At 70.0% G+C, this 114016-nt stretch carries 102 protein-coding genes, 3 tRNA genes, 2 pseudogenes and 1 riboswitch (2 of these 108 cut by a window edge); of the genes and pseudogenes, 49 read left to right on the top strand and 58 right to left on the bottom strand.

All coding sequences use genetic code 11. From position 1 onward, the window contains the following. From paaC to QIY60_RS13325, 4 genes are all read left to right on the top strand, one after another. Positions 1-452 carry the 3' portion of a 1,2-phenylacetyl-CoA epoxidase subunit PaaC gene (gene paaC / locus QIY60_RS13340; RefSeq protein WP_283142603.1) on the top strand. The gene continues 304 nt to the left of window position 1, outside the view, so only the last 452 of its 756 coding nucleotides appear in the window; its start codon lies beyond the left edge, outside the window; it ends in the stop codon at positions 450-452. Then, positions 446-964: a 1,2-phenylacetyl-CoA epoxidase subunit PaaD gene (gene paaD, locus QIY60_RS13335; RefSeq protein ID WP_283142602.1), complete on the top strand. Its 519-nt coding sequence runs from the start codon at positions 446-448 to the stop codon at positions 962-964. Before paaC ends, paaD begins: the two co-directional genes overlap by 7 nt. Continuing rightward, positions 965-2020 carry a 2Fe-2S iron-sulfur cluster-binding protein gene (locus tag QIY60_RS13330; RefSeq protein WP_283142601.1) on the top strand — a complete coding sequence of 352 codons (1056 nt, stop codon included), beginning with the start codon at positions 965-967 and terminating at the stop codon, positions 2018-2020. A gap of 139 nt (positions 2021-2159) precedes the next feature. Then, a complete protein-coding gene (locus QIY60_RS13325; protein ID WP_283142600.1) occupies positions 2160-3302 on the top strand; it encodes an acyl-CoA dehydrogenase family protein in 1143 nt (380 codons plus the stop codon). A 53-nt stretch (positions 3303-3355) separates the two neighbouring features. Here the strand turns inward: QIY60_RS13325 and QIY60_RS13320 are convergent, their stop codons facing one another. The 7 genes from QIY60_RS13320 to QIY60_RS13290 all read right to left on the bottom strand — a co-directional run bounded on the left by QIY60_RS13320 (position 3356) and on the right by QIY60_RS13290 (position 10603). After that, positions 3356-3700, bottom strand: a complete 345-nt coding sequence (locus tag QIY60_RS13320; RefSeq protein ID WP_283142599.1) for a rhodanese-like domain-containing protein — start codon at positions 3698-3700, stop codon at positions 3356-3358. Between the two features lie 153 nt (positions 3701-3853). Further along, complete coding sequence (locus QIY60_RS13315; RefSeq protein WP_283142598.1) at positions 3854-4684, bottom strand: hypothetical protein; 831 nt, start codon at positions 4682-4684, stop codon at positions 3854-3856. A gap of 134 nt (positions 4685-4818) precedes the next feature. After that, positions 4819-6276: a DUF2252 domain-containing protein gene (locus QIY60_RS13310; protein WP_283142597.1), complete on the bottom strand. Its 1458-nt coding sequence runs from the start codon at positions 6274-6276 to the stop codon at positions 4819-4821. A 182-nt stretch (positions 6277-6458) separates the two neighbouring features. Continuing rightward, complete coding sequence (locus QIY60_RS13305) at positions 6459-7574, bottom strand: hypothetical protein (RefSeq protein ID WP_283142596.1); 1116 nt, start codon at positions 7572-7574, stop codon at positions 6459-6461. Between the two features lie 234 nt (positions 7575-7808). Beyond that, a complete protein-coding gene (locus tag QIY60_RS13300; RefSeq protein ID WP_268248428.1) occupies positions 7809-8459 on the bottom strand; it encodes a response regulator transcription factor in 651 nt (216 codons plus the stop codon). Between the two features lie 140 nt (positions 8460-8599). Further along, positions 8600-10336 carry a histidine kinase gene (locus tag QIY60_RS13295; RefSeq protein WP_283145916.1) on the bottom strand — a complete coding sequence of 579 codons (1737 nt, stop codon included), beginning with the start codon at positions 10334-10336 and terminating at the stop codon, positions 8600-8602. A gap of 184 nt (positions 10337-10520) precedes the next feature. Beyond that, positions 10521-10603 (bottom strand) — tRNA-Leu (locus QIY60_RS13290). A 379-nt stretch (positions 10604-10982) separates the two neighbouring features. Between QIY60_RS13290 and QIY60_RS13285 the strand changes: the two genes are divergently transcribed. The 6 genes from QIY60_RS13285 (at position 10983) to pknB (ending at position 19105) form a co-directional block, all read left to right on the top strand. Further along, complete coding sequence (locus tag QIY60_RS13285) at positions 10983-11873, top strand: DUF3662 and FHA domain-containing protein (RefSeq protein ID WP_283142595.1); 891 nt, start codon at positions 10983-10985, stop codon at positions 11871-11873. 10 nt (positions 11874-11883) lie between these two features. Then, entirely contained in the window at positions 11884-12417 is a 534-nt protein-coding gene (locus QIY60_RS13280) for an FHA domain-containing protein (protein ID WP_283142594.1), read from the top strand. A gap of 132 nt (positions 12418-12549) precedes the next feature. After that, positions 12550-14013 (top strand): Stp1/IreP family PP2C-type Ser/Thr phosphatase, encoded by a 1464-nt coding sequence (locus QIY60_RS13275; RefSeq protein WP_283145915.1) that lies wholly within the window; start codon positions 12550-12552, stop codon positions 14011-14013. Positions 14014-14039: 26 nt separating this feature from the next. Then, positions 14040-15461, top strand: a complete 1422-nt coding sequence (locus tag QIY60_RS13270) for an FtsW/RodA/SpoVE family cell cycle protein (RefSeq protein WP_283142593.1) — start codon at positions 14040-14042, stop codon at positions 15459-15461. After that, the gene (locus QIY60_RS13265; protein ID WP_283142592.1) at positions 15458-16912 is read left to right on the top strand and encodes a penicillin-binding transpeptidase domain-containing protein; all 1455 of its coding nucleotides are present in this window, start codon (positions 15458-15460) and stop codon (positions 16910-16912) included. Before QIY60_RS13270 ends, QIY60_RS13265 begins: the two co-directional genes overlap by 4 nt. A 189-nt stretch (positions 16913-17101) precedes the next feature. Beyond that, positions 17102-19105, top strand: coding sequence for a Stk1 family PASTA domain-containing Ser/Thr kinase (gene pknB, locus QIY60_RS13260; RefSeq protein WP_283142591.1), 2004 nt, complete (start codon positions 17102-17104; stop codon positions 19103-19105). Between the two features lie 92 nt (positions 19106-19197). On the opposite strand, the gene QIY60_RS13255 is transcribed toward pknB, so the two are convergent. From QIY60_RS13255 to QIY60_RS13230, 6 genes are all read right to left on the bottom strand, one after another. Further along, entirely contained in the window at positions 19198-19932 is a 735-nt protein-coding gene (locus tag QIY60_RS13255) for a class E sortase (RefSeq protein ID WP_283142590.1), read from the bottom strand. Positions 19933-19952: 20 nt separating this feature from the next. Continuing rightward, the gene (locus tag QIY60_RS13250; RefSeq protein ID WP_283142589.1) at positions 19953-21134 is read right to left on the bottom strand and encodes a class E sortase; all 1182 of its coding nucleotides are present in this window, start codon (positions 21132-21134) and stop codon (positions 19953-19955) included. Next, on the bottom strand, positions 21131-21769 hold the full coding sequence (locus QIY60_RS13245) for an aminodeoxychorismate/anthranilate synthase component II (RefSeq protein WP_190092068.1): 639 nt from the start codon (positions 21767-21769) through the stop codon (positions 21131-21133). Before QIY60_RS13245 ends, QIY60_RS13250 begins: the two co-directional genes overlap by 4 nt. After that, positions 21766-21942, bottom strand: coding sequence for a hypothetical protein (locus QIY60_RS13240; protein WP_283142588.1), 177 nt, complete (start codon positions 21940-21942; stop codon positions 21766-21768). Before QIY60_RS13240 ends, QIY60_RS13245 begins: the two co-directional genes overlap by 4 nt. Positions 21943-22009: 67 nt before the next feature. Further along, entirely contained in the window at positions 22010-22687 is a 678-nt protein-coding gene (locus tag QIY60_RS13235) for a class E sortase (protein WP_283145914.1), read from the bottom strand. A 34-nt stretch (positions 22688-22721) separates the two neighbouring features. Further along, positions 22722-23510, bottom strand: a complete 789-nt coding sequence (locus tag QIY60_RS13230) for a DUF881 domain-containing protein (RefSeq protein ID WP_283142587.1) — start codon at positions 23508-23510, stop codon at positions 22722-22724. A gap of 141 nt (positions 23511-23651) precedes the next feature. Here QIY60_RS13230 and crgA point away from each other — a divergent pair, with 141 nt between their 5' ends. Next, positions 23652-23909 (top strand): cell division protein CrgA, encoded by a 258-nt coding sequence (gene crgA, locus QIY60_RS13225; RefSeq protein WP_101389137.1) that lies wholly within the window; start codon positions 23652-23654, stop codon positions 23907-23909. Between the two features lie 289 nt (positions 23910-24198). Here crgA and QIY60_RS13220 read toward each other — a convergent pair whose 3' ends face one another. Both QIY60_RS13220 and QIY60_RS13215 read right to left on the bottom strand, forming a co-directional pair. Continuing rightward, positions 24199-25068, bottom strand: coding sequence for a rhomboid family intramembrane serine protease (locus tag QIY60_RS13220; protein WP_283142586.1), 870 nt, complete (start codon positions 25066-25068; stop codon positions 24199-24201). Positions 25069-25222: 154 nt separating this feature from the next. After that, positions 25223-25756: a peptidylprolyl isomerase gene (locus QIY60_RS13215; protein WP_283142585.1), complete on the bottom strand. Its 534-nt coding sequence runs from the start codon at positions 25754-25756 to the stop codon at positions 25223-25225. Between the two features lie 337 nt (positions 25757-26093). Between QIY60_RS13215 and QIY60_RS13210 the strand changes: the two genes are divergently transcribed. Beyond that, a complete protein-coding gene (locus tag QIY60_RS13210; protein WP_283142584.1) occupies positions 26094-26783 on the top strand; it encodes a DUF5324 family protein in 690 nt (229 codons plus the stop codon). A 79-nt stretch (positions 26784-26862) separates the two neighbouring features. Here QIY60_RS13210 and QIY60_RS13205 read toward each other — a convergent pair. Beyond that, positions 26863-26935: transfer RNA gene (locus QIY60_RS13205), tRNA-Ala, on the bottom strand. A 151-nt stretch (positions 26936-27086) separates the two neighbouring features. On the opposite strand from QIY60_RS13205, the gene QIY60_RS13200 reads away from it, so the two are divergent. After that, positions 27087-27635 (top strand): DNA-binding protein, encoded by a 549-nt coding sequence (locus QIY60_RS13200; RefSeq protein WP_101389140.1) that lies wholly within the window; start codon positions 27087-27089, stop codon positions 27633-27635. 24 nt (positions 27636-27659) lie between these two features. After that, positions 27660-29024 carry a serine/threonine-protein kinase gene (locus QIY60_RS13195; RefSeq protein WP_283142583.1) on the top strand — a complete coding sequence of 455 codons (1365 nt, stop codon included), beginning with the start codon at positions 27660-27662 and terminating at the stop codon, positions 29022-29024. A 57-nt stretch (positions 29025-29081) separates the two neighbouring features. Here the strand turns inward: QIY60_RS13195 and QIY60_RS13190 are convergent, their stop codons facing one another. Further along, the gene (locus tag QIY60_RS13190; RefSeq protein ID WP_283142582.1) at positions 29082-30395 is read right to left on the bottom strand and encodes a hypothetical protein; all 1314 of its coding nucleotides are present in this window, start codon (positions 30393-30395) and stop codon (positions 29082-29084) included. A 144-nt stretch (positions 30396-30539) separates the two neighbouring features. Next, positions 30540-30674, bottom strand: a complete 135-nt coding sequence (locus QIY60_RS13185) for a DLW-39 family protein (RefSeq protein WP_003958712.1) — start codon at positions 30672-30674, stop codon at positions 30540-30542. 210 nt (positions 30675-30884) lie between these two features. Between QIY60_RS13185 and QIY60_RS13180 the strand changes: the two genes are divergently transcribed. Continuing rightward, positions 30885-31250 carry a DUF6344 domain-containing protein gene (locus QIY60_RS13180; protein WP_283142581.1) on the top strand — a complete coding sequence of 122 codons (366 nt, stop codon included), beginning with the start codon at positions 30885-30887 and terminating at the stop codon, positions 31248-31250. 180 nt (positions 31251-31430) lie between these two features. Here QIY60_RS13180 and QIY60_RS13175 read toward each other — a convergent pair. The 9 genes from QIY60_RS13175 to dnaA all read right to left on the bottom strand — a co-directional run bounded on the left by QIY60_RS13175 (position 31431) and on the right by dnaA (position 43974). After that, positions 31431-31504 (bottom strand) — tRNA-Ile (locus QIY60_RS13175). Positions 31505-31614: 110 nt separating this feature from the next. Further along, entirely contained in the window at positions 31615-32211 is a 597-nt protein-coding gene (locus tag QIY60_RS13170) for a DUF3566 domain-containing protein (RefSeq protein ID WP_283142580.1), read from the bottom strand. An 87-nt stretch (positions 32212-32298) separates the two neighbouring features. Then, positions 32299-34911, bottom strand: a complete 2613-nt coding sequence (gyrA, locus tag QIY60_RS13165) for a DNA gyrase subunit A (RefSeq protein WP_283142579.1) — start codon at positions 34909-34911, stop codon at positions 32299-32301. Between the two features lie 44 nt (positions 34912-34955). Next, positions 34956-37019 (bottom strand): DNA topoisomerase (ATP-hydrolyzing) subunit B, encoded by a 2064-nt coding sequence (gene gyrB / locus QIY60_RS13160; protein WP_283142578.1) that lies wholly within the window; start codon positions 37017-37019, stop codon positions 34956-34958. Between the two features lie 414 nt (positions 37020-37433). Then, a complete protein-coding gene (locus tag QIY60_RS13155) occupies positions 37434-37985 on the bottom strand; it encodes a DciA family protein (protein ID WP_283142577.1) in 552 nt (183 codons plus the stop codon). Then, positions 37982-39103: a DNA replication/repair protein RecF gene (gene recF / locus QIY60_RS13150; protein WP_283142576.1), complete on the bottom strand. Its 1122-nt coding sequence runs from the start codon at positions 39101-39103 to the stop codon at positions 37982-37984. The genes QIY60_RS13155 and recF overlap by 4 nt, the downstream gene beginning before the upstream one ends. Before the next feature lie 43 nt (positions 39104-39146). Further along, a complete protein-coding gene (gene gnd, locus QIY60_RS13145; RefSeq protein WP_283142575.1) occupies positions 39147-40025 on the bottom strand; it encodes a phosphogluconate dehydrogenase (NAD(+)-dependent, decarboxylating) in 879 nt (292 codons plus the stop codon). 120 nt (positions 40026-40145) lie between these two features. Continuing rightward, entirely contained in the window at positions 40146-41276 is a 1131-nt protein-coding gene (dnaN, locus tag QIY60_RS13140; protein ID WP_101389151.1) for a DNA polymerase III subunit beta, read from the bottom strand. Between the two features lie 928 nt (positions 41277-42204). After that, complete coding sequence (gene dnaA, locus QIY60_RS13135) at positions 42205-43974, bottom strand: chromosomal replication initiator protein DnaA (RefSeq protein ID WP_283142574.1); 1770 nt, start codon at positions 43972-43974, stop codon at positions 42205-42207. 385 nt (positions 43975-44359) lie between these two features. On the opposite strand from dnaA, the gene rpmH reads away from it, so the two are divergent. From rpmH to QIY60_RS13090, 9 genes are all read left to right on the top strand, one after another. Beyond that, entirely contained in the window at positions 44360-44497 is a 138-nt protein-coding gene (gene rpmH / locus QIY60_RS13130; protein WP_006381191.1) for a 50S ribosomal protein L34, read from the top strand. Positions 44498-44515: 18 nt separating this feature from the next. Beyond that, on the top strand, positions 44516-44887 hold the full coding sequence (gene rnpA / locus QIY60_RS13125; RefSeq protein ID WP_101389153.1) for a ribonuclease P protein component: 372 nt from the start codon (positions 44516-44518) through the stop codon (positions 44885-44887). After that, positions 44884-45219 carry a membrane protein insertion efficiency factor YidD gene (gene yidD / locus QIY60_RS13120; protein WP_101389154.1) on the top strand — a complete coding sequence of 112 codons (336 nt, stop codon included), beginning with the start codon at positions 44884-44886 and terminating at the stop codon, positions 45217-45219. The genes rnpA and yidD overlap by 4 nt, the downstream gene beginning before the upstream one ends. Before the next feature lie 3 nt (positions 45220-45222). Then, positions 45223-46509: a membrane protein insertase YidC gene (yidC, locus tag QIY60_RS13115; RefSeq protein WP_283142573.1), complete on the top strand. Its 1287-nt coding sequence runs from the start codon at positions 45223-45225 to the stop codon at positions 46507-46509. A 14-nt stretch (positions 46510-46523) separates the two neighbouring features. Next, positions 46524-47033 (top strand): R3H domain-containing nucleic acid-binding protein, encoded by a 510-nt coding sequence (locus QIY60_RS13110; protein ID WP_266981646.1) that lies wholly within the window; start codon positions 46524-46526, stop codon positions 47031-47033. Positions 47034-47142: 109 nt separating this feature from the next. Next, positions 47143-47862 (top strand): 16S rRNA (guanine(527)-N(7))-methyltransferase RsmG, encoded by a 720-nt coding sequence (gene rsmG, locus QIY60_RS13105; protein ID WP_283142572.1) that lies wholly within the window; start codon positions 47143-47145, stop codon positions 47860-47862. A gap of 279 nt (positions 47863-48141) precedes the next feature. Beyond that, complete coding sequence (locus tag QIY60_RS13100; protein WP_283142571.1) at positions 48142-49218, top strand: ParA family protein; 1077 nt, start codon at positions 48142-48144, stop codon at positions 49216-49218. Then, complete coding sequence (locus tag QIY60_RS13095; protein ID WP_283142570.1) at positions 49215-50318, top strand: ParB/RepB/Spo0J family partition protein; 1104 nt, start codon at positions 49215-49217, stop codon at positions 50316-50318. Before QIY60_RS13100 ends, QIY60_RS13095 begins: the two co-directional genes overlap by 4 nt. A gap of 331 nt (positions 50319-50649) precedes the next feature. Further along, entirely contained in the window at positions 50650-51267 is a 618-nt protein-coding gene (locus tag QIY60_RS13090) for a GNAT family N-acetyltransferase (protein WP_283142569.1), read from the top strand. Positions 51268-51367: 100 nt separating this feature from the next. On the opposite strand, the gene trxA is transcribed toward QIY60_RS13090, so the two are convergent. The 7 genes from trxA to QIY60_RS13055 form a co-directional block, all read right to left on the bottom strand. Continuing rightward, positions 51368-51700 carry a thioredoxin gene (gene trxA / locus QIY60_RS13085; protein WP_190092046.1) on the bottom strand — a complete coding sequence of 111 codons (333 nt, stop codon included), beginning with the start codon at positions 51698-51700 and terminating at the stop codon, positions 51368-51370. Positions 51701-51753: 53 nt separating this feature from the next. Then, entirely contained in the window at positions 51754-52716 is a 963-nt protein-coding gene (gene trxB / locus QIY60_RS13080) for a thioredoxin-disulfide reductase (protein WP_283142568.1), read from the bottom strand. A 105-nt stretch (positions 52717-52821) separates the two neighbouring features. After that, entirely contained in the window at positions 52822-53793 is a 972-nt protein-coding gene (locus QIY60_RS13075) for a hypothetical protein (protein ID WP_283142567.1), read from the bottom strand. Next, positions 53790-54503, bottom strand: coding sequence for an RNA polymerase sigma factor SigM (gene sigM / locus QIY60_RS13070; RefSeq protein WP_283142566.1), 714 nt, complete (start codon positions 54501-54503; stop codon positions 53790-53792). The genes QIY60_RS13075 and sigM overlap by 4 nt, the downstream gene beginning before the upstream one ends. A 50-nt stretch (positions 54504-54553) precedes the next feature. Then, complete coding sequence (locus QIY60_RS13065) at positions 54554-56281, bottom strand: protein kinase family protein (protein WP_283142565.1); 1728 nt, start codon at positions 56279-56281, stop codon at positions 54554-54556. A 129-nt stretch (positions 56282-56410) separates the two neighbouring features. Then, on the bottom strand, positions 56411-58582 hold the full coding sequence (murJ, locus tag QIY60_RS13060; RefSeq protein ID WP_283142564.1) for a murein biosynthesis integral membrane protein MurJ: 2172 nt from the start codon (positions 58580-58582) through the stop codon (positions 56411-56413). A 54-nt stretch (positions 58583-58636) separates the two neighbouring features. Next, positions 58637-60982 carry a DUF6049 family protein gene (locus tag QIY60_RS13055; protein WP_283142563.1) on the bottom strand — a complete coding sequence of 782 codons (2346 nt, stop codon included), beginning with the start codon at positions 60980-60982 and terminating at the stop codon, positions 58637-58639. 240 nt (positions 60983-61222) lie between these two features. Here QIY60_RS13055 and QIY60_RS13050 point away from each other — a divergent pair, with 240 nt between their 5' ends. Next, complete coding sequence (locus QIY60_RS13050; RefSeq protein ID WP_283142562.1) at positions 61223-62665, top strand: CCA tRNA nucleotidyltransferase; 1443 nt, start codon at positions 61223-61225, stop codon at positions 62663-62665. 134 nt (positions 62666-62799) lie between these two features. Here QIY60_RS13050 and QIY60_RS13045 read toward each other — a convergent pair whose 3' ends face one another. The 4 genes from QIY60_RS13045 to QIY60_RS13030 all read right to left on the bottom strand — a co-directional run bounded on the left by QIY60_RS13045 (position 62800) and on the right by QIY60_RS13030 (position 66577). Then, positions 62800-63318, bottom strand: coding sequence for a hypothetical protein (locus tag QIY60_RS13045; protein WP_283142561.1), 519 nt, complete (start codon positions 63316-63318; stop codon positions 62800-62802). A gap of 108 nt (positions 63319-63426) precedes the next feature. Continuing rightward, positions 63427-64680, bottom strand: a complete 1254-nt coding sequence (locus QIY60_RS13040; RefSeq protein WP_283142560.1) for an MFS transporter — start codon at positions 64678-64680, stop codon at positions 63427-63429. Between the two features lie 80 nt (positions 64681-64760). Beyond that, positions 64761-65843 carry an inositol-3-phosphate synthase gene (locus tag QIY60_RS13035; protein WP_283142559.1) on the bottom strand — a complete coding sequence of 361 codons (1083 nt, stop codon included), beginning with the start codon at positions 65841-65843 and terminating at the stop codon, positions 64761-64763. A gap of 50 nt (positions 65844-65893) precedes the next feature. Continuing rightward, positions 65894-66577 carry a PadR family transcriptional regulator gene (locus QIY60_RS13030; RefSeq protein WP_188276669.1) on the bottom strand — a complete coding sequence of 228 codons (684 nt, stop codon included), beginning with the start codon at positions 66575-66577 and terminating at the stop codon, positions 65894-65896. 375 nt (positions 66578-66952) lie between these two features. Between QIY60_RS13030 and QIY60_RS13025 the strand changes: the two genes are divergently transcribed. After that, positions 66953-69640 (top strand): transglycosylase domain-containing protein, encoded by a 2688-nt coding sequence (locus tag QIY60_RS13025; protein WP_283142558.1) that lies wholly within the window; start codon positions 66953-66955, stop codon positions 69638-69640. A gap of 119 nt (positions 69641-69759) precedes the next feature. Next, the gene (locus QIY60_RS13020; protein WP_283142557.1) at positions 69760-71268 is read left to right on the top strand and encodes a glycosyltransferase 87 family protein; all 1509 of its coding nucleotides are present in this window, start codon (positions 69760-69762) and stop codon (positions 71266-71268) included. 84 nt (positions 71269-71352) lie between these two features. Here the strand turns inward: QIY60_RS13020 and QIY60_RS13015 are convergent, their stop codons facing one another. The 3 genes from QIY60_RS13015 to QIY60_RS13005 form a co-directional block, all read right to left on the bottom strand. After that, complete coding sequence (locus QIY60_RS13015; RefSeq protein WP_283142556.1) at positions 71353-72384, bottom strand: alanine racemase; 1032 nt, start codon at positions 72382-72384, stop codon at positions 71353-71355. A 68-nt stretch (positions 72385-72452) separates the two neighbouring features. Further along, positions 72453-73571 (bottom strand): peptidoglycan bridge formation glycyltransferase FemA/FemB family protein, encoded by a 1119-nt coding sequence (locus tag QIY60_RS13010; protein WP_283142555.1) that lies wholly within the window; start codon positions 73569-73571, stop codon positions 72453-72455. A 124-nt stretch (positions 73572-73695) separates the two neighbouring features. Further along, a complete protein-coding gene (locus tag QIY60_RS13005) occupies positions 73696-74016 on the bottom strand; it encodes a hypothetical protein (protein ID WP_283142554.1) in 321 nt (106 codons plus the stop codon). Positions 74017-74288: 272 nt separating this feature from the next. Between QIY60_RS13005 and rpsF the strand changes: the two genes are divergently transcribed. The 4 genes from rpsF (at position 74289) to rplI (ending at position 75990) form a co-directional block, all read left to right on the top strand. After that, positions 74289-74579, top strand: a complete 291-nt coding sequence (gene rpsF, locus QIY60_RS13000; RefSeq protein ID WP_067162183.1) for a 30S ribosomal protein S6 — start codon at positions 74289-74291, stop codon at positions 74577-74579. Between the two features lie 75 nt (positions 74580-74654). Then, positions 74655-75245 (top strand): single-stranded DNA-binding protein, encoded by a 591-nt coding sequence (locus QIY60_RS12995; protein WP_283142553.1) that lies wholly within the window; start codon positions 74655-74657, stop codon positions 75243-75245. 43 nt (positions 75246-75288) lie between these two features. After that, a complete protein-coding gene (gene rpsR, locus QIY60_RS12990) occupies positions 75289-75525 on the top strand; it encodes a 30S ribosomal protein S18 (RefSeq protein ID WP_005315025.1) in 237 nt (78 codons plus the stop codon). Positions 75526-75543: 18 nt separating this feature from the next. Next, positions 75544-75990, top strand: coding sequence for a 50S ribosomal protein L9 (gene rplI, locus QIY60_RS12985; RefSeq protein ID WP_067162187.1), 447 nt, complete (start codon positions 75544-75546; stop codon positions 75988-75990). Positions 75991-76175: 185 nt separating this feature from the next. Here rplI and QIY60_RS12980 read toward each other — a convergent pair whose 3' ends face one another. Further along, complete coding sequence (locus QIY60_RS12980) at positions 76176-77513, bottom strand: MATE family efflux transporter (protein ID WP_283142552.1); 1338 nt, start codon at positions 77511-77513, stop codon at positions 76176-76178. A 423-nt stretch (positions 77514-77936) separates the two neighbouring features. Between QIY60_RS12980 and dnaB the strand changes: the two genes are divergently transcribed. Beyond that, positions 77937-79424: a replicative DNA helicase gene (gene dnaB / locus QIY60_RS12975; RefSeq protein ID WP_190092030.1), complete on the top strand. Its 1488-nt coding sequence runs from the start codon at positions 77937-77939 to the stop codon at positions 79422-79424. A gap of 118 nt (positions 79425-79542) precedes the next feature. Further along, complete coding sequence (locus QIY60_RS12970; protein WP_283142551.1) at positions 79543-80955, top strand: serine hydrolase domain-containing protein; 1413 nt, start codon at positions 79543-79545, stop codon at positions 80953-80955. A 79-nt stretch (positions 80956-81034) separates the two neighbouring features. Here the strand turns inward: QIY60_RS12970 and QIY60_RS12965 are convergent, their stop codons facing one another. Next, the gene (locus QIY60_RS12965) at positions 81035-81487 is read right to left on the bottom strand and encodes a GNAT family N-acetyltransferase (protein ID WP_283142550.1); all 453 of its coding nucleotides are present in this window, start codon (positions 81485-81487) and stop codon (positions 81035-81037) included. 10 nt (positions 81488-81497) lie between these two features. After that, positions 81498-81956, bottom strand: coding sequence for a MarR family transcriptional regulator (locus QIY60_RS12960; protein WP_266981696.1), 459 nt, complete (start codon positions 81954-81956; stop codon positions 81498-81500). 141 nt (positions 81957-82097) lie between these two features. On the opposite strand from QIY60_RS12960, the gene QIY60_RS12955 reads away from it, so the two are divergent. Next, positions 82098-83309, top strand: coding sequence for an MFS transporter (locus tag QIY60_RS12955; RefSeq protein ID WP_283142549.1), 1212 nt, complete (start codon positions 82098-82100; stop codon positions 83307-83309). 62 nt (positions 83310-83371) lie between these two features. After that, the gene (locus QIY60_RS12950; protein WP_283142548.1) at positions 83372-83794 is read left to right on the top strand and encodes a heme-binding protein; all 423 of its coding nucleotides are present in this window, start codon (positions 83372-83374) and stop codon (positions 83792-83794) included. A 66-nt stretch (positions 83795-83860) separates the two neighbouring features. On the opposite strand, the gene QIY60_RS12945 is transcribed toward QIY60_RS12950, so the two are convergent. Continuing rightward, entirely contained in the window at positions 83861-84712 is an 852-nt protein-coding gene (locus tag QIY60_RS12945; protein WP_283142547.1) for a GNAT family N-acetyltransferase, read from the bottom strand. A 240-nt stretch (positions 84713-84952) separates the two neighbouring features. On the opposite strand from QIY60_RS12945, the gene QIY60_RS12940 reads away from it, so the two are divergent. Then, on the top strand, positions 84953-85588 hold the full coding sequence (locus tag QIY60_RS12940) for an HAD-IB family phosphatase (RefSeq protein ID WP_283142546.1): 636 nt from the start codon (positions 84953-84955) through the stop codon (positions 85586-85588). 165 nt (positions 85589-85753) lie between these two features. Beyond that, a pseudogene (locus QIY60_RS12935) lies at positions 85754-86872 on the top strand (globin domain-containing protein); the annotation flags it as partial. Between the two features lie 37 nt (positions 86873-86909). Here QIY60_RS12935 and QIY60_RS12930 read toward each other — a convergent pair. The 4 genes from QIY60_RS12930 to QIY60_RS12915 all read right to left on the bottom strand — a co-directional run bounded on the left by QIY60_RS12930 (position 86910) and on the right by QIY60_RS12915 (position 90053). Next, on the bottom strand, positions 86910-87392 hold the full coding sequence (locus tag QIY60_RS12930) for an NUDIX hydrolase (protein WP_283142545.1): 483 nt from the start codon (positions 87390-87392) through the stop codon (positions 86910-86912). A 39-nt stretch (positions 87393-87431) separates the two neighbouring features. Further along, positions 87432-88328 carry a LysR family transcriptional regulator gene (locus tag QIY60_RS12925; RefSeq protein ID WP_283142544.1) on the bottom strand — a complete coding sequence of 299 codons (897 nt, stop codon included), beginning with the start codon at positions 88326-88328 and terminating at the stop codon, positions 87432-87434. 187 nt (positions 88329-88515) lie between these two features. After that, a complete protein-coding gene (locus QIY60_RS12920) occupies positions 88516-89661 on the bottom strand; it encodes a cystathionine gamma-lyase (protein WP_283142543.1) in 1146 nt (381 codons plus the stop codon). 11 nt (positions 89662-89672) lie between these two features. Further along, entirely contained in the window at positions 89673-90053 is a 381-nt protein-coding gene (locus tag QIY60_RS12915) for a phage holin family protein (protein ID WP_283142542.1), read from the bottom strand. Positions 90054-90103: 50 nt separating this feature from the next. Here QIY60_RS12915 and QIY60_RS12910 point away from each other — a divergent pair, with 50 nt between their 5' ends. From QIY60_RS12910 to QIY60_RS12895, 4 genes are all read left to right on the top strand, one after another. Further along, positions 90104-90421 carry a cupin domain-containing protein gene (locus QIY60_RS12910; protein WP_266981715.1) on the top strand — a complete coding sequence of 106 codons (318 nt, stop codon included), beginning with the start codon at positions 90104-90106 and terminating at the stop codon, positions 90419-90421. A 152-nt stretch (positions 90422-90573) separates the two neighbouring features. Next, entirely contained in the window at positions 90574-90792 is a 219-nt protein-coding gene (locus QIY60_RS12905) for a DUF5326 family protein (RefSeq protein ID WP_266981717.1), read from the top strand. A 187-nt stretch (positions 90793-90979) separates the two neighbouring features. Further along, a complete protein-coding gene (locus QIY60_RS12900; RefSeq protein ID WP_283142541.1) occupies positions 90980-91750 on the top strand; it encodes a helix-turn-helix domain-containing protein in 771 nt (256 codons plus the stop codon). A gap of 97 nt (positions 91751-91847) precedes the next feature. Then, entirely contained in the window at positions 91848-92282 is a 435-nt protein-coding gene (locus QIY60_RS12895) for an SsgA family sporulation/cell division regulator (protein ID WP_283145913.1), read from the top strand. 7 nt (positions 92283-92289) lie between these two features. Here the strand turns inward: QIY60_RS12895 and QIY60_RS12890 are convergent, their stop codons facing one another. After that, positions 92290-93624, bottom strand: coding sequence for a YibE/F family protein (locus tag QIY60_RS12890; protein WP_283142540.1), 1335 nt, complete (start codon positions 93622-93624; stop codon positions 92290-92292). 71 nt (positions 93625-93695) lie between these two features. After that, positions 93696-93830: riboswitch (TPP riboswitch) on the top strand. On the opposite strand from QIY60_RS12890, the gene thiC reads away from it, so the two are divergent. Further along, complete coding sequence (gene thiC, locus QIY60_RS12885; protein ID WP_101389192.1) at positions 93823-95601, top strand: phosphomethylpyrimidine synthase ThiC; 1779 nt, start codon at positions 93823-93825, stop codon at positions 95599-95601. Its footprint overlaps the riboswitch before it by 8 nt. A 133-nt stretch (positions 95602-95734) precedes the next feature. On the opposite strand, the gene QIY60_RS12880 is transcribed toward thiC, so the two are convergent. The 3 genes and pseudogenes from QIY60_RS12880 to QIY60_RS12870 form a co-directional block, all read right to left on the bottom strand. Further along, positions 95735-96580 carry a hypothetical protein gene (locus QIY60_RS12880; protein WP_283142539.1) on the bottom strand — a complete coding sequence of 282 codons (846 nt, stop codon included), beginning with the start codon at positions 96578-96580 and terminating at the stop codon, positions 95735-95737. Between the two features lie 172 nt (positions 96581-96752). Further along, on the bottom strand, positions 96753-97904 hold the full coding sequence (locus tag QIY60_RS12875; RefSeq protein ID WP_283142538.1) for a metallophosphoesterase: 1152 nt from the start codon (positions 97902-97904) through the stop codon (positions 96753-96755). Between the two features lie 247 nt (positions 97905-98151). Further along, positions 98152-99258 (bottom strand): annotated as a pseudogene (locus tag QIY60_RS12870) (LacI family DNA-binding transcriptional regulator); the annotation flags it as partial. Positions 99259-99662: 404 nt separating this feature from the next. Between QIY60_RS12870 and hisC the strand changes: the two are divergent. Next, entirely contained in the window at positions 99663-100742 is a 1080-nt protein-coding gene (gene hisC, locus QIY60_RS12865) for a histidinol-phosphate transaminase (RefSeq protein WP_283142537.1), read from the top strand. A gap of 33 nt (positions 100743-100775) precedes the next feature. Here hisC and QIY60_RS12860 read toward each other — a convergent pair whose 3' ends face one another. Next, positions 100776-101156 carry a cyclophilin-like fold protein gene (locus QIY60_RS12860; RefSeq protein WP_283142536.1) on the bottom strand — a complete coding sequence of 127 codons (381 nt, stop codon included), beginning with the start codon at positions 101154-101156 and terminating at the stop codon, positions 100776-100778. Between the two features lie 243 nt (positions 101157-101399). Between QIY60_RS12860 and QIY60_RS12855 the strand changes: the two genes are divergently transcribed. From QIY60_RS12855 to QIY60_RS12835, 5 genes are all read left to right on the top strand, one after another. Further along, entirely contained in the window at positions 101400-102908 is a 1509-nt protein-coding gene (locus tag QIY60_RS12855) for a cytochrome ubiquinol oxidase subunit I (RefSeq protein ID WP_283142535.1), read from the top strand. Between the two features lie 18 nt (positions 102909-102926). Then, positions 102927-103928: a cytochrome d ubiquinol oxidase subunit II gene (gene cydB / locus QIY60_RS12850; RefSeq protein ID WP_283142534.1), complete on the top strand. Its 1002-nt coding sequence runs from the start codon at positions 102927-102929 to the stop codon at positions 103926-103928. A gap of 79 nt (positions 103929-104007) precedes the next feature. After that, entirely contained in the window at positions 104008-107565 is a 3558-nt protein-coding gene (gene cydD / locus QIY60_RS12845) for a thiol reductant ABC exporter subunit CydD (RefSeq protein ID WP_283142533.1), read from the top strand. Positions 107566-107648: 83 nt separating this feature from the next. Next, positions 107649-109379, top strand: a complete 1731-nt coding sequence (locus tag QIY60_RS12840) for a GAF domain-containing protein (protein WP_283142532.1) — start codon at positions 107649-107651, stop codon at positions 109377-109379. A 148-nt stretch (positions 109380-109527) separates the two neighbouring features. Then, positions 109528-110607 carry a M23 family metallopeptidase gene (locus QIY60_RS12835; RefSeq protein WP_283142531.1) on the top strand — a complete coding sequence of 360 codons (1080 nt, stop codon included), beginning with the start codon at positions 109528-109530 and terminating at the stop codon, positions 110605-110607. A gap of 53 nt (positions 110608-110660) precedes the next feature. Here the strand turns inward: QIY60_RS12835 and QIY60_RS12830 are convergent, their stop codons facing one another. Further along, the gene (locus QIY60_RS12830) at positions 110661-111539 is read right to left on the bottom strand and encodes a Cof-type HAD-IIB family hydrolase (protein ID WP_283142530.1); all 879 of its coding nucleotides are present in this window, start codon (positions 111537-111539) and stop codon (positions 110661-110663) included. Between the two features lie 176 nt (positions 111540-111715). Between QIY60_RS12830 and QIY60_RS12825 the strand changes: the two genes are divergently transcribed. Next, on the top strand, positions 111716-112612 hold the full coding sequence (locus QIY60_RS12825) for an LLM class flavin-dependent oxidoreductase (RefSeq protein ID WP_266981743.1): 897 nt from the start codon (positions 111716-111718) through the stop codon (positions 112610-112612). 58 nt (positions 112613-112670) lie between these two features. On the opposite strand, the gene QIY60_RS12820 is transcribed toward QIY60_RS12825, so the two are convergent. The 3 genes from QIY60_RS12820 to QIY60_RS12810 all read right to left on the bottom strand — a co-directional run. Beyond that, on the bottom strand, positions 112671-113132 hold the full coding sequence (locus tag QIY60_RS12820; protein ID WP_283142529.1) for a hypothetical protein: 462 nt from the start codon (positions 113130-113132) through the stop codon (positions 112671-112673). 87 nt (positions 113133-113219) lie between these two features. After that, a complete protein-coding gene (locus QIY60_RS12815) occupies positions 113220-113774 on the bottom strand; it encodes an RNA 2'-phosphotransferase (protein WP_283142528.1) in 555 nt (184 codons plus the stop codon). 88 nt (positions 113775-113862) lie between these two features. Beyond that, on the bottom strand, positions 113863-114016 hold the end of the coding sequence (locus QIY60_RS12810) for a PadR family transcriptional regulator (RefSeq protein WP_283142527.1). 368 nt of this gene lie beyond the right edge of the window; 154 of the gene's 522 nt are visible here — the last part of the coding sequence; its start codon lies beyond the right edge, outside the window — the gene reads right to left on this strand; the stop codon is at positions 113863-113865.

Raw genomic sequence — 114016 nt, 5'->3', positions numbered from 1 at the left:
TCGCCCGCCAGCTCTACTTCTCGACCTACCAGAAGCTGCTCTACGGACAGCTCGCGACAGGCGACAGCGAACTCGCCGGGCTCGCCGCCAAGGCGGTCAAGGAAGTCGCCTACCACCAGGACCACGCCGAACAGTGGACCCTGCGCCTGGGCGACGGCACCGAAGAGAGCCACCGGCGGATGCAGCGCGCGTGCGAGGCACTGTGGCGGTTCACCGGAGAGATGTTCCAGCCCGTCGACGGCGTCGACATCGACTGGCAGGAGACCGAGCAGACCTGGCTGACCTCCGTCACCTCGGTACTGCGACAGGCCACCCTCACCGCCCCCGAAGGCCCCAGGACCGGCGCCTGGGCCGCCGGAGCCGGCCGCCAGGGCCTGCACACCGAACCGTTCGGGCGGATGCTCGCCGAAATGCAGCACCTGCACCGCAGCCACCCGGGGGCGACATGGTGACCGGCACGGCCGCGGCCACGGCCGCCATGACGCCGATGGAACAGGAACTGGCCCGGCTCGCCGGATCGGTCCCCGACCCCGAGCTGCCCGTGCTCACCCTGGAGGAACTCGGCGTCCTGCGCGGAGTCCACCTGGAGAACCCTGGCAAGGTCACCGTCCAGCTGACCCCCACATACACCGGTTGCCCCGCCATAGAAGCGATGACCGCCGACATCGAACAGGTACTGCACGAGAACGGAATCCCGGACGTCTCGGTCGTCCGCGTGCTCTCCCCCGCCTGGTCGACCGACGACATCAGCGCCGAAGGCCGCCGCAAACTGGCGGAGTTCGGGATAGCGCCGCCCCGGCCCCACACCGCCGAGGGACCCGTCGCCCTCACCCTCTCCGTGCGCTGCCCCCACTGCGGCTCCACCGACACCGAGCTGCTGAGCCGGTTCTCCTCCACAGCGTGCAAAGCGCTGCGCCGCTGCGTGGCCTGCCGCGAACCGTTCGACCACTTCAAGGAGTTGTAGATGTTCCATCCACTCCGGGTGAGCGAAGTCGAACGGCTCACGGACGACTCGGTGACCGTCACCTTCGACGTGCCGCCGGACCTGCGCGAGGCCTACCGGCACCGCCCCGGCCAGCACCTCGCGCTGCGCCGCATCGTGCAGGGCCAGGAGATCCGCCGTACGTACTCGATCTGCGCGCCCGCCGTCGAACAGCCCGGCACCCCGGTCCTGCGCGTCGGCATCCGCCTCGTCGAGGGCGGCGAGTTCTCCACGTACGCCTTCAAGGAACTCACCGTCGGCGACGTCGTCGACGTCATGGAGCCGATGGGCCGCTTCATCCTGGAGCCCCGCGCCGGATACTTCGTGGCCGTCGTCGGCGGCAGCGGCATCACCCCGGTGCTGTCCATCGCCACGACCCTGCTGGAACGGGAGCCCGAAGCCCGCTTCTGCCTCATACGCAGCGACCGCACGGTGTCGTCCACCATGTTCCTGGAGGAGACGGCGGACCTGAAGGACCGCTTCCCCGACCGGTTCCAGCTGGTCACCGCGCTCTCCCGGGAAGAACAGCAGTCCGGACTGCCCTCCGGGCGGCTCGACCAGGAACGGCTGACGGCCCTGCTGCCCGCGCTGCTCCCCGTGGAGGAGGTCGACGGCTGGTATCTGTGCGGACCGTTCGGCCTGGTCCAGGGCGCCGAGCGGGCGCTGCGCGAACTGGGCGTCGCACGCGGCCGCATCCACGAGGAGATCTTCCACGTCGACGAAGCCCCCGTGCAGAGCACCGCGGCGGCCTCGGCCCCGGCGCACGCCACACTGACCGCGACGCTCCACGGCCGCTCCGGCACCTGGCCGGTCCAGGACGGCGAGAAGCTCCTGGACACGGTGCTGCGGGCGCGCTCCGACGCCCCGTACGCCTGCAAGGGCGGGGTGTGCGGCACCTGCCGTGCCTTCCTGGTCTCGGGCGAGGTGCGGATGGACCGCAACTTCGCCCTGGAGGAAGACGAAACGGAGGCGGGCTACGTACTGGCTTGCCAGTCCCACCCGGCGACGAAGGAAGTGGAGCTGGACTTCGATCGGTGAGGTGAGGTGGGTTGGGGGGAGGGGGAGGAGGGAAGCCCCCCAGGTTCTGCCCATCGGGCGGCACCGGCCATTCCAATCCGCTAGAACCTGTTCTATCTTGACTGTCCGTCAGATCCGGTGTGCGCGGGAGGACAGGGCTGTGGACTTCACCTTCACCGAGGAGCAGCAGGCGGCCGTCGAGGCGGCGAAGGCGGTCTTCTCGGGGGTCGCGCCCGACGCGGTACCGAGCCCCGCACTGACTCAGGGAGCGGTGGCCCAGGAGTTCGACCGCCCGCTGTGGGCCAAGCTCGCCGAGTCGGACCTGCTGAGCCTGGTGATCGACCCCCAGTACGGCGGGGCGGGCCTCGACCCGATCGCCCTCTGTCTGGTGCTGCGCGAGTCCGCGAAGGTGCTGGCCCGGGTGCCGCTGCTGGAGAGCAGCGCGGTGGCGATGGCCGTACAGCGGTACGGGGACGCCGAGTTGGCCCGTGAGCTGCTTCCCGCCGCAGGACGGGGCGAGCTGGTGTTCACCGTCGGGGCCAACGGCCGCACCGGCCACGATCCCGCCGAACTCGCGGTCACGGCACGGCCGGAGAGCGCCGACAGCGGCGGTTGGGTCCTCGACGGAGTGCAGACCGGAGTGCCCTGGGCACAGAACGCGGACCATATAGCCGTGCCCGCGCACACCGGGGAGGGCCGCGCCGTACTCGCGCTGGTCCCTCGCCTCCACGACGGGATCACGTTCGCCGAGCAGATCTCCACCACTGGCGAGCGCTTCGCCGAGGTCCACCTCGACTCCGTACGTATCGAAGCGCACGCGGTCATCACGGCCGAGGGAGCCTGGGAGTGGCTGCGCGAGCTGCTGGCCACCGGCACCTGCGCGCTCGCGCTGGGCCTCGGCGAAGGCGTACTCGCGATGACCAGCGAATACACCGGGAAACGCGAACAGTTCGGGTTCCCCATCGCCACCTTCCAGGCGGTCGCCGTCCAGGCGGCCGACCGCTACATCGACCTGCGCGCGATGGAGGCCACCCTGTGGCAGGCCGCGGGGCGCATCAGCACCGGCGCCGGGGGAGCGCTGCCCGTCTCCGGTGACGTGGCGGTGGCGAAGATCTGGGCGTCCGACGGCGTACGCAGAGTCGTACAGACCGCCCAGCATCTCCACGGCGGTTTCGGCGCCGACACCGACTATCCCCTGCACCGCTACCACGCCTGGGCCAAGCAACTGGAACTGTCACTCGGCCCGGCCGCGGCCCACGAGGAAGCCCTCGGCGACCTGCTGGCGGCGCATCCGCTCGGGTAGCGGGGCGTACGCCGCTCGCATCGCCGCGCGAGCGGCTCAGTCGGTGGGGCCCGTCAGAGGACGAAGGCCGGGCTGTCGTTGTCGGTGACCATCGGGCGCCCGGCGGCGTCCCACGCCTGCATACCGCCGTCGACGTTCACGGCGTCGATGCCCTGCTGCACCAGATACTGCGTGACCTGCGCGGACCGGCCGCCGACCCGGCACATCACATACGCCCGGCGGCCGTCCTCGACAGCCTGCGTCACATCGCCGAAGCGCGCCACGAAGTCGCTCATCGGCACGTGCAGCGCACCCTCGACATGCCCGGCCGCCCACTCGTCGTCCTCACGGACGTCCAGCACCAGGGCGTCGGCCGGCACGCCAGCGACATCCACGGACGGCAGCTGGGCGAAATTCATGGGTCATGCCTTCTCTCGTACGCATCGGCCGCAGCGGTCGCAGGGCCGTAGCGACCGTATCGGCCGCATCGGTTGTGCCGGCTGCATCGGTTGTAGCGGGCGCTGTATCGGCCGCTCAGCGGTGTCAGCCGTATGGGCAGGTCATTGGGAACGCTACTGCACCAGCTCGGCCAGGACCGCCTCGCGCCCGGCCACCTCGGCCAGCAGCTGCTCGGCGATCTCCTCGAGGAGCCGGTCGGGGTCGTCGGGCGCCATCCGCAGCATCGAGCCGATCGCGCTCTCCTCCAGCTCACGGGCCAGCACGGCCAGCAGCTCCTTGCGCTGGGCCAGCCACTCGAGGCGGGCATAAAGCTCCTCGCTCTCGCTGGGCCGCGCCTCCTCCGGCACCGGCCCCGCCGCCCACTCCTCGGCGAGCTCCCGCAGCAGCTCCTCGTCGCCGCGGCCGTAAGCGGCGTTGACCCGGGTGATGAATTCCTCCCGCCGGGCCCGTTCCTGCTCCTCCTGCGCGAGGTCGGGGTGCGCCTTGCGCGCCAGCTCGCGGTAGAGCCTGCGCGCCTCCTCGCTGGGGCGAACCCTCTTGGGCGGCCGTACGGGCTGGTCGGTGAGCATCGAGGCGGCCTCGGCGGAGATCCCGTCCGAGTCCACCCAGTCGTGGAAGAGCTCGTCGACCCCGGGCATCGGCTGCACCACGGCCCGCGCCTCGCGTGCCTTGCGCAGGTCCTCCGGGTCGCCGGTGAGCGAGGCCCTGGCCTCGGCGATCTGGGCGTCGAGCTCGTCGAGCCGGGCGTACATCGGGCCGAGCTTCTGGTGGTGGAGGCGGGAGAAGTTCTCCACCTCCACGCGGAAGGTCTCCACGGCGATCTCGAACTCGATCAACGCCTGCTCGGCCGCCCGCACAGCCCTGTCCAGCCGGGCTTCGGGCCGTTCCGCGTTCTCAGGGTCCTGGGGCCGGGCGGTCGTCTCTTCGGCAGGTTCGTCCGTCACTGGTCCAGCGTACGGGCGCGGGGGGTGGGGGCCCCTCCCTCCCCCTCCCCCCGCCCCCACCCCTCTCCCCGGCCAAAAGCCCCCCACCACCACAAGGCCCACCCCCAGCCCGCCTCGCGCCCCGCCGACCCGCCTCACACCCCCAGCTCTGCCGCCACCCGCCCGTCCCTGATCGCGGCGAGCAGCGTCGCGTGGTCGGACTCCGTGCGGTCGGCGTAGAGGACCGCGAAGCCGGCCACGGCCTCGTCGAGCTCTTCGTTCTTGCCGCAGTACCCGGCTATCAGGCGCGGGTCGGCGCTGTGGGCATGCGCGCGCGCCAGCAGTGCGCCCGTCATGCGGCCGTAGTCGTCCAGCTGGTCGGCGGCCAGGGCCGCCGGGTCGACGCTGCCCTTGCGGTTGCGGAACTGCCGTACCTGGTAGGGCCGGTCGTCGACGGTGGTCCAGCCGAGCAGGATGTCGCTGACGACCTGCATCCGCTTCTGCCCGAGGACCACACGGCGGCCCTCGTGGCCCGCGTCCGGGGCGTAGAAGCCGGCCTTGGCCAGGTGCGGCAGCAGGGCGGAGGCGCGGGCCTCCTTGACCTGGAGCACCAGCGGCTCGCCGCGGTGGTCCAGGAGCAGCACCACGTACGACCGTGTTCCGACGCTGCCGGTGCCGACGACACGGAAGGCCACGTCATGTATCGCGTACCGCGCGAGCAGCGGCAGGCGGTCTTCCGAGATGGTTTCCAGGTAGTGGCCGAGCGAGGCGGCCACCGCGGCCGCTTCGGCGTCGGGCACCCGGCGCAGCACCGGTGCCGCGTCGACGAAGCGGCGGTGCCCGTCGGCGATCTGCTCGGTGGCCTTGGCGGCGAAGCGGGCGCTGGTGTTGTTGCGGGCCTTGGCCGACACACGTTCCAGGGTGCCGAGCAGGTCCCGCGCGTCGGTGTGGGAGACGAGCTCCTCGTCGGCTATCGCGTTCCAGGCGTCGAGCACCGGCAGTTTCGCGAGGAGCCGCATCGTCCGCCGGTAGGCGCCCACCGCGTCGTAGGCCGCGGCCCGGCAGGTGTCCTCGTCGGCGCCCGCTGCCCGGCCGGCCAGGACCAGGGAGGCGGCGAGACGCTTGAGGTCCCATTCCCAGGGACCCATCACGGTCTCGTCGAAGTCGTTCAGGTCGATGACGAGTCCGCCGCGCGCGTCGCCGTAGAGGCCGAAGTTCGCCGCGTGGGCGTCGCCGCAGATCTGGGCGGTGATTCCGGTGACGGGGGTGCCGACGAGGTCGTGGGCCATCAGTCCGGCGGCGCCGCGCAGGAAGGAGAAGGGGGAGGCTGCCATGCGGCCCACCCGGATCGGCGTGAGCTCCGGCACGCGGCCCTGGTTCGACTCCTCCACCGACCGGACCGCGTCGGGCCGGTCGGTGGAGAGGATCAGCGAGTCGTGCGAGGAGCGGGGCACTCGGTCGCGCAGTGCCTTGCCGTCACTCTTCGGCGAACCGGCTGTACGGCTAGGCCCCCGGCCGTTGTGGTGTCGGAAGCCCGGCACCTCGGGAATCCGGATCTGCCCGTCGTCGGGCACCGCTCGCAGGACCGGAATCACCGCCTCGACATCGCTCATCGCGTGCCGCCTCCCCCGTGCTCGTTCAACATCAACAGCTCGAATGCCATGAAGGTACCGTCGGCGGCCGACAGCCGTCTCCCCCTGTGGATAACTCCCGGCGGTGGCCGTTGGGCAGGCCACTGCCGGGAGTTATCCACAGCCGAACAATCGAGGTCAGGCGGGCAAGCAGGCAGTCGAGGTCAGACGCCGACCGCTTCTTCCAATTCCTCTTCCAGCTCCTCCTCGAGCTCCCCTTCTCCCTCCCGGCCCCCGCCCCCGGCACTCGCACCAGCCACGGCCGCCACACCAGCACCAACACCCACTCCGGCCCCCGCACCCGATGCCACCGCCTCCCGCCCCCGCTCGGCCACCGCCGCGATGCCCATCAGCACCACGCCCGCCAGGAGCCAGAGCACCAGGACCAGCACGTGGCCGCCGAGGCCGTTGCCGGCGAAGTACACGTGGCTGCGGGCGCCCTCGACGAACCCGGCGCCGTTCCAGAAGGCGTGCAGGGCGCCAAAGAAGCCGGGCTGGAGTTCGGGCCGGAAGATGCCGCCCGAGCTGGTGAAGTTGAGCATCACGAAGAGGACCATCACGCCGAGCGTCGTCCACCTCTTGAGGAAGGTGTGCAGCCCGACGCCGATCAGCAGGATCCCGGCCGAGTACAGCCACGCCATGCCCCAGACGCCGCCGAGTCCGGTGTCGACGAGGTGGAACATCGGGCCCGCGAAGACCGCGCCGATGCCGCTGACCAGGAGCGACATGCCGAGCGCCAGCAACGCCCTGATCCGCAGCGGCAGCACCGCGCCGGCGCCGCCGATCACCGCGACGGACGCGTACGAGCCGATGCTCAGCGCGACCAGCAGGAAGAAGATGCCCTGCCCGGTCGGGTCGCCCTTGGCGAGGTCCGTCACGTCGGTCACCTTGAGGGGCGCGTCCTGCGCCGCCGCCACCTTGGTGAACACCTTCTCGACGGCCGTGGCGCTGGTGTCGGAGGAGGCGGAGGCGACGAGCAGTTCGGGCTTGGCGCCGGGGATGTAGGCGCCGTACACGTGCTGCTGCTCAAGGCTGTCGACGGCGGTCGCGCGGTCGGGGACGGTACGGACGTCGAGCGCGCCCGCGCCCTTGTCCTGGAGGGTCTGGGCGAGCACCTGCGCACTGGGTCCCGAGCCGACGATGTCGACCCGCAGGTCGTGCGGCTGCGGGTTGTGGAAGGCCCCCAGATACGCGAGGCCCATCCCGACGCACATCAGCAGCGGGGTGAGGAGGTGGCTGAGCACATGGCGCAGAGGGCTGGGAGCGGTACCGGCGGACACCACAACTCCAATGGTTGGCTTATACAACTCACTCGATATGTTGTACTCTACAACCACTTCATTGAAATGGCGAACACCCAGATCAGAGGACCACCCAGATCAGCGAACCCAGATCACGGACTCAGCTAACAGGACCCGGACCAGGCCGCTAAGCCCAGAGCTCTCAGCCCAGAGCCCCCGGAACCCGAAGCAGTGCGCCGCCCGTGTGTTTCACGTGAAACACACCCTCAGGCACTACAGCCCCGCATCGCGCGCCAACAGCGCCGCCTGCACCCTGTTCTCGCACTCCAGCTTCGCCAGGATGCGGCTCACGTACGTCTTCACCGTGGCCTCGCTCATATGGAGCCGCTTCCCGGCGTCCGCGTTGGACAGGCCCTCCCCGAGCAGCGCCAGTACGTCCCGCTCCCGCGCCGACAGCACCTCCACCCGGCGCCGCGCCTCCTCACCCCGGGCCGCCGCGCGCCCCGTGGCCAGCTGGTCCACGACGTGCCGGGTGGCACCGGGCGACAGATAGGCGTCCCCGGCCGCCGCCGCCCGTACCGCGGCGATCAGCTCGGCCGGGGCGGTGTCCTTCAGGAGGAATCCGGCGCCCCCGTGCTCCAGCGCGCGCAGCACGTTCTCCCGCTCGCCGAACGTCGTGAGGATGATCACTCGGGCCGCCGGGGTGCTCCTGCGCAGCTCGGCCAGCGCGGTCAGACCGTCCATCACCGGCATCTGGATGTCGAGCAGCACCACGTCGGCGCCGTGCGCCCGCGCCGCCTCGATGGCCTCCCTGCCGTTCGCGGCCTCGGCCGCGACCTCGATGGCCGGGTCCGACGTGAGGATCATCCTGATCCCCGCCCTGATCAGCGGCTCGTCGTCCGCGATCACCACCTTGATCCGCACACCGTGTGCGTTCCCCGGACCGAGTGGACCGCCTGGACCCGTCACGCCTGCTCCTGTCCTCGCGCCGCGCCGACGTGCTCCCGCCGCGCCGCCGCACCACCGCTCGACCCGTACCCCGTAGCCGTACCCCGTACGACGGGCTAGCGCTCGACCTCGTACGACTGCTTCTCGATCAGCTTGCCGTCCTTGAAGCAGAACCGGAAAACGGGCTCGGTCTTGATGCTGTCGCCGAGCTCGGACGACATCAGTACCAGGCAGCTCGAACCGGCGGGCTCGGCGGGGCCCTTGCCGGGCAGTCCCTTCGTCAGGAAGGTGTCGCCGTCGGGCAGCCGGTCGCGTACTTGCTGCTCGGGGCTGCCGACCTTGATGTCCTTGTACTCGGCGGGGTCGATCGTCGCCTTGTCCGCGGACCCGGCGAGGAAGAACAGCCCGACGCCCGCGGCCACCGCGAGCAGCACCACCACCGCGAAGGCGATCCCGCACCCCAGGGCGACGCCACCGGCCCTGCTCCTGCTGCTCATGGCCAACTCCCTCTCCGCGACGTTCAGGTCGACGTTCCAGCCGACGTGCCCGCCGGCCCGCTGCCGGCCGGTCCCCGTCGCGCCGGCCACGCCACCGTCGCCGAACGGGAGGGCCCCCGACTGCTGTCGGAAGTCGTCCGCCGTATCGACGAAGGTCGTCGCCTCCGCCGCCCCGTACGGGAGCACCCCGGCCACCCGGAAGCCCCCGTCGCCGGTACGTCCCGTGTGGACCATGCCGCCGACCAGCCGGGCCCGTTCGTGCAGCCCGGTCAGGCCCTGGCCGCCGCTGACCACTTCGTCCGGCGGGGGCCCGGCCACCGGGCCGTTGACGACCTCGACGACGAGCGAGTCGGGCTCGTAGCGCAGTTCCACGCCGATGGGGGCGCCGGGCGCGTGCTTGTACGCGTTGGTCAGCGCCTCCTGGACGATGCGGTACGCCGCGTGGTCGGAGGCCGGGGCCAGCCGGCGGGGCTCCCCCGTCTCGCGCAGCTCCACCGTGGTGCCCGCCGCCCGGGCTGCCGCCACCAGGGGCTCGACGCCCGCCGTGCCGCGGGCGGCGCGCTGCGCCTCGTCCGTGTGGTGGTCCGGTGCCTCGACGCCGTCGCGCAGGATGCCGACGACGGCGCGCAGTTCGTGCATGGCGGCGACCGAGGCCTCCCTCAGTACGCCGACGGCCTCGCGCTGGCGGCCCGTCAGCGCCGGGTCGACCTCAAGGGCCCCGGTGTGCACGGAGATCAGCGCCAGTTGGTGGCCGAGGCTGTCGTGCATGTCCTGGGCGATGCGCTGGCGCTCGCGCAGCCGGGCCTGTCCGGCGACCATCGCGCGCTCGCGCAGCAGCTGCGCGTTGCGCTCCTGCATGGTCTGCAGCAGGGTGCGGCGCTGGTACCAGTAGCGGCTGGCGAGGCCCGGCACGACGGCGATCACCATGAAGAAGAGCGCCGCGAACAGGGCGATGACGAACAGCGGCCCCTCGCCGGACTCGGTGAGGGCGATGCCGGCCAGATATCCGGCGAACGCTGCGCAGAACGCGACCAGTGCCCGTCCCGCCCCGACGATGCGCCGGCCCGCCGAGCAGGCCACCACGAGCAGCAGCAAGGTGGCGCCCGCACCGGCCCCGCTGAGCGCGGCCGTGGCGATGAGCACGCTCGCGGGGAACCTGCGGCGCAGCGGCGTCAGGACGAGGACGGCGACGGCCACCAGGGCGGGCACCACCAGGCCGCCGTCGGCCAGTCGGCTGACACCGGCGGCAACCAGGGCCAGCAGGAGGGCGAGGGCCGACTCGCCGACGGTCCTGCGGCGGGACCAGGGCTCCGGTCCCGCCAGCCGTCGGCGGGCGTCCTGGATCTTCGATGACACATCCACGTCCGCACCCTAGGCAGCGGCGCGGGCGCCGGGCGGCTCTCTTTCGTCGCGCCCCGCCGAGACGAAAGTCTCCGTGGCGGCCGACTCGGCGAACCGTTCGCCCGGCCGCCGAATTGTTCCGCGCATCCGGGAACGCGGAAGCCCCGCCGGTCGTTTGACCTGCGGGGCTTCCGTTCTGTGGGCGAGGGGGGATTTGAACCCCCACGTCCCGAAGGACACTGGCACCTGAAGCCAGCGCGTCTGCCGTTCCGCCACTCGCCCGAGTGGTGTCCGAGGCCTTCGCACCTTTTCGGTGCGCTTGCCTGGCGACGTCGAGAAGATTAGCACGCTGCGCAGGGTGGATTCACATCCGTTGTTTCCGCTGCCCCTGGAGGGCAGGAGAGGGGGAGGAAGGGCGACGTACAGCGACGGTCCGAGGACCCACAGAAACCTCACAGGGGCCCGATGGGAACGAGGAGGGGCTCCACCCACTCCTCCACGGTGCACCCCGGGTGCGGGACACTGTCAGGAGGCCACCTCTACGATCCGTGTGAGAGGTGACACTCGTCCACCGGTCACAGAAGGGGAACCAGCCGATTTCCCGACGCGTGGATACGATCAGTAAGCAGTACCAGGACGACATCGACGGAGGAGGTGCCCCATGGGAGTCCTGAAGCGTTTCGAGCAGCGTCTCGAAGGCCTGGTCAACGGCACCTTCGCGAAGGTCTTCAAGTCCGAGGTCCAGCCCGTCGAGATCGCCGGCGCCCTCCAGCGCGAGTGCGACAACAACGCGACGATCTGGAACCGCGAGCGGACCGTCGTCCCCAACGACTTCATCGTCGAGCTCAGCGCGCCCGACTTCGAGCGCCTGAGCCCGTACTCGGGCCAGCTGGGCGACGAACTGTCCGGCCTGGTCCGCGACTACGCCAAGCAGCAGCGGTACACGTTCATGGGGCCGATCAAGGTCCACCTGGAGAAGGCCGACGACCTCGACACCGGCCTGTACCGGGTGCGCAGCCGTACGCTCGCGTCCAGCACCGACCAGCAGGACCAGCACAACCAGCAGGAGCAGTACGGCAGGCCCGCGGGTCCGGCCCGTCCCGCTCCCGCCGCCGCACCGCCGCAGTCCCCCCAGGGCCGCGGCGGCTACGGCTATCCGCCCGCCGCCGCTCCGCCGATGCCGGCCGCCCCGCCCCCCGGCGGGAACGGCGGCCCCGGCCGCCCCGGCGCGGACCGCCGCCCGACGGCTCCCGGCCCCATGCCGGGCTCCCAGGTGCGGCGCTGGATCGAGATCAACGGCACCCGCCACCAGATCTCCCGCCCGACGCTGGTGCTGGGTCGCAGCACCGACGCCGATGTGCGGATCGACGACCCCGGCGTCTCGCGCCGGCACTGTGAGATCCGGACCGGAACGCCCTCGACGATCCAGGATCTCGGGTCCACCAACGGCATCGTGGTGGACGGGCAGCACACCACCCGCGCTACGCTCCGCGACGGCTCGCGGATCGTCGTGGGCAGCACCACCATCGTTTACCGGCAAGCCGAAGGGTGAAGCGGGGGCAATGTCAGAGCTGACCCTCACGGTCATGCGGTTGGGTTTCCTCGCCGTACTGTGGCTGTTCGTCATCGTGGCCGTCCAGGTCATCCGCAGCGACCTGTTCGGCACCCGGGTCACCCAGCGCGGTTCGCGCCGGGGTGGCGACACGGGCCGCCAGCAGACCGGCCGGCAGGCCGCCGCGCCTGCCGCGCCGCCGCAGCAGCGCGGCCAGCAGGCCCCGTCCGGCGGCCGCCAGCGCCGGGGCGCGCCCACCAAGCTGGTGGTGTCCGAGGGCACCCTCACCGGCACGACGGTCGCACTGCAGGGCCAGACCATCACGCTGGGCCGGGCGCACGACTCGACGATCGTCCTCGACGACGACTACGCGTCGAGCCGGCATGCCAGGATCTACCCGGACCGCGACGGCAACTGGATCGTCGAGGACCTCGGTTCCACCAACGGCACCTACCTGGACCGGACGCGGCTCACCACCCCGACTCCGATTCCGCTGGGCGCGCCGATCCGCATCGGCAAGACCGTCATCGAGCTGCGGAAGTAGTACGACAATGAGCGAGCGGAGCGAGCGAGCCGCGGCGGTCCGGACGACGGACCGGGACGGGCTCCCGACCGGAGGGTGGGCAGTGTGGCTCGACATGACCGGCTGTACCCCGAGCCGACGGGCGAGGTGGGTATGAGTCTCTCCCTGCGCTTCGCCGCCGGATCCCACAAGGGCATGATCCGCGAGGGCAACGAGGACTCCGGTTATGCGGGTCCGCGTCTCCTCGCCATCGCCGACGGCATGGGCGGCCAGGCCGCCGGTGAGGTCGCCTCCTCCGAGGTGATCTCCACCCTGGTCACGCTCGACGACGACGTGCCCGGCTCGGACATCCTCACTTCGCTCGGTACGGCGGTGCAGCGCGCCAACGACCAGCTGCGCATGATGGTCGAGGAGGACCCCCAGCTGGAGGGGATGGGCACCACGCTCACCGCTCTGCTGTGGACGGGCCAGCGCCTGGGCCTGGTGCACGTGGGCGACTCGCGCGCGTACCTGCTGCGCGACGGCGTGCTCACCCAGATCACGCAGGACCACACCTGGGTGCAGCGGCTCGTGGACGAGGGCCGCATCACCGAGGAGGAGGCGACGACGCATCCGCAGCGCTCGCTGCTGATGCGCGCGCTGGGCAGCGGCGACCACGTCGAGCCGGACCTGTCGATCCGCGAGGTGCGGGCGGGCGACCGCTATCTGATCTGCTCCGACGGCCTGTCGGGGGTGGTGTCCCACCAGACGATGGAGGACACCCTCGCCAGCTACCAGGGCCCGCAGGAGACGGTGCAGGAGCTGATCCAGCTCGCGCTGCGCGGCGGCGGCCCGGACAACATCACGGTGATCGTGGCGGACGTCCTGGACGTCGACTCCGGCGACACGCTCGCCGGACAGCTCAGCGACATCCCGGTGATCGTCGGCGCGGTCGCCGAGAACCAGCTCCAGCTCAACGACGACGGGGCGATGCAGACCCCGGCGGGCCGCGCCTCCGGGCTCGGCCGTCCCACCCCGCCGCAGGGGGGCTTCGGCCCGCCCGGCAGCGGCGAGGACAGCGGCTACGGCGCCCCGCCCGAGGGCGCCTTCGGCGCCTACACGGACGAGGACTTCGTCAAGCCGCGGCGCGGCAAGTGGCTGAAGAGATCCGCCTACATCGTGCTCGCCCTGGCCGTGGTCGGCGGCGGGCTCTACGGCGGTTACCGCTGGACGCAGACCCAGTACTTCGTCGGCACCAAGGACGAGCACGTCGCGCTCTACCAGGGCATCAGCCAGGACCTGGCCTGGGTGAAGCTGTCGAAGGTGGAGACCGACCACCCCGAGATCGAACTCAAGTACCTGCCGCCGTACCAGCGCAAGCAGGTCGAGGCGACGATCGCGGAGAGCAGCCTCTCCAAGGCTCAGGCCAAGATCACCGAACTGTCCGCGCAGGCGTCGGCGTGCAAGAAGGACGAGCAGCGGCGCGCCGCCGAGAGCCAGAACCCGCCGAAGACCGGTACGACGGCCTCCCCGTCGCCCGGCAAGACCGGTTCCACCAAGACCACCGCCACTCCCACGCCCGGCCCCAGCCTCTCGGAGGAAGAGCAGAAGCTGGTCCCGCAGTGCGGTAAGCAGTAGGCAGCCGTAGGGGGCCTTTCCACACCATGAGCGTTGTCACCAACACGACCACCATCGGCGCGATCGACGCACCGAGCCGTCGCAACACCGAGCTCGCGCTGCTCGTCTTCGCCGTCGCCATCCCGGTGTTCGCGTACGCCAACGTGGGCCTGGCCATGACCGGCAAACTGCCGTCCGGCATGCTCGGTTACGGGCTTGGCCTCGGGCTGCTCGCGGGCGTGGGGCACCTCGTGGTGCGCAAGTTCGCCCGCTACGCGGACCCGCTGCTGCTGCCGCTGGCAACGCTGCTCAACGGCCTGGGCCTGGTGCTGATCTGGCGCCTGGACCAGTCACCGCGCCTGATCCAGCGATCCAAGAGCGCGTTCGGCGCCTTCCACCCGGACGCGCCCAAGCAGCTGCTGTACACGGCGGTCGGCGTCGCGCTGTTCATCGCGGTGCTGATGCTGCTGAAGGACCACCGGATCCTGCAGCGCTACACGTACATCTCGATGGCGGGCGCGCTGTTCCTGCTGGTACTGCCGATGTTCTTCCCGGCGGTCAACGGCGCCAAGATCTGGATCTCCATCCCCGGTCTGGGCACCATCCAGCCGGGCGAGTTCGCGAAGATCATCATCGCGGTGTTCTTCTCCGGCTACCTGATGGTCAAGCGGGACGCGCTGGCACTCGCCAGCCGCCGTTTCATGGGCCTGTATCTGCCGCGCGGCCGCGACCTCGGTCCGATCCTCGTGGTGTGGGGCGTCTCGATCCTGATCCTCGTCTTCGAGACCGACCTGGGTACCTCGCTGCTCTTCTTCGGACTGTTCGTCATCATGCTGTACGTGGCGACCGAGCGCACCAGCTGGATCGTGTTCGGTCTGCTGATGTCGGCGGCCGGCGCAGTCGCGGTGGCGTCTTTCGAGCCGCACGTGAAGCTGCGTGTGAACGCCTGGCTCGACCCGTTCGCCTGCTATACGACCGACAAGAGCGGCGCCTGTGAGCAGATCGGCCAGGCGATCATGTCGTTCGGCTCCGGCGGCACCCTCGGTACGGGCCTGGGCCAGGGCAACTCCGACCTGATCGGCTTCGCCGCCAACGCCGACTTCATCCTCTCCACCGTCGGCGAGGAGCTGGGCCTGGCCGGGATGATGGCGATCCTGCTGATCTACGGCCTGATCGTGGAGCGGGGCGTGCGCACCGCGCTCGCCGCCCGCGACCCGTTCGGCAAGCTGCTGGCCATCGGCCTCTCGGGCGCGTTCGCGCTCCAGGTCTTCGTGGTCGCCGGCGGTGTCATGGGGCTCATCCCGCTGACCGGTATGACCATGCCGTTCCTCGCGCAGGGCGGCTCCTCGGTCATCGCCAACTGGGCGCTGATCGGCATCCTCATCCGGATCAGCGACACCGCGCGCCGCCCGGCGCCCGCCCCTGCCCCGTCCCCCGACGCCGAGATGACCCAGGTGGTCCGACCGTGAACAAGCCCCTGCGACGGATCGCGATCTTCTGCGGGCTGCTGATCATGGCCCTGATGATCCGCGACAACTGGCTCCAGTACGTGCGCGCCGACGAGCTGAACGCGCACAAGTACAACCGCCGGGTCCAGATCGAGCGGTTCGCCCACGAGCGCGGCAACATCATCACGGCCGACGGCCAGCCGATGACCGCCTCCAAGGAGACCTCGGGCAGCGACTACAAGTTCAAGCGGACCTGGAACAACGGCACCCTCTGGTCGCCGGTGACCGGCTACAACTCGCAGGCCTTCGACTCCTCGCAGCTGGAGAACATCGAGGACAAGATCCTCTCCGGCAACGACGACCGGCTCTTCTTCGACCGCACCCTGTCGATGTTCACGGGTGAGAAGAAGCAGGGCGGCAACGTCGTCACCACCCTCAACAGCGCCGCCCAGAAGGCCGCCTTCGAGGGGCTCGGCGACAAGAAGGGCGCGGTCGCCGCGATCGACCCGCGCACCGGCGCGATCCTGGCGCTGGCCTCGACGCCCTCGTACGACCCGTCGGTCTTCGCGGGCAACACCAAGGCCGACTCCGACGCCCGCCAGAAGCTGCTCAACGACAAAGACAAGCCCATGCTGAACCGGGCGCTGCGCGAGACCTACCCGCCCGGCTCCACGTTCAAGGTGGTCACCGCCTCCGCGGCGCTGGAGAACGGGCTGTACACCAGCATCGACGAGCCGACCCGCTCACCGGTGCCGTACCAGCTGCCGCAGTCGACGACCCCGCTGAAGAACGAGGGGAACATCCCCTGCGAGAACGCCACCCTCAAGGTGGCGCTCCAGTGGTCCTGCAACACCGTCTTCGGCAAGATCAGCGATGACCTCGGCAACGAGAAGATGATCAAGGAAGCCAACAAGTTCGGCTTCAACGACGAGGTCTTCACCCCGGTCCGCGCGGACGCCAGCGTCTACCCCAAGGACAACCGGCCGCAGAACGCGATGGCCGGCATCGGCCAGGCCTCCAACCGCGCTACCCCGCTCCAGATGGCCATGGTCGCCGCCGCCGTCGCCAACGACGGCAAGCTGATGAAGCCGTACATGGTCGACCAGCTCCAGGCGCCCAACCTCGACGTCCTCTCCAAGACCCAGCCGGAGAAGATGAGCCAGCCGCTGTCGGCGGCCAACGCCCAGAAGGTCCAGGCGCTGATGGAGAACGTCGTCACGGAGGGCACGGGCAAGAAGGGCGCCATCGACGGCGTCGTCGTCGGCGGCAAGACCGGTACCGCCCAGCACGGCCTCAACAACAGCGAGAAGCCGTACGCCTGGTTCATCTCCTACGCCAAGACCGACCAGGGCTCCCCGGTCGCGGTCGCCGTGGTCGTCGAGGACGGCGACGCCAACCGCGACGACATCACCGGTGGCGGTCTGGCCGCGCCCATCGCCAAGGCTGTGATGAAGGCGGTGCTCAAGAAGTGACCCCGGGACGTTTCACGTGAAACAGTCCTCGTTTCACGTGAAACGTCTCTCGCGCCCTGTACCGGTCCGGTATCAGCTGACGGTCACGGACGGATCCACTACCGGTGCCCGGTAGCGTATGCGCGAACAGCACACCGCCGGACCACACACACGGGTGCGGTCGGGACTGACGGAGAGGGCTGGAACGTTATGGAAGAGCCGCGTCGCCTCGGCGGCCGGTACGAGCTGGGCCAGGTGCTCGGCCGTGGTGGCATGGCGGAGGTCTACCTCGCGCACGACACCCGGCTCGGCCGCACTGTCGCCGTGAAGACGCTGCGGGCCGACCTCGCCCGCGACCCGTCCTTCCAGGCCCGGTTCCGCCGTGAGGCCCAGTCCGCCGCCTCGCTCAACCACCCGGCGATCGTCGCGGTCTACGACACCGGCGAGGACTATGTCGACAACATCTCCATCCCGTACATCGTGATGGAGTACGTCGACGGCTCGACCCTGCGTGAGCTGCTCCACTCCGGGCGCAAGCTGCTGCCCGAGCGCACGCTGGAGATGACGGTCGGCATCCTCCAGGCGCTGGAGTACTCCCACCGCGCCGGCATCGTCCACCGCGACATCAAGCCGGCCAACGTCATGCTGACGCGCACCGGCCAGGTCAAGGTCATGGACTTCGGCATCGCGCGGGCCATGGGCGACTCCGGCATGACGATGACGCAGACCGCGGCCGTCATCGGCACCGCCCAGTACCTCTCCCCGGAGCAGGCCAAGGGCGAGCAGGTCGACGCCCGCTCCGACCTGTATTCGACGGGCTGCCTCCTCTACGAGCTGCTGACCGTCCGGCCGCCGTTCGTCGGCGACTCGCCGGTCGCGGTCGCCTACCAGCACGTACGGGAAGAGCCGCAGCCGCCGAGCAACTTCGACCCCGAGATCACGCCCGAGATGGACGCCATCGTCCTGAAGGCGCTGGTCAAGGACCCGGACTACCGCTACCAGTCGGCCGACGAGATGCGCGCCGACATCGAGGCCTGCCTCGACGGCCAGCCGGTCGCCGCGACCGCCGCCATGGGCGCGGTCGGCTACGGCGGCTACGACGCCTACACCTCGGGCCCCCAGGACCAGCCGACGACCGCGCTGCGCCCCACGGACGCGGCGGGCCAGACGTCCATGCTGCCCCCGGTCAACCCGGACGACGGCTACGGCTACGACGACCGCCCCGACCGCCGCCGCCAGAAGAAGTCGCACACCTCGACGATCCTGCTGGTGCTCGCCGGTGTGCTGGTGCTCGTCGGCGCCATCCTGATCGGCAAGTCGGTCTTCGGCGGGGGCGGCGACAGCGGCCAGGTGCCGGTGCCGCAGCTGGTCGGCGAGACCCAGAAGTCCGCCGAGACCCTGACGGCGAACGTCGGCCTCAAGCTGACCGTGTCCAAGACGGAGCCCTGCGCCGACCAGCCCAAGGGCAACGTCTGCAGCCAGAGCCCGACCAGCGGCAAGCTGAACAAGGGCGAGGCCGTCTCGGTCGTCGTCTCGGCCGGCGCGCCCAAGGTCGAGGTCCCGGACGTCACGGAGAAGAAGAAGGACAACGCGACCCAGCTCCTCCAGGACAAGGGCTTCACCGTGAAGACGACCACGGTCGAGTCCGAGCAGGAAGAGGGCACGGTCGTCAGCCAGAACCCGGACGGCGGCAAGCAGGTCGAGAAGGGCTCCGAGGTCACGCTCACCATCGCCAAGAAGAAGACGTCCAAGCTCCCCGACGTCACGGGCACCGACTACAACGCGGCAGTGGCGCAGCTCAGCACGCTCGGATACACCAATGTGTCCCGCCAGGACGTCGACTCGGAGAAGCCCGCGGGCCAGGTCGTCGACCAGACGCCCAAGGGCAACACCAACCAGACCAAGGACGTCCAGATCGTCCTGAAGGTCTCCAAGGGCCCGCAGACGCCCACGCAGGTCCCCGTGCCCAGCGTCTTCGGGATGACCGTGAAGCAGGCCACCGAGAAGCTCAACGCGGCCGGATTCAGCAACATCCAGTTCGCGCCGGGCAGCTCCAGCGACGAGAAGGCCCGGGTCACCTCGCAGACCCCGCCGGCCACCACCCTGTCCGACCCGGCCACCACGGCGATCGTCCTGACGACGCTCGGCGGCGGCGGGCAGGGCGACCAGGACGGCGGCGGGAACTTCCCGTTCGGCGGCCCGTCCGGCGGCTGACCCCCGGCACAGCGCGAAGCCCCGGTCCCCTTCACGGGGGGCCGGGGCTTTTCCGTACGTACGCCGTGTACGCCGAGGCCGTACAGGGGGCGCTAGCGCAGCTCCACGGGCTTGGTGCGCTGCTCGTCGACCTTCTGGGTGCGGACCAGCTCGCCCCACACGACGTAGCGGTAGTCGGAGGTGTAGACGGGCGTGCACGTCGTCAGCGTGATGTAGTGGCCCGGCTTCTCGGCGCCCGACTCCTTCGGCACCGGCTGGAGGACGTCGACGTTGTACTTCGACGTCTCCTTGAGCTCCGCGAACGTCTTGTAGACGTACCAGGTGTCCTTCGTCTCGAAGACGATCGGATCGCCGGTCTTTATCCTGTGGATGTTGTGGAACTTCGCGCCGTGGCCGTCGCGGTGCGCGGCCAGCGTGAAGTTGCCCTTGGTGCCGCTCTCGGGCAGGACCGCCTTCAGCGGGTCGGTGTAGTAGCCCGCGACACCGCCGTTGAGCACCTTGGTGTCGGTGCCCCGCTTGACCAGCACCTCGCCGTTCCTCATCGCGGGTACGTGCAGGAAGCCGATGCCGCCCTTGGTGTCGAGGGCGCCGGGGCCGCTGTTCGCCCAGTCGCGGCGTACGTCCTTGCCCTCCTTGGCCGCCTCGCGGTCCGCTATGACGTTGGTCCACCACAGCGAGTAGACGACGAAGAGGCCGAGCACCAGCCCGGCCGTGATCAGCAGCTCACCGATGACGCTGACGACCCCGGCGACCACACCGCGGCGGCGCGGTCGCGGCGGGACGGGGGCCTCGGTCTGCTGCTCGTCGTGCTCGGTCCTCACTGCCACCGCACCTGTCTGTCGTTCCGTCAGCCGGCGAGCGCGTCGGGCATGCCCTTGCTGCGCGGTCGTTCGTCGACCATCTTGCCCCACACGATCATTCGGTACGTACTCGTGAATTCGGGGGTGCAGGTCGTCAGCGTCAAGTAGCGGCCCGGCCGGGTGAACCCCGAGCCGACCGGGATCGGCTTGAGCACGGAGACGTTCTTGGGGCTGGTCGACGGGAGCGTGCTGGTGATCGCGTACGTGTAGTACGCCTGCTGGGTCTCCACGATCACCAGATCGCCCGGCTTGAGCCGGTTGATGTAACGGAAGGGCTCGCCGTGCGTGTTGCGATGTCCGGCGACCGCGAAGTTGCCGCTCTTGTCGCCCGGCATCGCGGTCTTCAGGCTGCCCTGGCCGTAGTGGCCGACCATGCCCTTGTCGAGGACCTTGTGCTTGCTGGTGCCCTCGGCGACGGGGACGACCACGTCCAGCTTGGGGATGTGCATGATGGCGAAGCCCTTGCCGGGCGCGAAGACGCCGGGTGCCTGCTTGCCGCTGGCCCAGTCGTGCGTGATCTTCTTCGCCTCGCTGCCCGCCTGCTGATGGGCGCGGATGTTGGTCCACCACAGCTGGTACGTGACGAACAGGAGCATCACCACGCCGAGCGTGATGAACAGTTCGCCGATGATCCGGCTGGCCACCACGGCCGGGCTGTCCTTGCGCGCCTTGGCGGCGCGGCGTGCCTCGGCGCGGGTCGGCGGACGGCCGCTCACCACGGGCTCGGCGGGCGCGGAAGCGGATGCGGAGGCTGCGGAGGGGGCCCGGTGTCCGCGCGCCTTGGCGGCCCGGCGGCGCTCGGCCCGGCCACCGGTGGGGGGCGCGGGCGGCTCGGCTATTCGCTTGAGCGCCATGGTCGCGTCGTCGTGGGGGACGAAGCCGGGATCGGGCTCGGCCAGAGGCACCGGGGCGGGCTCGGGGAGCGGCGGGCCGGGGTCGGCGGCGGGTTCCGCGTACCACTCCTGCACGGGCGCGGCCGCGGGCGCCGCCTCTTCCGCCACGCGCGCGTAGGCGTCGCCCGGCACTTGAGCCTGGGGCTGGACCTGGTACCGAGCCTGGTCCTGATCCTGCGCGATGTTGTCCGCCCTGAACCACGGCGACCCGTGACCACCCGCCGGAAGGGGGTCCGTCAGCGGGTCGAACTCGTGCTCGGGCCGGACGGCCGTCACGCCGCGGCCTTGCCCACCACCGGTGCCAGGCCTGCCGACCGCTCGACGGCTCCCTTGTCCCCGCACCGCACCAGCCAGTTGGCGAGCATCAGATGGCCGTGTTCGGTCAGGACGGACTCGGGGTGGAACTGGACGCCCTCCACGGGAAGTTCCCGGTGGCGCAGCCCCATCACGATCCCGTCGGCCGTCCAGGCGGTGACCTCCAGCTCCGCGGGGAGCGTGGCGGGCTCGGCGGCCAGCGAGTGGTAGCGGGTCGCGGTGAACGGCGAGGGCAGCCCCTGGAAGACCCCGGCGCCCTCGTGCAGGACCGGCGAGGTCTTGCCGTGCAGCAGCTCGGGCGCCCGGTCGACCACACCCCCGTACGCCACCATCATCGACTGCATGCCGAGGCAGACGCCGAAGACCGGCACGCCGGTCGCCGCGCAGTGGCGCACCATGTCGATGCAGACGCCGGCCTGCTCGGGCGCGCCCGGGCCGGGCGAGAGCAGCACACCGTCGAAGCCGTCCTGAGCGTGCTCCAGGGACACCTCGTCGTTGCGTACCACCTCGCACTCGGCGCCCAGCTGGTACAGGTACTGGACCAGGTTGAAGACAAAGCTGTCGTAGTTGTCCACGACGAGAACGCGTGCGCTCATCGGGTCGCTCCCATGCCCTGGTCGACGGTGACATCGTTGAACGGCAGCAGCGGCTCCGCCCACGGGAAGACGTACTGGAAGAGCACATAGACAATCGCCAGTACCAGTACGAGCGAAGTGAACGCCCGTACCCACGCGTTGCCCGGCAGATGCCGCCAGATCCAGCCGTACATGCTGTCCGCTGTCCCTTCCGACGATCGTTACCGCACCAGACTAAGGGTCGGCGCTGCGGACAGGGGCTCAGCCGGTCAAAGCTCGGGGCTTGCCCTGGGCCACGGGCCGGGTGGAGTCGAGGTGACCCCAGGCGATCAGCCGGTGGCTGCTGCCCCATTCCGGATCGCAGGTGGTGAGGGTCAGATAGCGGCCGGGCGAGCGGAACGGCGACTTGGCGGGGACCGGATCGATGACTCCGATGTCGCTGGGCACGGTCCGGTAGGGCTTGTTGTCGAGGCGGTAGGTGAACCAGGTCGTGCCGTCGGTGAGCACCACCGCGTCGCCGGGCCGCAGCTCGGGGAAGTCCTTGAACGGGTCGCCGTAGGTGCGCCGGTGCCCGGCGACCGAGAAGTTGCCCGGCTGCCCCAGGCGCGCGGTGGTGGCGTAGTGCCCGAGGCCCTTCTGGAGGTCCTTGACCCCGGTCCCCTCCAGCACGGGCTTGTGCCAGTCCTTGCCCAGCCTGGGGATGTACATGACCGCGAAGGACTTTCCCTCGGAGTACGGGGCGGGGGCGGGCGGTGCGCTCCGCTGCGGCGCGCTCGCGGCGGGGGCGCGCTCCCACTGGTGGTGCAGGGCGGATATCTGGCTGTCGGCGGCGCTGTCCGCCTTCACCCCGGTCCAGTACAGGACGTACACGACGAAGAGGACGATCAGGGCGCCGACCGTGATGCACAGCTCGCTGAACGTCCTGACGACCAGCCGCACCGAGACACCAGGCACCGGGCCGCCCCCTCCCGCGCTATCCCACCGGCTTCGCGTAGTGGAGATCCACTGTGCCCGAGTAGCCGGGCAGAGTCATCGCCTTGTGCTCGTCGACTTTCCAGCCGAGCCCGTACGCCTTCACATACAGCTGGTAGTTCTGGATCGCCCGGGAGTCGGTGAGCGCCTGGCGCAGCTTCCCGGGATCACCCACCGCGCTGATCTTGTACGGGGGCGAGTAGACGCGGCCCTGGAGGATCAGGGTGTTGCCGACGCAGCGCACGGCGCTGGTGGAGATGAGCCGCTGGTCCATGACCTGGATGCCCTGGGCGCCGCCCTGCCACAGCGCGTTGACCACGGCCTGGAGGTCCTGCTGGTGGATGACCAGGTCGTTGGGCTGGGGGGCGGGGTAGCCGGGGGCGGCCGTGGCGTTGGGCGGGGCGTCGTTGAGGGTGACGCTGAGCGCCTTGCCGGCGACCTTCTCGGTGCCGGCCGCGTCCTTGAGGGCGGCGAGCTGCTGGTCCTGCGCCTTGGTGGAGCCGTTGTCGCGCTGGGCGAGGGCGTCGACGTCGCCCCGGACGGTGGCGGTGGACTGGTCGAGCTCGGCGTTCTTGCGGCTGCGCTGCTGGATCAGGTCGGAGAGTTTCAGCAGCGAGGCGTCGGTGCGGATGTTGGTGCCCTTGGCAGTGTTGAAGCTGGTGACGAAGATGAGTCCGGCCAGGGCGAAGACGGCGGCGGAGAGCAGCCGGACGGGGCCTGCGCGGAAGCGTCGGCGCGGTTCGGCGGGCTCACCAGGGAGCCCTTGTGGGGAGTCGGCGGAATTGCTCAACGTACCCTTACTCCTTCGGCGCCACGGAAGCACTACGCTAACGGACGCCTGGGGGCAGCAGTGATCCCCCGTTGCCCCTCCGCCGCCGCCCAGCCATAGTTCCCTGCGCGGTCACGCAGCGCATCGACAGGAGTGTTCCTCGTGCCGAAGTCACGTATCCGCAAGAAGGCCGACTTCACGCCGCCGCCGGCGGCGAAGCAGGCCACCGCCATCAAGTTGGGCAGCCGGGGCTGGGTGGCCCCGGTGATGCTGGCGTTCTTCCTGATCGGGCTCGCCTGGATCGTCCTCTTCTATGTGACCGAGGGCGATCTGCCGCTGAAGTCCTTCGGGAACTGGAACATCGTGGTCGGCTTCGGCTTCATCGCCGGCGGCTTCGGTGTCTCCACGCAGTGGAAGTAGCCCCTCCACAGCCTCCTCGTCAAGCCTTGCCCACGGGTTATCCACAACGCTATCCACACTGGGGAAAAGGTCAGACGATCTGTGGATAACCTCCACCGTGTTGACGCCGGTGTGACTGCACCCTTCCACACCGGCCCACGGCCCGCCCCTTGTCCTTGCTGGGAAAACCCAGGTCAGCGACAAGGGGCACAGCTGTTCCCCACTGGATGCACAAGATCCGGCACGCACTGTGGACAACCTTGGGGGAAAGCCCGACTCCGCGTGCCCGCCCAGGTGGGGGTCCGCCGCTTCAGGTGAGCGCGGCGGTGCGGGCTATCACGATGACCAGGACGGCCAGCAGGACCACCCCGCACGTCCCCCACTGGATCAGCGACCGGCGCTCGCGCGGTGCGTGGACCATGGCGTACGCGATCACCGTGCCGCCGACCAGACCGCCGATGTGGGCCTGCCAGGCGATTCCGCCCCAGGGGTTGAAGGTGATCACCAGGTTGATCACCAGGAGCGCGATCAGCGGCCGCATGTCGTAGTTCAGCTTGCGCATCAGCACGGCGGTGGCGCCGAACAGCCCGAAGATCGCCCCGGAGGCGCCTAGCGAAGGCTGGTTCGGGGCCGCGAGCCAGTACGTCAGCGCGCTTCCGGCGAGCCCGGAGACGAAGTAGAGCGCCAGATAGCGCGCCCGGCCGAGCGCCGCCTCCAGCGGCCCGCCGATCCACCACAGGCTGAGCATGTTGAACGCGATGTGCATGACACCGCCGTGCAGGAACATCGACGTCGCCAGGCGGTACCACTGCCCCTCGGCGACGCCCTGGAGCGAGTCGAACCCGGGCACGAAGGCCCGCCCCAGCATTTCGTACCCGTACTCGAACTTGTCGCCGAGCGCCTGCTGGAGCAGATAGCCGACGAGGTTGAGCCCGATGAGGATCTTGGTGAGCAGATGGGGGTCGCCGGGCGCGATCGCGGCGCCCGCCATCGTGCGCGGCTGGTTGGCCGTCGGCGCGTGGCCGGTGCCGGAGCCGCCGCGGACGCACTCCGGGCACTGGAATCCGACCGAGGCGCTGACCATGCACTCCGGGCAGATCGGGCGCTCGCAGCGGGTGCAGGTGATGCCCGTCTGCACGCCCGGGTGCCGGTAGCAGCTCGGCAGGCTCGCCTGGTCCATCGGGCTCCTTGTACTCGGTGCGGGTGCGGCAACCGCGCCGCCCCGCTCGTCACGTCATACGGACGAGCGGGGCGGTTTGGTTCCCCTCGAACGGGTGCCTTCGGTTCTTCGGGCGGCTCGCGGTGGCCCCGCCCGGGACCGGGGCGCGCGGAGCTCAGCCCTCGCGGGACTCGATGACGACCGACTCGATGACCACGTCCTGGACGGGGCGGTCGGTGCGCGGGTTGGTCTGGGCGCTCGCGATGGCGTCCACGACCTTCTTGCCGGCCTCGCTGGCGACCTCGCCGAAGATCGTGTGCTTACGGGTCAGCCACGCGGTGGGGGACACCGTGATGAAGAACTGGGAGCCGTTGGTGCCCGGCCCGGCGTTCGCCATGGCCAGCAGGTACGGCTTGTCGAAGCCCAGCTCCGGGTGGAACTCGTCGGCGAACTCGTATCCCGGACCGCCGGTGCCGTTGCCCAGCGGGTCGCCGCCCTGGATCATGAAGCCGCTGATCACTCGGTGGAAGACCGTGCCGTCGTAGAGCGGGTCCGTGGACTGCTTGCCGGTCGCCGGGTGCGTCCACTCGCGCTCGCCCTTGGCCAGCTCGACGAAGTTCCTGACCGTCTTCGGGGCGTGGTTCGGCAGGAGCCGGATCTCGATGTCCCCTTGGTTGGTCTTCAGGGTGGCGTAAAGCTGCTCGGCCACGGTCTGCCTTCCTTTGGTCTGCACTGACGTCCCACGATCCTCGCACGGAGGGCCTTACGGCAAGGAAATGCCGCCGAGTGCCGCCGATCCCCGCCGAACAGGCGCGCCCCGGGGCGAACCGTGGCATCGTCGGACGCGAGCTCCTCTCGCACCGCCCTCGCGCCCTCGTGCCGCGCAACACCCGAAGCCGCCCCGCATGACCCGGATGCCTTTCCGCGCATGCCGGGTACCCGTCCGACAGGCATGATTTCGAGATGGGTGGAAAGGCGACACTGTGCTCATTCCGGCGACAACCCACCGGACCGCCCTGAACCCCGCCACCAAGGAGGAGGATCACGTGACCCGCATGGACAGCGTGCGCGCCGCGACCGGCTCGGCGAAGGAGAGCGTGCTGCACGCCGCGGAAGTGGTGGCGCCCTACGCCGACTCGGCCAAGAGCCATGCCGCGCGCTATGCGCACGAAACGAGCGCACGGCTCGCGCCCAAGGTGGCCAAGGCCGCCCAGCAGGCCCGCAGCCAGGCCCATCTCCAGTACGACGCGTATCTCGCGCCGCACGTGCCGCCGAAGGTCGACGAGGTGGCCCGGGAGGCCGCCGCCCGCTCCCGCCGCGCCGCCCGCCAGGCCGCCGACTACACGGCGCCCCGCGTCAGCCAGGCGGTCGCCGCCGCCCAGCCGGTGCGCGAGGAGGCGATGGCCCGCTCCGCGGCCGCCCTCGCGGCGCTGCGCGGCCAGATCTCCCCGCGCCAGATCGAGAAGCTGGCGAAGAAGCAGCGGCGCCGGGCCCGGGCCGGGCGCGCCGCCAAGTACCTCGCGGTCGTCGGCGTCCTGGCGGGCGGCGCCGTAGCCGCCTGGAAGTGGTGGGACAAGCAGGCCAACCCGGACTGGCTGGTCGAGCCCCCGGCCCCCACCGAGGTCGCCGAGCGGACCCCGCTGAGCGCGGTCGACGGCAGCGACGCCCTCGACCCGGAGGTCCAGGCCAAGGAGGCCGAGGAGGCCGAATACGGCGAGGAGCGCGGCGGCCACTGACCCCGGGCCACCGGCCGTACGCAACGAAGCGGCGGGTGCCGTGGACCACTGGTCCACGGCACCCGCCGTCGTCGTGCTGTGGAGCCTAGGGGAGTCGAACCCCTGACATCTGCCATGCAAAGACAGCGCTCTACCAACTGAGCTAAGGCCCCGGAAAGGTGATGCGCAGACCAGAGTACCGGGTGGAACCGGGTATCCCGCAAAAGGATTGGGACTCCCGATAGGCGACCACTCTCCGTAAGATGCTCGTCGGGGTTCGCGACAGCGAAGCGCCTCAATGGGGAAGCGATGGGGAGACGCGCAATGGACGCAACGCAGCAAGAAGCGACCGCAAGAGCGAGGGAGCTTCAGCGGAGCTGGTACGGAGAGCCGCTGGGGGCGCTCTTCCGCCGGCTGATAGACGATCTCGGCCTGAACCAGGCCAGGCTCGCCGCCGTCCTCGGCCTGTCGGCCCCCATGCTGTCCCAGCTGATGAGCGGTCAGCGCGCCAAGATCGGCAACCCGGCCGTGGTCCAGCGCGTCCAGGCCCTGCAGGACCTGGCGGGCCAGGTCGCCGACGGCAGCGTCAGCGCCGCCGAGGCCACCGACCGGATGGACGAGATCAAGAAGTCCCAGGGCGGCTCCGTCCTGACCAACACCGGCCAGACCACGACGAGTTCGGGCGCTCCGACCGTGCGCCGGGTGGTGCGCGAGATCCAGTCGCTGCTCCGCTCGGTCGCCGCCGCCGGGGACATCATCGACGCCGCCGACACCCTCGCCCCGGCCCACCCCGAGCTGGCAGAGTTCCTCCGGGTGTACGGCGCCGGACGCACCGCGGAGGCGGTCGCCCACTACGAGGCGCACCAGAGCTGACGGCCATGGGGGCGGGGAGGTCAGGTGGGTGAGGTCTTCGCCGGTCGGTACGAGCTCATCGACCCGATCGGCCGTGGTGGTGTCGGTGCCGTCTGGCGTGCCTGGGACCACCGCCGCCGCCGCTGTGTGGCGGCGAAGGTCCTCCAGCAGAGCGACGCGCACACCCTGCTGCGCTTCGTCCGCGAGCAGGCGCTGAGGATCGACCACCCTCATGTGCTGGCCCCGGCGAGCTGGGCCGCCGACGACGACAAGGTCCTGTTCACCATGGACCTGGTGACCGGCGGCTCGCTGGCCCATCTGATCGGGGACTACGGGCCGCTGCCGCCCCGGTTCGTGTGCGCCCTGCTCGACCAGCTGCTCGCCGGGCTCGCCGCGGTGCACGCCGAGGGGGTCGTCCACCGCGACATCAAACCGGCCAACATCCTCCTCGAAGCCACCGGCACCGGGCGGCCGCATCTGCGGCTGTCCGACTTCGGCATCGCGATGCGCAAGGGCGAGCCGCGGCTCACCGAGACGAACTACGTGATGGGGACGCCGGGGTACTTCGCGCCCGAGCAGATCATGGGCGCGGACCCGGACTTCCCGTCCGACCTGTTCGCGGTCGGCCTGGTCGCGCTCTATCTGCTGGAGGGTCAGAAACCGGACGCCCGGGCCCTGGTGGAGTACTTCAGCGCCCACGGCACCCCGGGGGCGCCACAGGGCGTCCCTGAGCCGCTGTGGCAGGTCCTGGCGGGCCTGCTGCAGCCGGACCCGCACGTCCGCTTCCGGACGGCCACGGGCGCGCGCAAGGCGCTGGCCTCGGCCGTCGAGCTGCTGCCGGACCCCGGGCCCGACGAGGAACCGGTCGAGGTCTTCGACCAGGTCGGCCCGCTTCCCGAGGGATTCGTACCGCGCGAGCTCCCGCCGGTCCTGCGGCACCCGCAGACATCGGGGACATCCGGGACGTCCGGGACGCCACAGCGATCGACTCACCTCGCGCAGGAACCGGACCGGAGCCAAGGCCAGAGCCGGGGCGAGAGCCAGAGCCAGAGCCAGGGCCAGGGTCAGGGCCAGCTGCAAGATCAGGCCCAGGCACGCCAACAGCCTCCCCCCGCCCACCAGTTGCCCACCCCGCCCACGGCCGACGGATTCCATCCGATCCCGCCCCCCTATCCGCCCTCGTACACACCCACCCCTGTCACTAAGAGGTACACCGGCCAAAGCGCGCAGGTTCCCACTCCCGCGCCACCGGTTTCCGGGCCTGTCCACACCCCGGTCCACAGCCCCGCGCCTCCGCCGCCCGCCGCCCGGCACAAGCGACCGGGACCGCCCCCGAAGGTGACGGTCCCGGTGCTGCTCCTGGCCCTGCTCTGCTTCGCCGTCGGCTTCTGGGCGCTCAGCCAGGTCTGAACGGTCTGAACGGAGAGATTCCGGGCCCAGCCGACCGGAAACACCGCTCCTGGCCGCTCAGCCCGGCCTGATCGGCTGCGCCCGCCGTCGGGCGACCAGCGTCCGCACCCCGAGCCACAGCACCAGCAGCGTGCCCGTCCCGATCCCGCCCGCCGCGAGCAGCCGCATCTTCGTCGAGCCGCCGTGGTGCCGCGCCGGGGCCGCGGCCGGGACAGGAGTGGTGGCCCGGCCGTTGGCCGCGAAGTCGGGCGCGCCCCCCTCGTACGCGGGCGCCGGTTTCGCCTCGCCCCGCACGCCCACCCGCAGCGTGACGGGGTACGCCCCCGGGCCGAGCGTCCGGGCGACCTGGGGACTGAGGCTGACCGCCAGGTAGTGGTCGCCCCCGAAGCGCAGCGCCCCGACCGGGCCCGAGGTGGAATAGCGGTTCTCGTACGCCACCGACGCCAGCGGCTGGAAGGAGACTGACGCGGGCTTCCCGTCGTACCCCGTGTACACGTCCGCGACCGGGCCGAGCGCCGGGTTGTAGAGCTGGAGGTCGATGGCATAGGCCACGTATCCGCTCCCGCCGGCACGGCCCAGTTCGGCGGTGGCGAACACCTGCTGGCCCCAGCCGACCGGGACGCGGTAGAAGAGCGTGGCGCCCGGCTTCAGCGAGTCGCGCCACGCGCCGCCGCTCAGCCGGGGCGCGTAGGCGAAGCCCGTACCGCCGTGGACCGCGCGTGCCGCCGAGGAGGGCAGGGGCGGCGAGGCGGTCGCCCAGTGCGTGGGTGCGGTCGTCGGGGCGTCGGCCGTGAGCCTCGGCTCCCTGGTGTGCCGCAGCTCCAGGCCCCACTCGCCGGGCGCGGAGGCGGCGTCCCCGACCCGTTGGACCAACACGTAGTACGGGCCCGCCGCCTGACAGGGCGTCTGATTGCGGGTCAGGCCCCGTGAGACGTACGCGGCGATCGGCCTCGGGTACTCCGGCGAGCCGAAGACCGCGCGGCCGGTGTCGCAGGTGTTGCCGTCGCGGTCCTGGAGCGTGAGCTCGATGCCGTCGCCGAAGACGACCTTGGTGTCGGGCTTCGGTACGGCCACGGCCGACACATAGGCGTCTCCGGTGCCGCCCAGGTCGACCTGGAAGTACGCCTTGGCGCCGGGCCCGACGGCCGACCGGTACACGGCTCCCGCCGTAAGGCGCGGCGCGCCCTGGCCGGTCGCGGCTCCGGTGACCGGCCGGGCGCGCGGGTCGTAGCGGTAGGGGCTGTCAGCGCGGTACGGGCGGTGCGGCTGCTGCCCGTTCGCGACTTGCGCCCCCTGGCCCTGGAGGGCCGCCAGCGCGCACAGCGCGGCCACGGCGGCCGCGGCCCGGCCCTTCCCACACTGGTTCGTCATGCCGCCGCGCCCCCTTCAATTTTGCTTTCGCAAGCCATTGATTTGCGCAGGTGAACCCGTGGGGACGACTGCCCCGGGCACATGACAGCACAGAGCCCCGGCCGCGTCGGCGGCCGGGGCTCTGCAACTTGGACTCTGTGGGGCTCACACACCCGAACCTGCGGGCACGGAGTCGGTCGCCTCCGTCCACAGGTCCTGCTCGGCGCGATCCGCCTGGATCTGGCGGTACACGAGGAGCCCGCCGATGGCGGCCAGTGCGACCAGGAGGAGCTTCTTCACCGCGCGACCTCGTCTTTCCTTGACGTAAGGGACCTCTGTCGCCCGACTATACACACCGATCGATACCAATCGGTGATGGTCCATCCGAGTGCAGTTGATCGGAACATCCACACATAACGGTGCGTCGCCCCCTCGCTCTCCGCCGCTCTTGCACATCATGAGATACAACGCAAATCGGGCAACCCCAAACGGCACAGAAGCGAGGACGTCATGGCAACCAGCAAGCTCACGACGTGGTGGACCGCACTCATCGGCGCGCTCGTCGCCCTCCTCGCCTCCCTCGGCCTGGCAGGCCAGGCCACCGCCGCCGCTTCTGTACCGCAGCAGGACGCCGCGCGCCACTGCGGGGAAAACCTGGCCCCCGAGACGCCGAACGTGCGATGGGCCCTGCCCAGCGCCTCGGCGCTGCCGCCCACGATGAAACAGCGCATCCGCGCCGAGGCCCACGGTTCCTCGCCGTCGCCCCGGCACCTGCCCGGTTCCCACGACGAGAGCGAGGGCAGCGACAGAGCGAGTGGCGCGACCGTCGCCGACACGCCCGCCCTGGGCGACAGCGCCCTGGTGACGACGCCCTGACCGCTCTCCCAGCTCCTGCCCGAGCTTGCGAGCCACGAGCCCGGCGACTCCCCCGAGTTGCCGGGCTTCTTCGTGTACGTACTACGTACGTACACGAGAGGACCCCACGCCCCCCGCACGAGGACCGCACGGCACAACGAAAAGGTCCCCGGACTCATCGTCCGGGGACCTTCTGCACTGTGGGGCTAACAGGATTTGAACCTGTGGCCTCATCCTTATCAGGGATGCGCTCTAACCAACTGAGCTATAGCCCCGCCGCGCTCTGCGAGGTATCCCCCGCGCGCTGACCTCTGAAGATTAGCGCACGTGGGGGCCAGTCCCAAAATCGATGGCCGCCCCCGGTTTGAACTGCGGCGACCCGCGCTTACTCGTCCTCGGCCAGCGTGAGCTCGATGCCGCCCACGAAACCGGCCGAGAGGTTGTAGATGAACGCGCCGAGCGTCGCCAGCGCGGTGGCGAGCACCACATCGATGACCGCGATCACCGAGGTGAAGATCAGCACGCGCGGCAGCGACAGGAAGGACTGCAGGTCGAACCCGTTGGACTCATTGGAGCCGGTGGCCTCGCTGATGGTCCCGCCCACCGACGAGAAGACGCCCATGGCGTCCATGACCATCCACAGCACCGCCGACGCCACCACCGTGCACACGCCCAGCGCGATGGAGAGCAGGAAGCTGACCTTCATCACCGACCACGGGTCGGCCTTGGCCACCCGCAGCCGCGCCTTGCGCGTACGCGGTGTCGTACGCGCCCCTGTGCGGGGCCGGCGGACGGCGGCGGACGACGAGCCGCCGCCGCGCTGCCGGCCGCCCTGTGTCCCGTTCTGGGACGTCGGGTAGGCCTGCGGCGGGTGGTACGGCTGCGCGGGGCCCGATGCGGGCTTCTCGCGCTCGCCGGGCAGTGCCCCGGCGGCGTACCCCTCGTGGTCGGACCGGGCCTTGGGCCCGCGGGTGTCGGTCACCGTTACCCCCTGGGAGTCCGCGGCAGGGCCACGGGCACCGTTCGCTCCGGAATCGGCCGATCCGGCGCCCGTGGCTCCACTCACGCTTTACTCCTCGTGCTCACCGGCCGAAGGCTCCGTGCCCTCGACTGCGGCCTCGGCAGACTCGCCCTCGGCAGCGTCGATCTCGGTCCCTTCGGGACCGTCGACCTCTTCAGCCTCGCGACCGGCCTCGGCGTTACGAGCGATGCCGACGACGGCATCGCGCTTGCCCAGGTTGATCAGTTGGACGCCCATGGTGTCACGGCCCGTCTCCCTGACCTCGTTGACTCGCGTACGAATCACACCACCGCCGAGCGTGATGGCGAGGATTTCGTCGGTCTCCTCGACCACCAGCGCGCCGACCAGCGAGCCCCGGTCCTCGACGATCTTGGCGGCCTTGATGCCGAGGCCACCGCGACCCTGGACGCGGTACTCGTCGACGGGGGTCCGCTTCGCGTACCCGCCGTCGGTGGCGGTGAACACGAAAGTACCGGGCCGGACGACATTCATCGAGAGCAGCTCGTCGCCCTCGCGGAAACTCATCCCCTTGACGCCCGAGGTGGCGCGGCCCATCGGGCGCAGGGCGTCGTCCGTCGCCGTGAAGCGGATGGACTGAGCCTTCTTACTGACGAGCAGCAGATCGTCCTCGGCCGACACCAGCTCCGCGCCGATCAGTTCGTCGTCGCTGCCGTCCGCGGTCTCGCGCAGATTGATGGCGATGACACCACCCGAACGGGGCGAGTCGTAGTCCTTGAGCGAGGTCTTCTTCACCAGGCCGCCCTTGGTGGCCAGGATCAGATAGGGCGCCGCCTCGTAGTCGCGGATGGCGAGGATCTGGGCGATCTTCTCGTCCGGCTGGAAGGCCAGCAGGTTCGCCACGTGCTGGCCGCGCGCGTCCCGGCCGGCGTCCGGCAGCTCGTACGCCTTGGCCCGGTAGACGCGGCCCTTGTTGGTGAAGAACAGCAGCCAGTGGTGGGTGGTGGAGACGAAGAAGTGGTCGACGATGTCGTCCTGCTTCAGCTTGGTGCCCCGCACGCCCTTGCCGCCGCGCTTCTGCGAGCGGTAGTCCTCGGTCTTGGTGCGCTTGACGTAGCCGCCGTTGGTGATGGTGACGACGATGTCCTCTTCGGCGATCAGGTCCTCGATGGACATGTCACCGTCGAAGGGCACCAGCTTGGAGCGCCGGTCGTCGCCGAACTTCTCGACGATCGCGGCCAGCTCCTCGCTGATGATCTGGCGCTGGCGCTCGGGCGAGGCGAGGATCGCGTTGTACTCGTTGATCTTCGCCTGGAGCTCGTCGTGCTCGGCGACGATCTTCTGCCGCTCCAGGGCGGCGAGCCGGCGGAGCTGCATCTCCAGGATCGCGTTGGCCTGGATCTCGTCGATGGAGAGCAGGCCCATCAGGCCCTCGCGCGCGACCTCGACGGTGTCGCTGCGCCGGATCAGCGCGATGACCTCGTCGATCGCGTCGAGCGCCTTGAGCAGACCGCGCAGGATGTGGGCCCGCTCCTCGGCCTTGCGCAGACGGAACCTGGTGCGCCGGACGATGACCTCGATCTGGTGCGTCACCCAGTGGCGGATGAACGCGTCCAGCGAGAGCGTGCGCGGCACGCCGTCGACGAGCGCCAGCATGTTGGCGCCGAAGTTCGTCTGGAGGTCGGTGTGCTTGTACAGGTTGTTGAGGACGACCTTGGCGACCGCGTCCCGCTTGAGCACGATGACCAGGCGCTGGCCGGTACGGGAGCTGGTCTCGTCGCGGACGTCGGCGATGCCGCCGACCTTGCCGTCCTTCACCAGGTCCGCGATCTTCTGCGCCAGGTTGTCGGGGTTGACCTGGTACGGAAGCTCGGTGACGACCAGGCACTGGCGGTTCTGGATCTCCTCGACCGCGACCACCGCGCGCATCGTGATGGAGCCGCGGCCCGTGCGGTACGCCTCCTCGATGCCCTTGCGGCCGACCACGAGGGCGCCGGTCGGGAAGTCGGGGCCCTTGATGCGCTCGATCAGCGCGTCCAGGAGCTCCTCGTGCGAGGCCTCGGGGTGCGACAGGAACCACTGGGCGCCGTCCGCGACCTCGCGCAGGTTGTGCGGCGGGATGTTGGTGGCCATACCGACGGCGATACCGGCGGAGCCGTTGACCAGCAGGTTCGGGAAGCGCGCCGGCAGGACCGTCGGCTCCTGGTTGCGGCCGTCGTAGTTGTCCTGGAAGTCGACGGTCTCCTCGTCGATGTCGCGGACCATCTCCATGGACAGCGGCATCATCTTGCACTCGGTGTACCGCATGGCGGCGGCCGGGTCGTTGCCCGGGGAACCGAAGTTGCCGTTGGAGTCGACCAGCGGCATCCGCATCGACCAGGGCTGGGCGAGGCGGACGAGCGCGTCGTAGATCGAGGAGTCGCCGTGCGGGTGGTAGGTGCCCATGACGTCGCCGACGACGCGGGCGCACTTGTAGAAGCCCTTCTCGGGCCGGTAACCGCCGTCGTACATCGCGTACAGGACGCGGCGGTGGACGGGCTTCAGGCCGTCCCGTACGTCCGGCAGCGCGCGCGAGACGATGACGGACATCGCGTAGTCGAGGTAGGAGCGCTGCATCTCCGTCTCGAGCCCGACGGGCTCGATGCGCAGTACAGGGTCTTCCTCGGTGGGTTCAGTGGTCGCGGGAGTGTTCTCGTCGGCCATTGCTGGTTCTCAAGTCCTTTCGAAGCGGTCAGCGACAGACCGACTCAGATGTCGAGGAAGCGGACGTCCTTGGCGTTGCGCTGGATGAACGAGCGCCGTGCCTCGACGTCCTCGCCCATCAGCACCGAGAACAGGTCGTCGGCCTGGGCCGCGTCGTCCAGGGTGACCTGGCCCAGGACGCGGTGCTCGACGTCCATCGTGGTGACGCGCAGCTCCTCGGCGTTCATCTCGCCGAGGCCCTTGAAGCGCTGGATCGAGTCCTCGCGGATCCGCTTGCCCGACTGCTTGCCGAGCTCCACGAGCGCGTCGCGCTCACGGTCGGAGTACGCGTACTCGAAGTCGTCCCGGCCCCACTTGATCTTGTAGAGCGGCGGGCGCGACAGGTACACGTGCCCGGCCTCGACCAGCGGCCGCATGAAGCGGAAGAGGAAGGTCAGCAGCAGGGTGTTGATGTGCTGGCCGTCGACGTCGGCGTCCGCCATCAGGATGATCTTGTGATAGCGGAGCTTCTCGATGTCGAAGTCCTCGTGGACTCCGGTGCCGAAGGCCGAGATCAGCGCCTGGACCTCGGTGTTCTGCAGGATCTTGTCGATGCGGGCCTTCTCGACGTTCAGGATCTTGCCCCGGATGGGCAGGATGGCCTGGTACATCGGGTTGCGGCCGGACTTCGCCGAACCACCGGCGGAGTCACCCTCGACGATGAAGATCTCGCACTTCGTCGGGTCGTTGGACTGGCAGTCGGAGAGCTTGCCGGGGAGAGAGGCACTTTCCAGCAGACCCTTGCGGCGGGTCAGGTCGCGCGCCTTGCGGGCGGCGACACGTGCCGTCTGCGCCTGGATGGCCTTGCGGATGATGTCCGCGGCCTCGTTGGGGTTCCGGTCGAACCAGTCGGTCAGGTGCTCGTGCACCACCTTCTGGACGAACGTCTTCGCCTCGGTGTTGCCCAGCTTGGTCTTGGTCTGGCCCTCGAACTGCGGCTCGCCCAGCTTGACGGAGATGATCGCCGTCAGACCCTCGCGGATATCCTCGCCGGAGAGGTTGTCGTCCTTCTCGCGCAGCAGCTTCTTGTCACGGGCGTACCGGTTGACCAGGCCCGTGAGCGCGGCGCGGAATCCCTCCTCATGCGTACCCCCCTCGTGCGTGTGGATGGTGTTCGCAAAGGAGTAAACGCCCTCGCTGTACTGAGAGTTCCACTGCATCGCGATCTCGGCCGAGAGCATGCGCTCCTTGTCCTCGGCCTCCACGTCGATCACGGTCGGGTGGATCAGCTCGCCCTTGCGCGAGTTGAGGTACTTCACGAAGTCGACGATGCCGCCCTCGTAGTGGTACGAGACCGTGAGGGCCTGCTGGTCCTCCGACTCATCCGCCGAGTCCGCCCCGGAGACGGCCTTCGCCGACTCCCGCTCGTCCGTCAGCTTGATCGTCAGGCCCTTGTTGAGGAAGGCCATCTCCTGGAAGCGCCGCGCGAGCGTCTCGAAGGAGTACTCGGTGGTCTCGAAGACGTCCGGGTCGGCCCAGAACGTCACCGTGGTGCCGCTGTCCTCGACCTGCTCGTGCTTGGCCAGGGGCGCGGTGGGGACACCGAGCTTGTAGTCCTGCGTCCAGCGGTAGCCGTCGCGCTTGATGTCGACGGCGAGCTTGGTCGAGAGGGCGTTGACGACGGAGACGCCGACACCGTGCAAACCACCGGAGACGGCGTAGCCACCGCCGCCGAACTTGCCGCCCGCGTGCAGCACGGTCAGCACGACCTCGACGGCCGGCTTCTTCTCCACGGGGTGCATGTCCACGGGGATGCCGCGGCCGTTGTCGACCACGCGCACGCCGCCGTCGGCGAGGATCGTGACGTCGATCGTGTCCGCGTGACCGGCGAGGGCCTCGTCGACGGAGTTGTCGACGACCTCTTGCACCAGGTGGTGCAGGCCGCGCTCACCGGTCGAGCCGATGTACATGCCGGGTCGCTTGCGGACCGCGTCCAGACCTTCGAGGACGGTGATGGCGCTGGCGTCGTACGAGGCGGTGACCTCGCCGTTCTCACCGGCGGCAGCGGACGGGGTGTTCTCGTTGGGGTTGCCGGAATCGGCCACGAAGCGCCCTTTCTGGCACAGCACAGCCTTCCTGGGCAGACAGGAGCGGCTGCGTCGTTCAGCGATGGTCAGCGTCCGGCGGCGCCCTGGAGGGGCAGCGCGTCCGACCGCGTCATTCGGTGGGTCCCGCGAGGAGGGCGGGATTATTGACCAGTCTACCGGTAGCGCCGACATGAATGGGGGTTTGCCGGTACCTGAGTCCGCATGTGCCGCCCTGAGCGGGCGGCGACCGACTCCCCATATCCGGGCAGGGGCTCCAAGAGCCTCACACCGGCATTCAGCGCTTCGGCCTGTCAACCTCCGGCTACCGTGAGGGACGCCTCACCCGTACCGCCCGGTTTCCTGGCGCGCGAGGTCCGCCAACAGGGGGAAAGTGGCGGGTTCTTCGAGGTACGGGACGGGTGCGTCGAGCAGCGGGGCGTACGGGTGCGCCCTGCCTCACCCGTACGTGTCGCCCGGGCCCGTGCTCCCCGGGGCCCGCAGGCGCCCGTACCGGGTGGGCGGGCCTCCCGGCCCCAGGACCTTGATCATCCGGACCGTGCCGTGGCCCAGGTCCGCGTTCAGCCGGGCCACCAGCTGGGGCGCGAGCAGGCGCAGCTGCGTCGCCCACGCCGTGGAGTCGCACTGGACCGTGAGCACGCGCTCGTCGGGGTCCTCGTCGTAGCGCAGCGGGACGCAGTGCTTGGCCAGGTCGTCGCCGACGATCTGCGGCCAGCGGCCCATCACGCCGCCCACCGCGGCCGGGGTCTCCCAGCCGCGCTCGGTGATCAGCCGGTTGATCGCAGCGCCCAGCGGCTGCGGGTCGCGCCCGTCCGCGCGAGCGCCCGAGCGCAGGCCGCCGCCCCTTCTGGCCTGCTTCTTCTGCTGCGCGGCGGCGCCCCGCGCCTTGGCCTGCTCCTTGGCGGCGCGCAGCGCCACGCGCGCGAGGTCGACGCCGGAGGACTCGGGAACCTTGGGCGCGGGCGTCTCGTTACCGGAGTGCTCGCTCATACCCGCGCCACCTCCCCCGCGGCGACCTCGTACCGCGCCCCCGCGAGGACGCCCGGCACGTCGTCGTCCACGGCCGCCGTCACCAGCACCTGCTCGCCCGGAGCCACCAGCTCCGCCAGCCGTTCGCGGCGCCGGGCGTCCAGCTCCGCGAAGACGTCGTCCAGGACAAGCACCGGCTCGTTGCCCTCGGCCCGCAGCAGGTCGTACGAGGCGAGCCGCAGCGCCAGCGCGTACGACCAGGACTCGCCGTGGCTCGCGTACCCCTTGGCCGGGAGCTGGCCCAGCTTGAGCAGCAGGTCGTCGCGGTGCGGCCCGACAAGGGTGACGCCCCGCTCGATCTCCTGCTTGCGCACATCGGCGAGCGCGGCCATGAGCTGGCCGTACAGGTCCTCACGGGTGACGGCCTCGCCCTGCGCCGAGGGGCGGTACTCCAGCGCCACCGGACCGCCGCCGGGCGCCAGCTGCTCGTACGCCTTGTCGGCGAGCGGCTGGAGCGTCGCGATCAGGTCGAGGCGCTGGGCGAGCAGCTCCGCGCCCGTCCGCGCCAGATGCTGGTCCCACACGTCGAGCGTCGACAGGTCCATGCCACGGCCACCGTGGCGGCGGGCCATCGCGGCCGACTTCAGCAGGGTGTTGCGCTGTTTGAGGACGCGGTCGTAGTCGGAGCGGACGGCCGCCATGCGCGGGGAGCGCGCGGTGACCAGCTCGTCCAGGAACCGCCGCCGCTCGCCGGGGTCGCCCTTGACCAGCGCCAGATCCTCCGGCGCGAAGAGCACGGTCCGCACTATCCCCAGCACGTCACGCGGTCTGACCTGCGAGGACCGGTTGATACGGGCCCGGTTGGCCCGGCCCGGGTTCAGCTCGAGCTCGATCAGCTGGGAGCGCTCGCCCTGGGTCACGGCCGCGCGGATGATCGCCCGGTCGGCGCCCATGCGCACCAGCGGCGCGTCCGAGGAGACCCGGTGGCTGCCGAGGGTCGCCAGATAGCCGACCGCTTCGACGAGATTGGTCTTGCCCTGGCCGTTGGCGCCCACGAAAGCGGTGACGCCCGGGTCGAGCGGAACCTCGACCCGGGCGTACGAGCGGAAGTCGGCCAGTGAGAGATGCGTGACGTGCATGGTGGTGCGCCGACCTCCCCCGGCCCTGCCAACAGCCTGTGGATTACTTCTTGGACTCGACCGCGTGGCCGCCGAACTGGTTGCGCAGCGCCGCGATCATCTTCATCTGCGGGGAGTCGTCCTGCCGGGACGCGAACCGCGCGAACAGCGACGCGGTGATCGCGGGCAGCGGCACGGCGTTGTCGATGGCCGCCTCCACGGTCCACCGGCCCTCGCCGGAGTCCGCGGCGAAGCCGCGCAGCCGGTCGAGGTGCTCGTCCTCGTCGAGGGCGTTGACCGCCAGGTCCAGCAGCCAGGAACGGATGACCGTGCCCTCCTGCCAGCTGCGGAAGACCTCGCGGACGTCGGTGACGGAGTCGACCTTCTCCAGGAGCTCCCAGCCCTCGGCGTACGCCTGCATCATCGCGTACTCGATGCCGTTGTGGACCATCTTGGCGAAGTGGCCGGCGCCGACCTTGCCCGCGTGGACCGAGCCGAACTCGCCCTCGGGCTTCAGCGCGTCGAAGACCGGCTGGACCTTGGCCACGTTCTCGGCGTCGCCGCCGTACATCAGCGCGTAGCCGTTCTCCAGGCCCCAGACGCCGCCGGAGACACCGCAGTCGACGAAGCCGATGCCCTTGAGGCCCAGCTCGACGGCGTGCTTCTCGTCGTCGGTCCAGCGGGAGTTGCCGCCGTCGACGACCACGTCGCCGGGGGAGAGCAGCTCGGCCAGCTCGTCGATGGTCGACTGGGTCGCGGCACCGGCCGGAACCATCACCCAGACCACGCGCGGACCCTTGAGCTTGCCCACAAGCTCTTCGAGGCTGTGGACATCGGCGACGTCCGGGTTGCGGTCGTAACCGATGACGGTGTGGCCTGCGCGGCGAATCCGCTCGCGCATGTTGCCGCCCATCTTGCCGAGGCCGACGAGACCGAGCTCCATCACATGATCCTTTGACGTTGTGGCGTTCGTACCCGTGTCCGAGACTACGCCGGGACACGGGCACACACCTGTGGGGTCGGCCGCTCAGACGAACGCGGCCCCGCAGGTCAGCCGGGTGGATCAGCCGGAGAGACGCACCGGCATGATCAGGTACTTGTACGCGTCGTCCGCCTCGGCATCGAGCGCGGGCTTGCCGCTCAGCAGCGCCGGCTTGGTCGAGGTGGTGAAGGAGAGCTGGGCGACCGGGGAGTCGATGGCGCTCAGGCCGTCGAGCAGGAAGGTCGGGTTGAAGGCGATCGAGATGTCGTCGCCCTCCAGGTTGGCGTCGACCCTTTCCACAGCCTGTGCGTCGTCGCTGGAACCGGCCTCCAGGATGAGCACGCCCTGCTCGAAGCTGAGGCGGACCGGCGTGTTGCGCTCGGCGACCAGGGAGACGCGCTTGACGGCCTCGACGAAGGGCGCGGTCTCGATCACCGCGACCGAGTTGAACTCGGTGGGGAACAGCGTCCGGTACTTCGGCAGGTCGCCTTCGAGCAGGCGAGTGGTGGTGCGGCGGCCGGCGCCCTCGAAGCCGATCAGGCCCTCACCGGCACCCGAGCCCGACAGGGCGAGCGTGACCGTGTCACCGCTGGTCAGGGCCTTGGCGGTGTCCAGAAGCGTCTTGGCGGGCACCAGGGCGACCGCGGAGGCGTCCGGGTTCTCCGGCTTCCACAGGAACTCGCGGACCGCGAAGCGGTAGCGGTCGGTCGAGGCCAGGGTGACCGTGTCGCCCTCGATCTCGATCCGGACGCCGGTCAGCACGGGCAGGGTGTCGTCGCGCCCGGCGGCGATGGCGACCTGGGCGGCGGCGGAGGCGAAGACCTCACCGGGAACGGTGCCGGTGGCGGTCGGCATCTGCGGCAGCGCCGGGTACTCCTCCACAGGCAGGGTGTGGAGGGTGAAGCGGGAGGAGCCGCAGACCACCGTCGCCCGTACACCGTCTGTAGAAATCTCCACCGGGCGGTTGGGCAGGGCGCGGCAGATGTCGGCGAGCAGGCGGCCGGAGACGAGCACCGTGCCGTCCTCGTCGACCTCGGCCTCGACCGAGACCCGCGCCGAGACCTCGTAGTCGAAGCTGGAGAAGCTGAGGGCGCCGTCCTCCGCCTTCAGAAGAAGGCCCGCGAGCACCGGCGCGGGCGGACGGGCCGGGAGGCTGCGGGCCACCCACGCCACCGCCTCCGCGAGAACATCGCGCTCCACCCGGATCTTCACCGGAACCGCCTCCTGCTGTTGCTGGCTCGCCCTGCTGGCTTTCGTCGTCGGCTGTATCGCCGGGGACCAGTCTGACGTACGCCGCTGACACTCGGTGCGAGTCGGGGTCAAGTCGTGGCGAGAGGTCCGGGAGCCGCCGGGCTCCAGTTGTGCACAGGCCCCACTTCGAAGCGAAATCCGAGCTAACTCTAAGTGGGAGTAGTAGTAGGGCCTGTGGAAACCGTGGATAACCCCGTTTTCGCAGGTCAGGCCCACTTTTTTGTCCACCGAGCCTGTGGGTGGAGGCGGTGGACAACTCACCGGTTCTGTGGACACCCGAAAGTTCTGCACACCCGATGCACAGGCAGGGCCCACTTCTCCCCAGAGCTGTCCCCAGCTTTACCCACGTTCCCCACAGCCCAACCGGCCTCGTTGGTGTGACGCCTTTCACTCGACACGGTGATGGGGGGTGTTGCGTTGCCGAACAGTGGACAGCGCTGTGGAGAAGCTGTGGGCAACGGGCCCCAGCCTGTGGGCCGCCGGTGGACAACTTTGACCACAGGCTGTGGACAGAAAATTCATCCACAGCCTGTGGAGCACGCTCACGCACAAATCCACAAGCATCTGACCTGGGGTGATGGAGTATCAGGGCGTCGGCCTGTGGAAGCAATCTGGACAACTGAACAGTCCCCAGGGTGTGGACAGGAAAAAGTACCCGGATCTGTGGAGAACCCCCTCTGACCGGCGCGTATTCGAACACCGGGAGCCGGAGCGAGCCGTACGGACCGGCCGCGACGGGCCGTACACAGGGGCGGGAACAGCGCTGCGGCGAGGCTTTGAGCAACGCGGGAGGATGCCGCAGAGAGGCTCCACGCGCGCGTAGCGCGACGGAAAAGGGCGCCCGGGACAGGTGTCCCGGGCGCCCTGAGAGGCTCTGCCAGCGGTCTGCTCAGCCGTTCTTGATGCGGTTGGTGAGCTCGGTGACCTGGTTGTAGATGGAGCGTCGCTCGGCCATCAGCGCGCGGATCTTGCGGTCGGCGTGCATCACCGTCGTGTGGTCGCGGCCGCCGAACTGCGCCCCGATCTTCGGCAGCGAGAGGTCGGTGAGCTCGCGGCACAGGTACATGGCGATCTGGCGGGCCGTCACCAGGACCCGGCTGCGCGAGGATCCGCACAGGTCCTCGACGGTGAGACCGAAGTAGTCGGCCGTCGCCGCCATGATCGCGCCGGCCGTGATCTCCGGCGCCGAGTCCTCGCCGCCGGGGATCAGGTCCTTCAGCACGATCTCGGTGAGCCCCAGGTCCACCGGCTGCCGGTTGAGCGACGCGAACGCCGTCACCCGGATCAGCGCGCCCTCCAGCTCGCGGATGTTCCGCGAGATCCGGGACGCGATGAACTCCAGCACCTCCGGCGGGGCGTTGAGCTGCTCCTGCACCGCCTTCTTACGGAGGATCGCGATACGCGTCTCCAGCTCCGGCGGCTGCACGTCGGTGGTCAGACCCCACTCGAAACGGTTCCTCAGCCGGTCCTCCAGCGTCATCAGCTGCTTGGGCGGCCGGTCGGAGGAGAGCACGATCTGCTTGTTGGCGTTGTGGAGCGTGTTGAACGTGTGGAAGAACTCCTCCTGCGTCGACTCCTTGCTCGCCAGGAACTGGATGTCGTCGACCAGAAGGATGTCCACGTCCCGGTACCGCTTGCGGAAGGTGTCGCCCTTGCCGTCGCGGATCGAGTTGATGAACTCGTTGGTGAACTCCTCGGAGCTCACGTAGCGCACGCGCGTGCCGGGGTAGAGGCTGCGGGCGTAGTGCCCGATGGCGTGCAGCAGATGCGTTTTGCCAAGGCCCGACTCCCCGTAGATGAAGAGCGGGTTGTACGCCTTGGCCGGCGCCTCGGCGACGGCTACGGCCGCCGCGTGCGCGAACCGGTTCGAGGAACCGATGACGAACGTGTCGAAGAGGTACTTGGGGTTGAGGCGCGCGTGCGGCTCGCCGGGGCCGCCCGGCTGGGACGCCGAGGACGACGAGGGGCCACCCATCGGACGCGGGGCGCCGCCGCCCGGCTGCGGGCCGCCGTGGTGCTGCGGGGCCTGCGGCTCGGGGCGCTCGTGCCGGTCCGGGCGCTGCTGCTCGTACGGCTGCGACTGCTGCTCGTACGGCGGGCGCTCGGGCATCTGCGGCTGCCGGTAGTCGTGCTGCGGCTGCTGCGGGCGGGCGGTCGCGTACGGGTCGCGCTCCTGGAAGCCGCCCAGGCGCGGCTGCTGCCAGGACAGGTCCTCCTGGGCTCGCGGCCAGGCGCCGGGCTCGGGGCGCTGCTGCTGGTAGTCCGGGTACGCGGGGCGCACGGTCGGCAGGCCGTCGTCGGCCGGGCGGCCGTAGGCGTCGTCCTGGTAGCGCGGCGGCTGCTGCTGGGGCGGCGCGGACTGCGGGCCGCCGCCGGGAGGCTCGCCCACGGAGTCGTCGACGGTGATCGCGATCCGGATCGGGCGGCCGCACTCACGGCTGAGCGTGTCGCTGATCAGCGGGGCCAGCCGACCCTCCAGGACGCGCTTGCCCCACTCGTTGGGGACGGCGAGCAGCGCCGTGTCGGCGACCAGGGCGAGCGGCTGGCAGCGCTCGATCCACTGCTTGTCTTTTGGCTCGATGCCCTGCTGGCCCTCCGCGAGGAGCTGCTCCAGCACTCGTGGCCACACTGCGGCAAGATCGGCAGGTACGTCAGCCACAAGGCACGCTCTCTCGCAGGTCCCACGAATGTGTGGTTCTCGGGACGGGATGGAAGGACAGGCAAGGACAGAAAGGAAAAGAGTCGGGGTCGAGCCACGGTAGTCGCGGCGACTGACGTGGTTCAAGTTGTTGTCCACAGGCTGTGCACAGCGGGCCCCGGGAAGACGCTGGTTTGACCGGATGGCGTAGTCGCGCGTACCGTAACCAGGTCGAGTTGTCGATGGCTGCTGCCGCCTGCCTCCGATGGGCAAAGATCACGGTCTGTGATCGTGAAGCGGTGCACTCGGGCGTATTGCGAGCTTCGCGAATTGCGAGCTTCTCGTGGGCGCACGGTGACAGCCAGGCGATGTCCCGCCACCACCGAATCATTTCTGGAGCCCCCGAGTGAGCAAGCGCACCTTCCAGCCGAACAACCGTCGTCGCGCCAAGACCCACGGCTTCCGCCTGCGGATGCGGACCCGTGCCGGCCGCGCCATCCTCGCGAACCGCCGTGGCAAGGGCCGCGCCAGCCTGTCCGCCTAATCGCATACAGGTCATGACGTGCTGCCTACCGAGAATCGGCTGAGGCGGCGCGAAGACTTCGCGACCGCGGTACGCCGAGGACGCCGGGCCGGTCGCCCGCTCCTCGTCGTCCATCTACGCAGCGGTGCAACGGACCCGCACGCGCCTGGGGAGAGCGCTCCCCCGACGCGTGCGGGTTTCGTCGTCAGCAAGGCCGTGGGTGTAGCGGTCGTCCGCAACCTGGTGAAGCGCAGGCTTCGCCATCTGATGCGCGATCGGCTGTCCCAGCTGCCCCCCGGTAGCCTGGTGGTCGTACGAGCATTGCCCGGCGCGGGCGATGCCGATCATGCACATCTGGCCCGAGACCTGGACGCCGCCCTCCAGCGGCTGCTGGGAGGGGGTGCGCGATGAAGTACCCGCTGCTGGCCCTGATCAAGTTGTACCAGTGGACGATCAGCCCGCTGCTCGGGCCCGTCTGCAGGTACTACCCGTCGTGTTCCCACTACGGATTCACGGCCATTGACCGGCATGGCGCGGTGAAGGGCACGGCACTGACCGCCTGGCGCATTCTGCGGTGCAACCCGTGGTCGCCGGGCGGCGTGGACTACGTCCCCGAACGCAAGCGCCCTCGTTGGCACGAGGCGCTGCGCAATGCCTGGCGCGGCGACAAGGGCGGGCACTTTGCCGCCGAGACCGAGCCCAGCCCGGCCGCAGAGACCTCGCCCAATGCTCAAGGAGCCTGATTAGTGGACACGATTGCCAGTCTGTTCAGCTTTATCACCACCCCTGTTTCCTGGGTCATCGTCCAGTTCCACAAGCTGTACGGCGCGATCTTCGGCCCGGACACGGGCTGGGCCTGGGGACTGTCCATCGTGTCCCTGGTGGTGCTGATCCGGATCTGTCTGATCCCGCTCTTCGTGAAGCAGATCAAGTCGACCCGGAACATGCAGGCGCTCCAGCCGAAGATGAAGGCGATCCAGGAGCGCTACAAGAGCGACAAGCAGCGTCAGTCCGAAGAGATGATGAAGCTGTACAAGGAGACGGGCACCAACCCGCTCTCCTCGTGTCTTCCCATCCTGGCGCAGTCGCCGTTCTTCTTCGCGCTCTACCACGTGCTCAGCAACATCGCGAGCAACAAGAAGGTCGGCGTCATCGACCAGTCGCTGCTCGACAGCGCGCGTAACGCCCACATCTTCGGCGCCCCGCTGGCCGCCAAGTTCACCGACAGTGCCTCCAAGGTCGACGCCCTCGGCGCCACGCTGACCGACGTCCGCGTCGTGACCGCGATCATGATCGTGCTGATGTCCGCCTCGCAGTTCTTCACCCAGCGCCAGCTGATGACGAAGAACGTGGACCTCTCGGTGAAGACGCCGTTCATGCAGCAGCAGAAGATGCTGATGTACGTCTTCCCGGTCATGTTCGCCGTGATGGGCATCAACTTCCCCGTCGGTGTCCTCGTCTACTGGCTGACCACCAACGTGTGGACCATGGGCCAGCAGATGTACGTGATCAACCAGAACCCGACGCCGGGCTCGAAGGCGCAGGCCAGCTACCTGGAGCGGCTGAGCAAGAGCATCGCCGCCCACAGCGACGTCCGTGGCAAGCGCCGTCGCGCCGTGGTCCAGGCGATCGTGGCCAAGGGCCCGGACCGCAACGACAACGAGCGCAAGTTCATCACCGGCCTGGCCAAGCAGGGCTTCGCGGCCCAGGCCGACGGCTCCGTGGTGAAGAGCGAGACCACCGTGGCCGAGGCGGAGGGCAGCGGGCCCAAGCGGCAGCAGCCCAAGCGCCAGACCAAGGCCCAGCGCCAGTCCGGTGCGGCCGCCCAGCAGGGCACGGCCGACGCCGAGGAACCGGCGAAGACCTCGCTGGACAAGGGCACGTCGGACGAGGACTCCGGGGCGAAGCAGGACGCGCCGCAGGACGCCAAGTCCAAGTCGGCCGCCAAGCCGGCCTCCGGTACCGCACGCAGCAAGGCCCAGTCAGGACAGCGCAAGGGTCAGCAGCGGCCCAAGCACCCGTCCAAGAAGTAAGAAGGAGTCCATCCGTGACGGAAGGCACCACCCCGGCCGCCGAGGGTGTCGACACCCTGTCCCGCCTGGAGCAGGAGGGGGAGATCGCCGCCGACTACCTTGAGGGCCTGCTCGACATCGCCGACCTGGACGGCGACATCGACATGGACGTCGAGGCGGACCGTGCCGCGGTTTCGATCATCAGCGACTCCGGCAGCCGCGACCTGCAGAAGCTCGTCGGCCGTGACGGTGAGGTGCTGGAGGCGCTCCAGGAGCTGACGCGGCTGGCCGTGCACCGGGAGACCGGCGACCGCAGCCGTCTGATGCTCGACATCGCGGGCTTCCGGGCCAAGAAGCGCACGGAGCTGGCCGAGCTGGGTGCCAAGACTGCGGACGAGGTCAAGAACTCCGGCCAGCCGGTGAAGCTCCAGCCCATGACGCCGTTCGAGCGCAAGGTCGTGCACGATGCGGTCGCCGCCGCCGGTCTGCGCAGCGAGTCCGAGGGCGAGGAGCCGCAGCGCTTCGTCGTCGTGCTCCCCGCCTGAGCGTTCTTTGCTTGTTCGGCCCCGTCTGTTCGCAGGCGGGGCCGATCTTTGTCAGCCTGATAGTCAGCCACCCCAGCGCGGGAAGCGCGGTACGGAAGGACGGTCCCCCGTGACGGAGGCAGCAGCAGAGCTTCCCCAGGCGCCCGAAGAGGCGCGCGCGGTATTCGGCGAGTACTTCCCGGAAGCCGTCCGGTACGCCGAGCTGCTCGCGGACGCGGGAGTCAAGCGCGGCCTGATCGGTCCGCGCGAGGTGCCCCGCCTCTGGGAGCGCCATCTGCTCAATTGCGCCGTGCTCTCCGAGGTCGTCCCCGAGGGCGTCACGGTCTGCGATGTCGGCTCCGGGGCCGGTCTGCCCGGCATCCCGCTGGCGCTGGTGCGCCCGGACCTGAAGATCACGCTCCTGGAGCCGCTGCTGCGGCGCACCAATTTCCTCCAGGAAGTCGTGGAGCTGCTGGGCCTGGACCATGTGACCGTGGTGCGCGGCCGGGCCGAGGAGATGCTGGGCAAGGTGCAGCCGGTGCATGTGGTCACGGCCCGTGCGGTGGCCCCGCTGGACCGGCTGGCTGGGTGGGGCGTGCCGCTGCTGCGTCCCTACGGCGAGATGCTGGCGCTCAAGGGCGACACCGCCGAGGAGGAGATCCAGGGTGCGCGGGCCGCGCTGAGCAAGTTGGGTGTGGTGAACACCTCAGTGCTGCATGTCGGTGAGGGCATCGTGGACCCGCTGTCCACGGTCGTGCGGGTCGAGGTCGGGGAGAGCCCGGGCGGCGTGCGGTTCGCCGCCAAGCGCGCCAAGGCCGCCAGGACCGGCCGTACCAGGCGCCGCCGCTGACTCGCAGGGGCCGCCGAGGGATGGATGCTCCATAGAAGGCGCGATACGTACGCATTTCGGAGTGTCGTAACGATCTGACCGCAGGGCGCGTGCATCGTGTTTCACGTGAAACGTCGCTCTCTGCTGCATGGAATCATCAGCCGCGGCCGTAATGCCGCGCCTCGCGACCGCAAGCCCTTGGGCGGGGCGTTGGAGTCCCCTTCACGGGCTACGGAGTTGTCCACAGAGGTGGATTCATCCACAGAAGAACGGGCCTCGCTGGTTCACGACCCCGAAAGCATGGCAGGCTCTGTGCATTGCGAGCCTGAAGTCGAGGAGAGTGAATCCTTGCGGTCCGACGCCAACATCGCGGGACCGATGACCGATCCGGTCCCCGGTCCCCGTACCGAGTCGGCGGGGGAGGATGTTTCACGTGAAACACCGCCCCCGATGGACGACACCCCCATCGGTCGTGCTGCCCAGCTGGCGGTGGAAGCTCTCGGCCGTGCCGGCGAGGGCCTGCCCCGGCCGGAGCAGACACGCATCATGGTGGTCGCCAACCAGAAGGGCGGCGTGGGAAAGACCACCACTACGGTCAATCTCGCCGCCTCCCTGGCACTGCACGGCGCCCGGGTTCTGGTGGTCGACCTCGACCCGCAGGGCAACGCCTCCACCGCGCTGGGGATAGACCACCACGCCGAGGTCCCCTCGATCTATGACGTCCTGGTGGAAAGCAGACCGCTCTCCGAGGTCGTCCAGCCGGTCCGGGACGTGGAGGGCCTCTTCTGCGCACCGGCCACGATCGACCTGGCCGGTGCGGAGATCGAGCTGGTGTCCCTGGTGGCACGGGAGAGCCGGCTGCAGCGCGCCATCCAGGCGTACGAGCAGCCGCTGGATTACATCCTGATTGACTGCCCGCCGTCCCTGGGACTCCTCACCGTCAACGCGCTCGTCGCCGGTGCCGAGGTCCTGATCCCGATCCAGTGCGAGTACTACGCGCTGGAAGGGTTGGGGCAGCTGCTGAGGAACGTCGATCTGGTGCGCGGGCATCTCAACCCCGCACTGCATGTCTCGACGATCCTGCTCACCATGTACGACGGCAGGACCAGGCTCGCCTCCCAGGTGGCCGACGAGGTGCGCAGCCACTTCGGCCACGAGGTCCTGCGGACGAGCATCCCGCGATCGGTCCGTATCTCGGAGGCTCCGAGCTACGGCCAGACGGTGCTCACCTATGACCCGGGCTCCAGCGGTTCGCTCTCGTATCTCGAAGCCGCCCGCGAGATCGCACTGCGCGGCGTCGGCATCAACTACGACCCGACGCACATCCCCGTGGGCAGTCAGAACAACCAGCACAGCATGTCGGAGGGGATCCAGTGAGTGAGCGACGTAGAGGTCTGGGGCGCGGGCTCGGTGCGCTGATCCCCGCCGCCCCGCAGGAGAAGCCCGCACCCGCGATGGGGACGGCTTCCACGTCCCCGGCGGCGGTGCCGGTGCTGACCGCGGAGCGCGGGGTGGCGGCAGCGAAGGTAGCCGCGCTCGCGGCGACTTCTGTTTCACGTGAAACATCGGTGCCGGTCCAGGCGCCCGAGCCGGCGACGCCGCAGTTGAAGGCGCCCGCGGGGGCGTACTTCGCGGAGCTGCCGCTGGACTCGATCACGCCCAACCCGCGCCAGCCGCGTGAGGTGTTCGACGAGGACGCCCTCGCCGAGCTCATCACCTCCATCAAGGAAGTCGGGCTCCTCCAGCCCGTCGTCGTACGGCAGCTGACGCCCGAGCGCTTCGAGCTCATCATGGGCGAGCGGCGCTGGCGGGCCTGCCGTGAGGCGGGCCTGGAGCGGATCCCCTCGATCGTGCGGGACACCGACGACGACAAGCTGCTCCTGGACGCACTCCTGGAGAACCTGCACCGCTCCCAGCTGAACCCGCTGGAAGAGGCGGCGGCGTACGACCAGCTGCTGAGGGACTTCGAGTGCACGCATGACCAGCTGGCCGACCGCATCGGCCGGTCGCGTCCGCAGGTCTCCAACACCCTGCGCCTGCTGCGGCTCTCGCCGCCGGTTCAGCGCAGGGTGGCGGCCGGGGTCCTCTCGGCGGGCCACGCCCGGGCGCTGCTCTCCGTCGACGACTCGGACGAGCAGGACCGGCTGGCTCATCGCATCGTGGCCGAGGGGCTTTCGGTGCGGGCGGTCGAAGAGATCGTGACCCTGCTGAACTCGGAGCCCAAGAGCGCGGCCAAGGCGAAGGGCCCGCGCGCCGGGACCCGGCTGGCGCCCGCGCTCTCCGATCTGGCCTCCCGGCTCTCGGACCGCTTCGAGACGCGGGTGAAGGTCGACCTCGGCCAGAAGAAGGGAAAGATCGTCGTCGAGTTCGCTTCGATGGACGATCTGGAGCGGATCCTCGGGACCCTCGCCCCGGGTGAGGGACGGGTCCTCAACAAGGGCCTCGCCGGGGAGTCCGAGGAGAGCGAAGAAGCCTGAGCCGGTGACCCACTCACCGTCTGAGCCACGGCAGTTGTCGTGAAGGGCGGGCTGTGTTCCGATGCATACAGGAACACAGCCCGCCCTTTGCTGTTGTGCGGTATCCGCACTGACAATGGGTGGATACGATGCGTTCTGGTATGGCACATCCACCTTGGGCCACTTCGGAGGGAGGGCGGGGAGCCATGCGAACGGTGAGCCGTACCCGACTGGTGACAGCGGGGCTGGGCCTCGGGGTGGTCGGCGGGTTCGTCGGCGGCCTTCTCCGGGAACGGAGTGTGCTGGCAGCCGCCCAGGGGGCGGCAGGCGAGGGAAGCGAGGAACAGCCTTCATGGGGCGTCGGCTTGCACCGCTCACGCTGGACAACCTTCCGGACCTTCCCAAGCGCTGCCGCGCCTGTGTCTTCTGGGAACTTGACCCCGTCAGTGGAGAGGCCGCGATAAAGGCGGGGACGCCGGAGCTCGAAAAGGAAGCCTGGATATCGGCCGTGCTCCTGGAGTGGGGCTCCTGCGGCCGGGTCGTCTACGTCGACGATGTGCCGGTGGGCTTCGTCCTCTACGCCCCGCCCGCGTATGTGCCGCGTGCCACGGCGTTCCCCACCAGCCCGGTGTCCCCCGACGCGGTGCAGCTCATAACGGGGTGGATCATGCCCGGGTACCAGGGCCAGGGGCTGGGGAGAGTGATGGTGCAGACGGTCGCCAAGGATCTGCTGCGCCGGGGCTTCAAGGCCATCGAGGCGTTCGGGGACGCCCGTTGGCACGAGCCCGCGTGTGTGCTGCCCGCCGACCATCTGCTGGCGGTGGGCTTCAAGACCGTACGGCCGCATCCCCGGCATCCCCGGCTGCGGCTGGAGCTGAGGACGACGCTCTCCTGGAAGGAAGACGTCGAACTGGCTCTGGACCGGCTGCTGGGAGCCGTCCAGAAGGAGCCCGCCCTGCGGCCGCTGTAGAGCGCGTCACCTTCGGCGGCAGGAGAAAGCGAACGGGCCCGAACCCCCCGAGGGGTCCGGGCCCGTGGCGTTGTTTCACGTGAAACAACGCGGCTGGGACTTATGCGCCGATGAAGCCGTCGAGGTCGCGCAGAAGAGCGGCCTTCGGCTTGGCGCCGACGATGGTCTTGGCCACCTCGCCACCCTGGTAGACGTTCAGGGTCGGGATGGACATCACACCGTACTTGGCGGCAGTGGCCGGGTTCTCGTCGATGTTGAGCTTGACGATCTCGATCTGGTCGCCGTGCTCCGCCGCGATGGCCTCCAGGGACGGGGCGATCTGGCGGCACGGACCGCACCACGCAGCCCAGAAGTCCACGAGTACGGGCTTGTCGCTCTTGAGGACGACCTCGTCGAAGTCGGCGTCGGTCACGTTCTTCAGGGTGCCGGCCACGGCAGCCTCCTTGCGGGGTGGGGTGAGGGGGTGGGGAGGGAAGGTCAGATGGTTCAGACGGCGGCCGCGGCGGCCTTCTCGTCGTCGGCGAGCGCGGCCAGGAAGCGCTCGGCGTCGAGAGCGGCGGAGCAGCCGGTACCGGCGGCGGTGATCGCCTGCCGGTAGGTGTGGTCCACCACGTCACCGGCGCCGAAGACACCGGTCAGGTTGGTGCGGGTGGAGGGCGCGGCGACCTTGAGGTAGCCCTCGTCGTCCAGGTCGAGCTGGCCCTTGAAGAGCTCGGTGCGCGGGTCGTGGCCCACGGCGATGAAGAGTCCGGTCACCGCCAGCTCGGAGGTCTCGCCCGTCTTGGTGTTGCGCAGGGTCAGACCGGAGAGCTTCTGGTCGCCGTGGATCTCGGCGACCTCGCTGTCCCAGGCGAACTTGATCTTCGGGTCGGCGAAGGCGCGCTCCTGCATCGCCTTGGAGGCACGCAGGCTGTCCCGGCGGTGGACGATGGTGACCGACTTGGCGAAGCGGGAGAGGAAGGTCGCCTCCTCCATCGCGGTGTCGCCGCCGCCGACCACGGCGATGTCCTGGTCCTTGAAGAAGAACCCGTCGCAGGTGGCACACCAGGAGACGCCGCGCCCGGAGAGCTTGTCCTCGTTCGGCAGGCCGAGCTTGCGGTGCTGGGAGCCGGTGGTGACGATCACGGCCTTGGCGCGGTGGACGGTGCCGGCGGTGTCCGTGACGGTCTTGATCTCGCCGCTGAGGTCGACGGCCACGACGTCGTCCGGGAGCAGCTCGGCGCCGAAGCGCTCGGCCTGCGCCCGCATGTTGTCCATGAGGTCCGGGCCCATGATCCCGTCGCGGAACCCGGGGAAGTTCTCCACCTCGGTGGTGTTCATCAGCGCACCACCGGCGGTGACGGCGCCCTCGAACACCAGCGGCTGAAGCGACGCACGCGCGGTGTAGAGCGCGGCCGTGTAGCCGGCCGGCCCGGAGCCAATGATGATCACGTTACGGACGTCGCTCACGGGTTTCTTCCTCGTCTCTGCGGACTGCCTACTGCCTACCGGGGCCCGGTCCAGGACTCTCACCCCACCCAACGGATCCTACGGGGCGAGCATTCCCCGGGCGTCTCACCGACGGGGATAGGCGTGGGTCAGCAGCAGCTTGCCCTTGGCGTCGGGCGCCGTGGTCTCGCAGGCCGCGTCGACGACGTACGCCTGGACCTGTGAGCTGTCCGTGGGGTGCGGAAGGACGACGAGGTACGCCCGGGTCCCCCGGTACTCACCGGTTTCGGCGGCGAGCGGGGTCTCCGAGGTCCGGCCGGTGCCCGCCTGTACGCACGGCGGCACGCCGACGTCTACGCCGAGCTTCGGGGAGTCGGACGTGACACCGAGGTCCGGCTTCTTGCCCGACGGGGAGGTCTCGGCGCTCTCCAGGGTGTGCGGGGAGGACAGCAGCGTCTGCACCTGCCCGGCGAGGGAGGCGTCGGAGAAGACGGCCCCGCCCGGCTGGGGGGAGGCGGCGGCGGACTTCTGGGCGGGGGTGTCGTCGGACGGCTGGAGCGTCTGCACCAGGAAGACGCCCACCCCGATCGCCGCGGCGCCGAAGACGGCTCCGAGCACGGCCGTGCGGCGACGCCGAGGGGTACGGGGACGGCCGGGGCCGGTGGCCGCCCTGGGACGCCCGGCCGGGCGGTCTGCCGCGGGAGCGTCGGCAGGGACGGATCCGAGCGATGTTTCACGTGAAACACGCGCCGCGTCGTCGGCCGACTCGGCGGCCACGGGCGCTTCCGCTGTGGCGGATACCGCGGTCGCCCCGACGGGCACGGACGTCTGCGCGGGCGCCGTGGCGTCGAGGAGGGCCTCGGCGGCCAGCGCCGCGTCGATCCGGCCCGCGACGTCGGCGGGCATGCGCGGCGGCCCGGGCAGGGTGCCGAGCAGCTCGCGGATCTCCGTCAAGGAGGCGTGGACGTCCGCGCAGAGGTCGCAGCCGTCCAGGTGCCGGCGTACGTCGGCCGTACGGGAGGGGGGCAGCAGGCCCTCGTGGAGGTCGGAGATCTCCGAGACGTCCGGGTGCTGAGTCATGTCGGCCGTGGATGTCACGTGCGCCCACCTCCGCCCTTCACAGCAGCAGGATCATTCGGTCCTGCGTCCCTTGGTCCCGACGCAGGTGGGACGGATGTCCCCGGCGTCCGGTTCCTTCCCCCACCGCGCTCATGGCTATCCCCCGTATCGCCCGTGTCACCGCGCAGATGACCGAGCAGGGGTTGCAGCCGCGCCCGGCCCCGGGCGCAGCGGCTCTTGACGGTCCCCACCGGCACGTCGAGGACCTCCGCCGCCTCCGCCACCGGATAGCCCTGCATGTCGACCAGGACCAGGGCGGCGCGCTGTTCGGCCGGAAGCGTCCCCAGCGCCTTCACCAGCTGCCGGTGGAGGTCCTGGCGCTCCGCCGGGGCCTCGGCCGACTCGTGGGGCTCCAGGAGCAGCTCCAGGCGCTCCGCGTCGTCGACCGGCGAGGTCTTGCGGGACGCCGCCTTGCGGGCCCGGTCGAGGCAGGCGTTCACCGTGATGCGGTGCAGCCACGTCGTGACGGCCGACTGGCCGCGGAAGGTGTGTGCGGCCCGGTAGGCCGACACCAGGGCGTCCTGGACGGCGTCGGCGGCCTCCTCGCGGTCGCCCAGCGTCCGCAGGGCGACCGCCCAGAGTCTGTCCCGGTGGCGGCGGACGAGCTCGCCGAAGGCGTCGGGGTCACCGTCGACATGGCGAGCCAGCAGGTCCTGGTCGCTCGCGTCGCCGTATGCGGCGTCGTCCAACGGTGAGCCCCCTCCCCGCGCTGTCGGATCTTCCTGGCGGACCTTCCGGATCAGCCGGTGAACTTCACGTCCGTTATGGCCTGCTTGTAACCCGGGTCGCTGAATTCGTCGTTCGGCGCGTACGGCGCCGCCGTGATCCACAGGAGGACGTAGCGGGTCTTCACCGGCTTCGTCGCCTTGAGGGCGGCCGCGGTGCCGCTCGTCGTCGTGGTCGCGATCTGCTTCATCGACTCGACCGGCGCACTCGACGACATGGAGTCCGCTGCGTACAGCGCCAGCGTCGTGTGGTCGCCGCCGTACCGGAGCGCTATCGACGCCCCCGACACGTCCTTCTCGGACCCGAGGTCGTAGACGATGCCCACGCCCTCCTTGTAGGGAGCGAGCTTGGGGCCGCCCCGGTAGCTCTTGGAGCGCCAGTACGTGGAGGTGCTGCCGTCGTAGGTGTTGCCCACGTCCTTGGCGTTCTGCAGCTTGCCGTCCGGGGCGTACTCCTCCGCGCCCTGGATCCGCAGCGGCACCGGCGCCTTCGGTTTGTCGCCGTCGCTCTTGTTCGGCTGCTGGGACGTGCCGGACTCGCCGGAACCCTTGTCGTGGCCCAGGAGCTTGTCCGCGAGCTGCCAGCTACCGAGGCCGAGCGCGGCGATCAGCAGCGCCGAGACGGCCCACTTGATCGCCTTGCCGGTACGGCCCTGGAGTGCGGGCGGCGGGGCCTGCACGACCTGGGTGACCGCCGGGTGCGGGCCCGCGGGCGGGCGGCCGTAGGTGCCCTGCTGGTAGGTGGTGCGCTGGTACTCGGGCGGCGCGGTGAACGTGGGCTCCGGCGGGCGGATCCGCGGCATCGCCGAGACGGCCTTGACCAGCTCGTCCGGCGTGGTGCAGGCCGGCTCCTGGCGCGACGCGGTGGCGCCGTCGTTGGCCAGCGCCCGCATGGCGAGCTCGGACAGGCCCCGGTGGACGCCCGCGCGCACCTGGTCGGGAGCGATCAGGCCGACGCCCTTGGGCAGCCCGTGCAGGCCGTAGGCGTCGCTGTCGTACGGCCAGCGCTGGGTCAGCGAGGCGTACAGCAGCGCGCCGATCGCCTCCGTGTCGGTCCGCTGGGGGGTGTCGGAGGTGATGCCGCGCAGTGCGGCGTTCACCGCGAGCCCGCGGATGCGGTACTGCCCCGAGGAGGTCCGCAGGATCGCGCCGGGAGTCAGCCGCAGATGCGCGAGGCCCTCGCGGTGGGCCGCCGCCATGGCCTGGGAGACCTGGGTGACCAGCTGGTAGGCATCGTGCGCCTCCAGCGGGCCCAGGGCCAGCAGCGCGGTCAGCTCGGTGGCGTCCGGCAGCCACTCGTGGACCACATAGACGAGGTCGTTCTCCTCCACCGCGTCCAGGACCTGGACGAAGCGCGGGTCCCCCAGGAGCGCGGACGAGCGGGCGGCCGCCAGCACGGAACGCGCCCGCGGGTGGTCCGCCGGGAGCAGGTGCACCCCGACGGCGCGGCGGAGCTTTTCGTCGACCGCGCGCCAGCTGCTGAAACCGTCCAGACGGGTGACGCACTCTTCGAGCCGGTAGCGTCTGGCGAGCTTGTGGCCGCTGTGCAACTCCGGTGTGGCGATGGAGGGCTCGGTGGGCTTCCGTTCACCGCCCGTGTCGCCGGGGCCCTGCTCCGCCGTGTCTGCCGTGTCGATGGATTCCGCCGCCCCGTCGGTCGTGGCCCCGTCCGCCTTGGCGGTCAGCGGGTTGTCGCCGCTGTTGTCGGCCACGTCGACGGCAGCCGTGCTACGTTCCGCCACCGTCGTTCCTGCCTCCCCATCCGTTGCGTGCTGTCGGCCAGCCATGCAAAGTCCTGCCAATTGTGCCCACAGTCCGGCGCTATGCACGACACACGGCGGCGGACGATGGTTGTGCGCGGGAGAACGGACTCAGCGTCCGAGCCGTCCCCGCACCATTCCGACCATGGAGTTGAGCTCCTCGATCCGCATCTTCTTCGCCGCGGCGAAGAAGACACCGAGCAGCACGGCTCCGCCCGCCACGAGTGCCGCCAGCGAGCCGAGCGCCCCCTGGCCGAGCCCCTTGAGGACGATGTAGCCCAGCGCGCCGCCGATCCCGGCCGCCGGCACGGCCGCCAGGGACAGCCTCGCGTACGTACGCAGGACGCGCGCGCCGTCCAGGTCGCCGCCCAGGCGGTTGCGCAGCCGGCGCCAGGCCACTCCCACGCCCACGGCGTAGGCGAGACCGTAGGCGCCCGCCATCCCCACGACTGCCCACTGGGCGGGCAGGATCACGTAGCAGGCGGCCGAGGCGGCGGCGTTCACCGCGGCGACGATGACCGTGTTGTAGAACGGCGTCCGCGTGTCCTCGTACGCGTAGAAGCCGCGCAGGACGACGTACTGGACCGAGTACGGGATCAGTCCGAGGGCGAACGCCATCAGGATGAAGCCCATGGACCGGCCCGCCTCCACGCCGCTGCTGGAGTACAGCAGCGTGCACATCGGGACGCCGAGCGCGAGGAACATGAAGGAGACCGGGACGATCGCGACCGCCGAGTTGCGCAGGCCCTGCGAGATGTCGTCGCGGACCGCGCCCGGGTCGTTGTCGTGCGCGGCCCGGGAGATGCGCGGCAGCAGGGCCGCCATCACCGAGACCGTGATGATCGCCTGCGGCATGCCCCAGATCAGCTGGGCGTTGGAGTAGGCGAGGAAGCCGGCGCCGTGCTCGCCGGAGGCCTTTCCAGCCGCCGTGGCGAGCTGGGTGACGACGAGCACGCCGGCCTGGTTGGCGAGCACGAACAGCACGGTCCACTTGGCGAGCTGGACCGTCTTGCCGAGGCCGTGGCCCCGCCAGTCGAAGCGCGGCCGGAAGCGGAAGCCGGTCTCCCGCAGGTACGGGATCATCGCCAGGGCCTGGACGACCAGGCCGAGCAGGGTGCCGATGCCCAGGAGGCGGATGCCCTCCGGCGGGATCGTCTGCACACCCATGTGGGAGTCGGCCGAGGTGCCGTACACCCAGATGAACAGGCCGAACGTGCCGATCATGACGATGTTGTTGAGGACCGGAGTCCACATCATCGCGCCGAACTTGCCGCGGGCGTTGAGGATCTGGCCCATCACCACGTGCACACCCATGAAGAAGATCGTGGGCAGGCAGTAGCGGGCGAAGGTGACGGCCACGCTGTTGGCGGCCGTGTCGTCGGAGATGGTGCCCGACATCAGCTTGATCAACAGCGGGGCGGCGAAGACGACGATGGCGACGATGGCGCCGAGCGCCACCATGACGAGGGTCAGCAACCGGTTGGCGTACGCCTCGCCGCCGTCCTCGTCGTCCTTCATGGACCGCACCAGCTGCGGCACGAAGACCGAGTTCAGGCCACCGCCGACGGTGAGGATGTAGATCATCGTCGGCAGGGTGTACGCGACGGTGTACGTGTCGCCCAGCAGCGAGGTGCCAAGGGCGGCCGTGATCACCAGGCTGCGGACGAAGCCCGTCAGGCGCGACACGAGCGTGCCCGCGGCCATCACGGCGCTCGACTTGAGCAGCCCGGAGGCGCGGCCGCCGGACTTCTGCTGCGGCGCGGCGGGCAGCGGCTCGGGCTCCGGAGAGGCCGGCGCCGGGCCGGACCCCTGCTGGTCGCGGTAGAGGTACGCGAAGGCGTCCTGCCCGGGCGGCTCCTCGCCCGCCTGGGTGACCAGGTCGTCGACGCCCACGAACTGCGTGGTGCCGGCGGTGTCGCCGTACGGCAGATGGCGCGAGGGGCCGTCCGGCTCGGGCGGCGGGGTCTGCGCCCAGATCCGGGGGTCCGGCGCGTACTGCTGCGCGGGCGGCTGCTGGTAGAGCGGCTGCGGCTCGGCGTAGGTGCCCGGGGGCGGCGGCGGGTGCGCGGCGCGGTCGTACAGCGCCTCGGTCACCGGGTCCTGGGCGTACAGGTCCTGCGCCCGGTACGGATCGTTGCCGTAGGCGTCCTGGAAGTACGGGTCCGGCACGGGCTGCTGCGGCGGCACCTGCTCGGCGTAGGGAGGCACCGGGGGCGTGTTGCCGGACGACGCGGAGCCGCCGCCCGCGCCCTGCCCGCGGTCACCGTCGTACGGCGCGTTCATGGTTACCCCACCTCATCGTCCCCGGCCTGGCCGGCCACGGTGCATAGCGATAGCTCAATGCTCCACTTTCTCACCCGTGCCGGGCGAGGCCCCGCTTTCCGGACCGGTGTCCGGTGTCGGGTCACTCGGCTGCTCGGGATCGTCGCCGCCGTCCGCCTCCGCGCCGTCGCCCTCCCCGGTCTCCCCGGCCGCCTTCCGGGCCGTGGACCGCTTGCGCTGGGTGTACATCCTGATGCCCGCCAGGACGAGCAGCAGGACACCGCCGGCGATCACCAGCATCACGGTCGGGGTGATCTCGGAGACCTTGACCGTGAACTCCATCGGATCGCCGTAGGGCGTGCCGTCCTGCGTGTAGAGCCGTGCGGTCACCTGGACGGGGCCGTTGGCGTTCGCGGTGGCCGTGAACTTCACCGACTGGCTGTGACCGCCGTCGATCTTGACCGGCTGTCCACCGTTCGCGTCCTCGTTGGTGGTCACCTTGAGGCGGGAGGGGTTGCTCGGCTCCAGCCGCAGCACCAGATTGCCCACGGGCTGGACCAGCTGGTTCTGCACGGTGACGGCGAGGGTGGCGCTGCGCCCCGACATGGTGGCCGTGGACTTCTGGATGAGCCGCACCTCGCCGGTGAGGCCGTCCAGATAGCTCTGTACCCCGGCCCGGTAGATCGCGGCCCCTTCGCGGTCGTCGCGCCAGGACGTCGACATCTCGCGGTTGATGGCGTTGCCGAAGGGCGTGACGACGCGGTCGGGCGCGGTCAGGATGACCTTGAACTTGTCCAGGGTGCCCTGGGTGCCCTTCATGTCCTGGAACGCCTGCACCGGCAGTTCCTGCTTGCGCAGCGATCCGGGGTACGAGGAGGAGCCGGGCACCCGGGCGGTGGCGCGCGCGTCCGGCTTGGCCGTGGCGGCCGCGGTGAGGTCGAGCGGCTGGGTCCAGCGCTGCGCGCTCAGGGCGCGGATGGCGCTCGCCATCGTCTGGGCCTGGCTGGCGGACGGCATCCGCTGCGGGGCGACGACGATGCTGCGCTGCTTCTCGGTGTCCTGGAGCGTGATCGCCAGCGTCTGGGCGAGGAACTCCTGGATCGCCGGCGTGGAGTTCCCGGCCCTGGACATGTCGCCCTCGAACGCCGTCGAGAGGCGGGCGTCGGAGACCACGGCGGTGGTGCCGCCGCCGATCGGCCGGGCCGCCGACGGCGAGTAGGAGAGGTTGTTGGTCTCGCGGAGGCTGTCGCTGCGGGCGATCACGTTGTGGGCGCCCGCCGAGGTGGCCACGTCGACGATCGAGGGGTCCACCGCGCCCTGCACCGGCCAGGCGAAGTCGACCGAAGGAGTCACATGGAGGATGGTCTCCACGGTCTTCTCGGCCACCTCGGTGGCGCCCTGCAGGTGGCTGAGCGACCCGGAGACGTCCTTGCCGCGGTGGGCGAGCGAGGCCAGGTCCGGGTCGGCGAAGGGCAGTGCGACGACCTTCTGGCCCTGCACCGCGTCCTCGAGCTCGCCCAGCCACTGCTTGGCCACGTCCTGGTTGGTGCCCGGCACATCGGTGTCGCCGGACTTGACCCGGTAGTTGCGGGTCATCGCGTCGACGGTGGCGAGCAGATCGGGGTCGATCACCCAGGTCACCGGCAGCTGGCTGCCCAGCGAGACCATCCGCTCGAGCCGCCCGCCGGGCGCCAGTTCCGCGGCCAGCGCGTCGTCGGCGAAGACCGGGGTCTGCTGCTCGTCCGAGCCCGTCTGCGCGGTGAGGTGGGTCGACGACATCAGCGGCCACATGTAGGTGAGCTGCGACTTCTTGCCGTCGACGGCCTCGGGCTGCCACGGCAGGAAGGTCCGCTGGATGCCCAGGACCTGGTCGTACTGCTGGTTCGCCGTCTGCCCGGACAGGGAGACGCCCAGCTGGTAGACGCCGTCGCCGTCCAGTCCCAGCTTGCTCACCGGCACCGAGAGGGTGAAGTCCCGGCTGATCCCGGGGGCCAGCTTCGGGAACTTGACCGTGTACTTGTCACCGACCTCGGCCGGGTCCAGGCCCTGCGAGAAGCCGCCGCGCTGGGAGGCGTCGTCGATCGCGGTCCGGCCGGTGAGCCGCTGGCCCACCCGCAGGCCCACATGGGCGCTGGTGACGGCCTGCTTGCCCGTGTTGGTGACCGTGCCGGAGATCGTCAGCGTGTCGCTCTTGACGGGGGCGCTGGGGCTCATCGAGTCGAGCGTCACCTGGACGGTGCGCGAGCCCGTCGCCGCTCTGTCCGGCGCGGCCGCCTCGGTGGCGTGGGCCGCCGTGGTGGCGGCCGTGCCGGAGAGCAGACCGGCGATCAGAGGGGCGCCGACGAGCAGCGCCGCTGTGCGGCGCAGCCACCGGCGGGCAGGAGAGGAGCCCATCCCCTGAGAATCTGCCGCCTCGGCCACGCGTCGCCCGTCCCTCGTCGTCGTCAGCTGTGTCGGTGGTTGTCGATTCCTGCGTCCACGCATGGTAACGAGGTGGACTGTGGCGAAGTGCCGTGGACTGCTCCACATGATCGGAAGAGTGTGCCAGGGAGCCAGGTGAGGCGGCTTTCCGGGGCCGTGGAGAGCCCGCGAGGACGAGTGAGCCGGGGCGGGCGGAAACGGTGACGCCCCGGTCGGCCGGGGCACGTACCCTTTTCTGTTGTGCCGAACGCCAACGAAGACAATCCCAGCGCCCTGAGCCAGGTGCAGCGCCGCGCGGTCAGTGAACTGCTGCGGGTGTCCCCGGTCGCCGACGACCTCGCCCGCCGCTTCCAGGAGGCCGGGTTCTCGCTTGCCCTGGTCGGCGGCTCGGTACGGGACGCGCTCCTCGGCCGGCTCGGGAACGACCTGGACTTCACGACCGACGCCCGTCCCGAGGACGTGCTGAAGATCGTGCGCCCGTGGGCGGACGCGGTCTGGGAGGTCGGGATCGCGTTCGGCACGGTCGGCTGCCAGAAGGACGGCTACCTGATCGAGGTGACGACGTACCGCTCCGAGGCGTACGACCGGACCTCGCGCAAGCCCGAGGTGTCCTACGGCGACTCCATCGAGCAGGACCTGGTCCGCCGCGACTTCACGGTCAACGCGATGGCCGTGGCGCTCCCCGAGAAGGAGTTCGTCGACCCGCACGGCGGCCTGGAGGACCTGGCGGAGCGCGTCCTGCGCACCCCCGGCACTCCGGAGGAGTCCTTCTCCGACGACCCGCTGCGCATGATGCGGGCCGCGCGCTTCGCGGCGCAGCTCGACTTCGAGGTGGCCCCCGAGGTCGTCGCCGCGATGACGTCGATGGCCGAGCGGATCGAGATCGTCTCCGCCGAGCGCGTACGGGACGAGCTGAACAAGCTGCTGGTCTCCGCACACCCGCGCAAGGGGCTGCGGCTGCTCGTGGAGACCGGGCTCGCGGACCACGTGCTGCCCGAGCTTCCCGCGCTGCGGCTGGAGAGCGACGAGCACCACCGGCACAAGGACGTCTACGAGCACTCGCTCACGGTGCTCGACCAGGCCATCGCCCTGGAGAAGGACGGACCCGACCTGGTGCTGCGCCTCGCCGCGCTGCTGCACGACATCGGCAAGCCGAGGACGCGCCGGTTCGAGCAGGACGGCCGGGTCTCGTTCCACCACCACGAGGTGGTCGGCGCGAAGATGACCAAGAAGCGCATGACCGCGCTGAAGTACTCCAACGACATGGTCAAGGACGTCTCGCGCCTGGTGGAGCTGCATCTGCGCTTCCACGGCTACGGAACCGGCGAGTGGACCGACTCGGCGGTGCGCCGGTACGTACGCGACGGCGGGCCGCTCCTGGAGCGGCTGCACAAGCTGACCCGCTCGGACTGCACCACGCGCAACAAGCGCAAGGCGACCGCCCTGTCGCGGGCCTACGACGGGCTGGAGGAGCGGATCGCGCAGCTCCAGGAGCAGGAGGAGCTCGACTCGATCCGCCCGGACCTGAACGGCAACCAGATCCAGGAGATCCTGGGGATCGGGCCCGGCCCGGCGATCGGCCAGGCGTACAAGCACCTGCTGGAGCTGCGTCTGGAGAACGGGCCGATGGAGCACGACGCGGCCGTCGCGGCGCTCAAGGAGTGGTGGGCCGAGCAGGGCTGAGGTCGCCCAGGGCGATGTTTCACGTGAAACATGCGCCATGTTTCACGTGAAACATCGCGGTGAACCTGGCGGCCCGTAGATGTGCCGAGGGGCGGTGTTTCACGTGAAACACCGCCCCTCGGGCTCTTCCGGGACTACTTCTTGAGATCTTCCAGGCAGAGGGTGAAGTCCTTGCTGCCGCCCGTCTCGGTGTACTCCGAGTACTTGTTGCGGTCGCAGCCGCTGTTGTCGTCCTTCTTCTGGACGACCTTGTACTTGGCCTTGGAGTCGCCGCAGCCGACGACCTTCAGATCCGGGTTGGTCGTGGAGTCGGGGTTGCCGATGCTCATGCAGTCGCCCACCTTGGCGGTGTCGGCGTCATGACGGCTGGACCACCAGCCCACGGCCGCGGCGATGAGGACGCTCACCACGACGACGATCCGGACGATCTTCTTGATGTTGCGGCGCGGCGGGGCGGGCGCCGGCGCGTGGGGTATCGGACCGCCCTGGTTGAAGTAGGGCGACTGCTGCGGCGGGACTCCCGGCTGACCCGGCTGGCCGTACGGCGCACCGCCCTGCGGCTGCCCGTACGGGGTTGCGCCCTGCGGCTGTCCGTGGGGAGCGTTGGGCTGCGGCGCGTACGGGTTCTGGCCCTGGGGCGGCGGAGTGGACACGTGGGGGTTCCCCCTTGGTGAAAACAGGTGATGTATGACGCCCGTAAGGTAGCGGGCCCGGCTGACATTCCTGCTATCGGAGGGGGCTCTGTGGCCCTGATGTGACACTCAGCCGCTCTGAAACCGGGTCATAAACACCGCTACTGCCGCGTAGATCACAGAGACCGTGACAACCAGAAGTGCCGACTTTCCGTCAGGGGGCAGCATCAGCGCGGCAACCGCGGCGGCGCCGACGAAGGCGACGTTGAAGAGCACGTCGTACAGCGAGAAGATCCGGCCCCGGTAGGCGTCGTCCACCGAGGACTGCACCACGGTGTCCGTGGAGATCTTCGCGCCCTGGGTGACCAGCCCCAGGACGAAGGCGGCGACGAGTACGGGCACGGGGGCGAACGGCAGCCCCAGGGCGGGCTCCAGGACCGCAGCGGTCCCCGCGCACACCGCCATCCATCTGTAGGGCCCCAGCCGCGCCACCGCCCCCGGCGTCACCACGGCCGCCGCGAAGAACCCCGCCCCCGAGATGCCCACCGCCAGCCCCAGCAGCGCCAGCCCGTCGGAGGTGCCGTCGGCCCAGGCGTACCGGCAGAGCATCAGTACCAGCACGGTCAGCGCCCCGTAGCAGAAGCGCAGCAGTGTCATCGCGGCCAGCACGTGCGCGGCCGTCCGGCGCTCCCGCAAGTGGCGCAGCCCGTCGGCGAGTCCGCGTGCCGTCGTGCCGATCGCGGCGCCGATCCCGGGCCGGGCCGTGTCGGGGTCGGGCCCCAGCAGCCCGGGCGGCAGGCGCAGCGACCACAGAGCCGCGCACAGATAGAGGAGCGAGCCGAGCAGCACGGTGGCGGCGTCCGCCGGGAGCACCAGACGCAGCCCGAAGGCCAGCCCGCCGCCCGCAGTCGCGGCGAGCGTTCCGGCGGTCGGCGAGAGGGAGTTGGCCATCACGAGCCGCTCTTCGTCCACGACCCGGGGCAGCGCGGCCGAAAGTCCCGCGAGGACGAAGCGGTTGACGGCCGTGACGCAGAGCGCGGAGGTGTAGAAGAGCGCGTCGGGCGCCGAGGTGAGCAGGAGCAGCGCGGTGCAGCCGGCCAGCAGGGCCCGCAGCAGATTGCCGTACAGAAAGACCTGGCGCCGCTGCCAGCGGTCCAGGAAGACGCCTGCGAAAGGGCCGATGACGGAGTAGGGCAGCAGCAGCACGGCCATGGCCGAGGCGATCGCGGCGGGCGAGGTCTGTTTCTCGGGGGAGAAGACGACGTGGGTGGCGAGCGCGACCTGGTAGACCCCGTCCGACGCCTGGGAGAGCAGTCGTACGGCCAGCAGATGCCGGAAATTCCTCAGGCGCAGGAGTACGCGCAGATCACGCACGACAGGCATGTGTGCAAGCGTCACATACGAAGAGGGCCCCCGCGCCGGCACGGCACGGGGACCCTCAACAGTAGGACGGAAGCCGAGACTTAGCGCTCGACCTCGCCCTTGATGAACTTCTCGACGTTCTCGCGGGCCTCGTCGTCGAAGTACTGGACCGGCGGGGACTTCATGAAGTACGAGGACGCGGAGAGGATCGGGCCGCCGATGCCGCGGTCCTTGGCGATCTTCGCGGCGCGCACGGCGTCGATGATGACACCCGCGGAGTTCGGGGAGTCCCACACCTCGAGCTTGTACTCGAGGTTCAGCGGAACGTCACCGAAGGCGCGGCCCTCGAGGCGGACGTAGGCCCACTTGCGGTCGTCGAGCCACGCGACGTAGTCGGACGGGCCGATGTGGACGTTCTTCTCGCCGAGCTCCCGGTCGGGGATCTGCGAGGTGACGGCCTGCGTCTTGGAGATCTTCTTGGACTCCAGGCGCTCGCGCTCGAGCATGTTCTTGAAGTCCATGTTGCCGCCGACGTTCAGCTGCATCGTGCGGTCCAGGATGACACCCCGGTCCTCGAACAGCTTCGCCATGACGCGGTGCGTGATGGTGGCGCCGACCTGCGACTTGATGTCGTCACCGACGATCGGCACGCCGGCCTCGGTGAACTTGTCCGCCCACTCCTTGGTGCCGGCGATGAAGACCGGGAGGGCGTTGACGAACGCGACCTTGGCGTCGATGGCGCACTGCGCGTAGAACTTCGCAGCGACCTCGGAACCCACGGGGAGGTAGCAGACCAGAACGTCGACCTGCTTGTCCTTGAGGACCTGGACGATGTCGACCGGGGCCTCGGTGGACTCCTCGATGGTCTCGCGGTAGTACTTGCCGAGACCGTCGTGGGTGTGACCGCGCTGGACGGTGATGCCCGTGGTGGGCACGTCCGCGATCTTGATGGTGTTGTTCTCGCTCGCACCGATGGCGTCGGCGAGGTCGAGGCCGACCTTCTTGGCGTCCACGTCGAACGCGGCCACGAACTCCACGTCCTTGACGTGGTAGTCGCCGAACTGGACGTGCATCAGACCCGGCACCTTGCCGGCCGGGTCGGCGTCCTTGTAGTACTCGACGCCCTGCACCAGCGAGGCGGCGCAGTTGCCCACGCCGACGATGGCTACGCGAACCGAACCCATTCCGGTTGCTCCCTGTGTGTTCTCGACGAAGTCCTGCGGACGCAGGGCCTTCAGTTGGCGGTGTCCTCGGACGGATCCGGCCGGGTGCTGTCCCGATGCCGGGGCAGGCCGCCCGTCTCTCCTGATGTGTGGTCCTGCTGAGCGGAGCCGGTGGCCGGGCCGGATCGCTGATCCCGCCCCGCCCGCTCGCTCTCGATGAGCTCGTTCAGCCAGCGCACTTCGCGCTCCACGGACTCCATGCCGTGACGCTGCAGCTCAAGCGTGTAGTCGTCCAGGCGCTCGCGCGTACGGGCCAGGGAGGCGCGCATCTTTTCGAGGCGCTCCTCCAGCCGGCTGCGACGACCTTCCAGCACGCGCATCCGCACCTCGCGCTCCGTCTGCCCGAAAAAGGCGAAACGTGCCGCGAAGTGCTCGTCCTCCCAGGTGTCGGGACCGGTGTGGGAGAGCAGTTCTTCGAAATGCTCCTTCCCTTCGGCCGTCAACCGGTAGACGATCTTGGCCCGGCGCCCTGCGAGTGAAGCAGCGAGAGCGTCCTCGGGGGCGCTGCCCGGTTCCTCGATCAACCAGCCGCTCGCGACCAGCGTCTTGAGGCAGGGGTAGAGGGTCCCGTAACTGAAGGCCCGGAAGATCCCCAGTGAGGTGTTGAGCCGCTTGCGCAGCTCGTACCCGTGCATCGGGGCCTCGCGAAGCAGGCCGAGTACGGCGAATTCGAGGATGCCGGAGCGCCTGCTCAACCTTCGCCTCCTCTGCTGCCGCGGACCTTTATGCCGTGCTGATGTATCGACTCGATACATCCTGACGATAGAACGGTGTCGCCCCTGCGACAAGAGGGGTCATCGTGAACGGCGTCACATCGTCAATTCCTAGGAAGCAACTTGCCTGATTTGGGGTGAACTTCGGCCCCTGGCTGGTTTTGACCGTGCGTAGTCTGTGCGGCATGCAGACCACCGGGAGCCGAGTGACGTCAGGGGGCGTCGGCGCGTACCGCGCCATCGGCATACCGGGTGCACGGCGGACGAGCTCGTCGCAGGGCCGGTCCGTCTGTCGGGGGGACCGGAACTCACCAGTCGCTTTCAGGCGCTCTCGCCTGCCCGAGGAGTAGTCGTTCGATGAGCGAGCACCGTCGCAAACAGCCGGAGTCGCAAGGCGGCGGCCGGGCCGCCGCCCGACGGGCTGCCCAGCAGCCCTCCGGCCGCCGCGCGGCCCCCGCCCGGGACTCGGTCACGGGTTCCCCCTCCGACTCGTACGGAGAGCAGCGGTCGGCCGGTGGGCGCGCCGAGGCGCGACGGGCCGCCCAGCGGGGCGGACGCAGACGAGCGGCCGAGCCCGGCGGTGGCGGTCCCGCGGGTCCGGGCGGGCGCCGCGGCGGTACGGGCCCCGGCAACCGGCGGCCCGGCAAGAAGCGCTTCATCGACTACCCGCGCTTCAACAAGAGCGGGTGGCGGCGCTGGATGCCCTCCTGGAAGCTCGTCAGCGGGCTGTGCCTGGGCTTCCTCGGCACGCTGGTGATCGCGATCGGCATCGCCTACTGGATGGTGAGCGTCCCGAACGTGGCCCAGGCGGCCCAGGCCGAGAACAACGTCTACTACTGGGCCGACGGCTCCCAGATGGTCGCGACCGGTGGCGAGGTCAACCGCCAGATCATCGCGTACGAGAAGATCCCCGCGGCCATGCGGTACGCGGTGATCTCGGCCGAGAACAAGACCTTCGAGACCGACTCCGGCGTCGACCCCCAGGGCATCGCGCGCGCCCTGGTGAACATGGCCAAGGGCGGCCACACGCAGGGTGGCTCCACGATCACCCAGCAGTACGTGAAGAACGCCCGGCTCGACGACCAGTCGCAGACGCTGACCCGTAAGTTCAAAGAGCTCTTCATCTCCATCAAGGTCGGCGCGACCAAGAAGAAGAGCGAGATCATGGCGGGCTATCTGAACACCGCCTACTACGGGCGCGGTGCCTACGGTCTGCAGGCCGCGGCCCGCACGTACTACAGCAAGGACGCCAAGGACCTCGACCCCAGCCAGTGCGCCTTCCTCGCCTCGCTGCTCAAGGGCGCCACCTACTTCGACCCTGCCGGCGCCACCGAGATCGACCCGGCGGCCACCCCGGAGCAGAACACCAAGAACGCGATGAACCGGTGGGCCTGGATCCTCGACGAGGAAGTGAAGGACGGCCACCTCTCCGCGGCGGACCGGGCCAAGTACAAGACCTTCCCGATGCCGGACAAGCCCAAGAAGAACGCGCAGCTCAGCGGGCAGATCGGCTATCTGGTCAGCCTGTCCAAGGCGTACTTCGTGAACAACAACACCCAGGGCATCACCGCCAGTGACCTGGACCAGGGCGGCTACGAGATCCACACGACCTTCGACAAGAAGAAGGTCCAGGCGCTCGAAGGCGTCGTGAAGAAGGTACGTAAGGACAACATCGACCCCAAGAAGCGGCCGGAGAAGGACACGTTCGTCCAGTTCGGCGCCGCGTCGGTGGACACCAAGAGCGGCGCCATCAAGGCGATCTACGGCGGCGAGGACGCGACCAAGCACTTCACCAACAACGCCGACCAGACCGGTGCGCAGGTCGGCTCGACCTTCAAGCCGTTCGTGCTGGCCGCCGCCATGGAGTACGGAAGGCGCGACCCGAAGGGCCCCAAGGAGCAGGGCGAGTCGGAGCGGACGCCGGTCTCCCCGAAGAGCATCTACAGCGGCATGAACAAGCTGAAGATCAAGAACTACGACGGGAGCGTGTGGACCAACGAGAACGGCGAGCAGTGGCTGCAGACCAACGACGGCAATGAGTCGTACAACAAGCCCAGCTACGCCATCGACCTGCGGTACGCGATGCAGGAGTCGGCGAACACGCCCTATGTCCAGCTCGGCATGGACGTCGGCACGGACAAGGTGAGGGACGTCGCCCTCGCCACGGGCCTGCGCAAGGACAGCCTGGCCTCGTCGAGCGTGCCGTCGTTCTCCATCGGCACCTCCTCCCCCAGCGCGATCCGCATGGCCGGCGCGTACGCCACCTTCGCCACCAGCGGGATGCACCACGACGCCTATTCGGTCGAGAAAGTCATGCGTCGGGGCAGTGTCATCTACAAGCACGAGGACAAGGCGACCCGTGCCTTCTCCGCCGCGATCGCGGACAACGTCACGGACGTCCTGAAGAACGTGGTCGAGAAGGGCACCGGTACCAACGCCCAGCTCAGCGGCCGTGATGTGGCGGGCAAGACCGGTACCACCGACGGCAACCGCTCCGCGTGGTTCGTGGGGTACACGCCGCAGCTGTCGACCGCGGTGAGCATGTACCGCCTCGACGACAACGAGACGAACAAGAAGCGCGAGTTCCTGAAGATGTTCGGGACCGGCGGCCAGAAGAAGATCCACGGTGCGTCGTTCCCGTCGACCATCTGGCACGACTACATGGAGCAGGCGCTGAACGGCGTACCGGCCGTCGACTTCCCGACGCCCGAGGAGATCGGCGACAAGGTGTACGGCGGCGGCATGTCGCCCAGCCCGAGCCCCTCCCCGTCACCCTCGGACTCCCCGTCGCCCTCCGGGAGCCCCTCGCCCACCCCGTCGATGACGCCGTCGCCCACCCCGAAGCCCAGCAAGTCCTGTGGCAAGTGGGACTGGAACTGCGGCGGGCCCGGTGGCCCCGGCGGCACCGACGCAGGCACCAACGCGGGCACCGACCAGGGCACCACTGTCGGGGACACCAGCGGCCCCACCGGCAGCCCGTCACCCAGTAAGTCCAAACCGGGCAGCGGCCCCCAAGGAAATATCTTCGGGGGCCCGACCGGCTAGCGGTCCCGGCGCACGCGGCTGAATGTCAGGGGCGGTGTTTCACGTGAAACCAGCGAGGTGTTTCACGTGAAACATCGCCCCTCGGCATTTCCACAGAGGTGTACGGCAGGATGTGCGGCATGACGAGCGAGACCAGTGCCCGCGCGTACGAGGACAGGCGTGCGGAGCCCGCCGAACCCGTCGTACGGCCCACGGAGCAGGACGAGGTCGCCGCGGCCGGCAGTGAGCTGCTGGGCGGCCCGATGGGCCGCTGGGCCTGGGGGGCGGGCCACTGGCTCACCCCGGTCCGGGTGATCGCCCTCGTCGCGATCGGCATGTTCGCCCTCGGGATGGCACAGAAGGCGCCCTGCTACGACTGGGCCTGGTTCCGGGGCGTGAACTCCCAGTACACCCACGCCTGCTACTCCGACATCCCGCACCTGTACGTGGGGCGGGGCTTCGCCGACGATCTCGTGCCGTACTTCGACCGGCTGAGCGGCGACATGGACTACCTCGAATATCCCGTCCTGACGGGACTGTTCATGGAGGTGGCCTCCTGGCTGACGCCCAGTGGCGGCAACATGCAGCACCGCGAGCAGATGTACTGGATGGTCAACGCGGGGATGCTGATGGCCTGCACGGCCGTCATCGCCGTCTGTGTCGCGCGGACGCACCGCCGCCGCCCCTGGGACGCCCTGCTGGTCGCCCTGGCGCCCGCCTTCGCGCTCACCGCGACGATCAACTGGGACCTCTTCGCCATCGCCCTGACGGCCGCGGCCATGCTGATGTGGTCCCGTAGCCGCCCGCTCGCCTTCGGCATCCTCATCGGGCTCGCGACGGCCGCCAAGCTCTATCCCGTGCTGCTCCTCGGACCGCTGCTGTTCCTGTGCTGGCGGGCCGGGAAGTGGCGGGAGTACGGGGTGGCCGTGCTCGGCGCGGCGGGCTCCTGGCTGGCGGTGAACGTGCCGGTGATGCTGCTCGCGCCCGAGGGCTGGAAGAAGTTCTACACGTTCAGCCAGGAGCGGTCGGTCGACTTCGGCTCGTTCTGGCTGATCATCTCGCAGCGCACCGGAAAGTCCCTGGACGTCGACACGGTGAACAACCTGGCGACGCTGCTGATGGTGCTGCTGTGCGCGGGCATCGCGGCCCTGACGCTCACCGCGCCGCGACGGCCGCGCTTCGCACAGCTCGCCTTCCTGGTCGTCGCCGCGTTCATCCTGACCAACAAGGTCTACTCGCCGCAGTACGTGCTGTGGCTGATCCCGCTGGCCGCGCTGGCCCGGCCGCGCTGGCGGGACTTCCTGATCTGGCAGGCCGGGGAGGTCGTCTACTTCCTCGGGATCTGGATGTACCTCGCGTACACGATGAGCGGCGAAAAGCACCAGGGGCTGCCGCCGGAGGGCTACCAACTGGCCATCGCCGCCCATCTGCTGGCGACGCTCTACCTGTGCGCGGTGATCGTGCGGGACATCATGATGCCCGAGCGGGACGTCGTACGGCGCGACGGCTCGGACGACCCGTCCGGCGGCGTTCTCGACGGGGCCGGGGACGTCTTCGTCCTGGGGCAGGCGGCGCATCCGCCCCGGCACGCGGCTCCCCTCGTGGAGGGCCCCCGGGTGGAGTGGGGCACGCGGCAGCCGGGCACCTAGCCCGGGCCGGGAAGCGACGCGAAGGGCCCCGCCGGTGGCGGGGCCCTTCGTCGTATCCGGATGAGCGGTCGGCGACGCTGTCGCCTAGCGGTCGACCAGGCGGTCGAACTGCGTCGTGGTGTGCCGCAGGTGGGCGACCAGCTCATCGCCCACGCGCGGCTCCTGGGAGTCCGACGGGACGAAGAGGATCGACACCTGCATGTGCGGCGGCTCGGCGAACCAGCGCTGCTTGCCGTCCCAGACAAACGGCGACAGATTGCGGTTGACGGTCGCGAGCCCGGCCCGGGCGACGCCCTTGGCGCGCGGCATCACACCGTGCAGCGCCTTGGGAGCCTCAAGGCCGACGCCGTGCGAGGTGCCGCCCGCGACCACGACCAGCCAGCCGTCGGAGGCGGCCTTCTGCTGGCGGTAGCCGAATCGATCCCCCTTCGCGACCCGGGTGACGTCCAGGACGGCGCCCCGGTACTCGGTCGCCTCGTGGTCGCCGAGCCACAGCCGTGTACCGATGCGGGCGCGGAAGCGGGTCTGCGGGAACTGCTGCTGCAGCCGCGCCTGCTCCTCGGCCCGCAGATGGCTGACGAACATGGTGTGCAGCGGCAGCCGGGCCGCGCGCAGCCGGTCCATCCAGCCGATGACCTCCTCGACCGCGTCCGAGCCGTCGGTGCGGTCGAGCGGGAGGTGCAGGGCGAAGCCCTCCAGGCGCACGTCGTCGATGGCGGAGTGGAGCATGCCGAGCTCCTCCTCCTTGATGCCGTGGCGCTTCATCGAGCTCATGCACTCGATGACCACGCGTGCGCCCACCAGGGCGTGCACCCCGTCCACCGACGACACGGAGCGGATGACGCGGTCCGGCAGCGGCACCGGCTCCTCGCTCCGGCGGAACGGCGTGAGCACCAGCAGGTCGCCGCCGAACCAGTCCTTGATGCGGGCCGCCTCGTAGGTGGTGCCGACCGCCAGGACGTCCGAGCCGAAGCGGTTCACCTCCTCGGCCAGCCGCTCGTGGCCGAAGCCGTAGCCGTTGCCCTTGCAGACCGGGACGATGCCCGGGAACTGGTCGACCACGGACTTCTGGTGCGCCCGCCAGCGCGCGGTGTCGACGTAGAGGGAGAGCGCCATGGCCGGATCCGGAACCTTTCTGGTGGCTGCGGTGTATCAGAGGTATGAGAGACGAGATTACGCAACCATCAGCGCCGCGACATGTAGATGTCGAGGGCCTTGTGCAGCAGCTTGTTCAGCGGGAAGTCCCACTCGCCGACGTACTCGACGGCCTCGCCGCCGGTGCCCACCTTGAACTGGATGAGACCGAAGAGGTGGTCGGTCTCGTCGAGCGAGTCGGAGATGCCGCGCAGGTCGTAGACGGTCGCACCCATGGCGTACGCGTCGCGCAGCATCCGCCACTGCATCGCGTTCGAGGGCCTGACCTCACGGCCGATGTTGTCGGAGGCGCCGTAGGAGTACCAGACGTGCCCGCCGACGACGAGCATCGTGGCCGCCGACAGGTTCACGCCGTTGTGCCGCGCGAAGTAGAGCCGCATCCGGTTGGGGTCCTCGTTGTTGAGGACCGTCCACATGCGCTGGAAGTACGAGAGCGGGCGCGGCCGGAAGTGGTCGCGGACAGCGGTGATCTCGTACAGCCGCTGCCACTCGGCCAGGTCCTGGTAGCCGCCCTGGACGACCTCGACACCGGCCTTCTCGGCCTTCTTGATGTTGCGGCGCCACAGCTGGTTGAAGCCCTTGAGGACGTCGTCCAGCGAGCGGTTGGCGAGCGGCACCTGGAAGACGTAGCGCGGCTGCACGTCGCCGAAGCCCGCGCCGCCGTCCTCGCCCTGCTGCCAGCCCATCTTGCGCAGCCGGTCGGCGACTTCGAAGGCGCGCGGCTCGATGTGGGTGGCCTCGACGTCCCGCAGACGCTTGACGTCCGGGTCCTGGATGCCGGACTTGATGGCGGCCGAGTCCCAGCGCCGGATGACGACCGGCGGGCCCATCTTCACCGAGAAGGCGCCCTGGTGCTTGAGGTGTGCCAGCATCGGCTGCAGCCACTCGTCGAGGTTCGGGGCGTACCAGTTGATGACCGGGCCCTCGGGGAGATACGCGAGGTACCGCTTGATCTTCGGCAACTGGCGGTAGAGCACCAGACCGGCGCCGACCATCTGGCCGTTCTTGTCGAACCACCCGAGGTTCTCCGAGCGCCACTCGGTCTTCACATCAGCCCATGCCGGGACCTGGCAGTGGCTCGCCGCGGGCAGGCTCTGGATGTACGCCAGATGCTGCTCTCGGCTGATGGTCCTCAGGGTCAGGCTCATGCGGGGCGCTCCTCGGCAGGTGTGTCCCCATGGGTACAGGGGCTCCGGCTCTCGCGCCGAAGCCTACTGCGCCCGGGGAGCGCCCCGGATGGCTGTACGGACCCTGGGTCGGTACGGGGTGCTCTCAGCCGCCGACCACACCGCCGAAGAGGCCGCCGTGCGCCATGCCCAGGAAGAAGCCCACCGCGGAGGCGCCGAGCCCGAGGATCAGCAGGAACCGCTCGCGGGTGGTCTCCGAGATGAACTGTCCGTACGCACCGGTGAGGATCCCGACGAGGCCCGCCCAGGAGCTGACCAGGTGCAGGTTGTGGAAGAACGCGGTGATGAACGCCAGCGCGCCCAGCGCGACGGTCACCGCCATGAAGGCGTCCTGAAGGGGATGGGGCTTGCCGTCGGTGGCGAAGAGGGAGACGACGGACGAGTTCGTTCGCATTGCCTGTGCCATGGGGCACCTCCTGGCGGAAGCGGAACGCGGCGAAGGGTAGCGCCACGCACACCCGATGTGTACAGATTGTGCCCCTTGACCGCCGGATTTCAACCGGACGCGGGTATGCAGGTACTCTGTACGGTCTGCACCGGTGTCTGCCCTGGCCAGGACGCGGTCCCCCTCCTTCGGAGGCGGGATTGTCAGTGGCGGCGGATACCGTTGCTTACGCATCACGACCCTCCTGCCACGGAACGACCGTGGCCGCTGAGTCCAAAGGAGGTGGGTTCCACATGCGTCACTACGAGGTGATGGTCATCCTCGACCCCGATCTGGAGGAGCGCGCTGTCTCTCCCCTGATCGAGAACTTCCTTTCCGTCGTCCGTGAGGGCAACGGAAAGGTCGAGAAGGTCGACACCTGGGGCCGTCGTCGTCTCTCCTACGAGATCAAGAAGAAGCCCGAGGGCATCTACACGGTCATCGACCTCCAGGCCGAGCCTGCGGTCGTCAAGGAGCTCGACCGTCAGATGAACCTGAACGAGTCGGTCCTCCGGACCAAGGTCCTCCGCCCCGAGACCCACTGAGCTTCCGCTCAGAAGTCATCGGGTTCCGAGTAGCAACACAGCAGCCAGCAGCAATCCCCGCCGAGAGGTTCACCCATGGCAGGCGAGACCGTCATCACGGTCGTCGGCAATCTCGTCGACGACCCCGAGCTGCGCTTCACCCCGTCCGGTGCGGCCGTCGCGAAGTTCCGTGTCGCGTCGACTCCCCGCACCTTCGACCGTCAGACCAATGAGTGGAAGGACGGCGAAAGCCTCTTCCTGACCTGCTCGGTCTGGCGTCAGGCGGCGGAGAACGTCGCCGAGTCGCTTCAGCGAGGCATGCGCGTCGTCGTGCAGGGCCGGCTGAGGCAGCGGTCCTACGAGGACCGCGAGGGCGTCAAGCGCACGGTCTTCGAGCTGGACGTCGAGGAAGTCGGCCCCAGCCTCAAGAACGCCACGGCCAAGGTCACCAAGACCACCGGTCGAGGCAGCCAGGGCGGCTACGGCGGCGGTGGCCAGCAGCAGGGCGGCGGCAACTGGGGCGGAGCCCCCAGTGGTGGCCCGCAGGGCGGCGGCGCTCCCGCCGACGACCCCTGGGCCTCCAGCGCGCCGGCCGGCGGCGGCCAGCAGCAGGGTGGCAGCGGTGGCAGCTGGGGCGGAAGCTCCGGCAGCTCCGGCGGCGGCTACTCGGACGAGCCGCCCTTCTAGGGCAGCCCGTACCCCCACTTCTTGATCACACAGGAGAAACACCATGGCGAAGCCGCCTGTGCGCAAGCCTAAGAAGAAGGTCTGCGCTTTCTGCAAGGACAAGACCGCTTACGTGGACTACAAGGACACGAACATGCTGCGGAAGTTCATTTCCGACCGCGGCAAGATCCGTGCCCGCCGCGTGACCGGCAACTGCACGCAGCACCAGCGTGACGTCGCCACGGCCGTCAAGAACAGCCGTGAGATGGCGCTGCTGCCCTACACGTCCACCGCGCGATAAGGGAAGGGTGACCGAAAAATGAAGATCATCCTCACCCACGAGGTCTCTGGCCTCGGTGCCGCTGGCGACGTCGTCGACGTCAAGGACGGCTACGCTCGCAACTACCTGGTCCCGCGTGGTTTCGCGATCCGCTGGACCAAGGGCGGCGAGAAGGACGTCGAGCAGATCCGTCGTGCTCGCAAGATCCACGAGATCGCCACCATCGAGCAGGCCAACGAGATCAAGGCTCGCCTTGAGGGCGTGAAGGTGCGTCTGGCCGTTCGCTCCGGCGACGCCGGCCGTCTCTTCGGCTCCGTCACCCAGGCCGACGTCGCTGCGGCGATCAAGGCTGCCGGTGGCCCGGACGTGGACAAGCGTCGCGTCGAGCTCGGCTCGCCGATCAAGACCCTGGGCGCGCACCAGGTGTCCGTGCGTCTGCACGCCGAGGTTGCCGCGAAGGTTGGCGTCGAGGTCGTCGCCGCCTAAGCGCAGCGCTCAGCAGAGCATAAGAAGGGCCGCACCCTCTGGGGTGCGGCCCTTCGCTGTGTGCGGCGTGAGCGATGTTTCACGTGAAACGCCGCGCTTCGGCTGCCATGTTTCACGTGAAACATCGGTCCTCAACCGGTGCCCAGCAGGTCCTCAAGGGGGCCTCGCCGTGCCTCCAGCGGTCTTCAGCGCGTCGCGCCCGTCACCAGCCAGCGTCCCGAGCGGGCGCGGAGCCACAGCGTCAGCATCCGGACGGCCATCATCAGGGTCATCGCCCACCACAGCGTCGTGAGCCCGCCGCCGAGCGCCGGGACCAGGAGCGCCACCGGCGCGAAGCAGGCGAGGGTCAGCAGCATCGCCCAGGCCAGATAGGGGCCGTCGCCCGCACCCATCAGCACCCCGTCGAGGACGAAGACGACGCCCGAGATCGGCTGGGAGACGGCGACCACGAGGAGAGCGGGCAGCAGGGCGTCCTGGACCGTGTGGTCGCCGGTGAAGAGCGGGATGAACAGCGGCCGGGCGACGGCCACCAGCAGGCCGAGCACCACTCCGGCGGCGATGCCCCACTCCACCATGCGCCGGCACGCCTGGCGGGCACCCGCGGTGTCCTCGGCCCCCAGATAGCGCCCGATGATGGCCTGCCCGGCGATGGCGATCGCGTCCAGGGCGAACGCCAGCAGGCTCCACAGGGACAGGATGATCTGGTGGGCGGCGATGTCGGCGTCACCGAGCCGGGCGGCCACGGCGGTGGCGATCATCAGGACGGCCCGCAGCGAGAGTGTACGGACCAGCAGAGGGACCCCCGCCTGCGCGCTGGCGCGGATGCCCGCAGCGTCGGGGCGGAGCGAGGCGCCGTGCCGTCGGGCTCCCCGTACGACGACCGAGAGATAGACGGCCGCCATCGCGAACTGGGCGATCACGGTGCCCCAGGCGGAGCCCGCGATGCCGAGGTCCGCTCCGTAGACGAGCCCGACGTTCAGCGCCGCGTTCAGAGCGAAGCCGCCGATGGCCACATAGAGCGGTGTCCTCGTGTCCTGGAGGCCGCGCAGGATGCCGGTGGCCGCGAGCACCATGAGCATGGCGGGGATGCCGAGCGCGGAGATGCGCAGATAGGTGACGGCGTAGGGGGCGGCGGTGTCCGAGGCGCCGAAGAGATCGATGAACCAGGGGGCCGCGGGCAGGACGACGGCGATGACCGCCGCGCCGAGCAGCAGGGCGAGCCAGACGCCGTCCATGCCCTGGCGGATGGCGGCCTGCAGGTCTCCGGCGCCGACGCGGCGTGCGACGGCGGCCGTGGTGGCGTAGGCGAGGAAGACGAAAACGCTCACGGCGGTGGTGAGGAGTGCCGCGGCGATGCCCAGACCGGCCAGTTGCGGGGTGCCGAGGTGGCCGACGATCGCGCTGTCGGCCATGACGAAGAGCGGCTCGGCGACGAGTGCGCCGAAGGCGGGCACGGCGAGGGAGACGATCTCGCGGTCGTGTCGGCGCCGGATGTTCTTCGGTGCCACTGGGGCCTGTGTCATGAACTCAATCTAATCTTCCACAGGTAAGAGATGCAATGCATTAGTGATCCTTACCTTGGAACCGGAGTGCGGTTCGGCTGTGCGCCGTTTGTCGTGATCTTGGGCCAGCCGGGAAAGTTTTTCTCCCCCACAGCCGGTGGATGGAAAATCCGCAGGTCAGGGTGGTGTTGCCGGGGTGGCTATGACTTTGTCCACAGTGCTGTCCCCCGGTCCGTGCACAGGTTCTGCGGGGTTCTCCACAGCATCTGGTCCGTCGTCCACATGGCCTGTGGATAACCAGATTGGCTGACGGTGCCGACGGGCCTAACGTGGACCGGCGCCCGACGCGCCGGAACCGGAGTCGGGCATCTCGTTTTGTCAGTGCTGTGCCGTAGAAAGAGTGGCACGGCTAGGTCCGCGGAGCGGACGGGAGGAGGTGGCCCGGTGAGCATTCCCGAGCCCTTGGACGACCCCTGGGCCGACAGCGGTCCGGGTGACCGTCTGCCCGTATCCCGCCCCCGCCGCGCCGACGGACGGGGCCGCGGCCGCGACGACCAGCACGACCGGGGCAGTGAGAGCGAATCCTGGGACGGCGGCGGCTCGTCCGGCTTCGAGCGGGTCCCCCCGCAGGACATCGACGCCGAGCAGTCCGTTCTCGGCGGCATGCTGCTCTCCAAGGACGCCATCGCGGACGTCGTGGAGATCATCAAGGGCCATGACTTCTACCGGCCGGCGCACGAGACCGTCTACACGGCGATCCTCGACCTGTACGCGAAGGGCGAGCCGGCTGACCCGATCACGGTCGCGGCCGAGCTGGTCAAGCGGGGCGAGATCACCCGCGTCGGCGGCGCCTCGTATCTGCACACCCTGGTCCAGTCGGTCCCGACCGCGGCCAACGCGTCGTACTACGCGGAGATCGTCCACGAGCGGGCGGTGCTCCGCCGTCTCGTCGAGGCGGGCACCAAGATCACGCAGATGGGATACGCGGCGGACGGCGACGTCGACGAGATCGTCAACTCCGCCCAGGCCGAGATCTACGCGGTCACCGAGCAGCGCACCAGCGAGGACTATCTGCCGCTCGGCGACATCATGGAGGGCGCGCTCGACGAGATCGAGGCGATCGGCTCCCGCAGTGGCGAGATGACCGGTGTGCCGACCGGCTTCACCGACTTCGACTCGCTCACCAACGGTCTCCACCCGGGCCAGATGATCGTCATCGCGGCCCGTCCCGCCATGGGTAAGTCCACGCTGGCGCTGGACTTCGCCCGGGCCTGCTCGATCAAGCACAACCTGCCCAGCGTGATCTTCTCCCTCGAAATGGGCCGCAACGAGATCGCGATGCGTCTCCTGTCGGCCGAGGCCCGGGTCGCGCTGCACCACATGCGCTCCGGCACCATGACCGACGAGGACTGGACCCGGCTCGCCCGCCGGATGCCGGACGTCTCCCAGGCCCCGCTGTACATCGACGACTCCCCGAACCTGTCGATGATGGAGATCCGCGCCAAGTGCCGTCGGCTCAAGCAGCGCAACGACCTCAAGCTCGTCGTCATCGACTATCTGCAGCTGATGCAGTCCGGCGGGTCCAAGCGCGCCGAGAGCCGCCAGCAGGAGGTCTCGGACATGTCCCGAAACCTCAAGCTGCTCGCCAAGGAGCTGGAGCTCCCGGTCATCGCGCTGTCGCAGCTGAACCGTGGCCCCGAGCAGCGTACGGACAAGAAGCCGATGGTCTCCGACCTGCGTGAGTCCGGCTCCATCGAGCAGGACGCGGACATGGTCATCCTGCTGCACCGCGAGGACGCGTACGAGAAGGAGTCCCCGCGCGCCGGCGAGGCGGACCTGATCGTGGCCAAGCACCGTAACGGTCCGACGGCGACGATCACGGTGGCCTTCCAGGGCCACTACTCGCGCTTCGTGGACATGGCACAGACCTGACCGGCCCTGACACACGCGAACCGATAGGCACGGGCCGGGCCGTACGGCCCGTGACGACTCGCGCGTGTCGGGCGAAAACCGGTCGACGGGCGCGTGGCCCGGGGATAGACCTGGGGCCATGACCTCATCCCCGGATGCGCCGATCGCCCCGCCGACGACCACGGCCCCCGTTGACCTTCTGCCCGGTACAGAACGCGCTCTGATCCACCGCCTCGCCGTCGCCCAGTCCGAGGGGCGGCTCCCTTCGCTCGTCGCCGCCGTGGTGCGCGAGGGCCGGATCGTCTGGACGGGCTCGCGCACCTCGGTCGACGGCCACGGGCCGGACGCCGACGTCCAGTACCGCATCGGCTCGATCACCAAGACCTTCACCGCCGTCCTGGTCATGCGGCTGCGGGACGAGGGGCTGCTGGACCTCGAGGACCCGCTGGAGAAGCACCTGCCCGGCACCGGGGTCGGTGAGGTGACCATCGCCCAACTGCTCAGCCACAGCGCCGGGTTGGCGGCCGAGACGCCCGCCCCCTGGTGGGAGCGGAGTTCGGCGGCGCTGCGCCCGGAGCTCTCGGACGTGCTGGGCGAGGACCCGTTCCTGCATCCGGTCGGCAGGCTGCACCACTATTCCAACCCGGGCTACACGCTGCTCGGTTCGCTGGTCGAGGCCGTACGCGGAGTGTCCTGGGAGGAGGCGCTGCAGAGCGAGATCCTCGATCCGCTGGGGCTGACCAGGACGAGCAGGCAGCCGGTGGCCCCGCATGCGGGCGGCTGGGCCGTGCACCCCTGGGCCGACGCGCTGCTCCCCGAACCGTCGGAGGACCTGGGGATCATGGCCCCCGCAGGCCAGTTGTGGTCGACGGCCGCGGACCTCTGCCGCTTCGCCGTCTTCCTCGCCGAGGGTGACGACCGTGTGCTGAGCGCCGCGACCGTACGGGAGATGCGGACGCCGTCCGCTCCGCCCGAGGCGGGGGACTGGCAGGGCGGTTACGGACTGGGCGTACAGCTGAGCCGCCAGGACGACCACCGCACCCTTTCCGGGCACACCGGCTCGCTGCCCGGGTTCGTCGCCGGGCTGTGGATCAGCGTGGAGGACGGCATCGGGGCGGTCGCGCTGGCCAACGCCACCTCGGGGACGGCACACACGGTCGCCGCCGATCTCGTGCGGATCGTGGTCGAGGCCGAACCGAAGATCCCCGAGCCGTGGCGGCCTCTGTCCGAGGTCGACCCGACCCTGCTGGAGCTCACCGGCCCCTGGTACTGGGGGACTTATGCCTACGGCCTGCGGCTGAGCGCCGATGGCACGGTGGCGCTGGAGCCGCTGCGCGGAACCGGCCGCGCGGCGCGGTTCGAGGCCCGGGCCGATGGCACCTGGCTCGGTCTCAACGGCTACTACAAGGGCGAGATCCTGCGGGCGGTGCGCCGACCCGACGGTTCGGTGAGCCATCTCGACCTGGGGTCGTTCGCCTTCACCCGGGAGCCGTACGGGCCGGACGACGCGGTCCCGGGAGGTGTCGACCCCGAGGGCTGGCGCGGGGTCTGATGTTTCACGTGAAACGTGGTCCCGGCCCCGGGACCACGTACGTGCCCCGGGGCGCTCAGTGACCTCCAGCCCCGCAGGGTCAGAGGGCTTTCTTGAAGCCCAGATGGGACGCCTCGAAGCCCAGCCGCTCATAGAAGCGATGGGCATCGATCCGGGTGGCGTCCGACGTCAGCTGGACCAACTGGCAGCCCAGGCGCCCGGATTCCTCGACGGCCCACTCGATGAGCCGGGTGCCCAGGCCGCTGCCGCGTTCATCGGCGTGGATGCGTACGCCTTCGATGATCGAGCGGGTGGCGCCGCGCCGCGACAGCCCCGGGATGACGGTCAGCTGGAGCGTGCCGACGACCTGGTCGTCGCGGACGGCGACGACCAGGTGCTGGTGGGGATCCTCGGCCAGCCGGTCGAAGGCGGTGAGGTACGGGGCCAGGTCGTCCGGCGACTCCCGCTGGGCGCCCAGCGGGTCATCGGCGAGCATCGCCACGATCGCCGGGAGGTCCTCGGGCGCCGCCGGCCTTATCTCAAGATCGCTCATGGCCCGGAGACTACGCCGGGACGCGGAGTTCCTCGACGGCCCTGACCAGCGGGGCCAGCTCCGGGTTCCGCGCGGCCTCGTCGAGCGCCTCGCGCAGGGCGCGGTCATTGGTGGGACGGGCCTCGGAGAGCAGCTCCTGGCCGGACTCCGTGACGTCCGTGTAGATCCCGCGCCGGTCGGTGTCGCAGAGGTACCGGGTCAGCAGGCCGCGGTCCTCCAGGCGGGTGACCAGCCGGGTGGTGGCGGACTGGCTGAGGACGACCGCGTCCGCGACCTGCTTCATCTGCAGATGGCCGCCCGGGCCGCTGTGCTGGCGGCTGAGGACGTCCAGGAGCGAGTACTCGCGCACGCTCAGCTCGTGCCCCGACTGCAGGGCCCGCTCGATATGGGCCTCGATCTTTCCGTGCAGCAGGGAGAGGGCGCACCAGCCCTGGGAGAGGGCGGTGAGTGCGGGGTCCGTCGCGGTCATGCGTCTGTCCTCCGTCCGGAGCGGCTTGAGACCAGGATAGGCCACGAGCGCAATAGACCGCGCTTGCAATTAACCCGCGTCTGCAATTATTGTGAACGCTTGTAAGGCGCTCGTGCAATCTCCTCGAAGGGTGAACATCCCATGCCACTCGCGCTCCTAGCCCTGGCCATCGGGGCGTTCGGTATCGGCACCACCGAATTCGTGATCATGGGCCTGCTCCCGGAGGTGGCGGACACCTTCGACGTGACCATCCCCATGGCCGGCTACCTGGTGACCGGGTACGCCCTCGGCGTGGTGCTCGGCGCCCCGCTGATGACCGTCCTGGGCACCAGGATCTCCCGCAAGCGCATGCTGATGCTGCTGATGGGCTTCTTCATCGTCGGCAACGTGCTCTCCGCCGTCGCCCCCGTCTTCGGGCTGATGCTGGCCGGGCGGATCGTCGCCTCCCTGGCACACGGCGCGTTCTTCGGCATCGGCTCGGTCGTCGCGGCCGATCTGGTCGCCCCGGAGAAGAAGGCCGGAGCCATCGCGATGATGTTCACCGGACTGACCGTCGCCAATGTCATCGGCGTCCCGCTGGGCACGCTGGTCGGCCAGCAGATCGGCTGGCGTACGACGTTCTTCATCGTGGCCGCACTCGGCGTGGTCGGGCTCCTGGGCGTCGCCAAGCTCGTCCCCGACATGCCGAGGGCCGAGGGCGTCCGGCTGCGCCACGAGATCGCCGCGTTCCGCAACGTCCAGGTGCTGCTCGCCATGGCGATGACCGTGCTCGGCTTCGGCGGAGTCTTCGCCGCGATCACCTACATCACGCCGATGATGACCCACGTCACCGGCTACGCGGACGGCTCCGTCACCTGGCTGCTCGTCCTCTTCGGCCTCGGCATGGTCGCCGGGAACCTGATCGGCGGCCGGTTCGCCGACCGGGCCCTGATGCCGATGCTGTACGTGTCGCTGAGCGGACTCGCCATCGTGCTGGCCCTGTTCACCCTCACCGCCCACGACAAGACCGCCTCGGCCGTCACCGTCTTCCTGATCGGCGCACTCGGCTTCGCGACCGTACCGCCGCTGCAGAAGCGGGTCCTCGACCAGGCCGCGGGTGCCCCCACCCTCGCCTCCGCCGTGAACATCGGCGCCTTCAACCTCGGCAACGCGCTCTCCGCCTGGCTCGGCGGCCTCGTGATCGCCGCCGGGCTCGGCTACACCGCCCCGAACTGGGTCGGCGCCGCGCTCGCCGCCTCGGCGGTCGTCCTCGCCGTCGTCTCCAGCGCGCTGGAACGGCGTACGCGGACGGACAGCCGCATCGTCACGGGCGCCGCGCCCGAGCCGGCCCGCGCCACCGCGGCGCACCACTGACCACCCGCAGCCCCTCGGTCACCCCTGACCAACCGCTCTACCGCACCAAGGAGTCACCCCTCATGAGCACCACCACCGCAGTCGCCCCGCTCACCGTCCAGGACGCCGAAGCCCTCGTGGAGACGGCCCGCGCCGCCGCCGAGGAGGCCGGGGCCACGGTCGCCGTCACCGTGCTCGACGCGGGCGGCCATCCGCTGGCCTTCCGCCGCGACGACCGCGCCGTACTGATCGCGGGCGAGACCAGCAACCGCAAGGCGTACACCGCGCTCCAGCTCGGCACCCCGACCGCCGACCTGGTCGACGCGGTCCAGCCCGGTGGGCTCTTCCACACCCTGCCGACCGCGCTCGACCGGCCGCTGCTCTTCATCGCGGGTGGCGTCCCCGTCCACCGCGACGGCCGGCTGATCGGAGCGATCGGTGTGGGCGGCGGATCCCCCGAGCAGGACCACGGCTTCGCCACGGAGGCCGTCCAGCGGCTCGTCTGAGCCCACTGGTGAGCCCGCCGCCGTACGGCACCCGGCCCCGCCCGCCGCCCTACGGCAGGCCCGTGCTCAGCCCGCGGCGACCGTCAGCGGGGCGAAGCGGCGGGTCCAGTCGCCGGGCAGGCCGGGGATGTTGCGGGTCATCACCGCGTTGAAGGCGATCGGTTCCAGACCGTTCGCCTTCAGCCAGTTGAGCAACTCCTCGTGGCGTACGTCGACGTCCGTGCGCAGTGGACGGTCCGTGCCCGCGGCGAGCGAGGCGATCAAGGCCTTCGCGGTCTCGGTGTCACGCGCCACCAGCGGGCCCACGACATGGGTCTCCATGTTCGGCCAGGCCGCCGCATAGCCGATGAGGCCGCCGGAGTCCTCGGCGACCCGCAGCTGGTCGGCGAAGGCCGGCAGCCGGGTGATCACATGAGTGCGGTCGCGGCCGAAGACATCGTCGTCCAGCCGCAGGATGGCGGGCAGATCCTCGGCGGTCGCCGGGCGGGTCGCCACAGTGGGGGCCGGGCCCGAGGGGCGGAAGTGGCCACGGACCATCTCGGCGCGGCCGGTGGTCTCGAAGCCCAGCTCTTCGTAGAGCGGCCGTCCGTACGGAGTGGCGTGCAGCGTGACCGGCCGGTCACCCAGCTCCGCCAGAACGTGCCGCATCAGCCGCCGTCCCACGCCCTGCCGTGCGTGCTTCTCGGCCACCAGGACCATGCCGATGGCGGCGAGATCCGCGTACGAGGTGACCACGCAGGCGGTGACCAGCCCTTTGCCGTCCGGGTCGTCGATGCCGTAGCCCCTTCCCGCTGTCAGCAGCAGGCCCCACTTGTGCTCCTCGCGCGGCCAGCCGCGGTTCTCGGAGAGGTCGGCGCAGGAAACCAGGTCGTCAATGGTCAGGCGGCGGATCGGAAGCTCGTCGAGCGGTGAGGGCATGGGGATCAGGCTGTCCGATGAACCCGTACCTCGTCCACCGTTTTGCGCATACAGCACGTTGCTTTCGGCCACGCTCTGTCAGCTCCCGCCCCGGATGTTTCACGTGAAACGTGGAGCGAGGGCGTTGTTTCACGTGAAACCGAGAGCGTCGTTTCACGTGAAACACAGAGTCCTGGACGATCACGGCGGCCGGGGTGCCGGACGCACGGGGCTTGACCAGGGGTACTAGCCTCGGCGTACATGGCGAGACTTCATCTCTTCGACCTCGACGGGACCCTCATCCGGGGCTCCGCCGCGCCGGTCGAGATATCCCGGCAGCTCGGGCTGCTGGAGGAGATCGGCGAGCTGGAGCGGGAGCTGTCCGGCGGTCTGATCGGGCCGCCCGAGTACGCGGTCCGGGTGCACGAGCTCTGGTCGGGGCTGACGCAGGCGCATGTGACGGCGGCCTTCGCCTCGGCGCCCTGGCTCGCCGGGATCCAGGAGGTGTGGCGGGAGATCCGGGAGGGCGGCGACTACTGCGCCGTGATCTCGCTCTCGCCGTCGTTCTTCGTCGAGCGGCTGCTGGAGTGGGGAGCCCATGCCGCACACGGCTCCGTTTTCCCCGAGGTGCCCTTCACCCGGTCCGTCGACCCGGCCGGGATCCTCAGCGCCGCCGCGAAGGTGACGGTCGCGGAGCGGCTGCGCGCCGAGTTCGGGGTGAGCCGGGCGGACTGCGTCGCGTACGGGGACTCCATGTCCGACGTGGAACTCTTCGCCGCGGTGCCCGTCTCGGTCGCCGTGAACGCCGACCGGCATCTCGCCGGAAGAGCCACGCACACCTACACCGGCGGCGACCTGCGTGAGGCCTACGCGCTGGCACAGGTCACACGAGCCTAACGGGAATGCGGGTTCGGATACCCGGGATTCCTGCTATTTGTCCCCGCGGGCTCTCTGAAGCTGACATGCTCCGTTACGGGAGGGACGGGACTCCCGGACGTCGGTAACTGCGGCCAGAGGTTCGAGGCGAGACAAGGGATGAACGCTCCGACCAACACGTCGACCGACGCTGTGCTGATACGCCGCACACTCGCGGAGATCGCACCGTTAGCGGACAAGGTCACGTCGTACTTCTACGCTCTGCTCTTCATAGGCGATCCGGAGCTGCGGACACTGTTTCCGGCAGCGATGGACGCCCAGCGGGACCGGTTGCTCAAGGCGCTGCTCACGGCCGCCGAGCATCTGGAGAACACCGCCACACTCACTGAATATCTTCGCCAGCTGGGCCGGGGCCACCGTAAGTACGGCACCCGGCCCGAGCATTATCCGGCCGTCGGAGAGGCGCTGATCGGGGCGCTGGTCCGGTACGCCGAGAAGACCTGGGACGAGCCGACCCAGGCCGCCTGGGTCCGGGCGTACACGACGATGTCGCAGATCATGATCGACGCGGCCGACGAGGACGAGCTGCGCCGACCCGCCTGGTGGTACGCCGAGGTCGTCTCGCACGATCTCAGGACCCCGGACATCGCGGTGGTCACCCTGCGCCCGGACCAGCCGTACCCCTTTCTGGCCGGGCAGTACACGACGCTGGAGACGCCCTGGTGGCCGCGGATATGGCGGCACTACTCGCTGGCCTCCGCGCCCCGCTCCGACGGGTTGCTGTCGCTGCACGTCAAGGCGGTGCCGGCCGGCTGGGTCTCCGGCGCGCTGGTCCACCGCGCCCGCCCCGGAGACACCCTGCGCCTGGGGCCGCCCGCCGGGTCGATGGTGGTCGACCACACCACCGACGACGGCCTGCTCTGCCTGGGCGGCGGCACCGGCATAGCGCCCATCAAGGCGCTGGTCGAGGACGTCGCCCGGTACGGCGAGCGGCGGCCCGTCGAGGTCTTCTACGGCGCCCGGAGCAACCACGACCTCTACGACATCGACACCCTGATGCGGATGCAGCAGGCGCACTCCTGGCTGTCGGTGCGGCCGGTGGTCTCGGAGGGGCCGGGCCGGGCGCTCGGCGGGCGGCTCCCGGAGGCGGTCCGCGAGTACGGGCCGTGGACCTCGTACGACGCCTATGTGTCCGGGCCGCCCGGGATGATCCGCAGCGGGGTGAGCACCTTGCGGGACATCGGGATCCCCTCCGACCGCATCCGGCACGACTCCGTCGAGGAGCTCGTCGCGGCGAACGACTGAGGCGCGGCGCACGGCAAAGGGCGCGCCCGGTGGGGGATCAGCCCAGGTCGGGCGCGTGCATCGCGCGGACGCCCTCGATGTTGCCGTCGAGGTAGTGCCGCAGCGACAGCGGCACGAGGTGGACGGAGGCGATGCCGACGCGGGTGAACGGGATCCGTACGATCTCGTACTCGCCGCACGGCTCGTCCACCTCGGGGCCGTGCCGCAGGGATTCGTCCATGGAGTCGAGCCGGCAGACGAAGAAGTGCTGCACCTTCACGCCGGTAGCCCCGCCGTCGGCGCCGATGTGCTCGACGGTGTCGACGAAGCAGGGCACCACGTCGGTGATCTTCGCGCCGAGCTCTTCGTGCACCTCGCGGTGCAGGGCCTCGACGACGGTGGAGTCCTCCGGCTCGACGCCGCCGCCGGGGGTGAGCCAGTAGGGATCCACACCGGGCTTGGTGCGCTTGATCAGGATCAGGTCGTCGCCGTCCAGCAGGACGGCTCGTGCGGTGCGCTTGACCACGGGTCGGACGGTCATGGGAGAAATGTGGCCCGTGGCGGCGCCCGCGAAACTCCCTCAGCACCAGTCGACCGCGGCGCGCAGCAGCCACTCCTGCGCCCGCGCGATGTGCGGCAGGGCAAGAGTGCCGGTGCGCACCGCCAGGAAGTAGGTCCGCAGCGGAGGTACCGGAGGGTCGAGCAGGGCCACCAGCTCGCCGCGCTCCAGTGCCACCTCGCACAGATAGCGCGGCAGTACGGCCAGGCCCGCGCCCGCCGTGACCGTCTCCAGGACCGCCCGCAGGTCGGGCGCGATCACCGTCGCCGCGGCGGCCGGCTTGGTGTCGAAGACCGCGGCCCAGTAGCGCGAGACGAGCGGGAGCGACTCGTGCACCTCCACCACCGGAATGTGCTCCAGTACGCCGGGGCCGCCGCGCCGCAGCGCCCCCGGCGCGACCCGCGAGGCCCAGCGCACCCCGGCGACCAGTACGTGCTCCTCGTCGCAGAGCGGGGTCGCGCTGAGCAGCCGGCCACGGGGGCGGGCGGTGGCGATGGTCAGGTCGTGGTGGCCCGCGGCCAGACCCTCCAGGGTCTCCTCGGCGTTGCCGAAGGAGGCCCGCAGCGCGAGCCCCTGCGGGACGAGCGAGGTCAGTGCGGGCAGGGCGCGCAGCGAGGTGAACTCCGGTGGCCCGGCGAGGTGGAGGGTGCGTATCCCCGACTCCTCGTACCAGCCGGACTCCGCGATCTCGACCAGCGCGTCCAGGTGCGGGGCGGTCCGCTGGGCCAGTTCGTCGCCGACGGTCGTCGGCGTCACTCCCCGCGCCTGGCGCAGGAACAGCGGGCGCCCCAACTGCCGCTCCAGAGTGCGGATCTGGCTGGTCACGGCGGGCTGCGAGAGGCCGAGCAGGGCGGCGGCCCGGGTGAAGGAGCCCGCGCGGTGGACCGTGACGAACGTGCGGAGCAGGGCGAGGTCCATGGTGCCCTCCCGTTCCGAACTGCCTCACAACGTCCCCGGCCGGACACAACTATAAATATGTCGATAGGTCTCTGTCGCTACCGTGATTGGACACTGACACAGAGTCAACTAGCCTTGGTGACGCGGTTCTTCGCGCGTGGAACCGGGGCGGTCCGAGCCATGAGGGGGGAGGCTCGGACCGCCCGTCTCAGGCCGCGGCCTCGTCCAGTGCCCGCCGTACGTCGGCGACGAGGTCGGCGGTGTCCTCGGCCCCGGCCGAGAAGCGGATGAAGCCCTCCGAGACCTTGTCACCGCCCCAGCGGCCGCGCCGCTCGGCCGTGGAGCGCACGCCGCCGAAGCTCGTGGCGTCGTCCACCAGCCGCAGCGCCGCCAGGAACCGCTCCGCGTACGCGCGGTCGGGCAGGTCGAAGGAGACGACACAGCCGAAGCGGCGCATCTGGGCGGCCGCCTGCCGGTGCGCGGGGTCGGACGGCAGCGCGGGATGGCGCACCCCGCTCACCTCGGGGCGCTCAAGGAGCGCCTCGGCGACGGCCAGCGCGTTCGCCGACTGCCGGTCCGCGCGCAGCTGGAGCGTGGCCAGCGAGCGGTGCGCCAGCCAGGCCTCCATCGGCCCGGGGATCGCCCCGACGACCTTGCGCCATCTACGCACGCGCGCGGCGAGCTCGGGATCCCGGCAGACCACATAGCCGAGCAGCAGATCGCCGTGGCCGGTGAGGCCCTTGGTGCCGCTGGCCACCGCGAAGTCCGCGCCGAGCTCCAGCGGGCGCTGGCCCAGCGGGGTCGCCAGCGTGTTGTCGACCGCGACCAGCGCGCCCGTGTCGTGGGCGGCCCGCGCCAGCCGCCGGATGTTGCAGACGTCCAGGCCCGGGTTGGAGGGCGTCTCGATCCACAGGAGGGCCGCGCCGTCCAGGACGGCCAGCTGGGCGTCGTCCGCGGTCGGCGCGGTGCGCACCTCGACCCCGTACGCGGCGAGCTGCTCGCTTACCAGGGGCAGCGCCTGGTAGCCGTCGTCCGGCAGGACCACGGCGTCGCCCACGCGCGCGTGAGAGAGCAGGACCGCCGAGATCGCGGCCATGCCGGAGGCGAACACGACCGCCTCGGCGGGCGCGTCCGGGGACTCCAGCTCGGCGAGGGCGCGCTCCAGATGGGTCCAGGTCGGATTGGTGTCCCGGCCGTAGGTGTAGGGGCCCGTCGCCTCGCCCGGGAGGTGGAAGTGCGCGGCGAACACCGGCCCCGGCAGCGGGGGTTCGTACGCCACCGGGTCCGGGAGCCCGGCCCGTACCGCTCTGGTGCCGTCACCCGGCTCCTGGGCAGGGTTCACACCGGAGGCCATCCGCGCTCCCCTCAGTCCTTGTCGTCGGGCAGGACGACGTTCAGCGCCCAGGACACGATCGAGATGATCAGGCCGCCGAGCAGTGCGGTCCAGAAGCCCTCGACATGGAAGTTGAGGTCGAGCTTCCCGGCCAGCCACGAGGTGAGCAGCAGCATCAGGGCGTTGATCACAAAGGTGATCAGGCCGAGCGTGAGGATGAACAGCGGGAACGAGAGGAACTTCACGACCGGCTTGACGATGAAGTTCACCACGCCGAAGAGCAGGGCGACCAGAATCAGTGTCAGGGCCTTCTTGCCGGTGCTGTCGCCGGTGAGCGTGATGTTCTTGACCAGCCAGATGGCCACGGCCAGGGCCGCCGCGTTGGCGAGCGTCTTGACTACGAAATTCTTCATGTGTCTGATCGTGGCAGACGTGATCGGTACCAGTGCAGGGGCGGACGGCGATGAAGCAATTCCGGCTTGACGAACTCGAGGCGGAGCGCGCCGCCAACGACGGCGCGTACCTGCAGTTTCTGCGGGAAAGGAACATGTCGGCCGGGCTCTACGCGCTGGACGCGGGCGACCACGACCCGCAGAAGCCGCACGCCCAGGACGAGATCTACTTCGTGGTGAGCGGCCGGGCGTCGATCACGGTCGGCCTGGAGACCACCGAGGTGGCGCGGGGCAGCGTCGTCTACGTGCCCGCCGGGGTCGCCCACCGCTTCCACCACATCGCCGAGGACCTGCGGGTTCTGGTCGTCTTCTCTCCGCCTGAGAGCTGAGGGCGACCCCCGGGTATCCCTAGGGGTTCGGTCAGGGGAGATCAAGGGCTGCGAGGCCCCCGTTCGGCACCCCGGCGCCCCTAGCATCGAGGGTGTCGAAGGCAGCAGCCCAAGACTTCAGGAGAATCACGAGCACGAAAGAGGTAAGGACGATGGCCGCACGGGAGATATTCGCGGGGATGCCCTGGTGGGTGAAGTGGGTCGCCGTGCCCGTCATCGCCCTGGTCGTATTCGGCGGTCTCATCGCCAGCGTGGTGGGCTTCCTGTTCGGACTGCTCTTCAAGGTGCTGATCTTCGTGGCCCTGGTCGGCGGTCTCATCTACGTCGTACGGCGGTTCATGTCCTCGACGTCCTCGCGCGGCGACTGGTAGACGGCAGCGCGCATTTCGTACGAGCGCGGTCCGTAAAGGCACAGCGTTCGTACAGAACGACCCAGGATTAGCCCGGCTGAGGGACGGAAAGGCCAAACCCCTCATGGCGCCGGAGGCGGCCGTTACGGTGAAAACCTCTGCTGCCTCGGGCGGGCCCCTTGCCCGTCAGCACGCCTGGGGGTGACCTGTGGCCACGGCTGCGAACGCCGGTGTCCCTACCCTGATCGGTTCGGTCCAGCGGGCGTTGCGCCTGCTGGAGGCGGTGGGCGCCCATACGGATGGCGCTCCTGCCAAACAGCTGGCGCGGGAGGCCGGGCTGCCGCTCCCCACCGCGTACCACCTGCTGCGCACCCTCACCCACGAGGGCTATCTGCGCCGGGAGAACGGTGTGTTCGTCTTCGGCGAGGCGGCCGAGCGGCTGGCGGACGGCGGAGCGCTGCAGAATCGTCGCACCAAGATCAGCCGGTCTCTCGCGGAGTGGCGCGACGCCATCGGGGTCCCCGTCTACTTCGCGGTCTACCGCGAGGGTGAGATCGAGATCGCCGGAGTGGCCGACACGCCGTCGGCCCCGGCCGTCGAGGAGTGGGCCGACTTCCGGGAGACCGGGCACGCGCACGCCATCGGCCAGTGCCTGCTGAGCCAGCTCGACGAGAAGGCCCGCGAGGACCATCTGGACCGGCACCCCGTCCGCGCGGTCACTCCTTATTCCGTACGCAACCGCCGGGCCCTTCTGGACCGCCTGGCGGCTACGGAGCGTATGCAACCGGTCGTCGAACGACAGGAGTACGCACTGGGCACGGTCTGCGCGGCCATCCCGATCACAGCGGGCTCCGGAGCCGCCACGATGGCCATCTCTCTGCCGCTTCACCAGCAAGAACGCCTGATTCCGGCGATCGAGCAGCTCCGCGGGGAAGTCGGCCGACTGCTCAGCTCCCTCGCGTTCTCTATCAGTATCTGAAAACTCACTCCTTGTGATCTGCTAGTGCTTCCAGCACGATTGCGTCAAGGGGGCCAGGGGGGCATTCCTGGCCATTTCAGCTACAGCGGGGTACGTGATGCGTGAGGTCCTGGCAGAGGTCATGATGAGCTTCCTCGTCTCCGAGGAGCTCTCCTTCAGGATCCCGGTGGAGCTCACCTACCGCGCCGACGATCCGTACGCGGTCCGCATGATCTTCCACCTGCCCGGCGACGAACCCGTGACCTGGACGTTCGGGCGGGAACTGCTACTCGACGGCATCAACACCCCCACCGGCGACGGGGACGTGCGCATCGCGCCCTCCCGCCCCGAGGAGCTCTCCGACGTCCACATCCGCCTCCAGGTGGGCGGCGAACGGGCGCTCTTCCGCGCCGGGGCCGGCCCGCTGGTGGCCTTCCTCGACCGCACCGACAAGCTCGTACCGCTGGGGCAGGAGCGCGCGCTCGGCGACTTCGACGGACATCTGGACGAGGCGCTGGGGCGGATCCTGGCCGAGGAGCAGAACGCGGGCTGAGCGCCGCCTACTTCTTGCGGCGCCGGCCCCGCCCGCCCCGCACCGGCCCACGGGCCGCGACGGCCGGGCGGTCGGCCGAGACCACCAGCGCCGCCAGCGCCGTGGTCACCGGGACCGAGGCCACCAGGCCGATCGAGCCCACCAGCGTCCGGACGATCTCCTCGGCGACCAGCTCGCTGTTGGCCACCGTCCCCACGCTGCTCTGCGCGATCGAGAACAGCAGCAACAGCGGCAGCGCCGCGCCCGCGTACGCCAGGACCAGGGTGTTGACCACCGACGCGATGTGGTCGCGGCCGATCCGGATGCCCGCCCGGTACAGCCCGCGCGGGCCCATCGTCGGATTGGCCTCGTGGAGCTCCCAGACCGCCGACGTCTGGGTGACCGTCACATCGTCCAGCACACCGAGCGAGCCGATGATCACGCCGGCCAGCAGCAGACCGGACATGTCGATGTTCGGGTAGAGCCCGTGGATCAGGCCGGTGTTGTCGTCGGTGTTGCCGGTCAGCGAGGCCCAGCCGATGAACAGCGACCCGAGCAGCCCGATCAGGACGAGCGAGACCAGCGTGCCGAGCACGGCGACCGAGGTGCGCGCCGACAGGCCGTGGCACATGTACAGCGCGATCAGCATGATCGCGCTCGACCCGACCACCGCGACGAGCAGTGGATTGGAGCCCTGGAGGATCGCCGGGAGGATGAACAGCGTCAGCACGGCGAACGAGACGACCAGCGCGACCAGCGCCATCACCCCGCGCAGCCGGCCGACGACCACGACCGCGAGCGCGAAGATGCCCGCGAGCAGCGCCATCGGGAACCGCCGGTTCACATCGGTCACCGAATACTGCAGGTCGCGCGGGGCGTCGGGGGCGTACGCGACGATCACGCCCTGCCCCTTGTGCAGTTGGCGCGGGGCGTCCGGCTGGACGATCTCGGTGAAGGTGCGGCCCTTCTCCTTGCCGGTGGTGACCTCGATGGTCGCCTTGCCGCACAGGCCCTGCTGGGAGCGCTTGGCCTCCTGGCCCTCGGCGGTCGAGGTGTCGCCGTTCGACGGGGTCTGACCGGCGTTGACCGTCTTGCAGTCGACCTTCTGGAGGGCGACGACCTTCGCCTGCTGGGTCTGGCGGTCGAAGCCGACACCGGTGCGCTGGTGCGACGGCGTTCCGCCGGGCCACAGCACGGCCAGGCCGACGAGCACCGCGGCCGAGAACGGGATCAGCACGGCGGCGATCACCTTGCGGAGATGCTTCGAGACGGGCGCCGCGGGACCGTGGCTGTGCGTGTGCCCATGGGGCTGGCCGTGCGGGTGTCCGTGGGCGTCTTCGGGAGGCTGCTCTGTTGACGTCACCGCCCGATCATCGCAAGAACGGCGGGGCCCCTCTGTTCAGCGCGCTGGAGATGACGCTAGCGTGGTGACACCTTTGCACACGCGGGAGCTCGGAGCACCGGGCTGAGAGGGCGCTGAAAGCCGTACGAACCGTACGGAAGCGGCTGCGCCGACCGCCGAACCTGTTACCGGGTAATGCCGGCGTAGGGAGTAGGTCTCATGACCATTCAGGACGCACGCACGCCTGCCTCGAACCAGAGCGAGGCCGGGAAGTCCATCGGCTGGCACAAGGGATACGTCGAGGGCTCGCGCCCCGACCTCCGGGTGCCGGTCCGCCAGGTGCACCTCACCAACGGCAAGGACGTCACGCTGTACGACACGTCCGGGCCGTACACCGACCCGAACATCGAGACGGACGTCCGCCGGGGACTCGCCCCGCTCCGGGAGAACTGGATCATCGCGCGCGGGGACACCGAGGAGTACGCGGGCCGCCCCGTCCGCCCCGAGGACGACGGCATCAAGCACACCTCGCCGCGCGGCGGACTGAAGAACCTCGACGCGGTGTTCCCGGGCCGCCCGCGCCAGCCGCGCCGCGGCCGCGGCGGCCAGGCCGTCACCCAGCTCGCGTACGCCCGCCGGGGCGAGATCACCCCGGAGATGGAGTACGTCGCGATCCGCGAGAACGTCTCCCCCGAGGTCGTGCGCGAGGAGATCGCGGCCGGGCGCGCGGTGCTGCCCGCCAACGTCAACCACCCCGAGATCGAGCCGATGATCATCGGCAAGCGGTTCCTGGTGAAGGTCAACGCCAACATCGGCAACTCCGCCGTCACCTCCTCCATCGAAGAGGAGGTCGACAAGATGACCTGGGCCACCCGCTGGGGCGCCGACACGGTCATGGACCTCTCCACCGGCCGCAACATCCACACCACCCGCGAGTGGGTGCTGCGCAACTCCCCCGTCCCGATCGGCACCGTCCCGCTCTACCAGGCCCTGGAGAAGGTCGACGGCCGCGCCGAGGAGCTGACCTGGGACATCTACAAGGACACGGTCATCGAGCAGGCCGAGCAGGGCGTCGACTACATGACGGTCCACGCGGGTGTGCTCCTGCGGTACGTGCCGCTCACCGCCCGCCGCAAGACCGGCATCGTCTCGCGCGGCGGCTCGATCATGGCGGCCTGGTGCCTCGCGCACCACAAGGAGTCGTTCCTGTACGAGAACTTCGAGGAGCTCTGCGAGATCCTCGCGGCGTACGACGTGACGTACTCCCTGGGCGACGGTCTGCGCCCGGGCTCCATCGCGGACGCCAACGACGAGGCGCAGTTCGCCGAGCTGCGTACGCTCGGTGAGCTCAACACGATCGCCAAGCGCCACAACGTCCAGACGATGATCGAGGGCCCGGGCCACGTCCCGATGCACAAGATCAAGGAGAACATCGACCTCCAGCAGGAGATCTGCGAGGAGGCGCCGTTCTACACGCTCGGCCCGCTGACCACCGACGTCGCCCCGGCGTACGACCACATCACCTCCGGCATCGGCGCGGCGATGATCGCTTGGTGGGGCACCGCGATGCTCTGCTACGTCACGCCCAAGGAGCACCTGGGCCTGCCGAACCGCGACGACGTGAAGACGGGCGTGATCACCTACAAGATCGCGGCGCACGCGGCCGACCTCGCCAAGGGGCACCCGGGCGCACAGGAGTGGGACGACGCGCTCTCGGACGCCCGCTTCGAGTTCCGCTGGGAGGACCAGTTCAATCTGGCCCTCGACCCGGACACCGCCCGGGAGTTCCACGACGAGACGCTGCCCGCCGAGCCGGCGAAGACCGCTCACTTCTGCTCGATGTGCGGGCCGAAGTTCTGCTCGATGAAGATCTCGCAGGACATCCGCCGCGAGCACGGCGGGGATCTGGCGGCAGGGGACATCGAGGCCGGAATGGCGGAGAAGTCCGCGGAGTTCGCCGCGGCGGGCAACCGGGTCTATCTGCCGATCGCGGAGTGACGTACGCGTACCGATGTTTCACGTGAAACAGCGAGCCCTGTTTCACGTGAAACAGGCACGGCCGTGGTTTCACGTGAAACGAAGGTGACCGCGGTCCTGGTGGTTTCACGTGAAACGGGCGCCCCGAAGCCGGTCACTCCGGCTGGTGTTCGGGGCCTCCGAAGTCGGGACTGGTGAAGTCCGGGCTGGTGAAGCTGGGGCGGGTCCCCTTGGACGAGTCGCCCGGGCTGTCGAAGTCGGGCCGGTCGTAGCCGAGGCTCGGTATCCGGCCCGTCGAGCGGCGCCTCGACGCCCCCGGACCGGTGCCCGGGTCGGCCAGCGCCTCGCGCAGGAACGGGTAGATACCCCGTTCCACCAGGGCGTGGCGCCATGCCTCACGGGCCCGGGAGACCTCCTGTGCTCTCTCGTCGTCCACCTCGTCCTCCTCCGGTTCGGCGACGACCTGGGTGGCGCCGTTGCGGATCGCGGTGAGCAGGAGGCTGATCGCCGCGGCGAGTATCGCGGCCGCGGTGAGCGCCCCGAAGAACCATCCGGCGGTCAGTAAAGTGTCGGCGAAGGCGGGCTCGGGGTTGAGCATCTTCAGGATGTAGCCCACCAGCAGGAAGATCGCGGCGGCGGTCCCGGAGAGAACGGGAGCCAGCACCGCGACGACCGCGCCGACGCCCGCGCCCGAGGTGGATTCCGGGCTGTCGACCACCGGAGGCGTCATCACCGAGCCGCGTTCCGATGTGAGCGCGGGGGTGGAAGGCGCACGCAACTCCTCGCGCACCCTGACGTAGTGGTCGTACTCGGCCGCCGCGGCCGCCGAGACGAGAGCACCGGCGTTGAGCACCATGGTGCGCAACTGCTCGGTGTTGAGCCGTACTCCAACACCGGCCAGCTCGGGCCGGTCGGGCGCGGTGCGCAGTGCGTCGTCGAGGATCCGCTCGAACTCCGGGCGGTCCTCGGTCAGCAGGTGCGGAGCGCTGTTCATGTGCATCCCCCGATGCTCCGTAGGGCCGGAAAGCCCGCCTGATGAACGGGCAATCGGGCGGAAACGGAGGAGAGCCTGCTACGGATAAGCCGATGGTAGAGCGGTTCCGGCACGGGGTGACAGGGTGTTTCCGAAATCGCCTTGCGACCGCCCGAGCCGGTGCTTTCCCGATTACGCGTCAGTCATGCAGAGGCAACTGCACGACCAGCAGTTTTCCGGCCATGGTCACCCCACCGTCCATGGCGATGGCGAGACCGTCCGCGTACACATGCGGACCTTCCACGACCGGACGGCAGTCTTCCTCGCCGTCTTCGGTGCCCACTTCGCCCAGGAGGTAGGGAATCGGGCTGTGTCCGTGGACCACCCGCCGCCCGCCGTACGCCGAGAGCAGCTCGCGGGCGGCCTGGGGGCCGGACTCGTCACGGAAGGCGAAGCGCTTGGTGAACTTCCGGAACAGGTCCCAGCATTCGTCGGCGTCGTTGCGGGTGAGGAGCGCGTGCACGGTGTCGTTCACGGCCTCGATGGAGTCGCCGTACTCCAGGTACGCCGTGGTGTCGGAGTGCATCAGCAGATGCCCGTCCTCCTCCTCGATCGCGTCGAGGCGGGACATCCACTGCAGATGCACGTCCTGGAGGCGGTCCATGTCGGCCTTCTGGCCGCCGTTGAGCAGCCAGGCGGCCTGGAAGGTGGCGGTGCCCGCACCGGAGTTGACCGGGGTGTCGCCGAAGCGCTTGGCGCCGATCAGGAGCAGCTCGTGGTTGCCCATGAGGGCCTTGCAGTAGCCGCCGGCGGCCGCTGCCTCGGCCGACAGCCGCATCACCAGGTCGATGACGCCGATGCCGTCGGGGCCGCGGTCGGTGAAGTCGCCGAGGAACCAGAGGCGGGCGTTGCCCGCGGCCCAGTTCCCGTCGACGTCGATCAGTCCCTGCTCGCGCAGCGCGGCCAGGAGTTCGTCGAGGTAGCCGTGGACGTCACCCACGACGAAGAGCGGCCCGAGACCGTCCGGCAGAGGTGCCGGGGCGGGGTCGATCTCCACCCGGACCTGCACGGTGTCCCCCCGGTTGATCACCGGGAGGTCGCGTGCCGTCGGGGTGTAGCCCTCGGGCGGCTCCTCGTCCGCGAAGGCGTTCCCCGGGTGGATGTCCGCGGGGTACGCCTCCATCGGGTGCACGGCCACGGGGGGGTGCGGCTGCGCCGGTGGAGGCATCTCGACGGGTGGGGGCGGCGGGGGGACCTGCGCGGAATGCGCGGGAGCCTGCGCGTACGGAGGCACCCGGAAGTCACGCAACGTCTCCGTCCGCTCGGGTCCCTGACCGGCCCCCTGAGTCATCGACCCCTCCACCACCGTCGCGCCGCCGTACACCGTGGGACCCCCCTGGTCGGGCGGGGATCCGTGGTGTCGTGCGCCCATCATAGGAATGAGGCTCGTGCTGTGTGACGCACCAGGGGTGGTGAATCCCGGCGCGGCCGTGGTTCACCGGTGGTTATGTCCCCATTGTGTTGGTCTAGTCCTTGTCTGCATCGCTGTCGGGGCTCCTGTCCGGCACGTTCGGGTCCTGTCCGAGTCCCCTGCGGGGTTCCGCGACGGGGGAGCGCGGGGGGCTGACCGTCGTACGCGGCGACCGGCGCTGCGACGACGTACGGATGATGAGTTCGGTCGGTATCACCTGCTCGATCGGGTGACCGTGGTCGATGCCTTCGATGGCGTCGATGAGCAGTTGGACCACGGCGGTGCCGATGCGCCGGGGCTTGAGCGAGAGGGTGGTGATGGGCGGTTCGGTGGTCGCGTACACGGTGGACTCGCTGCAGCAGACGAGCAGCAGGTCCTCGGGCACCCGCAGCCCGTATCTGCGGGCGGCCGCCAGCAGATCGGTGCCGTTGGGGTCGAACAGTCCGTACACGGCGTCGGGCCGGTCCGGGCGGGCGAGCAGCCGGTCGGCCGCGACGGCGCCCGCGCACGGGTCGTGGGCGGGGTAGGACTCGTAGACCGGGTCCTGCCCGACCCGCTCGCACCAGCGCAGATACGCCTCGGTGGAGAGCCGGGTATAGGTGTCGGTGGTGGTGCCGGTGAGGAGGCCGATCCGGCGGGCGCCGGCGGCGGCGAGATGGTCGAGCAGTTCCAGTACGGCGGCCTCGTGGTCGTTGTCGACCCAGGCGGTCACCGGCAGCGAACCCGCAGGGCGGCCGTCGGAGACCACCGGCAGGCCCTGGCGGACCAGTTCGGTGACGACGGGGTCCTGGTCGGAGGGGTCGATCACGACGGTGCCGTCGAGGGCGACGTTCGACCAGACGTCCGCGGGGCTGCGGCGTGAGGTGGCGGGCAGGATGACGAGGGCGTAGCCGCGCGCGAGCGCGGCGGATGTCGCGGCCCTCGCCATCTCGGCGAAGTAGGCGAACTCGGTGAAGGTGAAAGGTTCATCCCCGTACGTGGTCACGGTCAGGCCGATCAAGCCGGACTTGCCGGTACGGAGCGTGCGGGCCGCTGCGGATGGGCGATAGCCCAGCCGGTCTGCGACCTCGCGGACGTGGCGGCGGGTGGCGTCGGGGAGCCGGCCCTTGCCGTTGAGCGCGTCGGAGACGGTCGTGATGGAGACACCGGCGGCGGCGGCCACGTCCCGAATGCCCGCCCGCCCCAGCCGGCGACCGGTCGACCGGCTCACCTGGTGCTTCCCTGCTGCTGTCATGGCGAGCCGATAGTAGGGCGAGGCGAGACAGTTGGCCCGGGTGCATATGCACGCGTTGACAGGCACGTTTCTGCATGATCAAAAAGGGCTATTGGCCTTGATTTACCTGGGAGTTGGAGGGAGACACGTTGTGGTGGCGGTTGTCGATCGGTGGGCGGCTGCCGAATGCCCGATGTTTCGAAGAGGTCTCAACTCACCTGCACGAGGGATGCGCGCCACGGCGCGAGCCACCGGCGCACGGCTTCGGCGGGGAGCGCTCCCCCTCCCGCGCGCCCACGTTCCCCGGGGCCGGGCGGGCAGGCGAGGGCGCGTCCGGAGGATGCCCTCCGGCTCTTCGCAGGGGAGCCGAATCCTCATAGGGTGAGCAGTATTCGTACGGACGGAACGGTCGAGGAGGACCTGCGGTGAGCGAGACGAGCCCCAAGCTGCGCGCCGAGCTGGACGGCATCCCCACCTACAAGCCCGGCAAGCCCGCGGCCGCCGGCGGCCCGGTCGCCTTCAAGCTGTCCTCCAACGAGAACCCGTACCCGCCGCTGCCGGGGGTGATGGAGAGCGCCGTCGCCGCCGCCGGGAACTTCAACCGCTACCCGGACATGGCGTGCACCGGTCTGATGAACGAGCTGGCCGACCGCTTCGGGGTGCCGCTCTCGCACCTCGCCACCGGCACCGGCTCGGTCGGTGTGGCCCAGTCGCTGCTCCAGGCCACCTCCGGCCCCGGCGACGAGGTCATCTACGCCTGGCGCTCCTTCGAGGCGTACCCGATCATCACCCAGATCAGTGGAGCCACGTCCGTAAAGGTGCCGCTGACCTCCGGCGATGTACACGACCTGGACGCCATGGCCGAGGCCATCACCGACCGGACCCGGCTGATCTTCGTCTGCAACCCGAACAACCCGACCGGCACCGTGGTCCGCCGGGCGGAGCTGGAACGATTCCTCGACCGGGTGCCGTCGGACGTGCTGGTGGTCCTGGACGAGGCGTACAAGGAGTTCGTCCGCGACGCCGACGTGCCGGACGGTCTGGAGATCTACCGCGACCGCCCGAACGTGGCGGTGCTGCGCACCTTCTCGAAGGCGTACGGGCTCGCCGGGCTCCGGATCGGCTTCGCGGTCGCCCACGAGCCGGTGGCGGCGGCGCTGCGCAAGACGGCCGTCCCCTTCGGCGTCAGCCAGCTCGCCCAGGACGCGGCGGTCGCCTCGCTGCGCGCCGAGGACGAACTGCTCGGGCGCGTCGGCTCGTTGGTGTGCGAGCGCGACCGGGTGTACGAGGGCCTGGTCGGCCAGGGCTGGACCCTGCCCGAGTCGCAGGCGAACTTCGTCTGGCTGCGCCTCGGCGAGCGGACGGTCGAGTTCGCGCAGGCCTGCGAGGCGGCGGGCGTGGTGGTCCGGCCGTTCGCGGGCGAGGGCGTGCGGGTCACGATCGGTGAGACCGAGGCCAACGACCTCTTCCTGAAGGTGGCCGAGGGCTTCCGCAAGGCGAACTAGGGCACCGCGCCCTGAGGCTGGTCCGCGACGGCCCTAGGCCGGGTCCTGGAGGCGGTCCACCCGGATCCGGTCGCCGGTGCGGACCGTGGCGAGCAGCCTCGGGTCGCCGTCGATCCGGCCGACGACGTTGCACGCGCTCGCCAGGCGGCATTCGCCATCCCGCGAGACCGGCGTCGGGCCGTAGGGCAGCGCCAATGCGTCGCCCTCGGTCCAAAATGCCACCGTCCCCGGCTCCACCACCTCGCGCGCGTCCGACTCCAGCGTGGGGGAGACCGGGGTCTCGAAGTAGACCTCCTCGCCCCAGGTGCGGGCGGTGGAGACGATCGGAAGTGCTCCCGCGAGCGCCGCGCTCGTGGGGGTTTCTTCGAGGGTGGCGGTCAGCTGCCCAGCGGGCCACGAGATCCGTATCTGCATGAGCCGAAATTCAACAAGATGTTGAAGCTGCAGTGAAGAGGCGTCTCAAAAGGCGTCGTCCGGGGCTCGCCCCGCGCGGATCCCGCACAGAGGTACCCCCCGCCTGAAGGTCGCGGAAGCGTGTGCGACATAATGCTTGTGAATGTGAACGCGTTCACAAGCGTGTCCCGCTTCGTCCCGGAATCAGTGGGATCAGAGGGGCAAACTGCCGCTGTGATCACGGCGATGTAAGGAGATGACGTTGTGAATCTGGCTCTGGCGCCGGAAACACTGGCGCGATGGCAGTTCGGCATCACCACCGTCTACCACTTCCTCTTCGTGCCGCTCACGATCTCGCTCGCCGCGCTCACGGCCGGCCTGCAGACCGCGTGGGTGCGAACCGAGAACCAGAAGTACCTCAAGGCGACGAAGTTCTGGGGCAAGCTCTTCCTGATCAACATCGCGATGGGTGTCGTCACCGGCATCGTCCAGGAGTTCCAGTTCGGCATGAACTGGTCCGACTACTCGCGGTTCGTGGGTGACATCTTCGGCGCCCCGCTCGCCTTCGAGGCGCTCATCGCCTTCTTCTTCGAGTCGACCTTCATCGGCCTGTGGATCTTCGGCTGGGACAAGCTGCCGAAGAAGATCCACCTCGCCTGCATCTGGATGGTCTCGATCGGCACCATCCTCTCCGCGTACTTCATCCTGGCCGCCAACTCCTGGATGCAGCACCCGGTCGGCTACAAGCTCAACAAGGCCACCGGGCGCGCGGAGCTCACCGACTTCTGGCACGTGCTGACGCAGGACACCACCCTGGTGGTCGTCTTCCACACGCTCACCGCGGCCTTCCTCACCGGTGGCGCGTTCATGGTCGGCGTCTCCGCCATCCATCTGCGCCGCAAGAAGCACATCCCGGTGATGCGCACCTCGCTCCGGCTCGGCCTGGTCACGCTCGTCGTGGGCGGACTGCTCACGGCCGTCAGCGGCGACCAGCTCGGCAAGGTCATGTTCAAGCAGCAGCCCATGAAGATGGCGGCGGCCGAGGCGCTGTGGGACGGCGAGAAGTCGGCGCCCTTCTCGATATTCGCCTACGGAGACGTGGCCAAGGGCCACAACAGCGTCGAGATCTCGGTCCCGGGTCTGCTCTCCTTCCTCGCCGACAACAACTTCTCCTCGTACGTCCCCGGCATCAACGACGTGAACAAGCAGGAGCAGCAGAAGTACGGGCCCGGCGACTACCGGCCCAACATCCCGGTCACCTTCTGGGGCTTCCGCTGGATGATCGGCTTCGGCATGGCGTCCTTCGCCATCGGAGCCGTCGGCCTCTGGCTCACCCGCAAGAAGTTCCTGCTGGCACCCGGACTCAGGACCGGTGACGACGAGGTGCCGCATCTGGTCCTCTTCCGGAACAAGGCGCTCGGCTCCCGGCTGACCGGCTGGTACTGGTTCATCGCCATCTGGACGCTCGGCTTCCCGCTGATCGCCAACTCCTGGGGCTGGATCTTCACTGAGATGGGCCGTCAGCCCTGGGTCGTGTACGGCGTGCTGCGCACCAAGGACGCGGTCTCCCCCGGTGTCTCGCAGGGCGAGGTCCTCACCTCGATGATCGTCTTCACCCTGCTCTACGCCGTGCTCGCGGTGATCGAGGTGCGGCTGCTCGCGAAGTACGTCAAGGCCGGACCGCCCGAGCTCACCGAGTCCGACCTCAACCCGCCCACCAAGATCGGCGGGGACGACCGCGACCCCGACCGGCCGATGGCCTTCTCGTACTGAGGCTGAGGAGACAGAGGCATGGAACTCCACGACGTCTGGTTCGTACTCATCGCCGTCCTGTGGACCGGCTACTTCTTCCTGGAGGGCTTCGACTTCGGAGTCGGGATCCTCACGAAGCTGCTGGCCCGTGACCGCAAGGAGAAGCGGGTCCTGATCAACACGATCGGGCCCGTCTGGGACGGCAACGAGGTGTGGCTGCTGACCGCGGGCGGGGCGACCTTCGCCGCCTTCCCCGAGTGGTACGCCACGCTCTTCTCCGGCTTCTATCTGCCGCTGCTGATCATCCTGGTCTGTCTGATCGTGCGCGGTGTGGCCTTCGAGTACCGGGCGAAGCGGCCCGAGGAGAAGTGGCAGCGCAACTGGGAGGAGGCCATCTTCTGGACCTCGCTGATCCCGGCGTTCCTGTGGGGCGTGGCCTTCGGCAACATCGTGCGCGGAGTGAAGATCGACGCACACAAGGAGTACGTGGGCACCCTCTGGGACCTGCTCAACGGGTACTCGATCCTCGGCGGACTGGTGACGCTGTTCCTGTTCACCTTCCACGGCTCGGTCTTCACCTCCTTGAAGACCGTCGGTGAGATCCGCGAGCGGTCGCGGGCGCTGGCGCTGAAGCTGGGCCTGGTCACGGCCGTACTGGCACTCGCGTTCCTGATCTGGACGCAGGTCTCGCGGGGTGACACCAAGAGCCTGGTCGCGATGGTGATCGCGGTCGTGGCACTGGTCGGGGCGATCGGTGCGATCAAGGTCGGCCGCGAGGGCTGGTCGTTCGCGCTCTCGGGCATCACGATCGCGGCCGCCGTGGCGATGCTCTTCCTGACGCTCTTCCCGAACGTCATGCCGTCCTCGCTGCACGAGGAGTGGAACCTCACGGTCTCCAACGCCTCGTCGAGCCCGTACACGCTGAAGATCATGACCTGGTGCGCGGGCATCGCGACCCCGGTGGTGCTCCTCTACCAGGGCTGGACGTACTGGGTGTTCCGCAAGCGGATCGGCACACAGCACATCGCCGACGCGCACTGAGCCCGCACAGGGGGGTGTGTTTCACGTGAAACACACCCCCCGACCCATAGCCCCCTGACCCTTCGAGGGGATGTTTCACGTGAAACCGATCGACCCGCGACTGCTCCGATACGCCCGGGCCACCCGTCTCTTCCTCGCTGCCGTCGTCGCCCTCGGCCTGGTCGGGGCGGGGCTGGTCATCGCACAGGCGATGCTCATCGCCGAAGTGGTGGTGGGGGCGTTCCAGGACGACCTCGGCGCCGGTGGGCTGCGGACGCCCCTGCTGCTGCTCGGGGCCGTCGCGGTCGGGCGGGGGATCGTGTCCTGGCTGACCGAGCTGGCCGCCCACCGGGCGAGCGCGGCGGTCAAGTCGGAGCTGCGGGGGCGGCTTCTGGAGCGGGCGGCCCTGCTGGGGCCCGAGTGGCTCAGCGGTCAACGGACCGGCTCGCTGGTCGCGCTGGCCACCCGAGGAGTGGACGCGCTCGACGACTACTTCTCGCGCTATCTGCCGCAGTTGGGTCTCGCGGTGGTGGTGCCGGTGGCGGTGCTCGCCAGGATCGTCACCGAGGACTGGGTGTCGGCGGCGACCATCGTCGTCACCCTGCCGCTCATTCCGCTCTTCATGGCACTGATCGGCTGGGCCACCCAGGCGCAGACGGACCGCCAGTGGCGGCTCCTCTCCCGGCTGTCCGGGCACTTCCTGGACGTGGTCGCCGGGCTGCCGACGCTCAAGGTGTTCGGCCGGGCCAAGGCGCAGGCCGAGTCGATCCGGACGATCACCTCGGAGTACCGCCGGGCCACGCTGAAGACCCTGCGGATCGCGTTCCTGTCGTCGTTCGCGCTGGAGCTCCTCGCGACGCTGTCGGTGGCACTGGTCGCCGTCGGCATCGGCATGCGCCTGGTCCACGGCGATCTGGACCTCTACACCGGGCTGGTGATCCTGGTCCTCGCCCCGGAGGCGTATCTGCCCCTGCGGCAGGTCGGCGCGCAGTACCACGCGGCGGCGGAGGGCCTGGCGGCCGCCGAGGAGATCTTCGAGGTCCTGGAGACCCCGCTGCCCGAGGGCGGTACGGGCGCGGTGCCGGCCGGTCCCGTACGGATCGAGGTAGACGGGGTGACGGTGCGTCATCCGGGCCGAACCGAACCGTCGTTGGCGGCCGCTTCCCTGGTGGTGGAGCCGGGCGAGACGGTGGCACTGACCGGGCCGAGCGGGGTCGGGAAGTCGACGCTCCTCGGCGCGGTGCTGGGGTTCGTGGCGCCGGACGAGGGCCGGGTGCGGATCTCCGGCACCGATCTGGGCGCGCTCTCGCTGGAGCGGTGGCGCGAGCGGATCGCCTGGGTGCCCCAGCGGCCGCACCTGTTCGCCGGGACGATCGCGGAGAACGTACGCCTGGCACGGCCGGACGCGGACGACACGGCGGTACGGGATGCTCTGCGGGACGCGGGCGCCCTGGAGTTCGTGACCGCGCTGCCCGACGGCGCGGGGACCGAGCTCGGGGAGGGCGGCGCCGGGCTTTCGGCCGGGCAGCGCCAACGGATCGCGCTGGCAAGGGCGTTCCTCGCCGACCGGCCGGTCCTGCTGCTCGACGAGCCGACGGCGGCACTGGACGGGGCGACCGAGGCGGGCATCGTCGACGCGGTACGGAGGCTGTCGGTGGGCCGCACCGTACTGCTGGTGGTCCACCGCCCCGCCCTGCTCGCGGTCGCGGACCGGGTGGTGGAGCTGCGGTCGGCCGGGGATGGGAACAGCGGGGCCGCGCCGGGTGAGGGGGCGCGCGGGGCCGGTGAGGCGGGTGTTGCGACGACTTCCCGTACTGACGCCCTCGTACCGGATCCGGCCTTTGCTCCAGTTCCGGCTCCGGCCGTGGCTCCTGCTTCCGTTTCTGCCGGGCACGCCACCCCCCAGGACGTGCTCGCGCGGGTGCGCGGGGCCGCCGGGGGGCTGCGCGGGCGTCTGGCCTTGGCGTTGGTGCTGGGCGCGTTGGCGCTGGGGTCGGCCGTGGGGCTGATGGCCGTGTCCGGGTGGCTCATCTCGCGGGCCTCCGAGCAGCCGCCGGTGCTGTATCTGATGGTGGCCGTGACGGCGACCCGGGCGTTCGGCATCGGGCGGGCCGTGTTCCGGTACGCCGAGCGGCTGGTGTCCCACGACGCGGTGCTGCGCATGCTCGCCGAGGTGCGCGTCGCGGTGTACCGCAGGCTGGAGCGGATCGCCCCGGCCGGGCTGCGCTCCACCCGGCGCGGCGATCTGCTGTCCCGCCTGGTCGCGGACGTGGACGAGCTCCAGGACTATTGGCTGCGGTGGGCGCTCCCGGCCGCCGTGGCCGTGGTGGTCTCGGTGGCCAGTGCCGGGTTCACCGCCTGGCTGCTGCCCGAGGCCGGGGCGGTGCTCGCGATCGGACTGCTGGTCGCCGGAGTGGCCGTGCCGATGGTCAGCGGCGCGTGCGCACGTCGGGCCGAGCGCCAACTGGCGCCCGCACGCGGCCTCCTGGCCACCCGGGTGGCCGATCTGCTCACCGGAACGGGCGAGTTGACGGTCGCGGGCGCGCTCGGCCGCCGTACCAGGGAGGCGAAGGACGCCGACTCCGCGCTTACACGGATCGCGTCGCGGGCCGCTGCCGCCACCGCGCTCGGCGGCGGCCTCGCCGCGCTGACCTGCGGACTGACCGTGGCGGCCGCCGCCCTCGTCGGGGTTCAGGCCGTCGCCGCCGGGCGCCTGGACGGAGTGCGGCTCGCTGTCGTGGTCCTGGTGCCGCTCGCCGCCTTCGAGGCCGTCAACGGCCTGCCGCTCGCCGTACAGGCGCGCCAGCGGGTCCGGCGCAGCGCCGAGCGGGTGTACGAGGTGCTCGACGCCCCCGCGCCGGTGCGGGAGCCGGAGCACCCGGCCACCGCGCCCGCGTCGCCCTTCCCCCTGGAGGTGCGCGGGCTGGCGGCCCGCTACGACGGGCAGAGCCGGGACGCGCTGAGCGACTTCACGCTGACGCTCACCCCGGGCCGCCGCGTCGCCGTCGTCGGGACCTCCGGATCCGGCAAGACCACGCTCGCCCAGGTGCTGCTGCGCTTCCTGGACGCGCGCGAGGGCACGTACCGGATCGGCGGGAAGGACGCGGCGGAGCTCGCGGGCGACGACGTCCGCCGCCTCGTCGGCCTCTGCGCCCAGGACGCCCACATCTTCGACAGCTCCGTACGCGAGAACCTGCGGCTGGCCCGTCCCGGCGCGGACGAGGACGCGCTGCGCGACGCGCTGGCGGCGGCCCGGCTGCTCGACTGGGTGGACGGGCTGCCCGACGGCCTCGACACGCTCGTCGGGGAGCACGGCGCCCGGCTCTCGGGCGGCCAGCGCCAGCGGCTCGCGCTGGCCCGTGCGCTCCTGGCCGACTTCCCGGTGCTCGTCCTGGACGAACCCGCCGAGCACCTGGACCTGGCGACGGCCGACGCGCTCACGGCGGATCTGCTCCGGGCGACGGAGGGCCGGACGACCGTGCTGATCACCCACCGGCTGCGCGGCCTGGAAGCCGTGGACGAGGTGGTGGTGCTGGCCGAGGGGCGGGCCGTGCAGCGCGGGGCGTACGACGAGCTCGCCCTGGTCGACGGGGAGCTGCGGCGGATGCTGGAGCGCGAGCGCGACAGCGACCTCCTCCAGGAGGCCCGCCCGGCCTGAGGCGGGTTCCGTGCCGGGGCTCCGCCTTGCCTCTCGCCAGGCCCGACTTTCCTCGCCAATTGGGACTTACTAGGCTCAAGGGCATGTCAGTGCCGGATCCGAAGGACCCCCAGGACACCAAGGACCATGACGCGCTCGAAGCGGCGACCCTGGCCACCCGAAGCCTCCAGGGTCTGTCCACCGAGCTCACCGCGCGCGTGCCGCAGCTGCTTGAGGCGATGCGTTCCGTGGGGACCGGCCTGGAGCTGCACTCCACGCTCGACCGGATCTGCGAGACCGCCGCCGAGCTGGCCGACGCCCGGTACGCCGCGATCGGGGTCGTCGACGAGGCGGGCACGGGGCTCTCCGACTTCGTGACCTACGGCGTCACGTTCGAGGAGGCCGCCGCCATCGGCCGACGCCCGGACGGCCACCGGGGGCTGCTCGGCTGGCTGATCCACCACCCCGAGCCGCTGCGGCTCGAGGACCTCTCCGCGGATGCGCGCTCGGCGGGATTCCCCGCGCACCACCCGCCGATGCGGACCTTCCTCGGGGTTCCCATCCGGGTGCAGGGCGAGGTCTTCGGGAACCTCTATCTCACGGAGAAGAACGGCGGGGCCGAGTTCAACGACTACGACCTGCACATGATGCGGGTGCTGGCCACCGAGGCGGGCATCGCGATCGGCAACGCCCGGCTGTACGAGGCGGCGCGCCAGCGCGAGCGGTGGATCGACGGATCGGTCGCCGTCACCACCGCGCTGCTCTCGGGCGGCGACGCGGACGACGCCCTGGAGGTCGTCGCCGAGCAGGCCCGGCACCTCGCGGACTCCGCCGCCGGAATCGTGCTGCTGCCCGCCGAGGAGGGCGGCCTGGAGATCGTCGCCGTCGCCTCCGACGAACCCGGCTCGGTGCTGGGCGTGGTGATTCCGCCGGAGAGCCCGGTCGTCGCGACGCTTCTGGACGGCGAGGCGGTTTTCGTGGACGACGCGGCGACCGACGCCCGCATGATCACCAAAGTCGCGGAGCGGTACGGGCCGAGCATGCTGCTGCCGCTGCACAGCGGCGGCCGGGTGCTGGGCGCGCTCGCCACCCCCCGCGCGCGGGGAGGCCGCCCGTTCACCGAGGCGGAGCGGACGCTGGCCACCCAGTTCGCCTCGCAGGCGGCGCTCGCGCTGATGATGGCGGAGGCGCAGCGGGACCGGGAGCGGCTCGCGGTGTACGAGGACCGCGACCGGATCGCCCGTGACCTCCACGACCTGGTCATCCAGCGGCTGTTCGCCACCGGGATGATGCTGGAGGGCGCCCAGCGCAAGTCGGTCGTGCCCGAGGTGCAGCGGGGCGTCGGCAAGGCCGTCGACGAGCTGGACGTGACGATCCAGGAGATCCGCACGGCGATCTTCGCGCTCCAGCAGGGCCCGGCGGAGGCGCCCTCCGGGCTGCGCACCCGGGTCCTGAGGGAGATCAACATGGCGGCCGTGCCGCTCGGCTTCAAGCCCGCGCACCGCTTCGTCGGCCCGGTCGACGCACTGGTCGGTGAGCTGACCGGCAAGAACCTCATCGCGGCCCTGCGCGAGGCGCTGTCCAACGCCTTCCGGCACGCCGGGGCCTCGCGTATCGAGGTCGTCGTGGACGCCACCGTCCAGCTCCCGGACGGGAGTCAGGGCGTGCGGCTCACCGTCGCGGACGACGGCGTCGGCATCCCCGAGGGCGGCCGCCGCAGCGGCCTGCGCAACCTGCGGCGGCGCGCGGAGGCGCTGGGCGGATCCAGCACGTACGGGCCCGGGACCGGGGAGGACGGCGGCGGGACGACAGTGGTGTGGGAGGCCCCGCTGTAAGGGGTGGGCCGGGAGCAGGCCGAACCCCGACTGCCGAACGGGGCGTGGGCGCCTCGATCCCGTATCTGTACGCCACTTGGGCGGAGCGGCCCCCGGGCGAGAGGTGTGTTTCACGTGAAACATGCTCCGGCCGCGCGACGATCCGGGCATGCCTCTCGGACACCTGTGCAGGGCCCTCGTGCTGGTCCTGTGTGTCCTCGCCGGGCCGCTCACTCCCGCCGCCACGGCCGCCGACGACCCCGATGTGCCCCGTACGAGCCTGGCGGTGGCCCGGCTGTATCTGGACGCCGCCCATGCGACCACCGCGTATGAGCAGGGCAGACGCGCGGCCGAGGCCCAGCGGGCGAAGGCGGAGTGGCTCGACAGGCTCCTCGCCGACCGGCGGCGCGATCTCGTACGTCTCCATGACGACATGGGCCGGGTGGCCCGGGCGCAGTACCGGACCGGCGGGAACATGGCGTACACCGCACAGTTGCTGCTCGCCGACGACCCCGAAGAGCTGATGCGCGGTCAGCGGCTTGCCTGGCAGGCCGATATGGCCGTGACCCGGCTGTACGGGAAGGCGCGCCGCGCGGAAGGGCGGCTCACGACGGCCCAGCGGCGGGCCCAGGACGCCTGGCGCGACCTCGCGGACCGCAGGGACGAGCTGGAACGCGTCAAGAAGTCCATCGCCGCGCGCCTGGAGGAGGCGCGCTGGGAGCTCCAGGGCGAGGCCGACCGGAGCGTGGCGGCGGGGCAGTGCCGTGGTGCCGTACGCCTTGAGGAGCCGTCGGGCTCACGCCCCGTGAGTGCGTGGACTGCGCCCGTGGAGACGTACCGGCTGTCGGCGGGCTTCGACAGCGCGGGCGAGCGCTGGGCTCGGCGTCACACCGGCCAGGACTTCGCGGTGGACATCGGTACTCCCGTACGGGCGGTCGGCGCGGGCCGGGTCGTCTCCGTGTCGTGCGGCGGCGGCTTCGGGATCGAGATCGTCGTCGGGCATCCCGGCGGCTACTACTCGCAGTACGCGCATCTGGCGGCGGTCACCGTGGACCAGGGCGACCGGGTGAGCACCGGCCAGTGGATCGGCCAGGCCGGTACCACCGGCAACTCGACCGGCCCGCACCTCCACTTCGAGATCCGGGTGACCCCCGAGATGGGTTCGGCGGTCGATCCGGTGCGGTGGCTTAGCGAGCGCGGGGTGACGCTGCGCGGCAACGCCGCCGAGTCGGAACCGGACGGGCCGTGACGCCGGTGTGCCGCTGACGCGCGCGTTGCCGCGGGGTGCTGTGGGAGTGCGGCTCAGAGCGAGGCGAGGATCTGCTCGATGACGACCGCCACGCCGTCGTCGTTGTTGGCGACCGTGTGACCCGAGGCGGCGGCCACGACGTCCGGGTGGGCGTTGCCCATGGCGTACGAGGTGCCTGCCCAGGTGAGCATCTCCACGTCGTTGGGCATGTCGCCGAAGGCGACGACCTCGGCGGGGGTGATGCCGCGCTCGGCGCAGCACAGTTCGAGGGTGGACGCCTTGGAGACGCCGGGTCCGCTGATCTCCAGGAGCGCGGTGGGACTCGACCGGGTGATCTCGGCGCGCGCCCCCACGGCCTCGCGGGCCAGCGCCAGGAAGTCGTCGGGCGGCAGCTCCGGGTGGTGGGCGAGCACCTTGAGGATGGGCTCACCGACCGTCTCGGCGTCCTCGGCCAGCAGCTTCTCGGCGGGCGCGATGCTGCTGGCGGCGTCCAGCAGCATCGGCGGATACGCCAGTTCGTGGTGGAGCCCGCCGGTCTGCTCGACGGCGAAGGACGTGCCCGGGGCGGCGGCGCGCAGGACCTCGACGACGTCCAGGGCGGCCGCACGCTCCAGCGGGCGGACCTTGACGAACCGGTGCTCGCCGACGCCGTCGTGCAGATCGACGACGGCCGCACCGTTGCCGCAGATGGCCAGGCCGTGGCCGTGGACGTGGTCGCTGACGACGTCCATCCAGCGGGCGGGGCGGCCGGTGACGAAGAAGACCTCGATGCCCGCCTCCTCGGCGGCCGCGAGTGCCGCGACCGTACGTTCCGAGACGGACTTGTCGTCGCGCAGCAGCGTGCCGTCCAGGTCGGTCGCGATGAGCCGGGGGACGACGGGGACGGGCTGCTCGGCGGGGAGGGGCTCGGTAGCTGAGGTCACAGATCTCATTCTCCCGTACAGGGCGCACGGGCGTGCGAGGGAGCGCACAGGTGAGTACGCACGCTGGGGCATGCGGGGCGCAGGGGGCGCATGAGGTTCCTGACTGCCCACGGTGGGGCTGGAGCGACCTCAGGGGCGATGGCGGGACGCCGGGAGTGTCAGAGGAAGCCGTTAGTGTCGTAGGTATGCGTCTGAGCACTGTGATTCTTCCGGTACGCCGCTGGCACGACGGCGGTCGCGACGAGTGGCTGCGAGCCGAGGAACTGGGCTTCCACACCGCGTACACCTACGACCACCTGTCCTGGCGGACGTTCCGCGACGGGCCGTGGTTCGGCGCGGTGCCGACGCTGACCGCCGCTGCGGCCGCCACCTCGCGGATGCGGCTCGGCACGCTGGTCACCTCGCCGAACTTCAGGCATCCGGTGACCCTCGCCAAGGACCTGATAACGCTCGACGACGTCTCGAACGGCCGGATCACGCTCGGCATCGGGGCCGGTGGCAACGGCTTCGACGCCACCGCCCTGGGCCAGCAGGCGTGGACGCCGCGCGAGCGGGCCGACCGCTTCGCCGAGTTCGTGCCGCTGCTCGACCGTCTGCTGACCGAGGAGGCGGTGACGTTCGAGGGCACCTTCTACTCGGCCGTCGAGGCGCGCAACATCCCCGGCTGTGTGCAGCGGCCGCGGCTGCCGTTCGCCGTGGCGGCGACCGGTCCGCGCGGCCTGAAGCTGGCGGCGCGGCACGGGCAGGCGTGGGTGACCACGGGCGACCCGAAGCTCTTCGAGACGGGCACGCCCGACCAGTCGGTCGAGGCGATCCGCGGACAGATCAAGAAGCTCGGCGAGGCCTGCGACGACATCGGCCGTGATGTGGACGAGCTGGACAAGATCCTGCTCACCGGCTTCACACCGGAGCCCGGGCGGGTGCTGGAGTCGCTCGACTCCTTCGTGGACTTCGCGGGCAGGCACTTCGAGCTCGGCGTGACGGAGATCGTTCTGCACGCGCCGATCCCGGACTCGACCTTCGCCGCCGACCGGAAGGTGTTCGAGCAGATCGCCACGGAGGGGCTGGCACAACTGCGCTGACGCGACGCGGGCGCTGGCGCCGCCCCTTCGCCTTCCCGCGTCCGTACGGCGTGCGCGCTCAGTTCTTGGTGCGTACGCGTCCGCTCAGCCAGGGCGTGAGCGCGCCGCCGAGGACGAGCTCCTTGTACGTCTCGTCGCCGGGCAGCGGCACCACCAGCCACCACCCCGGCGGGAAGAAGCGGCCCTTGACGTACGCCAGGTCGCCGTAGACCGAGCGGAGGAAGGCGGGGACCGCGTCGCGCGGCACGTCGTCGAACTCCACACCGTCGACGGTGATCTTCGCGTCGTCCTCCGTGAAGAGCTGCACGGTGACGGCGGGAGAGCCGCCGAGCTCGACGAACGCCTCGTGCGGAAGCGAGCCGTCCGGGTCCAGGACGGTGAACGCCCCGGCCGAGCTGCGGCGCGAGGAGCGGTCGGCGCCTATGTCGTGGGTGACCTCGACGGCGAGGTGGTGCGCGTGGGCGACCTCGCGGATCGCGGCGACGGCGCTCTCGGTGCTGGGCAGACGCGGATGTGCCATGCCGTCGATCATCTCAGCCGCGGACCGTGACCCGACCGGCATACCCTGACAACGGCGACGGACCTCATTCCGGAAAGCGCAGGTACTTCACTCCGGAAGGCGCAGGTACTTCGGCGGTACGGAGTCGGTGAGCCACACCCCGTTCGTGCTGATGTGGAAGACATGGCCGTCCCGTCGCATCGCCGCGGCGTCCACGCTCAGGACGATCGGGCGGCCGCGCCGGGCGCCGACCCGGGTCGCCGTCTCGCGGTCGGCGGAGAGGTGCACATGGTGGCGGGCCATCGGCCGCAGCCCCTCGGCCCGGATCGCGGCCAGGCTGCGGGCCACGGTGCCGTGGTAGAGGTACGGGGGCGGCTCGGCGGCCGCCAGGCCCAGGTCGACGGCGACGGTGTGGCCCTGACTGGCCCGGATCCGGTCGCCCTCGATCGCGAACCGGCGCTTGTCGTTGACGGCGACGACATGGTCGAGCTCGGCGCGGGTGATGGGGAAGTGGTGCGCGGCCGCCGCCCGCAGCAGGGTGGCGATCTCGACCCAGCCGTGCGGGTCCAGGGTCAGCCCGATGCGTTCGGGCTGGTGGCGCAGGTGTTTCGACAGGTACTTGGACACCTTCACGGTGCGTCTGTCGTCCGGTGTTTCGGCCATGGCGCCAGGGTGCCGGGCAGGGACCGTCCCGGCACCCCAATTTTCCGTAGGCGTCGTGCTTTGACCGCCAGTGGCCCGGCCTCGACCGTTACCGTCCCGCCTTGAGCTGCTCGGCCGCCCAGCGGGCCCACTCCTCGTGCATCGCGCTGAGCCGCTTGCCGTACTCCAGGGCCAGGCGGCCGTGGAGGGAGAGCGGGTCGTCGTCCCACTCGATCGAGGCCTCCGCCTCCTTGAGGCCGGCG

The organism is Streptomyces sp. BPTC-684, assembly GCF_030028635.1.
Taxonomy (GTDB): Bacteria; Actinomycetota; Actinomycetes; order Streptomycetales; family Streptomycetaceae; genus Streptomyces; species Streptomyces noboritoensis.
Note: the sequence above shows the minus strand (reverse complement) of the source record. Positions and strands in the feature narration are given on the sequence as shown.

Bases quoted from the DNA above. Each gene is read 5' to 3' on its own strand.
- QIY60_RS12820 (WP_283142529.1), bottom strand. From the start codon at position 113,132: ATGGCACATCCGCGTCTGCCCAGCACCGAGAGCGCCGTCGCCGCGATC.
- QIY60_RS13275 (WP_283145915.1), top strand. From the start codon at position 12,550: ATGAGTCTCTCCCTGCGCTTCGCCGCCGGATCCCACAAGGGCATGATC.
- QIY60_RS13035 (WP_283142559.1), bottom strand. From the start codon at position 65,843: ATGGGTTCGGTTCGCGTAGCCATCGTCGGCGTGGGCAACTGCGCCGCC.
- recF (WP_283142576.1), bottom strand. From the start codon at position 39,103: ATGCACGTCACGCATCTCTCACTGGCCGACTTCCGCTCGTACGCCCGG.
- QIY60_RS13090 (WP_283142569.1), top strand. From the start codon at position 50,650: ATGGGGCGTCGGCTTGCACCGCTCACGCTGGACAACCTTCCGGACCTT.
- QIY60_RS12965 (WP_283142550.1), bottom strand. From the start codon at position 81,487: ATGAGCGATCTTGAGATAAGGCCGGCGGCGCCCGAGGACCTCCCGGCG.
- QIY60_RS13330 (WP_283142601.1), top strand. From the start codon at position 965: ATGTTCCATCCACTCCGGGTGAGCGAAGTCGAACGGCTCACGGACGAC.
- QIY60_RS13270 (WP_283142593.1), top strand. From the start codon at position 14,040: ATGAGCGTTGTCACCAACACGACCACCATCGGCGCGATCGACGCACCG.
- QIY60_RS13310 (WP_283142597.1), bottom strand. From the start codon at position 6,276: ATGAGCGATGTCGAGGCGGTGATTCCGGTCCTGCGAGCGGTGCCCGAC.
- rpsF (WP_067162183.1), top strand. From the start codon at position 74,289: ATGCGTCACTACGAGGTGATGGTCATCCTCGACCCCGATCTGGAGGAG.
- QIY60_RS13280 (WP_283142594.1), top strand. From the start codon at position 11,884: ATGTCAGAGCTGACCCTCACGGTCATGCGGTTGGGTTTCCTCGCCGTA.
- QIY60_RS13220 (WP_283142586.1), bottom strand. From the start codon at position 25,068: ATGGACCAGGCGAGCCTGCCGAGCTGCTACCGGCACCCGGGCGTGCAG.
- rplI (WP_067162187.1), top strand. From the start codon at position 75,544: ATGAAGATCATCCTCACCCACGAGGTCTCTGGCCTCGGTGCCGCTGGC.
- gnd (WP_283142575.1), bottom strand. From the start codon at position 40,025: ATGGAGCTCGGTCTCGTCGGCCTCGGCAAGATGGGCGGCAACATGCGC.
- QIY60_RS12940 (WP_283142546.1), top strand. From the start codon at position 84,953: ATGGCGAGACTTCATCTCTTCGACCTCGACGGGACCCTCATCCGGGGC.
- QIY60_RS13190 (WP_283142582.1), bottom strand. From the start codon at position 30,395: ATGACGAACCAGTGTGGGAAGGGCCGGGCCGCGGCCGCCGTGGCCGCG.
- QIY60_RS13180 (WP_283142581.1), top strand. From the start codon at position 30,885: ATGGCAACCAGCAAGCTCACGACGTGGTGGACCGCACTCATCGGCGCG.
- QIY60_RS13245 (WP_190092068.1), bottom strand. From the start codon at position 21,769: ATGAGCGCACGCGTTCTCGTCGTGGACAACTACGACAGCTTTGTCTTC.
- QIY60_RS12925 (WP_283142544.1), bottom strand. From the start codon at position 88,328: ATGGACCTCGCCCTGCTCCGCACGTTCGTCACGGTCCACCGCGCGGGC.
- QIY60_RS13240 (WP_283142588.1), bottom strand. From the start codon at position 21,942: ATGTACGGCTGGATCTGGCGGCATCTGCCGGGCAACGCGTGGGTACGG.
- QIY60_RS12910 (WP_266981715.1), top strand. From the start codon at position 90,104: ATGAAGCAATTCCGGCTTGACGAACTCGAGGCGGAGCGCGCCGCCAAC.
- QIY60_RS12880 (WP_283142539.1), bottom strand. From the start codon at position 96,580: ATGCACATGAACAGCGCTCCGCACCTGCTGACCGAGGACCGCCCGGAG.
- QIY60_RS12835 (WP_283142531.1), top strand. From the start codon at position 109,528: ATGCCTCTCGGACACCTGTGCAGGGCCCTCGTGCTGGTCCTGTGTGTC.
- thiC (WP_101389192.1), top strand. From the start codon at position 93,823: ATGACCATTCAGGACGCACGCACGCCTGCCTCGAACCAGAGCGAGGCC.
- QIY60_RS12840 (WP_283142532.1), top strand. From the start codon at position 107,649: ATGTCAGTGCCGGATCCGAAGGACCCCCAGGACACCAAGGACCATGAC.
- QIY60_RS12995 (WP_283142553.1), top strand. From the start codon at position 74,655: ATGGCAGGCGAGACCGTCATCACGGTCGTCGGCAATCTCGTCGACGAC.
- QIY60_RS13010 (WP_283142555.1), bottom strand. From the start codon at position 73,571: ATGAGCCTGACCCTGAGGACCATCAGCCGAGAGCAGCATCTGGCGTAC.
- QIY60_RS13200 (WP_101389140.1), top strand. From the start codon at position 27,087: ATGGACGCAACGCAGCAAGAAGCGACCGCAAGAGCGAGGGAGCTTCAG.
- QIY60_RS12930 (WP_283142545.1), bottom strand. From the start codon at position 87,392: ATGACCGTCCGACCCGTGGTCAAGCGCACCGCACGAGCCGTCCTGCTG.
- QIY60_RS12915 (WP_283142542.1), bottom strand. From the start codon at position 90,053: ATGAAGAATTTCGTAGTCAAGACGCTCGCCAACGCGGCGGCCCTGGCC.
- QIY60_RS12960 (WP_266981696.1), bottom strand. From the start codon at position 81,956: ATGACCGCGACGGACCCCGCACTCACCGCCCTCTCCCAGGGCTGGTGC.
- QIY60_RS12825 (WP_266981743.1), top strand. From the start codon at position 111,716: ATGCGTCTGAGCACTGTGATTCTTCCGGTACGCCGCTGGCACGACGGC.
- QIY60_RS13155 (WP_283142577.1), bottom strand. From the start codon at position 37,985: ATGAGCGAGCACTCCGGTAACGAGACGCCCGCGCCCAAGGTTCCCGAG.
- QIY60_RS12860 (WP_283142536.1), bottom strand. From the start codon at position 101,156: ATGCAGATACGGATCTCGTGGCCCGCTGGGCAGCTGACCGCCACCCTC.
- QIY60_RS12970 (WP_283142551.1), top strand. From the start codon at position 79,543: ATGACCTCATCCCCGGATGCGCCGATCGCCCCGCCGACGACCACGGCC.
- QIY60_RS13015 (WP_283142556.1), bottom strand. From the start codon at position 72,384: ATGGCGCTCTCCCTCTACGTCGACACCGCGCGCTGGCGGGCGCACCAG.
- paaD (WP_283142602.1), top strand. From the start codon at position 446: ATGGTGACCGGCACGGCCGCGGCCACGGCCGCCATGACGCCGATGGAA.
- QIY60_RS12920 (WP_283142543.1), bottom strand. From the start codon at position 89,661: ATGGCCTCCGGTGTGAACCCTGCCCAGGAGCCGGGTGACGGCACCAGA.
- QIY60_RS12905 (WP_266981717.1), top strand. From the start codon at position 90,574: ATGGCCGCACGGGAGATATTCGCGGGGATGCCCTGGTGGGTGAAGTGG.
- QIY60_RS13040 (WP_283142560.1), bottom strand. From the start codon at position 64,680: ATGCCTGTCGTGCGTGATCTGCGCGTACTCCTGCGCCTGAGGAATTTC.
- gyrA (WP_283142579.1), bottom strand. From the start codon at position 34,911: ATGGCCGACGAGAACACTCCCGCGACCACTGAACCCACCGAGGAAGAC.
- QIY60_RS13100 (WP_283142571.1), top strand. From the start codon at position 48,142: ATGGCAGGCTCTGTGCATTGCGAGCCTGAAGTCGAGGAGAGTGAATCC.
- QIY60_RS13285 (WP_283142595.1), top strand. From the start codon at position 10,983: ATGGGAGTCCTGAAGCGTTTCGAGCAGCGTCTCGAAGGCCTGGTCAAC.
- QIY60_RS13005 (WP_283142554.1), bottom strand. From the start codon at position 74,016: ATGGCACAGGCAATGCGAACGAACTCGTCCGTCGTCTCCCTCTTCGCC.
- QIY60_RS13020 (WP_283142557.1), top strand. From the start codon at position 69,760: ATGACGAGCGAGACCAGTGCCCGCGCGTACGAGGACAGGCGTGCGGAG.
- QIY60_RS12895 (WP_283145913.1), top strand. From the start codon at position 91,848: ATGCGTGAGGTCCTGGCAGAGGTCATGATGAGCTTCCTCGTCTCCGAG.
- cydB (WP_283142534.1), top strand. From the start codon at position 102,927: ATGGAACTCCACGACGTCTGGTTCGTACTCATCGCCGTCCTGTGGACC.
- rpsR (WP_005315025.1), top strand. From the start codon at position 75,289: ATGGCGAAGCCGCCTGTGCGCAAGCCTAAGAAGAAGGTCTGCGCTTTC.
- QIY60_RS13025 (WP_283142558.1), top strand. From the start codon at position 66,953: ATGAGCGAGCACCGTCGCAAACAGCCGGAGTCGCAAGGCGGCGGCCGG.
- murJ (WP_283142564.1), bottom strand. From the start codon at position 58,582: ATGAACGCGCCGTACGACGGTGACCGCGGGCAGGGCGCGGGCGGCGGC.
- QIY60_RS12945 (WP_283142547.1), bottom strand. From the start codon at position 84,712: ATGCCCTCACCGCTCGACGAGCTTCCGATCCGCCGCCTGACCATTGAC.
- QIY60_RS12815 (WP_283142528.1), bottom strand. From the start codon at position 113,774: ATGGCCGAAACACCGGACGACAGACGCACCGTGAAGGTGTCCAAGTAC.
- QIY60_RS12950 (WP_283142548.1), top strand. From the start codon at position 83,372: ATGAGCACCACCACCGCAGTCGCCCCGCTCACCGTCCAGGACGCCGAA.
- pknB (WP_283142591.1), top strand. From the start codon at position 17,102: ATGGAAGAGCCGCGTCGCCTCGGCGGCCGGTACGAGCTGGGCCAGGTG.
- yidD (WP_101389154.1), top strand. From the start codon at position 44,884: ATGAAGTACCCGCTGCTGGCCCTGATCAAGTTGTACCAGTGGACGATC.
- QIY60_RS12830 (WP_283142530.1), bottom strand. From the start codon at position 111,539: ATGAGATCTGTGACCTCAGCTACCGAGCCCCTCCCCGCCGAGCAGCCC.
- QIY60_RS12875 (WP_283142538.1), bottom strand. From the start codon at position 97,904: ATGACTCAGGGGGCCGGTCAGGGACCCGAGCGGACGGAGACGTTGCGT.
- QIY60_RS12955 (WP_283142549.1), top strand. From the start codon at position 82,098: ATGCCACTCGCGCTCCTAGCCCTGGCCATCGGGGCGTTCGGTATCGGC.
- QIY60_RS12980 (WP_283142552.1), bottom strand. From the start codon at position 77,513: ATGACACAGGCCCCAGTGGCACCGAAGAACATCCGGCGCCGACACGAC.
- QIY60_RS13320 (WP_283142599.1), bottom strand. From the start codon at position 3,700: ATGAATTTCGCCCAGCTGCCGTCCGTGGATGTCGCTGGCGTGCCGGCC.